Origin of the sequence: Streptomyces canus (assembly GCF_030815415.1) — a bacterium.
Taxonomy (GTDB): domain Bacteria; phylum Actinomycetota; class Actinomycetes; order Streptomycetales; family Streptomycetaceae; genus Streptomyces; species Streptomyces canus_F.
Window position 1 is genome coordinate 6,541,144 of record NZ_JAUSWW010000001.1, and the last position, 115,343, is coordinate 6,656,486.

General features: G+C 69.9%; 93 protein-coding genes, 4 tRNA genes and 5 pseudogenes (2 of these 102 only partly in view). 70 read left to right on the forward strand and 32 right to left on the reverse strand.

Translation table 11 applies throughout. The annotated features are described in order from the left end of the window. Window positions 1-385, forward strand: partial view of a hypothetical protein gene (locus QF037_RS30275; protein WP_307030583.1) — the 3' portion only. Its footprint begins 356 nt before the window's first position; only the last 385 of its 741 coding nucleotides appear in the window; the start codon falls outside the window, past its left edge; it ends in the stop codon at window positions 383-385. Between the two features lie 67 nt (window positions 386-452). Here the strand turns inward: QF037_RS30275 and QF037_RS30280 are convergent, their stop codons facing one another. After that, a complete protein-coding gene (locus QF037_RS30280; RefSeq protein WP_307030585.1) occupies window positions 453-3,767 on the reverse strand; it encodes a S8 family serine peptidase in 3,315 nt (1,104 codons plus the stop codon). Between the two features lie 310 nt (window positions 3,768-4,077). On the opposite strand from QF037_RS30280, the gene QF037_RS30285 reads away from it, so the two are divergent. Genes QF037_RS30285 through QF037_RS30295 form a run of 3 tightly spaced genes read left to right on the forward strand, consistent with a single transcriptional unit; the run spans window position 4,078 to window position 5,799 of the window. Further along, window positions 4,078-4,878, forward strand: a complete 801-nt coding sequence (locus tag QF037_RS30285) for a hypothetical protein (RefSeq protein WP_307030587.1) — start codon at window positions 4,078-4,080, stop codon at window positions 4,876-4,878. A gap of 13 nt (window positions 4,879-4,891) precedes the next feature. Continuing rightward, on the forward strand, window positions 4,892-5,416 hold the full coding sequence (locus tag QF037_RS30290; RefSeq protein ID WP_307030589.1) for a hypothetical protein: 525 nt from the start codon (window positions 4,892-4,894) through the stop codon (window positions 5,414-5,416). Beyond that, window positions 5,413-5,799, forward strand: a complete 387-nt coding sequence (locus QF037_RS30295; RefSeq protein WP_307030591.1) for a hypothetical protein — start codon at window positions 5,413-5,415, stop codon at window positions 5,797-5,799. Before QF037_RS30290 ends, QF037_RS30295 begins: the two co-directional genes overlap by 4 nt. Before the next feature lie 56 nt (window positions 5,800-5,855). Here the strand turns inward: QF037_RS30295 and QF037_RS30300 are convergent, their stop codons facing one another. Next, window positions 5,856-6,383 (reverse strand): CGNR zinc finger domain-containing protein, encoded by a 528-nt coding sequence (locus QF037_RS30300; RefSeq protein WP_307030592.1) that lies wholly within the window; start codon window positions 6,381-6,383, stop codon window positions 5,856-5,858. A gap of 110 nt (window positions 6,384-6,493) precedes the next feature. Here QF037_RS30300 and QF037_RS30305 point away from each other — a divergent pair, with 110 nt between their 5' ends. The 6 genes from QF037_RS30305 (at window position 6,494) to QF037_RS30330 (ending at window position 12,107) form a co-directional block, all read left to right on the forward strand. Next, window positions 6,494-6,937, forward strand: coding sequence for a VOC family protein (locus tag QF037_RS30305; RefSeq protein ID WP_307030594.1), 444 nt, complete (start codon window positions 6,494-6,496; stop codon window positions 6,935-6,937). Between the two features lie 2 nt (window positions 6,938-6,939). Continuing rightward, complete coding sequence (locus QF037_RS30310; RefSeq protein WP_307030596.1) at window positions 6,940-7,824, forward strand: pyridoxamine 5'-phosphate oxidase family protein; 885 nt, start codon at window positions 6,940-6,942, stop codon at window positions 7,822-7,824. Between the two features lie 9 nt (window positions 7,825-7,833). Beyond that, on the forward strand, window positions 7,834-8,280 hold the full coding sequence (locus QF037_RS30315; RefSeq protein WP_307030598.1) for an NUDIX hydrolase: 447 nt from the start codon (window positions 7,834-7,836) through the stop codon (window positions 8,278-8,280). Window positions 8,281-8,512: 232 nt separating this feature from the next. Then, the gene (locus QF037_RS30320) at window positions 8,513-10,276 is read left to right on the forward strand and encodes a TIGR03767 family metallophosphoesterase (protein ID WP_307030600.1); all 1,764 of its coding nucleotides are present in this window, start codon (window positions 8,513-8,515) and stop codon (window positions 10,274-10,276) included. Between the two features lie 95 nt (window positions 10,277-10,371). Continuing rightward, window positions 10,372-11,517, forward strand: a complete 1,146-nt coding sequence (locus QF037_RS30325) for a serine hydrolase domain-containing protein (RefSeq protein WP_307030602.1) — start codon at window positions 10,372-10,374, stop codon at window positions 11,515-11,517. Between the two features lie 188 nt (window positions 11,518-11,705). Further along, window positions 11,706-12,107 (forward strand): hypothetical protein, encoded by a 402-nt coding sequence (locus QF037_RS30330; protein ID WP_307030604.1) that lies wholly within the window; start codon window positions 11,706-11,708, stop codon window positions 12,105-12,107. Window positions 12,108-12,192: 85 nt separating this feature from the next. Here QF037_RS30330 and QF037_RS30335 read toward each other — a convergent pair whose 3' ends face one another. Together QF037_RS30335 and pepN are read right to left on the reverse strand one after the other, a co-directional pair. Beyond that, entirely contained in the window at window positions 12,193-13,239 is a 1,047-nt protein-coding gene (locus QF037_RS30335; RefSeq protein WP_307030606.1) for a hypothetical protein, read from the reverse strand. 234 nt (window positions 13,240-13,473) lie between these two features. After that, window positions 13,474-16,047 (reverse strand): aminopeptidase N, encoded by a 2,574-nt coding sequence (pepN, locus tag QF037_RS30340; protein WP_307030608.1) that lies wholly within the window; start codon window positions 16,045-16,047, stop codon window positions 13,474-13,476. A 158-nt stretch (window positions 16,048-16,205) separates the two neighbouring features. Here pepN and QF037_RS30345 point away from each other — a divergent pair, with 158 nt between their 5' ends. Then, window positions 16,206-16,862, forward strand: coding sequence for a mycothiol-dependent nitroreductase Rv2466c family protein (locus QF037_RS30345; RefSeq protein ID WP_307030610.1), 657 nt, complete (start codon window positions 16,206-16,208; stop codon window positions 16,860-16,862). 3 nt (window positions 16,863-16,865) lie between these two features. Here QF037_RS30345 and QF037_RS30350 read toward each other — a convergent pair whose 3' ends face one another. Genes QF037_RS30350 through QF037_RS30395 form a run of 10 tightly spaced genes read right to left on the reverse strand, consistent with a single transcriptional unit; the run spans window position 16,866 to window position 26,725 of the window. Beyond that, window positions 16,866-17,093: a hypothetical protein gene (locus QF037_RS30350; protein WP_307030612.1), complete on the reverse strand. Its 228-nt coding sequence runs from the start codon at window positions 17,091-17,093 to the stop codon at window positions 16,866-16,868. Then, window positions 17,093-18,139: a glycerophosphodiester phosphodiesterase family protein gene (locus QF037_RS30355; RefSeq protein ID WP_307030614.1), complete on the reverse strand. Its 1,047-nt coding sequence runs from the start codon at window positions 18,137-18,139 to the stop codon at window positions 17,093-17,095. The genes QF037_RS30350 and QF037_RS30355 overlap by 1 nt, the downstream gene beginning before the upstream one ends. 26 nt (window positions 18,140-18,165) lie before the next feature. Then, complete coding sequence (locus QF037_RS30360) at window positions 18,166-19,593, reverse strand: FGGY-family carbohydrate kinase (RefSeq protein ID WP_307030616.1); 1,428 nt, start codon at window positions 19,591-19,593, stop codon at window positions 18,166-18,168. Window positions 19,594-19,610: 17 nt separating this feature from the next. Beyond that, entirely contained in the window at window positions 19,611-20,642 is a 1,032-nt protein-coding gene (locus tag QF037_RS30365) for a 2-hydroxyacid dehydrogenase (RefSeq protein WP_307030618.1), read from the reverse strand. Beyond that, window positions 20,639-21,712, reverse strand: a complete 1,074-nt coding sequence (locus tag QF037_RS30370; RefSeq protein ID WP_307030620.1) for an ABC transporter ATP-binding protein — start codon at window positions 21,710-21,712, stop codon at window positions 20,639-20,641. The genes QF037_RS30365 and QF037_RS30370 overlap by 4 nt, the downstream gene beginning before the upstream one ends. Beyond that, complete coding sequence (locus QF037_RS30375) at window positions 21,690-22,517, reverse strand: DeoR/GlpR family DNA-binding transcription regulator (protein ID WP_307030622.1); 828 nt, start codon at window positions 22,515-22,517, stop codon at window positions 21,690-21,692. The genes QF037_RS30370 and QF037_RS30375 overlap by 23 nt, the downstream gene beginning before the upstream one ends. Further along, the gene (locus tag QF037_RS30380) at window positions 22,514-23,599 is read right to left on the reverse strand and encodes an ABC transporter ATP-binding protein (RefSeq protein WP_307030624.1); all 1,086 of its coding nucleotides are present in this window, start codon (window positions 23,597-23,599) and stop codon (window positions 22,514-22,516) included. The genes QF037_RS30375 and QF037_RS30380 overlap by 4 nt, the downstream gene beginning before the upstream one ends. Further along, on the reverse strand, window positions 23,596-24,426 hold the full coding sequence (locus QF037_RS30385; protein WP_307030625.1) for a carbohydrate ABC transporter permease: 831 nt from the start codon (window positions 24,424-24,426) through the stop codon (window positions 23,596-23,598). The genes QF037_RS30380 and QF037_RS30385 overlap by 4 nt, the downstream gene beginning before the upstream one ends. Next, window positions 24,423-25,304 carry a carbohydrate ABC transporter permease gene (locus QF037_RS30390; RefSeq protein ID WP_307030627.1) on the reverse strand — a complete coding sequence of 294 codons (882 nt, stop codon included), beginning with the start codon at window positions 25,302-25,304 and terminating at the stop codon, window positions 24,423-24,425. The genes QF037_RS30385 and QF037_RS30390 overlap by 4 nt, the downstream gene beginning before the upstream one ends. Before the next feature lie 2 nt (window positions 25,305-25,306). Beyond that, window positions 25,307-26,725 carry an ABC transporter substrate-binding protein gene (locus QF037_RS30395; RefSeq protein WP_307030629.1) on the reverse strand — a complete coding sequence of 473 codons (1,419 nt, stop codon included), beginning with the start codon at window positions 26,723-26,725 and terminating at the stop codon, window positions 25,307-25,309. Window positions 26,726-26,982: 257 nt separating this feature from the next. Here QF037_RS30395 and QF037_RS30400 point away from each other — a divergent pair, with 257 nt between their 5' ends. Genes QF037_RS30400 through QF037_RS30410 form a run of 3 tightly spaced genes read left to right on the forward strand, consistent with a single transcriptional unit; the run spans window position 26,983 to window position 29,825 of the window. After that, entirely contained in the window at window positions 26,983-28,416 is a 1,434-nt protein-coding gene (locus QF037_RS30400; RefSeq protein ID WP_307030631.1) for an FGGY-family carbohydrate kinase, read from the forward strand. Then, window positions 28,413-29,036 carry a histidine phosphatase family protein gene (locus tag QF037_RS30405; RefSeq protein WP_307030633.1) on the forward strand — a complete coding sequence of 208 codons (624 nt, stop codon included), beginning with the start codon at window positions 28,413-28,415 and terminating at the stop codon, window positions 29,034-29,036. The genes QF037_RS30400 and QF037_RS30405 overlap by 4 nt, the downstream gene beginning before the upstream one ends. Window positions 29,037-29,048: 12 nt before the next feature. Beyond that, the gene (locus tag QF037_RS30410; protein WP_307030635.1) at window positions 29,049-29,825 is read left to right on the forward strand and encodes an SAM-dependent methyltransferase; all 777 of its coding nucleotides are present in this window, start codon (window positions 29,049-29,051) and stop codon (window positions 29,823-29,825) included. 115 nt (window positions 29,826-29,940) lie between these two features. Here the strand turns inward: QF037_RS30410 and QF037_RS30415 are convergent. From QF037_RS30415 to QF037_RS30425, 3 genes and pseudogenes are all read right to left on the reverse strand, one after another. Continuing rightward, window positions 29,941-30,483: pseudogene (locus QF037_RS30415) on the reverse strand (superoxide dismutase); the annotation flags it as partial. 3 nt (window positions 30,484-30,486) lie between these two features. After that, complete coding sequence (locus tag QF037_RS30420; RefSeq protein WP_307030637.1) at window positions 30,487-31,869, reverse strand: amino acid permease; 1,383 nt, start codon at window positions 31,867-31,869, stop codon at window positions 30,487-30,489. Between the two features lie 113 nt (window positions 31,870-31,982). Beyond that, window positions 31,983-32,312 (reverse strand): annotated as a pseudogene (locus QF037_RS30425) (TauD/TfdA dioxygenase family protein); the annotation flags it as partial. 146 nt (window positions 32,313-32,458) lie between these two features. Here QF037_RS30425 and QF037_RS30430 point away from each other — a divergent pair. Further along, window positions 32,459-34,189, forward strand: a complete 1,731-nt coding sequence (locus QF037_RS30430) for a hypothetical protein (RefSeq protein ID WP_307030639.1) — start codon at window positions 32,459-32,461, stop codon at window positions 34,187-34,189. Window positions 34,190-34,364: 175 nt separating this feature from the next. On the opposite strand, the gene QF037_RS51065 is transcribed toward QF037_RS30430, so the two are convergent. Next, window positions 34,365-34,451: a putative leader peptide gene (locus tag QF037_RS51065; RefSeq protein ID WP_353694792.1), complete on the reverse strand. Its 87-nt coding sequence runs from the start codon at window positions 34,449-34,451 to the stop codon at window positions 34,365-34,367. Between the two features lie 272 nt (window positions 34,452-34,723). Between QF037_RS51065 and QF037_RS30440 the strand changes: the two are divergent. Next, window positions 34,724-35,303 (forward strand): annotated as a pseudogene (locus QF037_RS30440) (biotin transporter BioY). On the opposite strand, the gene QF037_RS30445 reads toward QF037_RS30440, so the two are convergent. After that, window positions 35,293-36,612, reverse strand: coding sequence for an FAD-binding oxidoreductase (locus QF037_RS30445; protein ID WP_307030641.1), 1,320 nt, complete (start codon window positions 36,610-36,612; stop codon window positions 35,293-35,295). The pseudogene QF037_RS30440 and the gene QF037_RS30445 overlap by 11 nt on opposite strands. A 59-nt stretch (window positions 36,613-36,671) precedes the next feature. Continuing rightward, window positions 36,672-37,385: an LPXTG cell wall anchor domain-containing protein gene (locus QF037_RS30450; RefSeq protein WP_307037453.1), complete on the reverse strand. Its 714-nt coding sequence runs from the start codon at window positions 37,383-37,385 to the stop codon at window positions 36,672-36,674. A gap of 241 nt (window positions 37,386-37,626) precedes the next feature. On the opposite strand from QF037_RS30450, the gene QF037_RS30455 reads away from it, so the two are divergent. After that, window positions 37,627-40,308: a serine/threonine-protein kinase gene (locus QF037_RS30455; protein ID WP_373463977.1), complete on the forward strand. Its 2,682-nt coding sequence runs from the start codon at window positions 37,627-37,629 to the stop codon at window positions 40,306-40,308. A gap of 76 nt (window positions 40,309-40,384) precedes the next feature. On the opposite strand, the pseudogene QF037_RS30460 reads toward QF037_RS30455, so the two are convergent. Continuing rightward, window positions 40,385-41,850 (reverse strand): annotated as a pseudogene (locus QF037_RS30460) (amino acid permease). Window positions 41,851-42,055: 205 nt separating this feature from the next. Here QF037_RS30460 and QF037_RS30465 point away from each other — a divergent pair. Together QF037_RS30465 and QF037_RS30470 are read left to right on the forward strand one after the other, a co-directional pair. Then, complete coding sequence (locus QF037_RS30465; RefSeq protein WP_307030645.1) at window positions 42,056-42,541, forward strand: ribose-5-phosphate isomerase; 486 nt, start codon at window positions 42,056-42,058, stop codon at window positions 42,539-42,541. A 342-nt stretch (window positions 42,542-42,883) separates the two neighbouring features. After that, window positions 42,884-43,693 carry an Fpg/Nei family DNA glycosylase gene (locus tag QF037_RS30470; RefSeq protein WP_307030647.1) on the forward strand — a complete coding sequence of 270 codons (810 nt, stop codon included), beginning with the start codon at window positions 42,884-42,886 and terminating at the stop codon, window positions 43,691-43,693. Between the two features lie 7 nt (window positions 43,694-43,700). On the opposite strand, the gene QF037_RS30475 is transcribed toward QF037_RS30470, so the two are convergent. Beyond that, window positions 43,701-44,942, reverse strand: a complete 1,242-nt coding sequence (locus QF037_RS30475; protein WP_307030650.1) for a GNAT family N-acetyltransferase — start codon at window positions 44,940-44,942, stop codon at window positions 43,701-43,703. Between the two features lie 162 nt (window positions 44,943-45,104). Between QF037_RS30475 and QF037_RS30480 the strand changes: the two genes are divergently transcribed. From QF037_RS30480 to QF037_RS30490, 3 genes are all read left to right on the forward strand, one after another. Beyond that, on the forward strand, window positions 45,105-46,286 hold the full coding sequence (locus QF037_RS30480) for a PP2C family protein-serine/threonine phosphatase (protein WP_307030652.1): 1,182 nt from the start codon (window positions 45,105-45,107) through the stop codon (window positions 46,284-46,286). A gap of 31 nt (window positions 46,287-46,317) precedes the next feature. Then, complete coding sequence (locus QF037_RS30485; protein ID WP_373463836.1) at window positions 46,318-47,853, forward strand: IS200/IS605 family accessory protein TnpB-related protein; 1,536 nt, start codon at window positions 46,318-46,320, stop codon at window positions 47,851-47,853. Window positions 47,854-48,000: 147 nt separating this feature from the next. After that, a complete protein-coding gene (locus QF037_RS30490) occupies window positions 48,001-48,456 on the forward strand; it encodes an HD domain-containing protein (protein WP_307030653.1) in 456 nt (151 codons plus the stop codon). 17 nt (window positions 48,457-48,473) lie between these two features. Here the strand turns inward: QF037_RS30490 and QF037_RS30495 are convergent, their stop codons facing one another. Continuing rightward, window positions 48,474-49,586 carry an acyltransferase family protein gene (locus QF037_RS30495; protein WP_307030655.1) on the reverse strand — a complete coding sequence of 371 codons (1,113 nt, stop codon included), beginning with the start codon at window positions 49,584-49,586 and terminating at the stop codon, window positions 48,474-48,476. Between the two features lie 583 nt (window positions 49,587-50,169). Between QF037_RS30495 and QF037_RS30500 the strand changes: the two genes are divergently transcribed. From QF037_RS30500 to QF037_RS30510, 3 genes are all read left to right on the forward strand, one after another. Continuing rightward, window positions 50,170-50,364: a hypothetical protein gene (locus QF037_RS30500; RefSeq protein ID WP_030044846.1), complete on the forward strand. Its 195-nt coding sequence runs from the start codon at window positions 50,170-50,172 to the stop codon at window positions 50,362-50,364. A gap of 75 nt (window positions 50,365-50,439) precedes the next feature. Continuing rightward, complete coding sequence (locus QF037_RS30505) at window positions 50,440-52,572, forward strand: protein kinase domain-containing protein (protein ID WP_307030658.1); 2,133 nt, start codon at window positions 50,440-50,442, stop codon at window positions 52,570-52,572. A gap of 169 nt (window positions 52,573-52,741) precedes the next feature. Continuing rightward, window positions 52,742-52,930: a hypothetical protein gene (locus QF037_RS30510; RefSeq protein ID WP_307030660.1), complete on the forward strand. Its 189-nt coding sequence runs from the start codon at window positions 52,742-52,744 to the stop codon at window positions 52,928-52,930. Between the two features lie 55 nt (window positions 52,931-52,985). On the opposite strand, the gene QF037_RS30515 is transcribed toward QF037_RS30510, so the two are convergent. Next, window positions 52,986-53,056: transfer RNA gene (locus tag QF037_RS30515), tRNA-Gly, on the reverse strand. 130 nt (window positions 53,057-53,186) lie between these two features. On the opposite strand from QF037_RS30515, the gene QF037_RS30520 reads away from it, so the two are divergent. The 5 genes from QF037_RS30520 to clpX all read left to right on the forward strand — a co-directional run bounded on the left by QF037_RS30520 (window position 53,187) and on the right by clpX (window position 58,019). Further along, window positions 53,187-53,263, forward strand: a tRNA-Pro gene (locus QF037_RS30520). A gap of 192 nt (window positions 53,264-53,455) precedes the next feature. After that, entirely contained in the window at window positions 53,456-54,856 is a 1,401-nt protein-coding gene (gene tig / locus QF037_RS30525; RefSeq protein WP_307030662.1) for a trigger factor, read from the forward strand. A gap of 357 nt (window positions 54,857-55,213) precedes the next feature. After that, window positions 55,214-55,819 carry an ATP-dependent Clp protease proteolytic subunit gene (locus QF037_RS30530; protein WP_307037456.1) on the forward strand — a complete coding sequence of 202 codons (606 nt, stop codon included), beginning with the start codon at window positions 55,214-55,216 and terminating at the stop codon, window positions 55,817-55,819. Between the two features lie 51 nt (window positions 55,820-55,870). Then, window positions 55,871-56,551 (forward strand): ATP-dependent Clp protease proteolytic subunit, encoded by a 681-nt coding sequence (locus tag QF037_RS30535; RefSeq protein WP_307030664.1) that lies wholly within the window; start codon window positions 55,871-55,873, stop codon window positions 56,549-56,551. Window positions 56,552-56,729: 178 nt separating this feature from the next. After that, window positions 56,730-58,019: an ATP-dependent Clp protease ATP-binding subunit ClpX gene (gene clpX, locus QF037_RS30540; RefSeq protein WP_307030666.1), complete on the forward strand. Its 1,290-nt coding sequence runs from the start codon at window positions 56,730-56,732 to the stop codon at window positions 58,017-58,019. Between the two features lie 72 nt (window positions 58,020-58,091). Here the strand turns inward: clpX and QF037_RS30545 are convergent, their stop codons facing one another. After that, window positions 58,092-59,033, reverse strand: coding sequence for a hypothetical protein (locus QF037_RS30545; RefSeq protein WP_307030668.1), 942 nt, complete (start codon window positions 59,031-59,033; stop codon window positions 58,092-58,094). Between the two features lie 136 nt (window positions 59,034-59,169). Here QF037_RS30545 and QF037_RS30550 point away from each other — a divergent pair, with 136 nt between their 5' ends. The 12 genes from QF037_RS30550 to QF037_RS30605 all read left to right on the forward strand — a co-directional run bounded on the left by QF037_RS30550 (window position 59,170) and on the right by QF037_RS30605 (window position 75,252). Then, window positions 59,170-61,794, forward strand: a complete 2,625-nt coding sequence (locus QF037_RS30550; protein WP_307030670.1) for a valine--tRNA ligase — start codon at window positions 59,170-59,172, stop codon at window positions 61,792-61,794. Between the two features lie 196 nt (window positions 61,795-61,990). Then, window positions 61,991-63,475, forward strand: a complete 1,485-nt coding sequence (gene folC / locus QF037_RS30555; RefSeq protein WP_307030672.1) for a bifunctional tetrahydrofolate synthase/dihydrofolate synthase — start codon at window positions 61,991-61,993, stop codon at window positions 63,473-63,475. A gap of 9 nt (window positions 63,476-63,484) precedes the next feature. Then, window positions 63,485-63,841, forward strand: coding sequence for a DUF4233 domain-containing protein (locus QF037_RS30560; RefSeq protein WP_307030673.1), 357 nt, complete (start codon window positions 63,485-63,487; stop codon window positions 63,839-63,841). Window positions 63,842-63,905: 64 nt separating this feature from the next. Next, window positions 63,906-64,322, forward strand: coding sequence for a nucleoside-diphosphate kinase (gene ndk, locus QF037_RS30565; protein ID WP_307030675.1), 417 nt, complete (start codon window positions 63,906-63,908; stop codon window positions 64,320-64,322). Window positions 64,323-64,660: 338 nt separating this feature from the next. Next, window positions 64,661-65,680, forward strand: coding sequence for a rod shape-determining protein (locus QF037_RS30570; protein WP_307030677.1), 1,020 nt, complete (start codon window positions 64,661-64,663; stop codon window positions 65,678-65,680). A 156-nt stretch (window positions 65,681-65,836) separates the two neighbouring features. Then, complete coding sequence (mreC, locus tag QF037_RS30575) at window positions 65,837-66,784, forward strand: rod shape-determining protein MreC (protein ID WP_307030679.1); 948 nt, start codon at window positions 65,837-65,839, stop codon at window positions 66,782-66,784. A 13-nt stretch (window positions 66,785-66,797) separates the two neighbouring features. Further along, window positions 66,798-67,478 (forward strand): rod shape-determining protein MreD, encoded by a 681-nt coding sequence (mreD, locus tag QF037_RS30580; protein ID WP_307030681.1) that lies wholly within the window; start codon window positions 66,798-66,800, stop codon window positions 67,476-67,478. 80 nt (window positions 67,479-67,558) lie between these two features. Next, window positions 67,559-69,811 carry a penicillin-binding protein 2 gene (gene mrdA / locus QF037_RS30585; protein ID WP_307030683.1) on the forward strand — a complete coding sequence of 751 codons (2,253 nt, stop codon included), beginning with the start codon at window positions 67,559-67,561 and terminating at the stop codon, window positions 69,809-69,811. Further along, entirely contained in the window at window positions 69,808-71,004 is a 1,197-nt protein-coding gene (rodA, locus tag QF037_RS30590) for a rod shape-determining protein RodA (protein WP_307030685.1), read from the forward strand. The genes mrdA and rodA overlap by 4 nt, the downstream gene beginning before the upstream one ends. 21 nt (window positions 71,005-71,025) lie before the next feature. Further along, window positions 71,026-71,634, forward strand: coding sequence for a hypothetical protein (locus QF037_RS30595; RefSeq protein WP_307030687.1), 609 nt, complete (start codon window positions 71,026-71,028; stop codon window positions 71,632-71,634). A 74-nt stretch (window positions 71,635-71,708) separates the two neighbouring features. Continuing rightward, window positions 71,709-73,208, forward strand: a complete 1,500-nt coding sequence (locus tag QF037_RS30600) for a CYTH and CHAD domain-containing protein (RefSeq protein WP_307030689.1) — start codon at window positions 71,709-71,711, stop codon at window positions 73,206-73,208. A gap of 82 nt (window positions 73,209-73,290) precedes the next feature. Further along, window positions 73,291-75,252: a TIGR03960 family B12-binding radical SAM protein gene (locus tag QF037_RS30605; RefSeq protein ID WP_307030691.1), complete on the forward strand. Its 1,962-nt coding sequence runs from the start codon at window positions 73,291-73,293 to the stop codon at window positions 75,250-75,252. Window positions 75,253-75,298: 46 nt separating this feature from the next. Here the strand turns inward: QF037_RS30605 and QF037_RS30610 are convergent, their stop codons facing one another. Further along, window positions 75,299-76,783, reverse strand: a complete 1,485-nt coding sequence (locus QF037_RS30610) for a recombinase family protein (protein WP_307030693.1) — start codon at window positions 76,781-76,783, stop codon at window positions 75,299-75,301. 124 nt (window positions 76,784-76,907) lie between these two features. Between QF037_RS30610 and QF037_RS30615 the strand changes: the two genes are divergently transcribed. The 12 genes and pseudogenes from QF037_RS30615 (at window position 76,908) to QF037_RS30670 (ending at window position 95,445) form a co-directional block, all read left to right on the forward strand. Beyond that, on the forward strand, window positions 76,908-77,987 hold the full coding sequence (locus tag QF037_RS30615; RefSeq protein ID WP_307030695.1) for a hypothetical protein: 1,080 nt from the start codon (window positions 76,908-76,910) through the stop codon (window positions 77,985-77,987). 48 nt (window positions 77,988-78,035) lie between these two features. Further along, window positions 78,036-78,794 (forward strand): TIGR03936 family radical SAM-associated protein, encoded by a 759-nt coding sequence (locus QF037_RS30620; protein WP_307030697.1) that lies wholly within the window; start codon window positions 78,036-78,038, stop codon window positions 78,792-78,794. A 259-nt stretch (window positions 78,795-79,053) separates the two neighbouring features. Next, window positions 79,054-82,986: an Rne/Rng family ribonuclease gene (locus tag QF037_RS30625; protein ID WP_307030699.1), complete on the forward strand. Its 3,933-nt coding sequence runs from the start codon at window positions 79,054-79,056 to the stop codon at window positions 82,984-82,986. A 240-nt stretch (window positions 82,987-83,226) separates the two neighbouring features. After that, entirely contained in the window at window positions 83,227-83,547 is a 321-nt protein-coding gene (rplU, locus tag QF037_RS30630; RefSeq protein ID WP_030601628.1) for a 50S ribosomal protein L21, read from the forward strand. A 14-nt stretch (window positions 83,548-83,561) separates the two neighbouring features. Then, window positions 83,562-83,816: a 50S ribosomal protein L27 gene (rpmA, locus tag QF037_RS30635; RefSeq protein WP_042172004.1), complete on the forward strand. Its 255-nt coding sequence runs from the start codon at window positions 83,562-83,564 to the stop codon at window positions 83,814-83,816. A 134-nt stretch (window positions 83,817-83,950) separates the two neighbouring features. Further along, the gene (gene obgE, locus QF037_RS30640) at window positions 83,951-85,396 is read left to right on the forward strand and encodes a GTPase ObgE (protein WP_307030704.1); all 1,446 of its coding nucleotides are present in this window, start codon (window positions 83,951-83,953) and stop codon (window positions 85,394-85,396) included. Between the two features lie 165 nt (window positions 85,397-85,561). Next, window positions 85,562-87,040, forward strand: coding sequence for an FG-GAP and VCBS repeat-containing protein (locus tag QF037_RS30645; protein ID WP_307030706.1), 1,479 nt, complete (start codon window positions 85,562-85,564; stop codon window positions 87,038-87,040). A 174-nt stretch (window positions 87,041-87,214) separates the two neighbouring features. Further along, window positions 87,215-88,765 (forward strand): alkaline phosphatase D family protein, encoded by a 1,551-nt coding sequence (locus tag QF037_RS30650; protein ID WP_307030708.1) that lies wholly within the window; start codon window positions 87,215-87,217, stop codon window positions 88,763-88,765. 101 nt (window positions 88,766-88,866) lie between these two features. After that, window positions 88,867-90,060 carry a hypothetical protein gene (locus QF037_RS30655; protein ID WP_307030711.1) on the forward strand — a complete coding sequence of 398 codons (1,194 nt, stop codon included), beginning with the start codon at window positions 88,867-88,869 and terminating at the stop codon, window positions 90,058-90,060. Between the two features lie 214 nt (window positions 90,061-90,274). Further along, window positions 90,275-91,774, forward strand: a complete 1,500-nt coding sequence (locus QF037_RS30660) for a bifunctional cytidylyltransferase/SDR family oxidoreductase (RefSeq protein ID WP_307030713.1) — start codon at window positions 90,275-90,277, stop codon at window positions 91,772-91,774. A 185-nt stretch (window positions 91,775-91,959) separates the two neighbouring features. Continuing rightward, window positions 91,960-94,005: a hypothetical protein gene (locus QF037_RS30665; RefSeq protein ID WP_307030715.1), complete on the forward strand. Its 2,046-nt coding sequence runs from the start codon at window positions 91,960-91,962 to the stop codon at window positions 94,003-94,005. A 224-nt stretch (window positions 94,006-94,229) separates the two neighbouring features. Next, window positions 94,230-95,445, forward strand: a pseudogene (locus QF037_RS30670) (glycosyltransferase family 2 protein). Between the two features lie 4 nt (window positions 95,446-95,449). Here QF037_RS30670 and QF037_RS30675 read toward each other — a convergent pair. Together QF037_RS30675 and QF037_RS30680 are read right to left on the reverse strand one after the other, a co-directional pair. Next, window positions 95,450-97,495, reverse strand: coding sequence for a hypothetical protein (locus QF037_RS30675; RefSeq protein WP_307037457.1), 2,046 nt, complete (start codon window positions 97,493-97,495; stop codon window positions 95,450-95,452). A 250-nt stretch (window positions 97,496-97,745) separates the two neighbouring features. Beyond that, window positions 97,746-99,146: a polysaccharide pyruvyl transferase family protein gene (locus QF037_RS30680; RefSeq protein WP_307030717.1), complete on the reverse strand. Its 1,401-nt coding sequence runs from the start codon at window positions 99,144-99,146 to the stop codon at window positions 97,746-97,748. 224 nt (window positions 99,147-99,370) lie between these two features. Here QF037_RS30680 and proB point away from each other — a divergent pair, with 224 nt between their 5' ends. The 5 genes from proB to QF037_RS30705 all read left to right on the forward strand — a co-directional run bounded on the left by proB (window position 99,371) and on the right by QF037_RS30705 (window position 104,457). Next, a complete protein-coding gene (proB, locus tag QF037_RS30685; RefSeq protein WP_307037459.1) occupies window positions 99,371-100,477 on the forward strand; it encodes a glutamate 5-kinase in 1,107 nt (368 codons plus the stop codon). 183 nt (window positions 100,478-100,660) lie between these two features. Beyond that, entirely contained in the window at window positions 100,661-101,128 is a 468-nt protein-coding gene (locus QF037_RS30690) for a hypothetical protein (protein WP_307030719.1), read from the forward strand. 150 nt (window positions 101,129-101,278) lie between these two features. Beyond that, complete coding sequence (locus QF037_RS30695) at window positions 101,279-102,565, forward strand: glutamate-5-semialdehyde dehydrogenase (protein WP_307030721.1); 1,287 nt, start codon at window positions 101,279-101,281, stop codon at window positions 102,563-102,565. A 132-nt stretch (window positions 102,566-102,697) separates the two neighbouring features. Further along, the gene (locus QF037_RS30700; protein ID WP_443061907.1) at window positions 102,698-103,276 is read left to right on the forward strand and encodes an SCO2584 family spore wall biosynthesis protein; all 579 of its coding nucleotides are present in this window, start codon (window positions 102,698-102,700) and stop codon (window positions 103,274-103,276) included. A 101-nt stretch (window positions 103,277-103,377) separates the two neighbouring features. Beyond that, window positions 103,378-104,457 (forward strand): SCO2583 family membrane protein, encoded by a 1,080-nt coding sequence (locus QF037_RS30705; protein ID WP_307030725.1) that lies wholly within the window; start codon window positions 103,378-103,380, stop codon window positions 104,455-104,457. A gap of 152 nt (window positions 104,458-104,609) precedes the next feature. On the opposite strand, the gene QF037_RS30710 is transcribed toward QF037_RS30705, so the two are convergent. Then, a complete protein-coding gene (locus QF037_RS30710; RefSeq protein ID WP_307030727.1) occupies window positions 104,610-105,728 on the reverse strand; it encodes a M48 family metallopeptidase in 1,119 nt (372 codons plus the stop codon). A gap of 124 nt (window positions 105,729-105,852) precedes the next feature. On the opposite strand from QF037_RS30710, the gene QF037_RS30715 reads away from it, so the two are divergent. The 7 genes from QF037_RS30715 (at window position 105,853) to QF037_RS30745 (ending at window position 110,176) form a co-directional block, all read left to right on the forward strand. Further along, complete coding sequence (locus tag QF037_RS30715) at window positions 105,853-106,014, forward strand: hypothetical protein (RefSeq protein ID WP_307030729.1); 162 nt, start codon at window positions 105,853-105,855, stop codon at window positions 106,012-106,014. Window positions 106,015-106,122: 108 nt separating this feature from the next. Continuing rightward, a complete protein-coding gene (locus tag QF037_RS30720; RefSeq protein WP_307030731.1) occupies window positions 106,123-106,287 on the forward strand; it encodes a hypothetical protein in 165 nt (54 codons plus the stop codon). A 79-nt stretch (window positions 106,288-106,366) separates the two neighbouring features. Next, window positions 106,367-107,005 carry a nicotinate-nucleotide adenylyltransferase gene (gene nadD / locus QF037_RS30725; RefSeq protein WP_046259936.1) on the forward strand — a complete coding sequence of 213 codons (639 nt, stop codon included), beginning with the start codon at window positions 106,367-106,369 and terminating at the stop codon, window positions 107,003-107,005. Window positions 107,006-107,021: 16 nt separating this feature from the next. Beyond that, window positions 107,022-108,764: an LCP family protein gene (locus tag QF037_RS30730; RefSeq protein ID WP_307030733.1), complete on the forward strand. Its 1,743-nt coding sequence runs from the start codon at window positions 107,022-107,024 to the stop codon at window positions 108,762-108,764. Window positions 108,765-108,914: 150 nt separating this feature from the next. Further along, window positions 108,915-109,361, forward strand: a complete 447-nt coding sequence (gene rsfS, locus QF037_RS30735) for a ribosome silencing factor (RefSeq protein ID WP_046259938.1) — start codon at window positions 108,915-108,917, stop codon at window positions 109,359-109,361. Further along, complete coding sequence (locus QF037_RS30740; RefSeq protein ID WP_373463837.1) at window positions 109,358-110,029, forward strand: histidine phosphatase family protein; 672 nt, start codon at window positions 109,358-109,360, stop codon at window positions 110,027-110,029. Before rsfS ends, QF037_RS30740 begins: the two co-directional genes overlap by 4 nt. A 74-nt stretch (window positions 110,030-110,103) precedes the next feature. Continuing rightward, window positions 110,104-110,176 (forward strand) — tRNA-Ala (locus QF037_RS30745). Between the two features lie 18 nt (window positions 110,177-110,194). Here QF037_RS30745 and QF037_RS30750 read toward each other — a convergent pair. After that, the gene (locus QF037_RS30750; protein WP_307030735.1) at window positions 110,195-111,043 is read right to left on the reverse strand and encodes a helix-turn-helix transcriptional regulator; all 849 of its coding nucleotides are present in this window, start codon (window positions 111,041-111,043) and stop codon (window positions 110,195-110,197) included. A 214-nt stretch (window positions 111,044-111,257) separates the two neighbouring features. Between QF037_RS30750 and QF037_RS30755 the strand changes: the two genes are divergently transcribed. The 4 genes from QF037_RS30755 (at window position 111,258) to QF037_RS30770 (ending at window position 113,271) form a co-directional block, all read left to right on the forward strand. Further along, window positions 111,258-112,616, forward strand: coding sequence for an MFS transporter (locus QF037_RS30755; RefSeq protein WP_307030737.1), 1,359 nt, complete (start codon window positions 111,258-111,260; stop codon window positions 112,614-112,616). Window positions 112,617-112,685: 69 nt separating this feature from the next. Further along, a complete protein-coding gene (locus tag QF037_RS30760) occupies window positions 112,686-112,859 on the forward strand; it encodes a hypothetical protein (RefSeq protein ID WP_107080567.1) in 174 nt (57 codons plus the stop codon). 3 nt (window positions 112,860-112,862) lie between these two features. Further along, complete coding sequence (locus QF037_RS30765) at window positions 112,863-113,096, forward strand: hypothetical protein (RefSeq protein ID WP_003976229.1); 234 nt, start codon at window positions 112,863-112,865, stop codon at window positions 113,094-113,096. A gap of 102 nt (window positions 113,097-113,198) precedes the next feature. Continuing rightward, window positions 113,199-113,271: transfer RNA gene (locus tag QF037_RS30770), tRNA-Ala, on the forward strand. A gap of 125 nt (window positions 113,272-113,396) precedes the next feature. Here the strand turns inward: QF037_RS30770 and QF037_RS30775 are convergent. Beyond that, complete coding sequence (locus QF037_RS30775; RefSeq protein WP_307030741.1) at window positions 113,397-115,010, reverse strand: NADH-quinone oxidoreductase subunit NuoF family protein; 1,614 nt, start codon at window positions 115,008-115,010, stop codon at window positions 113,397-113,399. Next, window positions 115,007-115,343, reverse strand: the 3' end of a protein-coding gene (locus QF037_RS30780; RefSeq protein WP_307030743.1) for a cytochrome b/b6 domain-containing protein. Its footprint extends 950 nt past the window's final position; the window shows 337 of its 1,287 coding nt (coding positions 951-1,287); its start codon lies beyond the right edge, outside the window — the gene reads right to left on this strand; its stop codon occupies window positions 115,007-115,009. The genes QF037_RS30775 and QF037_RS30780 overlap by 4 nt, the downstream gene beginning before the upstream one ends.

Sequence of the window (115,343 nt, forward strand, 5' to 3'; positions counted from 1 at the left end):
GGCCGTGCTCACCGACGAGGGGCTCATCGCGTGCTCCAGCGCTGTCGTCGAGGGCACGGTGGAGCGGGTCGAGCCGGCGGACGGGAAAGACCGCTACCGGATCGTGCTGGACGTGGATCGCCACTACAAGCCGACGAGCGGGCAGCGGCGGCTCACCTTCACCGACGAAGGGGCGAACGTACCGGCGTACTACCGGACCGGGGTGCGCCTGCTCGTCCTGGTCTCCAGTCTCCCCGGCGAGGGCCCGGACACCTACCGCGCGGGTGACCCGCCCTATCCCGAGGGCCGGACCGGACCCGCCCGCGACGCCCTGGAAGCGGGGCGCCTGCGGGTCGAGAGGGCGCTGCCCGCCGCGCAGGACATCACCTGCGAGGGCGGGGACTGAACCGGCCCCGCACATGGCGAGGGGCGGGCCCCCGAGTGGAAGCCCGCCCCCGACTGCCGTACTGGTGCTACGGCGTGACCTTCTCGATCTTCACGCTGCCGATGCCCGCGACCGTGCCGCGGGCGTTCACCAGCTGGGCCTGGCCGAAGAACTCACGGCCCTCCGGAGCGGCCGCCAGGGCGGTGACGCTCGCGGTGGCGTTCACCGAGGCGCCCGTGCCCAGCTTCACCGCGGATCCGTCGACGGTGACGGTGCCCAGGGCGGCGGAGAAGAACACGTCCTGGTAGTCGTACGCCGTCGAACCGGCCGGGATCGCGTAGCCGATGACCTGGATGGTGTAGGTACCGGCGGCGGGGTTCGCCACCGAGACGGACTCCTCGGAGTCGCCGTCGGCGGAGGTGCCGGCCTCCTCGCCGTTGCCGTCCAGGACGACCAGGTCGAGGTCGGCGGCCGCGTCGGAGACGTTGCCGATGGCGACGTCCAGCGACTTGGCGCCCTCGGGGACCTCGACCGTGGTGACCTGGGTCTCGCCGTTGGCGATGGTCGGGCGGGCCGACTTGGCCGAGCCGAGCGGGCCGCCGACGAGCTTGCCGTCGAGTGCGGCGAAGTTGTTCGTCACCTTCCAGGAGGCGGTGGTCGGGGTGCCGACCTTGGCCTCGGGCACGGTCACGACCTCCGGGTCGAAGGTGGCGCCGAGGACGGCGACGTCCAGCTTGTACGGGTTGTCGAGCAGCGGCGACGTACGGCGCGACTCGACCTCGATCTCCCACACGCCCGGCAGCGGGTTCGCGTACGACCGCACGTCGGGGCGGCAGCCGTTGCCGTCGAGGTAGTTGTTGTAGCAGAACGGCGTACCGGCGAACGCGGAGTCCTCCGCGGACACGCCGTACGGGTGGATCGACATGAACCGGGTCTGGCTCTTGTCCTTCAGCCCGCCGATGGCGACCTCGAGGGACTTGGCGCCCTCGGGGACGGTCACGAAGTAGTGCTGCGAGCTGTTGCGCTGGACCGTGTTGGACGCCGAGTAGGTGTACTTCAGCGGCGTCGAGACCACGACCGTGTTCAGGATCTGCTTGTCGATGCCCTCGGTCCTCGGGTCGTCGACCTCGAGGATCGCGCTCTTGAGACCGGCGGTCGGCGCCCTCGCGGCGATCTTGACGGTGACCGGCTTGTTGAGCTCCAGCTTGACCTCGTCCGAGCCGACGATCGAGAAGGTGCCGGCGGCGTTGTTCTCGAGGTGCAGCTCGTGACGGATCGCCTTGTCGGCGCCGGACGTGCGGGTGATGGTGACCTCGTACGACTTCTTGACGCCGACCTTCAGGCCGCCCTCACGGTCGTAGATGCCGGTGCCGAAGCCCGGCGTCTTCAGGAACTGGTCGATCGCGGTGTCGACCGGCGCCTTGACGGTGTAGTCGTTGGCGGTCGCGCCGTCCTTGATGGAGTCCCACGCGTCCTCGATGTTGATGAGGCCCGCACCCTCCTCGTACGCCTGCACACCCTTGATGTGGTCGGCGGTCGAGGTCAGCGCCGTGCGCAGGTTCTTCGGGGTGAGCGTGATGCCCTTGGCCTTGGCGGCCGACAGCAGCAGCGCCGAGGCGCCCGCGGCCTGCGGGGACGCCATCGAGGTGCCCTGGAGCATGCCGTAGCCGGCCGGCAGCGAGTAGCCCGACTCGGCGACCGGGGCGCCCGGCAGCCAGGTCTGGATCGTGTTGATCGCGGCACCCGGGGCGACCAGGGTCGGCGTGAAGCCCCCGTCCTCACGCGGGCCGCGCGAGGAGAACGGCATCATCGCGTACGACTTCGTCACGGCCGAGCCGTAGTTGGAGTACCACGTCGCCTTGGAGATCGAGGCGCCGACGGAGATCACCTTGTCGGCCAGACCGGGGTCGCCGATGGTGTTGGCACCCGGGCCGGAGTTGCCCGCGGAGATCACGAGCTGGACGCCGTAGGTGTCGATGAGGCGCGTGTAGAGCTCGGCGCGCGCGTTGTTGCCGTCGTTGAGCGCGGGCAGACCGCCGATGGACATGTTGACGATGTCGACACCACGGTTGGCGACGAGGTCGATCATGCCCTCGGTGAGCGCGATGTTGGTGCAGCTCGGGCCGAACACACAGGCGCGGGACGACACGAGCTTCGCGCCCGGGGCGGCACCGTTCATCTTGCCGCCGAACAGGCTGTTCGCGGCGGTGATGCCGGCGACGTGCGTGCCGTGCTCGCTGGAGATCATGCCGATGTTGACGTAGTCGGCCTTGGCGCCGGAGGCGTTGTAGACGACGTCCTTGCGGATCTCGGCGACGAAGGGGATGCGCTCGGAGACCTCGGTCGCCGGGTTGTCCGTGCCGAAGTAGGCGATCTGGTGGCCGTCCTTGTACGGCTTCAGAGCCTCTTCGTCGGTGAAGTCCTGGTCGTCGTCGAGGTCGACGCGCATCGTGCCGGCCGCGGCGTCGTAGAGCACGCCCCAGGCGTCGGTGGTGTCGCCGTCACGGTTGACGTCACCCAGCTGGTCGCCGCCGGAGGTCACGGACTCGTAGAAGTAGTTGAACTTGTACGAGCCTGCGGGCGCCTTGAAGTTCTCGGCGGTGCCGCCCACGGGGGTCGCCGAGAAGGTCGGGCCCGCCACGGAGGTGAGCATCCGCCGCCAGGAGAGGTCGCCGTCGGAGACCGGGTCGGTGGAGGTGACCCAGTCGACGACCTTGCGCTCACCGGTGGTGGTCTTCTGCAGCGACGGGTGGGCGAGGTCGATGCCCGAGTCGAGGATGCCGATGGTGATGCCGCGGCCGTCCGCCTTCGGGTGGTCCTCCACGAAGTCGACGGCGCCCGTCTCGAAGGACGGGTTGTACGGGTTCTCGGCAGGGGTCTTCTTGCCGGGCGCCCTGGGCGTGGCCGCCTTGCTCACGGCTGCGCCCTTGGAGGTGTCCGCGCTCGGCGTCGGGTCGTCCAGCGGGATCTCCTGGCGCAGGTCGATGCCGTGCACGGAGGAGAGCTTGACGGCGGCGGCGATGGCCGAGTCCGCCTTCGCGGTGGGGATGGTGGCGCGGACGTAGCCGACCTTGTCGAAGGTGCGGCCCACGAGGCCGCCGGCCACGGCGTCCAGCTGCTTGGCGACCTGCTCGGTCTGCCCCGGAGCGGTCGCGATCATCATCGAGATGTTCTTGTCGCCGTCGGCCTTGGCCTCGGCGAGCAGGTCCGCGTCGTCCGAACCGAGCTTGTCGTGGGCGGACTTGACGCCCGGGTCGGCCGCGGCGGGCGCGTCGGCAGCGGCGACGGCCAGGGGAATCGGCCCGGCCGCGGAGAGTGCGGCCACGAGACCGGCGGCCACGGCAATACGCACCACGCGTCTCGCGCCGCCCGATATCGGTTCGCGCTGGGGGGTGAGGGTCATCGGCATCCCTTGTAGGTAAAGGAACGTGCGGTGGCGGTCGGGACCGATCGGTCCTGACCGCAGACGTCCGGAAATGCGACCCCGGACGATCGCACAGCTTTACGCATGGGAAGGATGTTTAGGGAGAGTTGACTGAATCGATATGGACGCATGGGGGAAACCCCCTATGGCATCAGGTGAGTTAACCGGCATACCGGACGAACCGATGTACTGATCCGGCTCCTTTGTGCTCTCCTTGCCATGGTCTGGTCAAACCTTTACGATCTCCCCCACTCAAGATCACGAAGTTTTTGCAGGGGCGGAGCGTGCAGTGGGAATGCCGGAAATCCACTTCCCGAAATGGGGGGTCTGGGCAGCGGCGGTCGTCGCCGCGGCGGCCGTGACCGGGGGAGTGCTCGTGCTGCCGAGCGCCGGGTCCGACGCCAGGACCCTGGACTCGGAGCCCGAGGTGGTGGCTCACGCCCTGGAGAGCGTGGAGTTCGAGAGCGTCGGGCAGATGGCCGTGACCTCGCCCGCCGTGGTCCGCGCGACCGTGACCGCGGTGAACCCGGGACGCATCGTCGGCGCCGGCGAGACCGCCGAGCCTGGCGAGGAGAGCGCGGCCACCCAGGCCCGAGAGGTGACGCTCCAGGTCACCCAGGCGTTCTCGCCGAACGGCCGCACCACCTTCCCGGCCCCGATCAAGGTCGAGGAATGGGGCTGGGACGCCAGCGGCGACGGCTACCAGGTCAACAACTACAAGTGGAGCGAGGTCGGCAAGGAGTACGTGTTCTTCCTGCGCGGCACCGCGGCCACCGGCTGGAACGTCATCAGCACCGAGGGCCGGGCGGAGATCGGCGCCGACGGGTTCCTCTCCTCGTCGGCCGAGGAGGGCTCGGAGCTGAAGCAGAGCATCGAGAGCTACGACTTCATCGACCTGTCGATCTACCTCAAGCGGATCTACGACACCAAGAACCCGCCGCCGGATCTGCCGACCGCCGCCGAGATGCCGGTCGCCGGGCCCTCCGGGTACGAGAACTCGCCGCTTCCGACGGCCGGCGCCACCGCGGAGCCCACCGACCTGGGCACCAACGACGGCTCGGAACCCACCCCGTACCCCTCCTCCACCTGAAATGAGAGAGCAAATGTCACGTACGACGCGTCGTCCGCTGTGGGTCGCGCTGGCGGCGGTGCTCCTGGCCTCCCTCTCCTCGCCGGCGCACGCGAGTCACGATGACTCCGGCATGGACCCGGACAACAGGCAGCAGGCCGTCAAGGGATTCGACCTGACGGTCAAGGGCAAGGGGGCCATGGAGTGGGGCAAGGAGCAGCTCGAACGCAGCGTCATCACCACCTCGTGGGGTGGCGGGGACATCCAGGTCCACGACTACAAGACGGACAACGTGACGTGGGCGGGTCAGACCAGGTGCAAGGACTGGAACGCGCTCTTCACGTCGTGTGACGTCATCACCATCCAGTTCAACACCGCCATGTATCACGACGACTTCGAGTGGCTCACCATGGGCTGCCACGAGTTCGGGCACACCGGCGACCTCGGGCACCGCAAGGCGTCGAACGACACCGACAACAACTCGTGCATGCGCTCCACGACGGCGGCCTACTACAGGTTCGACCAGCACGACCTCAACGCCATCAAGGCGGGGACGTGATATCCAGGCGTACCCGCCTCGGCGTGGGCGCGGCGGTGCTCGCCGTCGGCCTCGGCGCCGCACTGCTGGGTTACCGGTGGTCCACGGCGGACGACTTCGCCGACGCCAAGGCGCAGGCGGCCTTCTGTCGTACGGCGTCGCCGCTGGACCTCCAGACCGTGAACGACCTGGGCCTGCACGACAAGCACCACATCCTCGAGGATCTGAGCGAGCAGGCGCCCGACGGCGTCCACGACGACTTCGGCGCGCTCCTGGACTGGTACGACCACTTCGATCCGGAGGACGAGAAGGACGCGCGTACGGCGAGTTTCGCCGTGGGTGAGTTCATCGAGCGCAGCTGCGACGAGATCAACATCGGCGGGGTGCGCGTCGCGGACGACTGAGCGGCGTCCGGTCGCCATGAGGGCGGGTTCCCCGATGGGGGCCCGCCCTCGGTGCGTCAGGACTCCCGTGCGCGCGCGTAGTGCCGCGACGCCTTCGCCCGGTTTCCGCAGGCCGCCATCGAGCACCAGCGCCGGGTGCCGTTCCGCGAGGTGTCGAAGAAGTGCAGGATGCACGCCTCGTGGGCGCAGCCGCGGATCCGGTCGGGCGCGGTGCTGAGGAGCTCCAGGTAGTCGCGCGCGGCGAGCCAGGCGGGCCCCCAGGCGGGGTCGCGGAACTCCGGAACCTCGCCGGGCCCTGACGCGGTGAGGGTGGCCCGGATCCGGCCGTGCTCGAGGACGGCGTCCAGGGGTGCCGCGGCGGCTTCATGGACGGCCTTGTGCAGCGCGTCCCGCGCCTGGAGCACATGCCGCAGGGTGGGCGCGTCCGCCTCGAACCGCCCGTCGAGCGCGTTGGCGCCGAGCCACACCGCCAGCCCGTCGATGTCGGTCAGCAGGTCCTGCACGGCTCCCTCCCGCATCCACCGCGTGTTGAGCAGGTCGAGCGCGAGGGGCTCGCCGGTGAGGGGACGGGGGTCGGCGGACATGTGGGGGCTCCCTTCCGTGCTAACCGCTCAAGGGTACGTGACTGGTTGCGCCGACTGTCTATAACCCTTAATGTTGCTTTGACAGGTTAGACCAGCTGAAGGGGACAGCCATGACCTTGCGCACCGGCCACATCGGTCTGAACGTCACCGAGCTCGACCGCTCCCTCGCCTTCTACCGCGACGTCCTGGGCTTCGCCCTGATCGGCGAGGGCAAGGAGGAGGACCGGCGGTACGCCTTCCTGGGCGACGGCGACAGCCTCGTCCTCACGCTCTGGCAGCAGGCCGGGACGGGCTTCGAGGGCGACCGCGCCGGACTGCACCACCTCGCCTTCGAGGCGGACTCCATCGAACGGGTCAGGGAGTACGAGCAGGCGCTGCGGGCGTACGGAGTGGACTTCGCCTACGAAGGGGTCGTCGCCCATCGCGAGGGCGCGGCCTCGGGCGGCATCTTCTTCCATGACCCGGACGGCACCCGTCTGGAGATCTCCGTGCCGAGCGGCGCACAGGGCGCGCCGGCACCGGTCGAGTCAGCTCCCACCTGCGGCTTCTTCTAGACATGGGCGTCTATCACGCGGGCTCGCGGACCGTGCAGGAGCGGCTCGGGGTGCGGGAGCAGGCGGACCACGTGGGGCGGGCGATCGGCGAGGGCATCAAGCCGGTCGCGGCGGCCTTCCTCGAACTCCAGCCGCTCCTGGTGCTGGGCGCCGCCGACCCGTCGACGGGCCAGGTCTGGGCATCGCCGCTCTCCGGAACGCCGGGGTTCGTCCGGGCCACCGGCCCGCACCGGATGTCGGTGGCCGGCGGGGTCCCGGAGACCGACCCGCTCGCCACCGCCCTCGCCACCCCCGGCACACCCGTCGGCACGATCGCCCTCGACCCGCGCACCCGTCGCCGTATGCGCCTGAACGGCCGACTCCGGCCGACGGCACGGGGATTCGCGGTGGAGGCGGAGAAGGTGTTCGCCAACTGCCCGAAATACCTGCAGAGGAGAGAGTCGTACGAGGTGGTGGGCGACCGGAGACGGGGAGTTGTGGTACGGGGCGGTGAACTTGGTCCGGGGCAGGCGGAGTTCATCTCCGCGGCCGACACGTTCTTCATGGCGACCGTGCACTCCGGCACCGCTGCCGAGACCAGCCATCGGGGCGGCAACCCCGGCTTCGTGCACATCGATTCACCCCGTGAGCTGAGCTGGCGGGACTACCCGGGCAACTCCATGTTCCTCACCCTGGGGAACCTCGCGGCGGACCCGAGGGCCGGACTGCTGTTCCTGGACTGGACGAGCGGGACGACACTGCAACTGGCGGGCGAGGCGCACACGGAGTTCGGGACGGAACGCCGGGTGCGGTTCACGGTGACCGAGGTGGTGGAGACGCCCTCGGCGGTGCCGCTGCGCTGGTCGGCGCCCGAATACTCGCCCGCGAATCCGGAGCCGGCGGGCTAACTTCCGTACATGCGGAAGAAGCTGAGGGTGGCGGCCTACGCCATATGTGTCCGTGACGGCAAACTCCTGCTCGCCCGCTGGATCGACGACTCCGGCAGGCCGGAGTGGATCCTGCCGGGCGGCGGGATGGAACACGGGGAGGACCCGTACGACACCGTCCTGCGGGAGGTGGACGAGGAGACGGGCTACGCCATCGAGATCACCGGACTGCTGGGCGTGGACACCCGCCGCCACACCTACACCCGCCGCTTCGGCCGGGTCGTCGACCACCACGCGCTCCGGCTCGTCTACGAGGGCCGGATCACCGGCGGTGAGCTCCGCCACGAGATCGGCGGCTCCACCGACATGGCCGCCTGGCACGACCTGGACGCGGTGGCCGGACTGAACCGGGTGCCACTGGTCGACATCGGGCTGCGGCTGTGGCGCGAGCGGCCGGCGGCGGGGCGGGCGGTATAGCGGTCGTACCCCTGAAAATGAACACGGAGTGACCGCCTCCCGGCCGTTCGAGGTGCGGTCGTGGACGCGGAGGGTGGCCCAAGATCCACGTACGGTGATCGGCGTTGCGCGTTGCGGTCTCGTTCACGCACAGGTCATTCCCGGTGCCAACGATCCACAGTGAGCGGGTTGTTCGCGACAGCGAGTCCCCCGCGACCACTGCCGACGCGTTCGCACTCGGGGAGACCGCGCCATGTCGCGCACACGCTCTGCTCTCACCTCCGCCCTGGCGGTCAACCGCCGTACCGTCCTCGCAGCCACCGGCGCCGCAGCCGTCTCCGCGGGCGTCGGCTACGCCCTGCGGCCCACCGACAGCCAGGCCGCCACCACCACCGGCACCGCCGCACAGGGGGCGCCCGTCGCCCAGTCCCGGCAGGCCCCCGCCGTCCCGCTCGCCCCGTACACCCGGGGCACGACCGTCGCCACCGTCGCCGCCGCCCGTACCGCCTCCGGCTTCCGCCGCCTCGGTGACGGTCCCGGCTGGGAGCGGGTGGTGCGCAGTGAGCTCGCCGCACCGAAGGCGGGCCGCGCGGGCCGCCGTACCGCGCTCGCCGCGTTCGTCCAGCTCACCGATCTGCACCTGATCGACGCCCAGCACCCGCTGCGCCTGGAGTACCTCCGCTCGGCCGACGTGCACGCCTGGCGGCCCCAGGAGGCGCTGACGGTGCACGGGGCGATCGCGCTCGTGGAGCGGATCAACGCGCTGCGCGGCGCCCCCGTCACCGGCACGCCGCTGCACTTCGCCATGACCACCGGCGACAACACGGACAACAACGCCAAGTCCGAGCTGGAGTGGTTCCTGAAGGTCATGAGCGGTGGCCGCGTCATCGCCAACACGGGGGACCCGCGGCAGTACGAGGGCGTCCAGAACAGCGGGATCAAGCAGTACTGGCAGCCCGGCACCACCGCCCGCGACGCCGACAAGCAGCGCGGCTTCCCGCACCTCGACGGCTTCCTCGCCGCCGCGATCCGCGAGCTGAACAGCCCCGGCCTGAACCTCCCCTGGTACTCCACGGTCGGCAACCACGACTCCATGCCGCTGGGCTGCTACGCCTCCCACGGCGACTCCTGGCTCACCGAGTACGCCGTCGGCGGCAAGAAGCTGATGAGCCTGCCCGCCGCCGAGGCCAAGAAGCTCCAGGACGCCATCAAGAAGGCCAAGGACCCGAGGGGCGTCGGCTTCCGCGACCTCCTCAAGGCCCACGCCCGTGACATGCGCTCGGTGACCCCGGACGAGCGGCGGGCACCGTTCACCCCGCGCGAGTACGTGCGGGCCCACCTGGACCCGGCCTACCGCGGTCTCGGCCCGGTCGGACACGGCTACTCCACCGCCAACCTCGACGCGGGCACCCAGTACTACTCCTTCCGCATCGCCGAGGACGTCATCGGCATCAGCCTCGACACCACCGACGCGGGCGGCCACTACGAGGGGTCCGTCGGGACGGCCCAGATGAAGTGGCTGGACAAGACGCTGAAGGACAACAAGGACTCGTACGCCGTCGTCTTCAGCCACCACACCAGCAAGTCGATGGACAACACCCGCCCCGACCCGGCCCGCCCCGGTGAGCGCCGCCACACCGGCGCCGAGGTCGTCACCCTGCTCGGCCGTCACCGGGGCGTCCTCGCCTGGGTGAACGGCCACATCCACCGCAACGAGATCACCCCGCACGCCGTCGGCAACGGCCGTTCCTTCTGGGAGATCTCCACCGCCTCCCACGTCGACTACCCCCAACTCGCCCGCGTCGTCGAGCTGGTGGACAACAAGGACGGCACGATCTCCCTCTTCACCACCTGTGTCGAGTCCTCGGCCCCGCACCGCACGGACTTCGCCGACCTCTCCCAGACGGGCCTGTCGGCCCTGTACCGCGAGCTCTCCTACAACGCCCCCGGCGGCCGTACGGACCTGGCGGGCACGACGGGCGACCGCAACACCGAGCTGGTGCTGAAGAAGGGCTGAAACCCGCTCAACCGGCCAACCCGGCTCAACCTCGGCGATCTCGGCCGGGTCTCACCCCCCGACCACGCTCGACGAAGAGCACAAAGGGGAGAGACATGACCGTACGGACGACTCTCGTGGCGGCGACGGCCGTGGCGCTGTCACTGGCCCTGGCGGGCCCCGCGGTCGCGGCCGCGCCCGCCGGAGGTGACCACGAGACGACCCGCGAGGCGATCGAGGCCGCGGTGAAGGACGGCGTACCCGGGGTGACGGCGACGGCGAGGACCGGACACCGCGTCTGGGCCACGACCGCCGGTGTGGGCAACCTCAAAACGGACCAGCCACGTTCGGTCCACGACCGCTACCGCGTCGGCAGCATCACCAAGACCTTCGTCTCGACGGTCCTGCTGCAACTGGAGGCGGAGGGGCGGTTGTCGCTGGACGACAAGGTGGCGAAGTGGCTGCCGGGTACCGTCCGGGGCAACGGCCACGACGGCCGCCGCATCACCCTGCGCCGGCTCCTCAACCACACCAGCGGCATCTTCGACTACACCGCCGACGACGATTTCGTCAGGACGTACTTCCTCAAGGACGGCTTCCTCGAGCATCGTTACGACACGAAGGCGCCGGCGGACCTGGTGGCCATCGCGATGACCCACAAGCCGGACTTCGCGCCGGGCACCTCCTGGAACTACTCCAACACCAACTACGTCCTGGCGGGCATGGTGATCGAGAAGGTCACGGGCAGGCCGTACGGGGACGAGGTCCGCCGGCGGATCGTGGAACCCCTGTCCCTGAACGCCACCTCCGTCCCCGGCACCCGGGTCACCGTCCCGGGGCCCAGCAGCCGCGCCTACTCCAAGCTCGCCGAGACGACGACGGGACCGACGTACGACGTCACGAAGCTGAACCCCTCGCTCGCCTTCTCGGCGGGCGAGATGATCTCGGACTCCTCCGACCTGAACCGCTTCTACTCCGCGCTGCTGCGGGGCAAGCTGCTCCCGCCGAAGCAGCTGAAGGAGATGAAGACGACCGTGCCGGTCGAGGTCATCCCGAACGCCGGCTACGGCCTCGGCCTCATCGACCGCAAGCTGTCGTGCGGCGTCCACGTCTGGGGCCACGGCGGCGGCATCCACGGCTCGACCTCGGAGGCGGTGACCACGGCGGACGGCCGCCACTCGCTCGCCCTCAACTTCAACGGGGACTGGTCGGGGGACACCGATGCCGTGATCGAGGCGGAGTTCTGCGGCAAGGAGAGCTGAGGCAAGGAGAGCTGGGGCTCGGGCCCTGACTTTGCCGGGACTTTCATTGACAAGGGTTCAACGAAAAGTCGAAGATCCGCTCGACATTCATGGGATTTTCGAGGCGGCATATCGTGGCGTCGGGTCTGACCGGTCGGGTTGCCCGGCGGTCGCAGCGGTTCTTGGAGCCCGGTGAGCATGTCGGGCGCGTGGTGCTGGCACAGGGCGGGCTCAATCCCTGGGTGCAGAACGCCTTCTTCCTGAGTGGGCCCATCGGGGCGCGCTTCGCCGCCGCCTCGTGGGGCGGGCCGGGCGTTTTCGATCTGCTCTGGACCCTTCTGGGGGCACTTGCCGGAGTCGTTCTCGCCACCGCGTTCATCAGCCGCCGTGTGGTGCTGCTGACCGACCGGGGTGTCGTCGTGCTGGAGTACGGGCGGTTCGGGAGGGTGTGGCCGACGCGCGTGCTCGCGCGGTTGCCGGCGGGGACGGGACTGGGCCCGCTGTCCGGGCTGTGGGCGCGGACCGAGCTGGCCGGTGAGCGGCTGTGGATCCACCGGAGATGGCACCGGGACGCCGCTGTGCCGAAGGCGCCGCACGCCGGTGGGTGGTAGGCGGCCGCACGCGTAGGAGGGGCCGCCGATCCCCCTCCGATCGGCGGCCCCTCCTCTTCCCCCTTGGTGCTGCCCCGGTCCGTCACTACCGGGGCAGCACCACGACATACGCCGCCGGGTCGCGGTCGCCCGACGCCATGAGCGCCGTGCGGACCACCGTCGCCTGCTGTTCCGCCGCGTCGCGGAGCTTCTTCGGGGTGATGTGGACGACCGTGATGCCGAGGCGCTCCAGGTGTTCGCGCTTGCGGGCGTACTCGGACCACAGGGCGTCCTCGTCCTGGCGGGGGACCCGGGTGTCCAGCTCCACGGCCACCGCCTGTTCCGGCCAGTACGCGTCCAGGCCGCCCAGGTGGGGGCCGCCGGGGAGGCGGAGGTCGACGTTCCACACCGGGTCCGGCAGACCGTGCTCGCGGACCATGCGGTACAGGCGGTCCTCCGCGATCGACCGGCCTTCCGCGAGCAGGGAGTCCACCGCGTCCACCACGTGCGGCCGGCTCAGCAGCTTCGCGTTGCTCAACTCACGGACCACCGCCGCCGGTTCGCAGTGGCCGCCCCGGACCGCCTCGGTGAGCAGCCGGCTTACCACTCCCGCGTCCGACAGTTCCGCCACCGCGTCGGCCAGGGCGCGGGGCACCGGGGCCACCGGGAGACCCGTGACCTGTTGCGGGGCCGGCAGGGACGTCGTACGGACGATGCGGGCGCAGCCCGTCGAGCGCAGCCGGCGCAGGCGCGGGACCAGGACGTCCAGCTTGTCCTGCGCCATCAGCGGGGGCGCCGACGTGAAGCCGTGCAGCGTCAGGGCCGCCAGACCGGTGAGCATCGCCTCCGCGTACGTCGGGGCGTGCGGCTGCTCGGCTCCGGGCTGGGCCGGGACCCCCGCCGGGCGCTCCTTCGCCGTGTACATCAGGACCGCGTGCAGGCGCTCCTCGCCGGTCGGCGGGCCCGGGTGGAGCAGGATCACGCCCGGGAGGAGCTGCTGCCAGGGGCCGCCGGGGCGGCACTGCTCGTTCGTCTCCGAGGAGGAGACGCCGTGCGACCTCAACTGCGCGGCCGTCATCACCCGGCGGCGCACCTCCGAGAGGTGGCGGACCGGGCGGGGGGAGAGCGGGGGGACCGGGGTGTTGTGGTTCATGCAGCGGGGGTTCCCGCCGTTGACCTGATTCCTAACCCCTGTTACATGCCTGTCGACGAATGCGGACAAGGCGGTACTAAAGGACGGGTGTTCGGGTGCCGAGTAGGCGGCGAAAACCCCTGGTCCGAATGGGTTGGACCAGGGGTTACGGCCGCTAGTGACTGAATCTCGTAACGGCTACCAAGCGCCCAAGCTCAGGGCAGAGATCGGTGGAGATCGGCGGTGACCGGCGGTTCAGCCCGCCGTCGCGTCGCACTCCTGTCCGCGCAACGCCCGTGCCAGGTCGTCCCTCGCCTCCAGCACCAGACGGCGAAGGGCCGGTGCGGCCTCCTCGTGCGCCGCCAGCCACGCGTCCGTCGCCTCCACCGTCGCCCGCGACTGCTGGAGCGAGGGGAACATGCCGCCGACCACGTCCATGCCGATCTGGATCGAGCGGTCCGTCCACACCCGCTCGATCACCTCGAAGTACTTCGCCGCGTACGGCGCCAGCAACTCCCGCTGCGAGGACTGGTTCCAGCCCGAGATCGTCGCCCCGACCAGTGCGTTCGAGAGAGCGTCGGACTCCACCACCTGCGCCCACGCCTGCGCCTTCACCGCCGCCGACGGGCGGGCCGCCAGACAGCGGACCTGGTGGCGCTTGCCCGACGCCGTGTCGTCGCGAGCCAGTTCGGCCGCGAGCGCCGACTCGTCCGCCACCCCGTGCGCGGCCAGCGGCTCCAGGAACGCCCAGCGCAGCTCCTGGTCCACCTCCAGGCCCTCGATCTTCGCCGTTCCCTCCAGCAGGCCCTGGAGCAGCTGGAGATCCGCCGCACCCGACGCCACCGTCGCGAAGAACCGCGCCCACGCCAGCTGGTGCTCACTGCCCGGCTCCGCCAGCCGCAGCTCCCTCAGCGCGCCCTCGGCCAGCAGCCGCTCGCCCGTCGGAGCCCACTGCGGGGTCACGTAGTTGACCAGCGAGGAGTTCGCCCACGCGTGCAGCATCTGCAGCACACCGATGTCCGACTCCCGGCCCGCGAACCGCAGCACCAGGTCCACGAAGTCCCGGGCGGGCAGCAGCGCGTCCCTCGTCATGTTCCACAGCGCCGACCAGCACAGGGCGCGGGCCAGCGGGTCGGTGAGGTCCCCCAGATGCGCCTTGAGGGTCTCCAGGGAGCCCGTGTCGAACCGCGTCTTGCAGTACGTCAGGTCATCGTCGTTGACCAGGACGAGCTCCGGCGCCTGCGCGCCCGCCAGCTCCGGCACGACCGTCCTCGGCCCGTCGACGTCCACCTCCACGCGCGCGTACCGCTCGACCGCCCCGTCCGCGCCCTTGCGGTACAGGCCCACCGCCACCCGGTGCGGGCGCAGTTCGGGGTGGGACTCGGCGGCCTCCTGGACCACGGCGAGCTCGTCCACCAGGCCCTCGGGGTTCAACAGCACCTGCGGAGTCAGGGAGTTCACCCCGGCCGTCTGGAGCCACGACCGCGACCAGACCGCCATGTCCCGGCCGCTGGTCTCCTCCAGCACCGACAGCAGGTCACCGAGGCGGGTGTTGCCGTAGGCGTGCCGTTTGAAGTAGCGCCGCGCGCCCTCGAGGAACGCGTCCTGACCGACGTACGCCACGAGCTGCTTCAGCACGGAGGCGCCCTTGGCGTACGTGATGCCGTCGAAGTTGAGCTTGGCGTCCTGGAGGTCGCGGATGTCCGCCGTGATCGGATGCGTCGACGGCAGCTGGTCGGCGCGGTACGCCCAGGCCTTGCGGCGGTTGGCGAAGGTGATCCAGGCGTTCTCGAAGCGGGTCGCGCCGACGTTGGCGAACGTGCCCATGAAGTCCGCGAAGGACTCCTTCAGCCACAGGTCGTCCCACCACACCATGGTGACGAGGTCGCCGAACCACATGTGGGCCATCTCGTGCAGGATGACGTTGGCCCGCGCCTCGTAGGACGCCTGGGTCACCTTGCCGCGGAAGATGTACTCCTCGCGGAAGGTCACCAGGCCCGGGTTCTCCATCGCGCCCAGGTTGTACTCGGGCACGAACGCCTGGTCGTACTTCCCGAAGGGATACGGGTAGTCGAAGTGCTCGTGGAAGAAGTCCAGGCCCTGCTTGGTGATCAGGAAGACGTCGTCGGCGTCGAAGTGCTTCGCCAGGCCCTTGCGGCACAGGGCGCCGAGGGGGATCTCCAGCGTCGTACCGTCGCCCAGATCACGGGAGTAGGAGTCCGTCACGTAGTGGTACGGGCCCGCCACCACGCAGGTGATGTACGTCGAGATCGGCTTCGTCTCCGCGAAGCGCCACACGCCCTCGGACCGTTCCCCGGCCCCGTTGCTCCACACCGTCCAGGCCTCCGGTGCCCGCACCTCGAAGCGGAACGGGGCCTTGAGGTCCGGCTGCTCGAAGGTGGCGAAGACGCGGCGGGAGTCGGCCGGCTCGTACTGGGTGTAGAGGTAGACCTCGCCGTCCTCGGGGTCGACGAAGCGGTGCAGGCCCTCGCCGGTACGGGAGTAGGCGCACTGGGCGTCGACGACCAGCTCGTTGTCGGCGGCCAGGTCCTCCAGGGCGATCCGGGAGCCGTCGAAGACCTCGCTCGGGTCCAGATCCTTGCCGTTGAGGGAGACGGCCGTCACACTCGGCGCGATCAGATCCGCGAAGCTGGACGCGCCGGGCTCACTGCACCGGAAGCGGATCGTGGTCACGGACCGGAAGGTGCGCGGCGCCTCGTCCCCGCCGCCCACGGCGGAGCGGACGTCGAGGGACACGTCGTACCCGTCGACGGACAGCAGGGCGGCCCGCTCCCGGGCCTCGTCGCGGGACAGATTCTCACCGGGCACGGGCGGCACTCCCTCGGGGGGCGTTCGGTATGTGGACAGCACCGATCCTGCCATGTGCCCCTGACGCGCGGCAGCAGGTAATGAGGGGCGGCAACGGGAATGGGGCGGGACGCGGACGGCGTTCCCTCTTCGTTCGAACACTTTCCTTTAGGAGACGCATGTCCGAGACCAGCACCGCGAAGACGCCCGTCGACTTCTGGTTCGACCCCCTGTGCCCCTGGGCCTGGATGACCTCCCGCTGGGTTCTGGAAGTGGAGAAGGTCCGGGACATCGAGGTGCGCTGGCACATCATGAGCCTGGCCGTGCTGAACGAGGACAAGATCGACCAGCTGCCCGAGGAGTACCGGGACATGCTGGCGACCAAGGCGTGGAAGCCGGTACGGGTGGCGACGGCCGCCTGGCAGAAGCACGGCGCGGACGTCCTCGGCCCGCTCTACACCGCGCTCGGCACCCGCTTCCACAACAACGGCGAGGGCCCGACGCTCGAGGCCATAGCCGCCGCGCTGGCCGACGCCGGTCTCCCCGCCGACCTGATCGACTACGCCGACCAGGAGGACTTCGAGTTCGACGCCGAGCTGCGCGCCTCCCACAAGGAGGGCATCGAGAAGGTCGGCCAGGAGGTCGGCACCCCGGTCATCGCCGTCCCCGGCCCCGACGGCGAGCAGATCGCCTTCTTCGGCCCGGTCGTCACCCCGGCCCCCAAGGGCGACGACGCGGCAAGGCTCTGGGACGGCACACTCGCGGTCGCCTCGGTCCCGGGCTTCTACGAGATCAAGCGCACCCGCACCAAGGGCCCGGACTTCAGCAACCTGTAGGGATCACTCATTGGGGTCGGCGGCCGGGATCCGGAGTTCCTCCGGGAGCAGGTCGCCGTCTCCCTGGTTGTGCACGGGCTGGTACCACCGACAGCCTTCCGCGGTGCAACGCCACAGGTCGGTCCTGCCGCAGTGCTTCTCCTTGGCCTTCGCCCTCTCTCCGGCGTCGAGCATCCGGTACACCTGGTTGTACTTCTTGCAGCCGGGACAGTACTTGTTCTTGAAGAACATCAACCCCTCCTCGCGATCACCGCCAGATCAGGGAAGTCCGTCACCACCGCGTCGACTCCCAGCCTGTAGTACAGCGCGTATTCGGCGAACGCGTCCCCGAAATCGTTCGCTCCGCTTCCGCGCCGGAAGGCCGCGGGCAGGAACTGGTTCTCCGCGCGGAAGGTGTACGGCCCCACCCTCAGCCCCGCCGCGTGCGCGTCCGCGAGCAGGGTCGACGCGGCGACCGACGATTTGTCCGGCCCGATCCACGCCGCGTACCGCGCGATCCGCGCCAGCCCCGCCGGGGTCATCATGTCCGCGTACGTCGTCGGATCACCCGCCGAGACCAGGTCGTACGGTCCTCCCGTCGTCCCCAGCGCCTGCCACAGCGGCACGCCGAGTCCCGTCATCCGCCGCAGGCTCGTCGGCTCGAAGGACTGGACGACGCACTCGCGCGGCCCGAGACGGTTGCGGCGGATCAGGGCCGTCAACTGCGGCTCCAGCTCCAGGCCGATCGAGCGGAAGTACGTCGGGTGCTTGGTCTCGGGGAAGACGGCGATCGTGCGGCCGGACGACCGCGACAGCTTCCGCGCCAGATCCACCACCTCCTGGAAGGTGAGGATCCGCTCCCGGCCGTCGAAGACCGTGTTGCGGTTGCGGACCAGCGGCAGCCGTTCCACCGCCCACAGCGTCTTCAGCTCCGCCAGCGTGAAGTCCTCGGTGAACCAGCCGGTCACCGACCGCCCGTCCACCGTCTTCGTCGTACGGCGGTCCCCGAACTCCGGTTGCGCCGCCACGTCCGTCGTCTGCGAGATCTCGTTCTCGTGCCGGACCACCAGCACGTGGTCCTTCGTCGGCACCAGGTCCGGTTCGATCCAGTCGGCGCCCGCCTGGACGGCGTACGTGTAGGAGGCGGCGGTGTGTTCCGGGCGCCAGCCGGCGGCTCCCCGGTGTCCGATCACCAGAGGCCGCCCCCTTTCGGGAACCGCCGCGTGGGCGGGCACGGCCGCGGCCACCGGGGTGGCGGCGGCCGCGAGCAGGACGGAACGACGTCTTATCTCAGTCATGCGACTCCCCATTCCCGTACGGCGATTCAGTCGCGTGCCCGGTCGCGGGCCGCCGCCAGCCGCACCAGATGCTCCTCGTGCCCCTTCGCGTAGAACGCCACCCGCTCGGCGTCCGGCTCCACCACCGACGTCGGCCGCGTCCACGCCTCCGCGTCCAGCTCCACCCCGAACCGCTCGGCCGCCGCGAGCACCGCGCCCCGCGCCCCCACCTCGCCCTCGACGACCCGCAGCGGGCGCCCGAGCACGTCGGACAGCAGCCGCATCCAGGCGGGGCTGCGGGTGCCGCCGCCGCACACGGCGAGGGAACCGGTCAGGCCCGCCGCCTCCAGACAGTGCCGGGCCGCGTACCCGATGCCCTCACAGGTGGCCCGGACCAGGTCGGCTCGCGTCGACTCCAGGGAGACACCGCTGAGTTCGGCGCGCAGCCGGGGTTCGACGAAGGGCGCGCGCTCGCCCGAGGGAGCGAAGTACGGCAGGACACGGACCCCGTTGGCGCCCGGCGGGGTCTTCGCGAGCAGGCCGTCGACCTCCTCGTGCCGGACGCCTGTCGTCGACAGCACCCAGTCCAGGGCCGCCGTGCCGACCATCGCCGGCATGGCGCGCAGCCAGTGGCCCGGGCGGTCGGTGCAGATGTACAGACCGGCCGGCTCACCGGTCAGGTCCACGTCACCGGTGGCGACGAGGCTGGCCAGACAGGTGCCGACGATCAGCAGCCCGTCACCGGGCGCGGTCACGCCGGCGCCCAGTGCGCAGGCGGGCAGGTCGTAGGGGCCGTCGGCGACCCGGGTGCCGGCCGGCAGACCCTCGCCGCGCGCCTCGGCCGTGGCGAGAGGGTCGCTGACCGGGGCCAGCAGACCGCGCCGGTGGGTCAGGCCCAGCAGCTCGACGACCCGGTTGTCGTAGGTGCGCGAGCGCGGGTCCAGGAACGGCATCGACGCGTCCGACACGTCCGTCGTCGCCCGGGCCGCCCCCGTCAGCCGCTGGAACACCATGTCCTTGCAGTAGACGGCCGCCGACGCCGCGTCCAGCGACTTCGGGTCGTGGCTGTCCAGCCAGGCCAGCAGCGGGCCCGGACAGCCCGGGAACATGGCGCTGCCCGTCCGCCGGAACACCGTCTCGAACGTGCCGTCCGCCAGCCACCGGTCGACCAGCTCGTGCGCCCGGCCGTCCATCCAGGACGCCGCCGACCGCACCGGACGGCCCTGCGCGTCCACCAGCCACACCCCGTCGCCCTGCCCGGTGAGCCCGGCCAGCTCCACGGGCCCGGGCACGCGCGAGGTCACCTCCTCCAGGACGGCGACGACCGCCCCGTACACCTCGTCCATGTCCTGCTCGACGAAACCGCCGTGCAGGGCGAGGCCCACCGGGCGGGCGGCGACGGCCAGTTCACGTCCCGAGCCGTCGAAGGCGGCGGCCTTCACCATGGACGTGCCCACATCGATCCCCACGTACATGAGCGCCTCCTCGAGTCTCAGGTCAGACAGTGCGCCGGCGGTTCCCCGCGCAGCCAGCGGCCCACTTCCTCCGCCGCGATCCGTGCCGCCTTCTCCGCCACCGCGCGCGAGGCCCCGCCCAGATGCGGGGTCATCACCACCCGTTCCGCCAGCCCCAGCAGCCGTGAGTCCGCCGGCACCGGTTCCCTCGCGTACGTGTCGAGCGCCGCCGCCGACAACCGCCCGCTCTCCAGCGCGTCGCACAGCGCCTCCTCGTCCAGGAGGGGGCCGCGGGCCGCGTTGACCACGACCGCGCCCGGCGGGAGCAGGGCCAGTTCACGGGCGCCGATCAGGCCCCGGGTCTCCTCGGTCAGACGGGCGTGCAGGGTGATCACGCGGGACCTGCGCAGGAGGTCGTCGAGAAACGGCACCCGCAGACCGTGGATCTCGCCGCGAACGTACGGGTCGTGGACCATGACCTGCGCGCCGAAGGCGCAGAGCACCCGGGCGACCCGGCTGCCCACCGCGCCGTAGCCGACGAGCCCGACGGGGAGGTCCTCCAGTTCCAGTCCGCTGTTCTCGTAGGTGTAGTACGCCGCCCCCTCCCAGCTCCCCTGTCCGGCGAGGAGGTGGTGGGCCTGGGGGATACGGCGGAGAGCGGCCAGCAGCAGGCCCACGGTGAACTCCGCGGTGGCGGCGGCGTTGCGCCCGGGGGTGAAGCAGACGCGGACGTCGTGCGCCTTGGCCGCCTCCAGGTTGACGTTGACCGGACCGCCCCGGCAGACGACCACCAGGCGCAGCGAGGGCGAGGCGGCCAGGACCCGTTCGGTGACCGGGCCCATCTGTGTGACCAGCACCTCCGCACCGGACAGCGCTCCGATCAGCTCCTCCTCGGCGTCGCTCGCCTCCGTGACCTCCGCGACCGGCCCGAACGGCTCCAGGGGCCAGCCGAGCGTCAACTCACGTATCTCCACGGCCTGTTCGCCGACCTCGTCGGCGACCGCGCGGGCGATCAGGCCCGGCAGGACGAAGTGGTCGCCGGCTGCCGTGATCCGCAGGGGCTCGCTCATCGCAGGGAGTCTCCCGTCTCGGCGTCGAAGACATGGGTGAGGTCCGGGTCGGCGGTGACATGGACGTCGTCGCCGTGGGCGAGCCGAACTTCCGGGCCGGTGAGGACGACCAGTTCCACGCCCTCCAGGGCCAGCGTGGCGATGCCCGACTCCAGGAGGGGTTCGTGGGCCACGACCCGCGCGGACAGGCCCTCGCCCCCGGACAGCCGCAGATCCTCCGGGCGGATCCCGACCACCACCTCCCGGCCCGCCGCCACCGGCACCGGGAGCGCGATCCGTACCGACTCCGAGAGACGGGCCTGGCCGTCGTCGGTCACGATGCCGTTCAGCAGGTTGATCGCGGGTTCGCCGACGAAGTCGGCCACGAAGACATGGGCGGGGCTGTCGTAGATCTCGTACGGCGTGCCCAGCTGCTGGATCACCCCGTCCCTCATCACGGCGATCCGGTCGGCGAGGGAGAGCGCCTCCTCCTGGTCGTGGGTGACGAGGATGGTCGTATGGCCCAGGTCCCGCTGGATGCGCTTGAGTTCCCGGCGCGTGGTGTCGCGCTGGGCCGCGTCCAGATGGGAGAGCGGCTCGTCCAGGAGCAGGACGTCCGGTTCGCGGATCAGGGCGCGGGCGAGGGACACGCGCTGCTTCTGGCCGCTGGACAGGCCCGCCGGGCGGGCGTCGAGGAGGTCGGTCAGACCCACCCGTTCGGCGATGTCCGCCACCTTCCGGGTGACGTCCCCGCGGGCGGCGCGGCGCCGCGCCTTCAGCCCGAACGCCAGGTTCTCCGCCACCGTCAGCGGCGGATACAGCGCGTAGTTCTCGAAGGCGACGCCCATGTTGCGGGCCTGCGCGGGGCTCTGGATCACCGACCGCCCGTCCACCAGGATGTCCCCGCCGGTGACCGTCTCCAGACCGGCGATCATCCGCAGCGTGGTGGACTTGCCGCACCCGGACGGTCCCAGCAGCCCGAGCAACTCTCCGGACCGCAGGGCGAGATCGATGCCTCGTACGGCGTCCACGGCCGGGCGTCCCCGTGAACGGTAGGTCTTGCGCAGCTCACGTAACTCCAGCTGGGTCATCGCCGCCCCTCGTCGCGTTCTTCGCACAGACCTCGTACCGGACCTTGTGCTCGTCCAGGTCCCGCAGCGCGTCCGCCGGCGCCCCGTCGTCGACCAGCACCAGGTCGAAGCGGGAGAGGGGCGCGACGCGGTGCAGGGCGGTCCGGGCGAGCTTGGTGTGGTCGATCAGCAGGACGTTGCGGGCGGCGGACTCGAGCATCGCCCGCTTCACCGACACGATGTGCTGCTCCTGGTGGTAGGCGTATCCGCCGTGCACGGCCGACGTGGACGCGAAGCAGACGTCCACGCGCAGGGACTGGATGGCCTCGACGCAGGAGACGCCGAGGAAGGAGGAGTGCAGGGGGTCGTAGTCGCCGCCGAGGGCCATCAGATGGATGCCGCGCCGGTCGGACAGGAGGTTGAGTGCCTCCAGGAAGTTGGTGACGACCGTCAGCGGGGTGATGTCGCCCAGGCGGAGTCCGCGGGCTATCTCCAGGGTGGAGGTGGAGTCGTCCAGCATGATCGCCATGCCGGGCTCGATGAGCTTGAGCGCGTGTTCGGCGACGGCGGCCTTCTGGGCCCGCATGGTCTTCAGGCGGTACTGCACGTTGGACTCGAAGACCCCGGACGGCTGAGCGGTCACACCGCCCCTGAACTTCCTGACGATCCCCTGCCGTTCGAGCTCGTCGAGGTCCCGGTGGATCGTCATCAGGCTCACCCCGAACCGCTCGGCGAGCTCCGCCGCGGTCGCCGAGCCGTCGGCGAGGACCTGCTCCGCCATGGCGGACTGGCGGGCCGCGGGACCCTGTTGTGCGTTGCTGCTCATCGTTTCCCGATCCGTCGTCCTGGGCGCTCCGGCCGGTCGGCCTCGAACAGCAGCAGGTTCTCAGGCCGGACCGTCAGCCGTACCGGATCGTCGGGACGCAGACCGGTGGTGTCGGCCCGGGGCGCCACCAGAGAGACGTGCTGCTCGCCGAGGCGGACGGTGACCTCGACGGCCCGGCCGAGGACCTCGGTGACGTAGACGGTGCCGGCGAGTTCGAGGCCCTGGCCGTTCAGGGCGATGTCCCTGGGGCGGACCCCGACGAGGACGTCCGTCCCCGCCGGGGCCTTCGCCGACAGCGGCAGCTCGACCTTCCCGTCCGCCGACCGGAAACCCCCGTCCCCGGTCACGGTCCCCGGCAGCAGATTGATCCGGGGCCGCCCGAACGCACGCGCCACCTCGGTGTCGTGGGGCCGGTACCAGATCTCCTCCCGCGTCCCCGTCTGCACGATCCGCCCCTCCCGGATCACCCCGATCCGGTCGCCGAGCGCCAGTGCCTCGACGGAGTCGTGGGTGACGTACAAGGTGGTCGTGCGCTGTACCGCCCCGATCGCCTTCAGTTCGGCCCGCATCTGCTGGCGCAGTTTGGCGTCGAGGTGGCTGAGTGGCTCATCCAACAGGAAGGCGCGTGCGGGCCGGACCAGCACGCGGCCGAGGGCGACGCGCTGCCGCTGACCATTGGACAACTGGCCGACTGGCCGATCCAACAGGCCACTGATGCCGAGGAGTTCCGCGATCGCGCCGATCCGCTCGCGGGCCTCGGCGGCCGGAAGGCGGTGCCGGGGCGAGCGGAGCGGGGAGGCGAGGTTGTCGTACGCCGACTTGTGCGGATAGAGGGCGTAGCTCTCGAAGCACATCGCGACGCCACGGTCGTACGGCTCGACGTCCCGCATGTCCCTGCCGTCGATCTCGACCGTCCCGGCGTCGGGGAGCTCCAGCCCCGCCACCGTCTTCAACGTGGTCGTCTTACCGGCCCCCGAGGGACCGAGCAGACAGAAGAACTCGCCCTCCCTGACCTCAAGTTCGAGCCCGTCGAGGGCCGTGACCTTGCCGTACGTCTTTCTGACCCCCCGCAGCCCGATCACGACTTCACCGCCCCGAACGACAGCCCCCGCACCAGATACCGCTGGATGGTCAGGGCGAGCAGCAGCGGCGGTACGACGGAGACCAGGGCCGCCGCCGCCGTGAGGTTGTACTTGGGGCGGTCGCCGCCGAGGAAGGACAGCGCGCCGACGGTCACGGTCTGGGCCTCGTTGGAGGTGAGGATGAGGGGGAAGACGAAGTTGTTCCAGGCGAAGATGAAGGCGAGCAGCGACACGGCCGCCACCCCCGGCTTGACCAGGGGGAGGGCCACCTTGAAGAAGGCCTGTTTGCGGGTGTAGCCGTCCAGCAGGGCCGCCTGCTCCAGCTCCGGGGTCAGATCGGCGAAGTAGGACCGCATGATCCACACGATCAGCGGGAGGGTGACCAGTTGGAGCACCCAGATCATGCCGACGTACGTGTCGAAGAGGCCGAGCTTCTGGTACAGCACGAACAGCGGGATGATCACGGTCAGTTCGGGTGCGAACCGGAACGACAGCAGCGTGAACATCAGGTTCTCGGAGCCCTTGAACCGCCACCGGGCCGAGGCGTACGCCGCCGGCAGTCCGACCAGCAGCGACAGCAGCACCGCCCCCAGCGACACCACCAGGCTGTTGACGAAGAACCGCACGAAGGGGATGCCCTCGCTGTCGCCGAGGACCGTGCGGTAGCCGTCGAGGGTGGGGGAGAAGGAGAAGTAGGTGCTGAAGAGCTCGTTCGTGGGCTTGAGCGACAGGATCAGCATCCAGGCGATCGGGAAGAGCGCGAAGACGAAGTAGACGATGAGGGCGGCATCCGCCAGCCAGCCCGACAGGCGCTTGCGCAAGGTCATTTGGGGGCCACCTCCGCCGCCTTCCGCTGGATCTTCCCCAGATGGCGGACCAGCACCATCGCGGCCAGGTACACCACGGCCCACAGCACGATCGTGTAGCTGATCCCGAAGGAGTACCGCTGGAAGCGGATCGCCTCCAGATACGCCCGGATCTGGAGGACGACGGTCGAGTCGCCGGGCCCGCCCTCGGTGAGGGCGTAGATGATGTCGAACACCTTCAGCGAGTCCATGAACCGGAAGATCACCGCGACCAGGACGTACGGCCACAGCATCGGCAACGTCAGTCGCCGGAAGGTGTACCACCAGCTCGCCCCGTCGACCGCCGCCGCCTCGAAGGGCGATGCCGGCAATGACCGCAGCCCGGCGAGGGCGAGGATCGCCACGAACGGCGTGTAGACCCACACGTCCACGGCGATCGACGACAGCAGCGCCCCGGTCGGGGTGTCCGTCCACTGCACGCCGCCCAACCCCACCGGTTTCAGCAGGTAGTTGATCACCCCCACCGACGGTTGCAGCATCAGCTTCCAGATGATCGCCGCGATCACGGGGGCGATCATCAGCGGCAGGATCAGGATCTTCTCCAGCACCCGGCCGACGATCGACGAGCGGTGCAGCAGCAGGGCGACGGCGACTCCGAGGAACGTCTCGGCGGCGGCCGCGCCGACCGCGTACAGGACCGTCACCCAGGCCGAGTTCCAGAAGGCGTCCTGGGTGAAGACGGTCTGGTAGTTCTCGAACCGCACCATGTCGGGCTGGGGTTTGCTCGCCGAGAAGTCGAAGAGCGTGTAGTACAGCCCGAGTCCGAAGGGATAGAGGATCCCGCAGGTCAACAGCAGGGCGGGGACGATCAGAACGTACGGGCGCAGGGCGAGCCGCATGGCTAGTCCACCTTGTCGGCGAGGTCGCCCGCCAGACCGTTGAGCACCGACTCGGCGTTCTTGCCGCCGTAGATCTCCTGGAGGGCCGCGGCCCAGCTGGTGGTGGCGTCGAAGAACTGCGCCTGCGGAGTGAACTGGATCTTCGTCTGGTCGACCACCGTCTCGAAGGTCTCGATGAAGCCGGGCAGGCTCTTCATCTTGTCCTTGTACGCGGCGTCGTCGGCGACCGACTTCCGTACCGGGTCGATGTGGTTGTGCGTGATCGCGCTCCTGCGCAGATGTTCCTTGCCGGTGGCCCACTGGAGGAACAGCCAACTGGCGCTCTTCTTCTTGCTCCTGGCGTTCATGCCGAGCGACCAGATCCACATGTTGGTGGCGAGCGAGCCGTCGGGCCCCTTCGGCCCCGGATGGAAGGCGATCTTCCCGGAGGCCGGGCTGGCGCCCTTCACGGCCTGGAAGTACGCGGCCGTGTCCGCGTCGAAGAGCATCCCGGCCTTCTTCGCGCCGAGGTCGCTGGAGCACTGGTACCAGGTGTACGACGTCCAGGACGGCGGACCGCCCTGCTTGACCATGCCGGCCCAGTCCTCGGTGAACGCGATGGCTTCCGGGGTGTTCATGGCGGGCGTGAGCTTCTCACCGCTGACCGTGAAGTCGTGCAGGCCGTTGCGGGCGTACATGGTCATGAAGCCGGGGTGGATGGTGGCCCAGCTGCGGGAGCCGCGGACGGCGATCCCGTACATGCCGTCGAACCCGGCGCCGGGCGCCTTGTCCTTGATGACCCCGGCGATCTCGCGTAACTCGTCGAAGGTCTCGGCCGGTTGGATGCCGAGCTTCTTGAACACCTCGGTGTTGTAGGCGACGACGTTCGTCTCCCACCCCCACGGCAGCGCGTACTGCCCGCCCTGTCCGAGGGGGGCACCGGCCTTCAGCGACCACTGGTCGGCCTGGAGCAGGTTGGGGAAGAAGTCGGCCTGGTCCCATTCGGCGCCGGTGGCCGCGGAGTTGCGCATCCAGGGCCCGAGATCCTCCAGCCAGCCCGGTGGCCCGTACTGCCACACCATGTACGCGCCGAGCATGAAGACGTCGTAGGAGGCGCGTCCGCTCGACAGGTCCACGGTGAGCTTGTCGAAGTAGTTGTCCTCGGGGAAGACGTCGTACTCGACCTTGATGCCGGTCTGCTCGGTGAAGGCCTTGAGGTCGGCGATGAGCGCGTCCGTGTACGGGTGCTTGTTGAGCAGCGCCTTGACGGTCGTGCCCTGCTCGCGCTTCCAGTCGAAGGAGCCGGTGACGTCGTCCGCGGCCGAGCCGTCCCCCTTGTCGTCCCCGCCGAAACCGGCACCGCAGGCGGACAGGACGGGGGCGGCGGCCAGAGCGGCGCCGAGCGCGAGGAAACGTCGGCGGTCGTGCGCGTGCGTGTCCATCCGTGACCTCCAGGTGGGGCTGGGTCTCCGGTACTCGGGCGCTGCGTCTACCCGGGGGACAACCCCCGGACCCCCGGCACAAGGCCGGTCGGCCGGGAGAACCCGCGTGGGCAGCGTGCGGCAAGCCTTGGCTAACACGTCGAGTCGACTCGATAACAGAGGGTGTAACGGCGGAAGATGGCCGTCAATCCCTCGCGCACGGGTAAATCTCAGTGCAGAGTGAGAAGTTCACGGTGTGTGATGTGCGGGAGGCCGGGATGTCGCAGGAGACATGGCTCGGGATCGACCTCGGTACGCAGAGCGTGCGGGTCCTGGTCGTCGGCGCCGACGGTACGGTCCTGGGCAGTGGCACGGCCCCGCTGGACGGGCGGCGCGACGGGCCGCGGCACGAGCAGGACCCGGGGGAGTGGTGGGCGGCGGTGTGCACGGCGTCCGGGGCGGCACTCGGGAACGGCTCCCGGCGCATCGCGGGCCTCGCGGTGTGCGGCACCTCCGGGACCGTACTGCTGACGGACCCCGCCGGGCGGCCCGTGACCCCCGCGCTGATGTACGACGACGGCCGGGCCTGGGCCGAGGCGGAGCGGCTGCGGTCGGCGGGCCTCGCGGTGCAGCACACCTGGGGGCTGCCGAAGGCGCTGTGGCTGGCCCGCACCCATGGGCGGGGAACCGTCACCCACCAGCCCGACCTCATCACCGCCCGCCTGATCGGCCGGCCCGTCCCCACCGACTCCAGCCACGCCCTCAAGACGGCCTACGACGTGGCGGCCGACGCCTGGCCCGACGTCCCCGGCGCCCCCGGACTGCCGGACGTCGTGCGCCCCGGCACCCTGCTCGGCGAGGTCTGTCCGGCCGCAGCGGAGGCCACCGGCATCCCCGCCGGCACCCCCGTGATCGCCGGCATGACCGACGGCTGCGCGGCCCAGATCGCGTCCGGCGCCCTGCGCGAGGGCTCCTGGAACTCCGTGCTCGGCACCACCCTCGTCCTCAAGGGCGCCTCGCCCGTCCCCGTCCACGATCCCACCGGCGTCGTCTACAACCACCGTGCGCCGGACGGGAGTTGGCTGCCCGGGGGCGCCTCCAGCGTGGGTGCCGGGGTGCTCACGGCGGCGTTCGTGGGGGCGGATCCGGCGGTGATGGACGAGCGGGCCGCGGCGCACGAGCCGGCCGGCGCCATCGCCTACCCCCTGGTCTCCCCGGGCGAACGCTTCCCCTTCCTCGCCCCGCAGGCCACCGCCCTGGTCCTCGGCGAACCCGCGGGCGACGCCGACCTCTGGGCCGCCCTCCTCCAGGGCGTCGCCTTCGCGGAACGCCTCTGCCTGGACTACCTCCACCACCTCGGCGCCCCCCTCGACGGCCCCCTCGCCTTCACCGGAGGCGGCGCCCGGAGCCCGTACTGGAACCAGCTCCGCGCCGACATCCTGGGCCGCCCGGCCCGGATCCCGGAACAGACCGAACCGGCCCTGGGCATGGCGGTGCTGGCGGCCCACGGCGTCACCGGCGAGGCGCTGCCGGACATCGCCGAGAGCATGGTCCGCATCCGTACGGTCGTGGCACCGCGCCCCGGCCGCACGGCCCTGTTCGCGGAGCCGTACGCCCGGCTCGTGACCGAGCTGACCACCCGCGGCTGGCTGCCGGAACCCGTCGCGGCACACGCGTACAGCCGCCTCACCCTGGATACCGCGGACTCATGAGCACGACCCTGCTGCTGGCCCGCCACGGCCAGACCGTCTGGCACGCCGAGAACCGCTACGCGGGCGTGAGCGACGTGGCCCTCACCGACGAGGGCCGGGCGCAGGCCGCGGCACTGGGCCGGTGGGCCGCCGAGCACCCGGTCGACGCGATCTGGACGTCCCCGGTCTCCCGGGCCGTCATCACGGCACAGCCCGCCTGCGACGCCCTCGGCCTCACCCCGTACCGCGAACCCGACCTGCGCGAATGCGACTTCGGGGTGGTGGAGGGCCGTACCCTCGCCGAGTTCGCGGCCGAGGACCCCGAGGCGGCGGAGGCGTTCCGTGCCGATCCGGTGGCGCACCCGTTCCCCGGCGCCGAGAACCCTGTCGAGGCCGCCGCACGGGGAGCGGCCGCCCTGCGCCGGATCGCGGCCGCCCACCCGTCCGGGCGCGTCCTGGTGGTCGCCCACAACACCCTGTTCCGTCTGGTGCTGTGCGAACTGCTGCACATCCCCCTGCGCGACTACCGGCGGGTGTTCCCTCGACTACGTAACGCGGCGGTCACCGAACTGCGTGTGACCAGCGACGATCCCCCCGCACTTCTCTCCCTGAATGTGCCCTGTGAGCAGGGCGAGGCGTAGCACCATGGGCCCATGACGGAGATCGACACCTCGGTGCCTCACTCGGCCCGCATCTGGAACTACTGGCTGGGCGGCAAGGACAACTACCCCGTGGACGAGGCGGCCGGCGATGCCTACACCGCCGTCTTCCCCGGCATCGTCACCATCGCCCGCAGCAGCCGCGCCTTCCTCGGCCGCACCATCCGGTATCTGGTGGAGGAGGCGGGCGTACGCCAGTTCCTGGACGTCGGCACCGGGCTCCCCACCGTCGACAACACCCATGAGGTCGCCCAGCGCAGCGCCCCCGAATCGAAGATCGTCTACGTCGACAACGACCCGCTCGTCCTCGCCCACGCCCGCGCCCTGCTCACCTCGACACCGGAGGGCGTGACGGCGTACGAGGACCTGAGCCTGTACGACCCGGAGCGCATCCTTCAGGCGGCGGCCAAGACCCTCGACCTCACCCGGCCGACGGCCCTGATCATGAGTGGCATCCTCGGCCACGTCGCCGACTACGACCAGGCCCGCGAGCTCGTCAGCCGCCTCCTGGCCGGCCTCCCCTCGGGCAGTTACCTCTCGCTCAACGAGGGGTCCCGGGGCACCGACCCGGACTACGAACACGCCCAGGACTCCTACAACGAGACCGGTGCCGTCCCGTACTTCCTGCGCCCGATCGAGCAGATCACCGGGTACTTCGAGGGCCTGGAGCTGGTGGAACCGGGCATCGTGTCCGTCCCCCTGTGGCGCCCGGACACGGACGCGACCCCCACGCCGATCGGCCAGCACGGCGGCGTGGGCCGCAAGCCCTGATCCCGAGGCGCACCAGGAAGCCCCCGCGAGTCACGTCCTCGCGGGGGCTTCCGTCATTCCGCCTGCCGGTGAAGGTTGAGAAGACGATCACGAGGCAGGACGACTCGTACGCGCCTCACGGCGCCATCAGCAGCACATCCGCCCGGGACTTCGCGGCCCCGTAACGGCGGGCCACGTCCTGCCAGTTGACGACGGCCCACATCGCCTCGATGAAGTCGACCTTCTGGTTCTTGTACTGCAGGTAGAAGGCGTGCTCCCAGGCGTCGAAGACGAGGATCGGCACCGACCCCTGTCCGACGTTGCCCTGGTGGTCGTAGACCTGTTCGACGATCAGGAGGCCGCTGAGCGGCTCGTAGGCGAGGACGCCCCAGCCCGAACCCTGGGTCGTGGCCGACGCCTTGGTCAGCTGGGCCTTGAGGTTCGCGAACGACCCGAACGACTCGGTGATGGCGTCCGCGAGCTCGCCCACCCCGTCCACGGCCAGCGGCTCACCGCCGCCGTCGCCGGTCATGTTGTGCCAGCAGATCGAGTGCAGGATGTGCCCGGACAGATGGAAGGCCAGGTTCTTCTCCAGCCCGTTGATCGCCCCCCACGTCTCCTTGTCCCGCGCCTCCGCCAGCTGCTCCAGCGTGTCGTTCGCGCCCTTCACATATCGGGCCGATCAGGTCGCCTTGGCGCGCCTGCGCTGCCAGGTGTAGCCGACCGCCGCCAGCACCACCGTCATCCCGCCCGTGAAGTACAGCTGCATCCGCGTGTCCGCCTCCCGGGCCATCAACACGAAGATCACCGCCATCCCCGCCATGGCGACCCACGTCAGCACCGGGAACGCCCACATCCGCACGGTCAGCCGCTCCGGTGCCTCGCGCTCCAGCCGCCCCCGCAGCCGCAGCTGGGAGACCGCGATGAAACCCCAGACGACCAGGATCACCCCGCCGATCATGTTGAGGAGCCAGGAGAAGACGTCGTCCGGGCGCCAGTAGCTGAGCAGCACGCAGACGAAGCCGAAGACGCAGGAGACCAGGACCGCGACACGGGGGACCCCGGACGACACCCTGCCCAGCGCCTTCGGACCCTGGCCGCGCGCGACCAGGGAGTAGGCGATGCGCGAGGAGCCGTAGATGTTGGCGTTCATCGCGGAGAGCAGCGCCACGAGGATGACCACGTTCATCAGCTTGCCGGCACCGGGGATGCCGAGAGAGTCGAGGGCGGCGACGTACGGGCCCTTCTCGACGACCGCGGCCGAGTCCCAGGGGACCAGCGTGACGATGACCGCCATCGAGCCGATGTAGAAGAGCGCGATGCGCCACATCGCCGTACGGACCGCGCTCGCCACACCCTTGACCGGGTCCTCCGACTCCGCCGCCGCGATGGTGACCGTCTCCAGCCCCCCGTACGCGAAGACGGAAGCGAGGATGCCGATGACCAGCCCCTCGCTGCCGTTCGGCAGGAAGTCGGAGAGGTTCGACGCACCCGGCGAGTCCGTACCCGGAAGCACGCCCGCGATCGCCAGGACGCCCAGCACCAGGAACAGACCGATCGCGCCCACCTTCAGCGCCGCGAACCAGAACTCGAACTCACCGAAATTCTTCACCGCGGCGAGGTTGGCCGCGCAGAAGACCACCATGAAGAGGGCCACCCAGGCCCACTCCGGCGTCCCCGGCAGCCACCCCGTCACGATCTTCGCCGCACCGATGCCCTCCAGGCCCACGGCCGTGCAGAGCAGGATCCAGAAGGACCATCCGGCGGTGAAGCCGGCCCAGGGCCCGATCGCGCGCTCGGCGTGCGCGGAGAACGAGCCCGAGGAGGGGTACGCGGCCGACATCTCGCCGAGCATCCGCATCACCAGCATCACGAGGAGGCCGGAGAGGACATAGGCGACGACGATCGAGGGACCGGCGGCGGCGATACCCGCGCCGGAGCCCACGAACAGACCCGCGCCGATGACACCGCCGAGGGCGATCATCGACAGATGGCGCTGCTTGAGGCCGTGGGAGAGGGAGACGTCCGGCTCTTGTGAAGCCTCGACGGAGGTGGTGCTGGGCATGGGCGCGATTCGTCCAGTGCGTGAGACGGCAAAAAACGCCCACAGTCTGGGCAGCCTCCCCGGTCAGAGGGAGAGGCCGCCCAGTATCCGGACGCGTCCGGTACGGATCGTGACTACGCCGCCACGCTCGTGTAGTGCGAAGCGTCGCCCTCCACCGAGTAACTCTCCTTGCTCTCGACGCCCACGGGGATGTCACCGGCGACGGTCACCCGGTGCAGGCGGCGCGCCTGCCGGTCGTAGTTGTCGACGGCGTAGTGCTGGGTGATGCGGTTGTCGAACAGCACCAGCTGGTTCGGGGACCAGCGGTGGCGCAGGATGTGCTCCGGCCTGATCACGTACGACTGGAGCAGGTCGAGCAGCGTGCGGGACTCACCCACCGACAGGCCCACGATCCGCTGGGCGAACCCGCCGATGAACAGCCCGCGTTCACCGGTCAGCGGGTGATCAACTGCGACGCAGGTCGGCCATCGTTGGCCGACGTATCACCCGTTCGGGTGGATGGGGTCGATTTCCTCGATCAGGTGAGCCTTTGCAAGGCATGGTCGGTGGCGGTGATCGGGTTCGTTGTGATCAGAGGAGAGGCTGGCCAGTGGCACGCAAGCGCGGGAGGAAACGCGAACTGCGCGAGCTGGCGGCCCCGTTCACCGTAGCCGCGCCGTCGGGGGCCCGGATCCGGGACCGGTTACGTCTGGGTCCTGCCGGTGAGCAGGTCCTGCGCCTGGTGGGTGAGCACCTCGGGCGCCACCAGCGGGCCGACCTGGCTGAGCGCGTGCGGATCGGCAAGGTCACAGCGAAGGACGCCGCGCGGGCGAAGCGGAAGAAGAAGCTGAGTACGGTGGCTTCGTCCCGCTGGGCTGGAGCGATGACCCGTGTCTCGGAGAATCAGTATCAGCTGTCGATGCGCGCGCTCCGCGATGAGAGGGCCGGCCTGCGGCGGGTGATCTGCGTCATCAGCCGTCGCCTGGCTGCACCCTGTGGGAAGCGTTCCCAGAACGGCGTGCGCGGCTACGCCAATCAGGACGAGAGGTTTCAGAAGCAGCGGCGCCTTCAGGTGATCAAGGGCAGGCTCGCTGCCGTGGATGCGAGGCTCGCTGCCGGCCGTCCATCGATCGTTGCCGGAGGTCGCCGCTTGGCGAAGGTCCGGCACCATCTCGCCGACACTCAGCTCACCGAGAACCAGTGGCGTGAGCGCTGGGAGGCCGGGCGGATGTTCATCACCGCAGATGGTGAGTCCAGCGCGCCGTACGGCAACTACACCATCACCGTCGACCCGGCCGACGGCTCGGTGTCGATCGTGCTACCGGAGCCGCTGCGGCACCTGGCCAACGCGCCCAGGGGACGCTACAAGCCAGGCTGTACGGTCACGTTCCATCACCGGCGCGGTGAGTGGCTCGACCGCGTCACCGCGCACCGAGCGGTGCGTTACGACATTGCTTTTGATCCGGCTCGTGACCGCTGGTACCTGGATGCATCCTGGGCGGCCGAGAAGGCCGTGTCACCCACCTCGGGTGACATCGAGAAATTCGGTGAGAGGTTGCTCGGCGTCGATCTGAACGCCGATCATCTCGCCGCCTACGTGCTCGATGAGCATGGGAATCCGCTTGGCGAGCCCATCACTGTCGCGCTCGACCTGACTGGCCCCACAGCCACACGGGACGGCCGCCTGCGGGATGCGATCAGTCGACTCATCGGCGTTGCCCGGGAACACGGTTGCGCAGGTATCGCAATCGAGGACCTGGGCTTCAGCGACGCCCGTAGCGCTGGCCGGGAGACCATGGGGCATGGCGGGCGCGGCAAACGGTTCCGCCGGACAGTGGCAGGCATCCCGACCGCGCGGTTCCGGGAGCGGCTGCGCGGAATGGCCTATCGCGCGGGTCTGATCGTCATCGCGGTCGACCCGGCTTACACCAGCCGCTGGGGCGGGCAGCACTGGACCAAGCCTCTGCAAGGCCAGTCGAAGAATAAGGGCACCCGACATCACGGTGCCGCGGTGGCCATCGCACGACGCGCTCTCGGGTACGGGATCCGGCGTCGGCCAGGTGTGACCACCCACCACCGGAGGATGGTGGAGCGGAGAGCTACCGGCCAGGCTGTCTCCCTTCCGAGGGCGTGTGGGGCCGCGAGCCCACCCAGGACAGCGGGCATGCCCAACAGGGGCGGCAAGACCCGACTGCGCCAAGGTGATCAGCTAGCGCTGTTCCCCGACCTTGAAGACCGTTTGCGGGGTCACCGGACCGCAGGTCCGGATACGGCGAGTCGGCCGGACCGGCCAGCAAGCCAGGAACGGTTGAGGACGAAGGTGATGATGGACCGGGCGTAGCAGTCCGTCACCGGTGCCGACTCGGTCAGCCGGGCCATGGTGCTGCGGCCCACCGGACCGTGCTCCAGCACGGACCGCAGGACGATTCTCGCGCTCGTCCTGTGCCGGTCGGGATCGGCGGGCCGGGGGAAGTGAGCACTGCGCCGTCTCGGAGGGGAGGCGCGCCGGAGCCGCCTCACCCGGGGCGGCGACAGGCGGCCGCGCTCACTCGTCGCAGGTCGACGTGGCGACGCGACGTGAGGGTGAGGGCCTGGGCAACCATGGCTCGAAGGGTAGGGGTGCTCGGGCGGATCCGGCCAGAGTGCGATGCCCTGTTTGGTGGGACCCTACAGACGCCGTTCACACTCGACACGTGAGTGAAACGTCCCGGCCTCAGTGACCGGTGTCACGTCCTACCCGGTGTAACCAGCACCCTTTGTCTGGAGCCCACCAAGTCGTGGCTCCAGCCTTTGTCGAGCGCTGACGGTGATCGGCGCGAGGGTGCCGGGATAGCGTCGCGATGTCCCTCGCCGTTCATACCCTCGCGGAGTCCCCATGAGCACCGCCGTCGCCCCTTCCCGCCCCGGCCAGGTCCTCGCCGACCTGCTGCCGGCCTCCCGTGTCCGGGACGTCGCGCTCGTGCTCGGCGGCGCCGCGCTCACCGGCCTTGCCGCCCAGCTCTCGGTGCCCGTTGCCGGGCTCCCCGGTGCCGGTGACCGGCCAGACCTTCGCCGCGCTGCTCGTCGGCACGACGCTGGGCGCGGGCCGCGGCTTCCTCTCCCTCGCGCTGTACGCGCTCGCGGGCATCGCGGGCGTGCCGTGGTTCGCGGGCGCCACCTCCGGCGGTTCGGCCCCCTCCTTCGGCTACATCCTCGGCATGATCCTCGCCTCCACCGTCGTCGGCGCCCTGGCCCGCCGCGGCGCCGACCGCTCCGTGTGGCGCACGGCGGGCGCGATGCTCCTCGGCGAGGCGATCATCTACGCCGTCGGCGTCCCGTACCTGGCCCTCGCCACCGGTATGTCCGCCTCCGCCGCCATCGCGGCCGGCCTCACCCCGTTCCTGATCGGCGACGCCCTCAAGGCGGCCCTGGCGATGGGCCTGCTGCCCACGACCTGGAAGTTCGTCAACCGCTGAAACCGCTGACGTGGTCAGGGAAGAGGCTCGCCGGGTCGTACTGCGACTTCAGCCCGGCGAGCCTCTCGCGCGTCACGGCGTCGTAGAAGCCCTCGCTGCGGTCCCCGGCCCCGAACGCGAAGTTGACCGCCCGCCCGAGCGTCACCGGCGCGAGCAGCGCGAAGGCCGGATCGAGGATCCCGCGCGCCTTCTCCCGGTCCGCCATGGTCAACAGCCGTACCAGGAACCGCCCTTCGCGCCACGGCACGGAGTTCGGCGCGGGCCGGCCGAGCGCCCCGCCGAGATGATTGATCTGTACGACGACCATGGCGCCGGCGCCCGGCCCGGTACGCCGGAGCACCTCACCGGCCGTCGCGAGATCGAACTCACCGAGCACCGCGCTGTCCCCGTAGTACGCGTGCGGGAAGTCCGGGTCGCTGTGGATGGTGTGGCTCTCGGTGTACGGCATCTCCCGCAGCGAGTCGGCGAGCACCGGCCCGATCTCCCGCAGCGGGGCGACGAGCCGCTCCCCGTCGCCGCCCGTGTACGCGACCCGCACCGAGAGGACGTACCGCCCGCGCAGATGCGGCGGCAGCGCCGGCAGGTCCGGATACGGTACGGCCGCGAAGGACGAGGTCAGCCCGTCCGATGGGGCTCCCCCCGCTCGAGCGGAGCCGAGAGTGGGGGAGGTCCGCGTCCACGCCTCGTACGCCCGCAGCGCGGCCGCCGGATCGACCTGACGCCCGTCGAAGGCGAGCGAGCCGCCGTACAGCGTCCGCACGGGGACCAGACCGATCTCCAGCTCGGTGACGACACCGAAGCCGTGCCCGGCGCCGAGCAGCGCCCAGTACAGGTCGGGCGCCGACTCCCGGGTCACCTGCCGCAGCCGGCCGTCCGCGGTGACGACGTCGAGAGAGCGGACGTGGTCGGCCGCGTACCCGAACTCCCGTGCCAGGATGCCGAGTCCGCCGCCCAGCGTGTACGACACGGCACCGACGCCCGGCGCCGAGCCGTTGAGCGGGGCGAGCCCGTGAGGTGCGGCGGCTTCGACGACCTGGCTCCAGCGGGCCCCGGCCTGGACGCGGGCGGTGCGTTCGACCGGGTCGACGCTCACCCGGTCCATGGCCCGCGTCGAGACGAGTACGCCGCCCTCCACCGGGCCCCGCAGTCCGTGCCCCGTGGCCTGGACGGTCACCGGAAGCCGCTCGGCGGCGGCGTGGCGCACCGCGGCGACGACGTCGTCGGCCGAGGCGGCGGCGATGACATGTGCGGGACGCACGGTGAACCCGGTCTGGAATCCGCTGAGTTCCTCTGCTGTGTGGCTGTTCATGCACCGCATGCTGGAGGCATAACCTGACAGTTTCCGTCAGGTTATGCCTCCGTCGTCGGTCAGGCCTCCCGGCGCCGCGTCGACCACCACATCCCGGCCGCACCGGCCGTCAGCAGCGCCGCGCCCCCCGCCCCCAGCGGGAGCAGGTCACGGGCGGGACCGGTCTGGGGCAGCTCCTTGTCGCCGCCCGGCCCCACGGGCTGGTTGTCGGTGCCGAGCAGCAGCGGGGTGGCCGGGGCGTTCGGCGACGGGTTCGTCGTACCGAACGGAACCGGGCCCTGCTGCCAGAACGTCTTCTTCCCGTCGCCGGTCTGCACCGGCAGACAGATCTTGCCGGTCTTTCCGAGATCGAAAGTCGCGTCCACGGCGTACGACTTCGACTTACCGGCCGCGAGATTGTCGATCGGGCAGGCGAAACCGCTGTTCGAGCCCTCCGGCAGATCGCTTTCGGCAATGGAGGAGCACCCTTGAACGCTATTGACCGTCAGGCCGTCGAAGCCGACGACCAAAAGCCGGATCTTTCCGCTGTCCTTGGTCCCTTCGTTCTTCACCGTGGCGGTGAGGTCGGTCTTTTCGGAACTGTTGTCGACCGAGATCTGTTCGGGCAGCAGCGTGGTCAGCTTCACGCCCGCCGGCGCCTCGTCGACGGCCTTTCCCCCCTTGCTGCTTCCCGGTCCCTCGTCCGCGCCGGCGGCGGTGGAAAAGATCAGCACGGCCGAAAAAGATGCCGTGACCAGCGATCCCGCGATGGTCGTCATTCGACGAGAACTCATGTTCGTCCCCCTTGGCTGCGCCTGAATTCGCAGTACTTGAAGAGCTACCACAAGATTTCTCCGCACTATGCTGGTACGGCGCGAAGTGTGACCATTGTGTTGAAGTAGGCGTTGGTCGGTGCGTGGTTGAGGGGGGTGTGACGGATTGCCGGGGAATACGGGAAACACGAGGAGCGGTGGGGCTCCCGGGATATTGGTGACGGGACGTTATCGCCTGGTCGAGAGCATCGGACAGGGGGGAATGGGGCGGGTGTGGCGAGCCGCCGACGAGATGCTCGACCGGGAAGTCGCGGTCAAGGAGATGCGCATAGACGGCCTCGACGCGGAGGACGCGCGCACCCGCCGGGAACGCACGCTGCGCGAGGCCCGGGCCACGGCGCGGATCGACCACCCCAATGTCGTACGGATCTATGACGTCGTCGACGAGGGCGAACGGCTGTGGATCGTCATGGAGTTGGTCGCAGGCCGCTCCCTGGAACGCCTGCTGGCGGAGGACGGCCCGCTCGGCCCCCTGGCGGCGGCCCGTATCGGCGTCGGCTTGGTGACGGCACTGCGTCAGGTGCACGCCCGTGGCGTCCTGCACCGGGACATCAAGCCGGGCAACGTCCTGGTGGAGCGGAACGGACACCGCGTGGTCCTCACGGACTTCGGCATCGCGGCGATCCAGGACGCGAAGGCGCTCACGATGGTCGGCATGCTGGTCGGCTCACCCGACTACATGGCCCCCGAGCGCATCTCCGGCCGCCCCCAGGGCCCGCCGTCCGACATCTGGTCCCTCGGTGCGACACTCTGTGCGGCCATGGGCGGCCACTCCCCGTTCTCCCGCGACACCACACTCGCCACGCTCCACGCGGTCCTCTACGAGGAGCCCGAACTCCCCACCGCGGCAGGCCCGTTGCGCGACATCCTGGCTGCCCTCCTGGAAAAGGACCCCGATGTCCGCCCCGGCCTGGAGGACCTGGAAACCGCCCTCCGACCGGTCGCCTTCCCCCCGCCCACCCCGACAGTGGCGGTTACGAGAGCACCACAACCCCAAGAGACGGCCCACCCCCGACCGCCCGACACACCCCCGCCACCGGCTCCAACCCAGCCCCGAACAACGAATCCCACCCCCCAACCGCACCCCGACGCCCCAGAACATCTGGCGACGACCAGGCCCGGGGACCCGCCGGAACCCGACCGGCACCACCTGGGCGCGGTCGGCCCCGAAGCGACGGCCGACCACGCGCCGAAACCGGCGGGTCGGCCCGCTGGGCCGGAGCGGGCGGCGGGACCGGGGCGCTCGGCCGAGCCTGGGCGGGACCGCCTGGGCGGGGTCGGGCCGGGAGCGACGGGTGGTTCTCTCGCGCCGGAGCTGGCGGATTGGCCCGCTGGGCCGGGGCGCTCGGCCGAGCCTGGGCGGGATGGTCTGGGTGAGGTCGGGCCGGAAGTGACGGGTGGTGCTCTCGCGCCGGAGTCGGCGGATTGGCCCGGTGGGCCGGAATACGCGCCCGGTCCGGGGGACTCGGCCGGGTCCGGGCGAGGGCGCCTGGGTGGGGTCAGGTCGGAATCGGTGGGTTGGCCCGCTGGGCCGGAGTGGGCGGCTGGGCCGGAGCGGGCGGCTGGGCCGGGGGACTTGCCCGAGTCTGGGCGGGATGGTCTGGGTGAGGTCGGGCCGGAAGTGACGGGTGGTTCTCTCGCGCCGGAGTCGGCGGGTTGGCCCGCGTCCGAGCCGGGGGACCCGTCCGAGCCTGGCCGGGACCGCCTGGGCGGGGGCGGCTCCGAAGTGACGGGCGGTCCTCTTGCGCCGGAAGCGGTGCGTTGGCCCGCTGGGCCGGAGTCCGAATCGGCGCGTGAGTCCGGCTTCGGGGATGAACCGGCCGGTGGGGCCGGGGCCGAGTCGTCGTTGCCCTCCGCGGGCACCCCGCGGACGCCGGCTCCTGACCGTGTGACCCCCCGACTCCCGTGGGCCCCCCACGAATCACCCACGCCCGCCTACCTGGACGCCTCTCGCGTCCCCATGGCTCCCGACCCCCGGCGCTCCGAGCCGGAACCCGATTCCGTGCACGACGCGATCCCGCAGCGGCGCACCGCACCCGCGCGGACCCAGCGCCCCGCCACTGAGGAGCCCACGCCCGCCCTCAACGCCGGCAACGCCTCCACGGAAGCGGCCGCGTCCACGAGTTCCGAGGTCCGTTCCGAAACCCCCGTATCGCGCAACCGGTCCGAGGCGGTCACCGAGAGGCGGCCGGTGCACGAGCCGCCGCTCGGGATGGAGCCCGGCGAGCTGCCGGGACCCGCCCGCCCGACCGGCCAGCGGCGCCCGCACCCGCACCCGCACCGCCGTACCGGACTCCTCGCCGCCGCGGCCGTGGTCACCGCCGGCGCGGTCGTCGCCGTCGTGCTCCTGATGAACTCCGGCTCACCCGGCGGGAATCAGGCGGGCAGCTCACGGACCCCCTCCTCGATCGTGTCCGGGACACCGTCGCCCACCGTCGAGGGCACGTCCCGGCCGCAGAGCCTGCCGCCGGGCGCGCACCGGGAGGCGGGCGGGTTCGCCTGGGCGACCCCGGAGGGCTGGCGCAGGGACGTGAAGACGGGTGCGGAGGTCCACTACACGTCGCCGGACGGCAGACAGGAACTCGTCGCCAAGTCCTCGCTGGCCCGCGGCGATCTGATGGAGACCTGGCAGACCTCGGAGGAGAACGCCCATCAGGGCGAGGACTACCAGAAGATCCGGCTGGAGGAGACGAAGTTCCGCGACCACCCGGCGGTCGTCTGGGAGTACACCTTCACGCTCAAGGGCACCAAGTGGCACGCCCGGCTGCTCGGCTTCAACGCGGACGGCAAGTCGTACCAGATCAACACCTGGTACCAGCCCGACATCGAGAACCAGGCGGTGAAGACGTACGACAAGGTCACGGACAGCTTCACGATCCTCTGACGGCATCAGAAGGCCTGAGCAGAAAAGGGGCCCCTTGAGAGGGGCCCCTTTTCTCATGATCCGCAAGCCTGCCGCGTCAGCCGACCTTGACCTCGTCGACCTCGTCGTGCACCTCGGGGGAGACGGCGGCGGCCCGTCCGGCCCCGACCTTCTCCTTCAGGAAGGCGATGCCGAGCACGAACGCCGCGACGAGCAGCGAGAGCAGCACGGTCGTACGACCGCTGCTCGCACCCTCGGTGTCGGTCAGCATGTAACCGAGCACGAACACGATCAGCCCGGCCGTCGCCCAGGTGAGATACGGGTACAGCCACATCTTCACGACCAGCTTCTCCGGCGCCTCGGCCTGGATGATCTTCCGCATCCGCAGCTGCGAGAAGCAGATCACCAGCCAGACGAACAGGGCGACCGCGCCGGAGGAGTTGACGAGGAAGAGGAAGACCGTCTTCGGGGACAGGTAGTTGAAGAAGACGGCGACGAAGCCGAACACGACCGACGCGAGGATCGCCGTCATCGGCACGCCCCGGCTGTTGGTCCGCGCGAACCCCTTCGGCGCGTCGCCCCGCTGACCGAGCGAGAACGCCATGCGGGAGGCCGTGTAGAGGCCGGAGTTGAGACAGGACAGCACCGAGGTCAGCACGATGAAGTTCATGATCTGACCGGCGTGCGCGATGCCCAGGGAGTCCAGGGCGGCGACGTAGGAACCGTCCTTCTTGATGGACGGGTCGTTCCAGGGCAGGAGCGAGACCACGACGAAGATCGAGCCGAGATAGAAGACGCCGACCCGCCAGATGATGCTGTTGGTCGCCTTGGTGACGGCCTGCTGGGGGTCCTCGGACTCACCGGCGGCCAGGGTGGCGATCTCGCTGCCCATGAAGGAGAAGACGACGAGCAGCACACCGGTGAGGATCGCGCCGGCTCCATGGGGGAGGAAGCCGCCGTGGTCGGTGAGGTTGCCGAGACCGGCCTTGTCGCTGTCGACGCCGGGCAGCACCCCGAAGACGGCGAGCCCGCCGATGACGATGAACGCGGCGATCGCGACGACCTTGATACCGGCGAACCAGAACTCGAACTCGCCGTAGGACCCGACGGAGACCAGGTTGGTCGCGGTCAGCACGATCATCACGATGAGGGCCCAGGCCCACTGGGCACGGCCGGTATCCAGCCCTCCAGGATCACGGCACCGGCGGTGGCCTCGACGGCCAGCACCACGACCCAGAAGAACCAGTACAGCCAGCCGATGGAGAACCCGGCCCAGCGCCCGAGCGCGCGGTCGGCGTGCGCCGAGAACGACCCGGAGGTCGGGTTGGCGGCGGACATCTCACCGAGCATCCGCATCACCAGCACCACGAGCGTGCCGACGAGTGCGTACGACAGGAGGATGCCGGGTCCTGCGGTGGCGATACCGGAGCTGGATCCGACGAAGAGGCCGGCACCGATCACACCCCCGATGGCGATCATCGACAGGTGACGGTTCTTGAGCCCGGCCTGAAGACCGTTACCGGGGTCTCCGGTGGCCTTGGCCTGGGTCGGCTGCGAAGTCATGCGGGGAATTCCTTTGCGCCGGGCGAGCAGTGTCCCGTACGAGCGGCGTACGGATCGGTCCAGTGAATCGGAGGCAAAGGAATTCGTGAACCTTTGATTCCGGATCGTTACTTGAGGTTTTCTTGAGCTTCAATGGTCAGAGCGATAATTTTCCTGGACGACACCCAGGGCTGCTGCCCCGAAACAGTCGTGTCACACTCATCCCATGCGCGTGTATCTCGGCTCCGACCATGCGGGCTTCGAACTCAAGAACCACCTCGTCGACTGGCTCAAGGCGGCCGGTCACGACCCGGTGGACTGCGGCCCCCACATCTACGACGCCCAGGACGACTACCCCCCGTTCTGCCTCCGCGCCGCGGAGCGCACGGCGGCGGACCCGGACTCCCTCGGCATCGTGATCGGCGGCTCCGGCAACGGCGAGCAGATCGCCGCGAACAAGGTCAAGGGCGTCCGCGCGGCGCTGGCCTGGAGCGAGGAGACCGCGTCGCTGGGCCGCCAGCACAACAACGCCAACGTCGTGGCCGTGGGCGCACGCATGCACACCCAGGACGAGGCCACGAAGTTCGTCGAGACCTTCCTCGCCACCCCGTTCTCCGAGGACGCCCGCCACATCCGCCGCATCGACATGCTGGCGACCTACGAGACCACAGGCGACCTCCCCCCGATCCCACCCCACCACCCCCAGCAGTAACCGACGACGCACCTCCTGCGGGTGCCTTTCAGCCCGTCCGGCACCCGAGGACGAGGGCTCTCGCCGTCCCGATCCCCCACCCACCCGCAGGTGGCTGCGCCTTTCGATGGCGGTCCGTGTCTTTCGGCCCGTCCGGCGTCCACCCGCAGGTGGCTCCGCCTCTCGACGCCGGTCCCCTGTTTCAGCCCGTCCGGCGTTTGAGGACGAGGCCCCTTAAGGGCCGACGGGGGTCTGGGGGCGGAGCCCCCAGGGGCCGGGGTCGAAGGGGCGGCGCCCCTGGAGGATGGGACGGGTAGGGGCGGCGGGGGCGAGAAACGCCTCCCCGGACGAAGAGGAGCCACCGTGCCGGAGGGGCACACGATCCACGGCCTGGCCAAGGACTACGCCGCTGCATTCCGCGGCAGAAAAACCCAGGTCACCAGCCCCCAGGGCAAGTTCACCGACGCCGCAGACCTCCTCGACGGCGCGGAACTCACCCACACCGAGGCCCACGGCAAACACCTCTTCCTAGGCTTCCGGGAAACCGACTGGATCCACATCCACCTCGGCCTCTTCGGCAAGGTCACCTTCGGCCCGACCCCCGCACCTCCACCCACCGACACGGTCCGCCTCCGCCTCGCGAACCCCACGTCGTACGTGGACCTCCGCGGCCCCACGACCTGCGCCCTGATCACCCCCACCGAGAAGCAGTCGATACACGACCGCCTCGGCCCCGACCCGCTCCGCGCCGACGCCACCCCCGAGACCGCGTACCGGCGGATCTCCCGCAGCCGTACGACGATCGCAGCCCTGCTGATGGACCAGAAGGTCATCGCCGGCGTAGGCAACGTCTACCGCGCCGAGGTCCTCTTCCGGCACCGGATCGACCCGTACCGCACCGGAAACACCCTCACCCCACGGGAGTGGGACGCGATCTGGCACGACCTCGTGGACCTCATGCACGAGGGCGTGAAGCACAACCGCATCGACACCGTCCGCCCCGAACACACCCCCGAGGCGATGGGCCGCCCGCCCCGCGTCGACGACCACGGCGGCGAGGTGTACGTCTACCGCAGGGCCAACCTGCCCTGCCACATCTGTGACGGCGAGATCCGCACCGCCGATCTCGCCGCCCGCAACCTCTTCTGGTGCCCGACCTGCCAGAACCCCTGAACCCGGCCTAGAACCCGTGCGGCAGCCACGGCGCCACGGCGGAGCCGAACCCCACCGCGGCCTCCCCCAGGGCCCCGCGCCGAAGCTCCCGCACCCGCCCGGCGGCCCCCAGCGAGGCCAGGCTCACCCCACCGAGATAGGCCGCCCCCAACTCCCGTACGGACAGAGCCAGATCCGCCGGGTCGGTGGTCCGCTCGCAGGTCGCCCCCTTCGCGTCCCCGCTCAGCCGCCAACGCCCCGCGTTCCACGGACAGAAGTCGTCCGCGACCTCGAACACCACGTCCACCGGCGCCTGATAGGTCCGCGCCTCCAGCGCGGCCCCCACCTCCACCAGCCGCACATGCAGCGAGTCCCGTACCCGCAGCGAACACCGCCGGATGTCGGACACGAGGTACTGCCACGCGTCGTCCACCGGCCGCCCCCGGGTCAACAGCTTCGAGGTCAGGTCGATGTCGAACAGGAACCGCCACAGCGCCGCGTACACCGCAGGGTCGGGCGCCTCGACATCACGGAGCAGCACCTTGCCCTGCGGCCCGGTCGGCTCCCAGTCCGGCTTGACCTGGAAGCGCGCGTACCCCACGACCTCCCCGTCGCGCTCCGCGACCACGCACTGCAGCGGCGACGCCCCCTCCCGCCCGCTCTCCGGGTCCAGCAGCATCAGCCGCTCCCAGCCGGGAGTACGCGCCACCATCCCCGGCCGCGACGGCGCCACGCGCGCGTACACCGCCTCGCACGCGCCCAGCGAGTCGGCGGGCTCGGCGTACCGCAGGCGTACGTCGTCCGTCCCCGGCGGGACGGACAGCCGCACCTGCTTGGTGTCGATCTCGCCGGTCACGGCATACGTACCGACGCCGTACCCGAACCGCCCGTAGATGGCGGGCTCGGAGGCGGTCAGCACGGCCAGCGGCCACCCCCACTCCCGTACGTCGTCCAGCTGTCGCCGCATCATCGCCGTGAGGACACCACGGCGGCGATGGGTCGCGGCCACACTGACCATGGTGACGCCGGCGGCCCGTACCGAGGCGCCGCCGGGTACGGTCAGCCGGAAGCTGAACGCACCCGCCGTACCGACGCACGCGTCACCGTCCCACACGCCGAAGGAACGGTCGGTCTCGGTGAGGGTCTCCCACAGCTCGCGCTCCTGGGCCGACTCCGGGACCCCGCCGAAGGCGCGGATCAGGGTGTCGTACCACTCGTCCCAGTCCTGCCGCCGCAGGACCCGCAGTTCGGTCGCTAAGTCAGAAGCCATGGACCATGCCTACCAGGGCATTGCGGGACGAGCCAGGGAATTTCTCCTTGGCGGCGGCACGACGGCTTCCTGTGAAGTTCACTGTGAAGTTGAACCTCGGACGGGGGACAAGTGGGACCTCCCGTGCCAAGCAGCTGGTCCGATGGATAGGGTCCCGAACTAATGGCAGCAGGACGAGAGCGGCGCGCGGAAGCCGAGACGTTCACGGCCCGGTGGAAGATGCAGTGGCACCGGGCCCGCGTCGGCCTGCGCAGAAGCGCTGTGGACTACTTCCGCGGGGACGGTTCGGACTGGGTCGCCCTGGCCGGTCTGCTCATCACGATCCCGCTGATCGCGGCCACGACACTCGCCAACTCGGTCTGGGTCTCCCCGGCCGCGCTGGTCCTCCCGATCGTCGCGGGCGGCCTGCTGCTGCGCCCGGCGAGCCTGCTCGGCCTGTACGCGGCGGCGGCGACGGCACTGATCGTGGAGTCCGTGCAGCTGGGCCCGTACACGGAGGGCCCGTCCCGGGTGACCCCGGGCATCGTGCTCGTGGTGGCCGCGTGCGGTTTCTTCGGTCTGCTGATCGCCCAGTTCCGCAGCCGCGTCGGGGTGCCCTGGCGACGCGGCGGCACCATGCTCTTCGACCTCCGCGAACGCATCCGGGTGCAGAGCAAGCTCCCGACGCTGCCGCAGGGCTGGCACCGCGAGATGGCCCTGCGCCCGGCGGGCGGCCAGTCCTTCTCGGGCGACTTCGTGGTCGCGGCCCGCACCAACGGCGGCCGCACGATGGAGGTCGTCCTGACGGACGTGTCGGGCAAGGGCATGGACGCGGGCAGCCGTGCCCTGCTCCTCTCCGGCGCCTTCGGCGGCCTCCTGGGCAGTCTGCCGCCGCACGCGTTCCTCCCCGCGGCGAACGGCTACCTTCTGCGCCAGGACTGGGACGAGGGCTTCGCGACCTCGATCCACCTGGTCCTGGACCTGGACTCCGGTGACTACGAGCTCTACTCCGCCGGCCATCCCCCGGGCCTCCAACTGAGCGCGGGCAGCGGCCGCTGGGAGGAGAAGGCGGCCGAAGGCCCCCTCCTCGGTGTCTACGACGGCGCCCAGTTCGATCCGGTCAAGGGCTCGCTCCGTCCCGGCGACGTCCTGATGCTCTTCACCGACGGCCTCGTCGAAACCTCCGAACGCGACATCGTCGAGGGCATCGACCGCCTCACCGGTGAGGCCGACCGCTATGTGGCCGGCGGGTTCCACGGCGCGGCCTGGCATCTGATCGAAGCGGTGGCGAAGGACGTCAACGACGACAGGGCGCTCCTGTTGATCTGCCGAGAGGGCCCGACGGCCCAGGCGGCGAACCTCTGAGGGCGTCCCCCTCCCGCGGTGGGGTTGGGAATTGGCGTCGTTCGTCGCGCCCGGCCCTTCGGGGGTGGCGGTCCGTACGAGGCTCAAGCAGCTCACGCCCGCCGACGAGAAGGTGCTCGCGCTGGTCGGTGCGCACCTCGGCTCTCTCGCCTCCCGGGATGTGAAGGTGCGGTGTGGGCAGGGCCTGGAGCATTCCGCGGAGACGTGGGCGGCGCGTAAGCGGGGTCCGACGGCTGTGTCGTCGTCGCGGTGGGCCGGTTCGCTCACCAAGGCCACGCATGATCAGTGGGCGCTCGCCAGCCGTGGCCAGCTCGCCCGCATCCACTCCCTTGAGGCGGGGATCCGTACCATCGCGCACCGGCTGTCGCTGCCGATCGGCGCGAAGGGCTCGAAGCAGGCGCCGGGCGGCTACCGCAGCAAACACGGGCCGGTTCCGTGCAGGTGGTGCGGGGCGGGAAACGGCTGGCCCGCACCCGCCACCAGCTGCCCGCCGCGCAGCTCACCGAGGACCAGTGGCGCCGACGCTGGGAGGCGTCGCGCTGGTTTGTGCAGGGCGGACGGCGAGTCCGGCAAGCGCTACGGCAACGAGACGATCCGTATCAGCCCGGACGGCGAGGTCAGCATCAAACTCCCTGCTCCGCTGCGGGAGTTGGCCAACGCCCCGCACGGCCGGTACATCCTCACGGCGAACGTGCGGTTTCCGCACCGCGGGCAGGAGTGGGCGGACCGGGTGGCGGCGAACCGGGCCGTCGCCTACCGCATCCACTACAACGTGGGCCGGGGCCGCTGGTATCTGCCCGCGTCCTGGCAGATCCCGGTCTCCCGGACCGTCCCGATGGCCGCAGCCCTCGCACACGGGGTGATCGGCGTCGACATGAACGCTGACCACCTCGCCGCCTGGCGCCTCGATGCCCACGGCAACCCGACCGGCAGCCCCCACCGGTTCTTCTACGCCCTCACGGGCAACGCCGATCACGGTGACGCCCAGGTCCGCCACGCCCTCACCCGGCTGCTCCACTGGGCCCGCACCTGCGGCGTGCAGGCCATCGCGGTCGAAGACCTGGACTTCACGGCAGAGAAGACCCGCGAGAAACACGGCAGGCGCAAACGGTTCAGGCAGCTCATCTCCGGCATGCCTACCGGCAAGCTGCGCGCCCGGCTGGCCTCGATGGCGGACCAGACCGGCATCGCGATCATCGCCGTGGACCCGGCCTACACCAGCCGCTGGGGCGCCCAGCACTGGCAGAAGCCCCTCACGAGCAACAGACGCAAGACCACTCGCCACGACGCTGCCGCCGTGGCGATCGGAAGGCGCGCCCAGGGACACCCGATCCGGCGACGGACGGCACCGCCCCGTGCACACCAGAGCGATGTGCACGGGCATCGGGCCGTCCAGGCCGACCGGCGTGCCCCCGGGCGTGAGGGACCCCGCCCTCCCGTCCCCGGACCACGGACACGATCCGTGCCGCCGGACCGCGGAGCGAACGCGGGCAACCAGAACGCCCAACACCGTTCGGGGCGTTCGGATGAATCCTGGCAACAGGACTCACTCCCGCTCAGTCTTTAGGAACGGTTCACCCCCGCCTCGATCCGCCAGCCGCCCGCATGGTTCCCGTACCTCCCGAATCCGTTACGTCGCGGCGATCGTCGCCCTGGGTCTGACCGCGGCCGGCCTTCCGGCCCGCGCGGCGCTGCGCGGGGAGACACTGGAGCCGTGACCGACGCACCGCGCACCCTGACCCTGACCGAGGTCGAAGCCCTCGCCCGCACCGCCCACGAGGGCCAGACCGACAAGGCGGGCCGGCCCTACGCCGAACATCTCCGGGCGGTGGCCGAGGGGGTGCGTGCGCGGGGCGGCGACGCCGAGCAGATCGCGGCCGCCTGGCTGCACGACGCCGTCGAGGACGACGTGCTCTCCGCGCACTGGCTGGAGGAGGCCGCGCTGAGCCGTCGTACGAAGGACATCGTGCTCGCGGTCACCAAGCGGGCGGGGGAGCCGCCCGAGGCGTACGCGGGGCGCATCCTCGCCACGCCGGGCGCGCTGCTGGTGAAGGAGTCGGACCTGGCGCACAACGCCGACCCGGTGCGCCTCGCGGTCCTCGACGAGGAGACCCGTAAACGACTGACCGAGAAGTACGCGCGGATGCGCGCACTTCTCGGTCTGGGGTGAGGCAGGGGTCGGAGCGGCTAGACGAGAACCTTCTCGCGGCGCTCCTGCTTCTGGCGTTCCCGGGCCAGTTCGGCGGGGTCCTGCTTGAAGGCCCACGCCATCTTCGGCTCCATCGCGAACCGGAAGACCCGCTGCACGGGCTTCGTGCACAGCACGGTGACGACGGCGGCCGCGAGGACGCTCACGGCGATCTCGCCGAGCGGGCGGTGCAGCCAGGGGTGGTCGAACCAGCCCTGGTAGTCGCCGGCCTTCACCAGGAAGCCGTGCAGGAGGTAGCCGTACAGCGTGCCCGCGCCGAGCGCCGTGAACCACATGTTCCGGCGCGGCACCCAGGCGAAGAAGCAGGCGGTCAGCAGCAGCGAGCAGCCGAACATCGCGAGCACCATGACCGGTCCGGCCCACCACGGGGCGCCCAACTCCTGCGCGGAGTCCCGGTGGTAGAACCATGCGGTGTTCATGCGCGGCACCGCCCACCAGCCGACGGCGAGCGCGGCCGCGAACACGGGCACCGCCACGATCCGCACCGTGCGGGTGCGTACCCGGTGGAAGTGCTCGGGCTTCATGCACAGGCCCAGCACGAAGTAGGGCAGGAACTGCAGGATCCGCTGCAGGTCCAGGTCGTCACCGATCGACGGCGCGACGGAGGCCAGCATCGCGAGGCCGAGCGCGAAGGGGAGCGGCCAGCGGACCGCCTTCAGGAGGGGGGTGATCATCCGCCAGACGAACAGCGCGCACAGGAACCAGGTCAGATACCAGGGGTCGAGCAGGCTGATGTCCTTGCCGGGGTCGTCGCCCGCCACGCGCTCGAACAGGACGTAGGCGGTCTCGAAGACGATGTAGGGCACCGCGACACCGGTGATCAGCCGCCGCAGCCGGTCGGGGCGCATGTCGAAGCTGCGCGAGAAGAAGCCGGAGATGATGATGAACGCCGGCATGTGGAACGAGTACACGACGGTGTACGCGGCTTCCAGGATGCGGCTGTCGCCCTTGAGCGGTTCCCAGGCGTGACCGACGGCCACCAGCACGATCGCCAGGTACTTGGCGTTGTCGAAGAACGCGTCGCGCTGCTTGCCGGCGGGCTTGGCCGGCTGTTCGTTCTGCTGTTTGAGGGGCGAGCGCGGACTCGGCACTCCTGATGCCGACGGCTGGGCAGGGGGGAGCGGCGCTCTGCCGCGTGCGGGGGACGAGGCAGCGTGGAACATCTGAGGCACCCTAGCGTTGTCTGTGGGATTTCGTAAAACCCGCCAGGTCATTCCTGGTTATTCGCTTCGGGTGCCCAGAAAATCGAGCCGTTGACGTTCGGTGAACGTGACGGCCAACACACTTGGTGGGGAGGGATTATGGTCACAGCAAGCGCCAACTTGGTGTGATTCATCCCGACTAAATAGGGCATAAGACCAGCAGGCGACTCCGGCGGAATGTCCGCTTCCTGGGGGCGCGGTGATTATTCGAATTGCCTGCGAACAGGATGTGTGGAGAACGAAACGATCGAGTCGAATTCCCTGTGCGGATGCACTCTCGAATTGATGTGCGGGGTACGGGAGATCGGTCGCGCGGCCGGACGGCGTCCCACAGTTCAGGCACAGGTGTGGTCAACGATGCATCACCTGCCGCATACAGCGGCTTGGTTGGTGGCACGATGGTTCTGGCGGGGGTGCGCGGGGCTGGCATCCCCGGGCCGGGAGTGCGGACCGACCGAGGGTGTGATCAGTTGTGGCCATTTCGCTGTCAGTGGTACTGCTGTTGGCGATCATCTTGGTGGTGTTGATCCGTGGCGGATCCCTCAAGGCCGGACCTGCCGTCGTGGCCGTGCTGTTCGGCTTCTTCCTCGCCTCGACGGGCATGGCCGACGACATCCAGCGTTTCCTCAACTCGATAGCGGAGACCATCAACTCGATCCAGTTCTGACCCCGTTGACCCGTGAAGCTAGGCTGATCCGTCCGGTCACGGGGGCCGGAGAGGGCTACAGGGGGACGTACCGGGATGGTGCTGCGCGACTCGGATCCGGCGGAGGCGGGCGGTTACCGCATCGAGGACCGTCTGGGCAGCGGCGGAATGGGCGTGGTCTACCTCGCCCGCTCCGCCTCCGGCCGCCGTCTCGCGGTCAAGGTGGTGCACGGTCAGTACGCGGACGACGACGAGTTCCGCGCCCGGTTCCGCCGTGAGGTGGCCGCCGCCCGTCAGGTCAGCGGCGCCTTCACGGCCCCTGTCGTGGACGCGGACGCCGACGCGCCGCGCCCCTGGATGGCCACGCTCTACATACCGGGTGCGGACCTCGGCCGGCACATACGCGACCACGGCCCGCTGCCGCTTCCCCGGCTCCGTGAACTCGCCGCGGGCCTTGCGGAGGCCATCCGCGACATCCACCGCGCGGGCGTGGTCCACCGCGACCTGAAACCGGCCAATGTGATGCTCGCCGACGACGGCCCCCGCGTCATCGACTTCGGTATCTCCCGTGCCACCGAGTTCGCCGCCTCCGACGTCCTCACCCAGACCGGCCGCGTGATGGGCACCCCGCCCTTCATGTCCCCGGAACAGTTCTCCGCTCCCCAGGACGTGGGCCCGGCGGCCGACATCTTCTCGCTGGGCGCGGTGGTCGCGTTCGCCGCGTCGGGCCGGGGCCCCTTCGACAGCCCGAGTCCCTACGAGACAGCGATCCGCGTGGTCGAGGGCGACCCCGAACTCGACGACGTCCCGGCCGAGTTGCTCCCCTTCATCCGCCTCTGCCTGGAGAAGGAGCCCAAGTCCCGCCCTACGGCGGACGAGTTGCTGCGGCTGCTGAGGAACGGCGACTGGCGGACGACGGACGATGCCCCGACGCCGGTCGACACCGGCAGGCCCCGCCGCCGCACACGCCGGTGGCTGGCCGTCGTGGCCGGCACCCTCGCCCTCGCGGCGGCTACGACGACGGTCGCCCTGACCGGCGACGACTCCGCCCCGGGGAACCTGCCCGCCGGCTGGAGGGCTTGGCACAAGCAGGCGAAGGACCCGAGCCTGGACAAGGATCCGATGGGCCCCACCGCCCTCTTCAATCGCTGCGTCGCCTCTGGTACGTCTCTGGTGTGCGCGGGCGACGAGATCATGGCGACCCGCTTCGCCCTGGCCGACGGCAGGAACACCTGGGCCCGCCCCATCGACCAGACCGCGGACGGCGAGGACTTCGGCAGCAGCAGCTCCGGAGGGGGCACGATCATCGGCGCCCGCGACGGCCGTGTGTACGTCTACGGCGCCGACGACCGGCCCGACGACGAGGCGTCGTATCCGACCCGCTACACGATCCAGGCCCTGAACGCCGGGACCGGCAGGACGATCTGGAGTACGGTCACCGCCGACGGCTCGGACGGTACGGAGCCGAGCAGCGACCAGGGCGCCTCCGTCGCCGTACCTGCGGGCATCATGACTGTCTACGGCAAGACGGGGAGGCAGTTCGCCCTGCTCGACGCCGACGACGGCAAGGTCCGCTGGAAGCGCCCCCTGCCGAACCCTGACCAGTACATGACTCTGCTGCGCAGTTCCGCCGGACAGGCGTACCTGCTCACCGGGAAGTACACGACCGACAACATCGAGAGCACGAGCATCGCCCAGCTCGACCCGGCCACCGGCAAGCCTCGCTGGACCGTCAAGGTCAAGGGCGACATGGACATCGTCGGCAGGCACGACGGCCGTCTGGTGCTGGTGAACGTGACCGGCGCCCGCCGCACACTGACCCTGGTCAACACCACGTCACACGTCATGACGACGGTGAAGCTCGCCAAGGTCCAGCCCGAGGGTGCGGCCCCCACCTTGGTGAACGGCACCCTCTACTTCACCCTCTCCAACGGCAGCATCCGCGCGTTCGACCCGGCCACCGGCCGCCAGGCCTGGGCGAGCAACTCCGGAGTGGAGCAGTCGGGCCCCCCGACCGCCTCCGGGACCCACCTGTACGTGGCCTCCCCCAGCGGTCGCCTCGCCGCCCTGAACCGGAGCACCGGCGAGGTCGAGGGCACCCTCCCCGGCCGCGACGACGGCGCCGTCGACGGCTCGCCGGCCGGCGCCCCCCTCACTCTCGTCGGCGACGCCCTCTACGTCCCGTACGGCCTCCGCTCCGTCTACACCGTGGACGTACGTGACCTCTGAGAGCTGCCCATGCGACCTTGGCCGGCCTGAGACGCCTGCCGGGGACCTGCCTGTCCCGTGCCCCTGACCCGCCCGGAAGGAACCGAATGAAGATCTGGACACACTGAGGCCGCTCGATCTCTGGGTGCGCGACACCGAGGCCGACGGTCGTCATGTGGCAGTTCGTCTGATGAGTCAGGAGAGTGACGGCGACATCGTGATGTGGCGGTGGCACCACTACTACGGCGGTAGCGGTGACGGGAATGAATGGCGTACCTACGCGTCCTCCTCGGAGGGCATCCGCCGTGTGAAGGTCCAGGCGGCTGTCTTCGAGGGCGATACCCAGATACGTCAGTGCCAGAGCGGCTGGGACGCGTAAGAAATCAGGGCCAGCTCAGAGGATCAAACCTCTGAGCTGGCCCTGAGCACTACAGAGCGGGCGACGGGAATCGAACCCGCGTAGCTAGTTTGGAAGACTAGGGCTCTACCATTGAGCTACGCCCGCACAGGACGCGCCGCAGGTCAGATGACCGCGGCACAGAAGGCATCGTAGCGGGTCGGGACCCCTCGCCGCACACCCCGTAAATGCGGCGGCCCCGCTGCCTGCGGGCATGTACCCTACGTGTCGCACCAGACGGGGTGTGGCGCAGCTTGGTAGCGCGTCCGCTTTGGGAGCGGAAGGCCGTGGGTTCAAATCCCGCCACCCCGACCATGTGACCGGCCATTGGCGGCCACCTTCGCGATCACCTGGCTTGATCGCCTTTTGGGGCGTGTAGCCGCTGCGGTTACTATGCAAGCTGCGCGCCCGTGTGTCTCTCGTCTGATGGTCCTCTGGGCGGCTAATCCGCCGGAGCCGTTCTGGCCCCGGCAGAATCCAAGAAGTCAGCCACAAGGAGACCGAACCGTGAAGAGCGCCGTGGAGACCCTGAACCCGACTCGGGTTCGGCTCACTGTCGAGGTGCCCTTCGAGGAGCTCAAGGACAGCCTCGACGCGGCGTACAAGAAGATCAACCAGCAGGTCACGGTGAAGGGCTTCCGTAAGGGCAAGATCCCGGCCCGTGTCATCGACCAGCGGTTCGGTCGTGGTGCAGTGCTGGAGGAGGCCGTCAACGACGCGCTTCCGAAGTTCTACACCGAAGCGGTCAACGAGGCCGAGCTGGACGTCCTGGGCCAGCCCGAGGTCGACATCACCGAGCTGAAGGACGGCGACACGCTGAACTTCACCGCCGAGGTCGACATCCGCCCGTCCCTGGAGCTTCCCGAGGACTTCTCCTCCATCGAGGTCGAGGTCGACGCCGTCGAGGTGAGCGAAGAGGACATCGAGAAGTCGGTGGAGCAGCTCCGTGAGCGCTTCGCCTCCACCTCCCCGGTCGAGCGCGCCGCCGAGGACGGCGACGTCGTCACGATCGACCTGGAGGCCAAGGTCGACGGAGAGGTGCTCGAGGACGGCATCGCCAGCGGTGTCTCGTACACCATCGGCTCCGGCGAGCTCCTCGAGGGCATCGACGACGCCGTGAAGGGCCTGGAGGCCGGTGGCGAGGCCACCTTCACCTCCGAGCTCAAGGGCGGCTCCGCGGCCGGCAAGGAGTCCGAGGTCACCGTCAAGGTCACCCAGGTCGCCGCCCGCGAACTGCCCGAGCTGGACGACGAGTTCGCGCAGCTCGCCTCCGAGTTCGACACCCTCGAGGAGCTCAGGGCCGACAGCCGCAAGCGCCTCGAGAACATGAAGCAGTACGACCAGGCGACGCAGGCCCAGGAGCGCGTCCTGGAGAAGCTGCTCGAGCTGGTCGAGGTCCCGGTCCCCGAGAAGCTGCTCGAGGACGAGGTCAACACCCGTAAGCACAACCTCGAGCACCACCAGCTCGGCCAGATGGGCCTCGACCTCGAGAAGTACCTCGAGATCCAGGGCAAGACGGTCGAGGAGTTCGAGGCCGAGACCAAGGACGCCGCGGTCAAGGGCATCAAGACCCAGTTCGTCCTCGACGAGCTGGTCAAGCGCGAGAAGCTGAACGTCAACCAGGAGGAGCTCACCGAGCACCTCATGCGGCGCGCCGCTTCCTCGGGCATGTCCCCCGACCAGTTCGCCCAGGCGGTCGTCGAGGGCGGCCAGGTTCCGCTCCTGGTCGGCGAGGTCGCCCGCGGCAAGGCCCTGGCCGTCGTGGTCGAGGCCGCCACGGTGAAGGACACCAACGGCGAGGTCATCGACCTGGACGACGAGGACGAGGTCGAGCCGGCCGCCGACGTCGCCGCCGAGGCCACGGAGGCGGACGCCACGGACGCCGACGCCGACAAGACCGAGGGCTGATCCCACGGCGCCGAGCAGGCTGCAGGGCGGGCTCCGGGTCACTCATGACCCGGGGCCCGTTTTCCTACCCAGGGGCGCGGGGAACTGCGCGACAAGCCCCGTACGACCCTCAGTCGGCCACGCGCAGCACAGCCACGGCGAGTAGCCAATGGCCCACCCGCCGGAGGCATCCCGCGCTACGCCCCCGGCGAACAGCCCCCTTTGCGGGATTCCCCGAAGGGACCAGCGCGTTAGGGTCCATGAATACGAGGGGAGTGGAGTCCCGAGCGGCTCCAGCCCCGCAGGGAACACGCAGGGAACACGTGAAGACGGCCCGGCGCCGTCGTAAGACGAGCAGGTGGATACGTGACGAATCTGATGCCCTCCGCCGCCGGCGAGCCTTCCATCGGTGGTGGCCTCGGCGACCAGGTCTACAACCGGCTGCTCAACGAGCGGATCATCTTCCTCGGCCAGCCGGTCGACGACGACATCGCGAACAAGATCACCGCACAGCTGCTGCTCCTTGCCGCGGACCCGGACAAGGACATCTACCTCTACATCAACAGCCCGGGCGGTTCGATCACGGCCGGCATGGCGATCTACGACACCATGCAGTACATCAAGAACGACGTGGTGACGATCGCCATGGGCCTCGCCGCCTCCATGGGCCAGTTCCTGCTCAGCGCCGGCACCCCCGGCAAGCGCTTCGCGCTGCCGAACGCCGAGATCCTGATCCACCAGCCGTCCGCCGGCCTCGCCGGCTCGGCCTCGGACATCAAAATCCACGCCGAGCGGCTGCTGCACACCAAGAAGCGCATGGCGGAACTGACCTCCCGGCACACCGGTCAGTCGTTCGAGGAGATCACCCGCGCCTCCGACCGCGACCGCTGGTTCGACGCCGATGAGGCCAAGGAGTACGGCCTCATCGACGAGGTCATCACCACGGCCGCCAACATGCCGGGCGGCGGCGGCACCGGGGCCTGAGACCCCCCTGCAAGCCCCCAGCCGACCGCCTCAGCCTCTAGGAGACAGAAAGTGAACGACCACCCCGGCAGCGGCCTGTACGACCGCACGCGCGCCGAGTACACGGGCCCCTCCGCGGAGTCCCGCTACGTCATCCCGCGCTTCGTCGAGCGCACCTCGCAGGGCGTCCGTGAGTACGACCCGTACGCGAAGCTGTTCGAAGAGCGCGTGATCTTCCTCGGCGTCCAGATCGACGACGCCTCCGCCAACGACGTCATGGCGCAGCTGCTGTGCCTGGAGTCGATGGACCCGGACCGTGACATCTCGGTCTACATCAACAGCCCCGGCGGCTCCTTCACCGCGCTGACGGCGATCTACGACACGATGCAGTTCGTGAAGCCGGACGTCCAGACGGTCTGCATGGGCCAGGCGGCCTCCGCCGCGGCCATCCTGCTGGCCGCCGGTACGCCGGGCAAGCGCATGGCGCTGCCGAACGCCCGTGTGCTGATCCACCAGCCCTACAGCGAGACCGGTCGCGGTCAGGTCTCCGACCTGGAGATCGCCGCCAACGAAATCCTCCGGATGCGCGCGCAGCTGGAGGAGATGCTGGCCAAGCACTCGACCACGCCGATCGAGAAGATCCGCGAGGACATCGAGCGCGACAAGATCCTCACGGCCGAGGAGGCGCTCTCCTACGGTCTGATCGACCAGATCATCTCCACTCGGAAGATGAACAACGCATCCGTCCGCTAGTCGGAGGCTGTATTGTCTGCCGCCCCTTGGTCCGGTTCGTGTGCTTTGACACGCTGCACGTCAAAGTGAACCGCGCCAAGGGGGGCCCGAACGGGGGGCCCGGCAAGGTACCGTCGGAATAAGGCAGCACCAGGAGCCGCTGGACCTAGGCGTCTCCCAGGCGAAGGGGAAGCACACCGTGGCACGCATCGGTGACGGCGGCGATCTGCTCAAGTGCTCGTTCTGCGGCAAGAGCCAGAAGCAGGTCAAGAAGCTCATCGCAGGGCCTGGTGTGTACATCTGCGACGAGTGCATCGATCTCTGCAACGAGATCATCGAGGAAGAGCTCGCGGAGACGAGCGAGGTGCGCTGGGAGGAACTCCCCAAGCCTCGTGAGATCTACGAGTTCCTCGAGGGCTATGTGGTGGGCCAGGAGCAGGCCAAGAAGGCGCTCTCCGTGGCGGTCTACAACCACTACAAGCGCGTCCAGGCCGGCGAGAACGGCGGCGGAAGCGGCCGTGACGACGCGATCGAGTTGGCGAAGTCCAACATCCTCCTGCTGGGCCCGACGGGCTCCGGCAAGACGCTGCTGGCCCAGACTCTCGCCCGCATGCTGAACGTCCCGTTCGCGATCGCCGACGCAACGGCGCTCACGGAGGCGGGGTACGTCGGCGAGGACGTCGAGAACATCCTCCTGAAGCTCATTCAGGCGGCGGACTACGACGTCAAGAAGGCCGAGACCGGGATCATCTACATCGATGAGATCGACAAGGTCGCGAGGAAGAGTGAAAACCCCTCGATCACCCGGGATGTGAGCGGCGAGGGCGTCCAGCAGGCGCTGCTCAAGATCCTCGAGGGCACGACGGCCTCGGTCCCGCCCCAGGGCGGCCGCAAGCACCCGCACCAGGAGTTCATCCAGATCGACACGACGAACGTCCTGTTCATCGTGGGCGGTGCCTTCGCGGGCCTGGAGAAGCTCATCGAGTCCCGCGCCGGCGCCAAGGGCATCGGCTTCGGCGCGACGATCCGTTCGAAGCGCGAGCTGGAGGCCAAGGACCAGTTCGAGGACGTCATGCCCGAGGACCTGGTCAAGTTCGGCATGATCCCCGAGTTCATCGGCCGCCTCCCGGTGATCACCTCGGTCCACAACCTGGACCGCGAGGCCCTCCTCCAGATCCTGGTCGAGCCTCGCAACGCGCTGGTCAAGCAGTACCAGCGCCTCTTCGAACTCGACGGCGTGGAGCTGGACTTCGAGCGCGAGGCGCTGGAAGCCATCGCCGACCAGGCCATCCTCCGCCAGACCGGCGCGCGAGGCCTGCGCGCCATCATGGAGGAAGTCCTCCAGGGCGTCATGTACGAGATCCCGTCCCGCAAGGACGTGGCCCGCGTCGTCATCACGGCAGACGTCGTCCACTCCAACGTCAACCCGACCCTCATCCCGCGCGACGCCCGCAACGGACGGGGCCCGGGAGAGGCGAAGACGGCGTAACCGCCGCCGCGCACAAGGACGAACGAAGGGGCCCCGGTCAACCGACCGGGGCCCCTTCGCAGTTCAGCGACGTCAGGCCTTGACGCGGACTTCCTTGCGGAGCTTCGCCGTCATCTCGGCCGCCTCCGCGGGGGCCGTGGCCTTGCCGGCGGCGATGTCCGAGTACTCCATGGGCATCACGAAGCCGAGCGTGCTGTGGTCACCCCAGACGCAGTACGTGACCTTCATTTCCTTGGCCATGCCGGCCGTCGTCTCGTCGGAGTTGTCGATCTTGGCGCCCTGGCACTTCAGGATCGCGCCCTCCAGCGAACTGGGCTTGTACTCCTTCGCGCTGCCCTCGAAGGTGACGTTCTCCTCGCCGGCGTCCTTCTTCATGAAGGCGAAGAAGCCGTCGACGGCCTTCTCGGGGTCGTCGATCGTGCCGTAGACGCCGCCGAACGTCAGCATCTTGCCGCCCAACGGGTTGCTCTCGTCGGCGACCTCGTAGTTGGCGCTGACATCCTTGGCGCCCTTGACACCCCACGACTCGGCGTCCTTGAGGTCTTCCTTGGTCATGCTGTCGCTGTCGCCGTCGGACTTCTTGTACTCGGTGAGTACGGTGCCCGGAGTCGTCAGCTTGTGCGCCCCGTCGTCCGCGATGTCCGACCCGCCTCCGCCGCCACCCCCGCCGCCGAGGGCGAAGGCCGCGCCCACGGCGATCGCGGCGACGACCGCCACCGAGCCGAGGATGATGGCCAGCTTCTTCTTGCCGCCACCGCCCGGAACCGGCGGCATCGGGGCCGTGTAGGGCTGCTGACCGTACGGCTGCTGCCCGTACGGCGGGGTCTGCGGCGGGACGCCGCCCTGCTGCTGCGGGTAGCCGTACCCCGGCTGCTGGGGCTGAGCGGGCTGTTGGGGGTAGCCGTAGCCGGGCTGGGGGGCCTGCGGCGGCTGCTGGCCGTACGGGCCCGGCTGACCGTACGGACCGGGCTGCTGGGGCTGCCCGCCGTACGGGCCCGGCTGGTTGTGACTCATTACTGGGTTCCCCTCCAGATGCTTATGCGTTCCGAACATCCTGGCGCAGGCACCGGCGATGCATTGCATCGGGGGCCTCACCGTTACAGAACAAAGCCGTTTCGGGACACGCCCGCGACACCCCTAAACTGACCCCGTGACCGAGAACGCTCAGCAGCAGCCATCAGCGCCCGACACCGAACTGCCGACCCAGTACGCGCCGGCCGACGTAGAGGGCCCGCTGTACGAGCGCTGGGTGGAGCGGGGTTACTTCGAGGCGGACGAGAAGAGCGACAAGCCGCCGTACACCATCGTCATCCCGCCGCCGAACGTCACCGGCAGCCTGCACCTCGGGCACGCCTTCGAGCACACGCTCATCGACGCCCTCACGCGTCGCAAGCGCATGCAGGGCTTCGAGACGCTGTGGCAGCCCGGCATGGACCACGCCGGCATCGCCACCCAGAACGTCGTCGAGCGCGAGCTGGGGAAGGAAGGCAAGTCCCGGCACGACCTCGGCCGTGAGGCCTTCGTCGAGCGGGTCTGGCAGTGGAAGGGCGAGTCCGGCGGACAGATCTCCGGGCAGATGCGTCGCCTCGGCGACGCCGTCGCCTGGTCGCGTGAGCGCTTCACGATGGACGAGGGGCTGTCGCAGGCCGTCCAGACCATCTTCAAGCGGCTCTACGACGACGAGCTGATCTACCGCGCCGAGCGCATCATCAACTGGTGCCCCCGCTGTCTGACCGCGATCTCCGACATCGAGGTCGAGTACCAGGACGACGACGGCGAGCTCGTCTCCATCAAGTACGGCGAGGGCGACGAGACGCTCGTCGTCGCCACCACCCGCGCCGAGACCATGCTCGGTGACACGGCCGTCGCCGTTCACCCGGACGACGAGCGGTACAAGCACCTCGTCGGCAAGCTCATCAAGCTGCCGCTCACCGAGCGCTCCATCCCCGTCGTCGCCGACACCCACGTCGACCCCGAGTTCGGCACCGGCGCGGTCAAGGTCACCCCGGCCCACGACCCGAACGACTTCGAGATCGGCCAGCGCCACGACCTGCCGGCCATCACGATCATGGACGAGCACGCCGTGATCACGGCCCACGGCCCCTTCCAGGGCCAGGACCGCCTCGAGGCCCGTTCCGCCATCGTCGCCGCCCTGCGCGCCGAGGGCCGGATCGTCGCCGAGAAGCGGCCCTACGTCCACTCCGTCGGCCACTGCTCGCGCTGCAAGACCACCATTGAGCCGCGGCTGTCCATGCAGTGGTGGGTCAAGGTCGGCCCGCTCGCGAAGGCCGCCGGTGACGCGGTCCGCGACGGCCGCGTCAAGATCCATCCGCAGGAGATGGAGAAGCGGTACTTCGACTGGGTCGACAACCTCCACGACTGGTGCATCTCACGGCAGTTGTGGTGGGGCCACCGCATCCCCGTCTGGTACGGCCCGGACGGCGAGGTCGCCTGCGTCGGACCCGACGAGGAGCCGCCCACCGGTGAGGGCTGGCGTCAGGACACCGACGTCCTCGACACCTGGTTCTCCTCCGGCCTGTGGCCCTTCTCGACCCTCGGCTGGCCCGAACAGACCCAGTCGCTCGCGAAGTTCTACCCGAACTCCGTCCTGGTCACCGGCTACGACATCCTCTTCTTCTGGGTCGCCCGGATGATGATGTTCGGCCTGTACGCGATGGACGGCACCCCGCCGTTCCACACCATCGCCCTGCACGGCATGGTCCGCGACCAGTTCGGCAAGAAGATGTCGAAGTCCTTCGGCAACGCGGTCAACCCGCTGGACTGGATGGACAAGTACGGCAGCGACGCCCTGCGCTTCACCCTCGCCCGTGGCGCCAACCCCGGCGTCGACGTCCCGATCGGCGAGGACTGGGTCCAGGGCTCCCGCAACTTCGCCAACAAGATCTGGAACGCCACGCGCTTCGCGCTGATGAACGGCGCGACGGTGGACGGGCCCCTGCCGGACGAGTCGGCGATGTCGGCGACGGACCGCTGGATCCTCTCCCGGCTCAACTCCGTCGTCGCCGAAGTCGACGCGCTCTACGAGGACTACCAGTTCGCGAAGCTCTCCGACGCCCTCTTCCACTTCGCGTGGGACGAGGTCTTCGACTGGTACGTCGAGCTCTCCAAGACGACGTTCCAGGCGGGCGGCGAGCCGGCCGAGGTCAGCAAGCGCGTCCTGGGCGAGGTCCTCGACGTCACTCTCAGGCTGCTGCACCCGGTGGTCCCGTTCGTCACGGAGACCCTCTGGACCACCCTCACGGGCGGCGAGTCGGTCGTCATCGCGGACTGGCCCAAGGACAGCGGCTTCCGTGACACGGCCGCCGAGAAGGAGATCGAGACCCTCCAGTCCGTCATCACCGAGGTCCGCCGCTTCCGCGCCGACCAGGGTCTCCAGCCCGGCCAGCGCGTCCCGGCCCGCCTGACCCTCGACGGCACGGCCCTGGCGCCCCACGAGGCCGCCATCCGCCAGCTCCTCCGGCTCCAGCCGGAGGGCGACGCCTTCACGGCCACGGCGACCCTCCCGGTCTCCGGCGCCGAGGTCGCCCTCGACCTCTCCGGCACCATCGACGTCGCGGCGGAGCGCAAGCGCCTCGCCAAGGACCTCGCGGCCGCCGAGAAGGAAAAGGCCCAGGCCACCGCCAAGCTCGGCAACGAGGCGTTCCTGGCCAAGGCCCCGGACAACGTGGTGGACAAGATCCGCGGCCGCCTGGCAAAGGCGGGCGAGGACATCGCCCGCATCCAGTCCCAGCTGGACCGCCTGCCGCAGGCGTAGGCAGTTTGTACGGCGCGAGGGGCCCCGGAGTCTTCAAGACTCCGGGGCCCCTCGCGCCGTCAGGGGCGCGGGGCTGTATCGATGTGCGGCTCCGCCGCGTGGGCGCGACCAGCCACCTGCGGCCCGCAGACGCCGTAAACGACCAGCCACCCCACTCCATAGGCACTCTCTAGGTCCCCCTCCGTAGACTGACCCCGTGAGTGACAGCGACCCCTTCGACGAGATCATCGACGCCGAGACAGACCGCGACCCCGACCTCGCGGTCATCGAGGCCGGCAGCCGCACCCTGCGCACCCAGGGAGGCCCGCCGGAGGCCGACGTGCCGACGCGCCCCCAGGACCCCGAGGTCGACAAGGCGCTGCGCGAGGTCGAGGCGGAACTCGCCACGCGCTGGGGCGAGACCAAGCTCGAGCCCTCCGTCAGCCGTATCGCCGCGCTCATGGACGTCCTGGGCGAGCCGCAGCGGTCGTACCCCTCGATCCACATCACCGGGACGAACGGCAAGACCTCCACCGCCCGCATGATCGAGGCCCTCCTCGGCGCCTTCGAACTGCGCACCGGCAGGTACACCAGCCCCCATGTGCAGTCGGTCACCGAGCGCATCAGCCTCGACGGGGCGCCGATCTCCGCCGAGCGCTTCATCGAGACGTACGAGGACATCAAGCCGTACATCGAGATGGTGGACGCGCAGCAGGAGTACCGGCTGTCGTTCTTCGAGGTGCTGACCGGCATGGCGTACGCCGCCTTCGCCGACGCGCCCGTGGACGTGGCCGTCGTCGAGGTCGGGATGGGCGGCACCTGGGACGCGACCAACGTCATCGACGGTGACGTCGCCGTCGTGACCCCCATCGACCTGGACCACACCGACCGGCTCGGCGAGACTCCCGGCGAGATCGCCAAGGAGAAGGCCGGCGTCGTCAAGCAGGACGCGACCGTCATCCTGGCGCAGCAGCCGGTCGACGCCGCGCAGGTGCTGCTGAAGAAGGCCGTCGAGGTCGACGCCACCGTGGCCCGTGAGGGGCTGGAGTTCGGGGTCGTGGCACGGCAGGTGGCCGTCGGCGGACAGCTGATCACCCTGCGCGGGCTCGGCGGGGAGTACGAGGAGGTCTACCTCCCGCTGCACGGCGCCTACCAGGCGCACAACGCCGCTGTGGCGCTCGCCGCCGTCGAGGGCTTCTTCGGTGTCGGCTCGCAGCGGCCCGAGCCGCTCGACATCGACACCGTCCGCAAGGCGTTCGCGGCCGTGACCTCGCCGGGGCGGCTGGAGATCGTACGGCGCTCTCCCACCGTCGTGCTGGACGCCGCGCACAACCCGGCGGGCGCCCGGGCCACCGCCGAGGCGATCGGTGAGGCCTTCGACTTCAGCCGGCTGATCGGTGTGGTCGGGGCCAGTGGCGACAAGAACGTACGAGGTCTCCTGGAGGCCTTCGAGCCGGTCTTCGCGGAGATCGTGATCACCCAGAACTCCAGTCACCGCGCCATGGACGCCGACGAGTTGGCCGCCATCGCCGTCGAGGTGTTCGGCGAGGAGCGCGTACAGGTCGAGCCGCGGCTGCCGGACGCGCTGGAGGCCGCGATCACCCTGTCCGAGGAGGAGGGCGAGTTCGCGGGCGCCGGCGTGCTCGTGACCGGTTCCGTCATCACCGTCGGCGAGGCCCGGCTGTTGCTGGGGAAGGGCTGAATCCCAAGAATGCGTACTCTCTGTTCCTCGACCCTGATCGGCGAGTTCTTCATCATCGGCTTCGCCGGTCTGGTCGCGATGAAGGACGACGACCTGTCCACGGCCACGGTGTGGACGGTCAGCGGTATCGCCATGTTCCTGTGTCTGGCGCTGTGCGGTGTGATCACCCGGCCCGGCGGCGTCGCGCTCGGCTGGGTCCTGCAGATCGCCCTCATCGCCTCCGGGTTCGTGGTGCCGACGATGTTCTTCCTGGGCGTGGTCTTCGCGGCGCTCTGGTGGGCCTCGGTGCACTACGGGCGGAAGGTCGACGAGGCAAAGGCGAGGTTCGCCGCGCAGGCCGACTCCACTACACCTGACGCTGCGTGACCGACGGGCGGACACGCCGGGTAACCTCATCACTCCGCACACTGTTGATCGCAAGGAGTCCCACGTGAGCCAGCGCACCCTCGTCCTCCTCAAGCCCGACGCGGTCCGTCGTGGCCTGACCGGCGAGATCATCAGCCGTATCGAGCGCAAGGCCGGCTGGCAGATCACCGCGCTGGAGCTGCGCACCCTGGACCAGGACACGCTGGAGCAGCACTACGGCGAGCACAAGGGCAAGCCCTTCTACGAGCCGCTGGTGGAGTTCATGGCCTCCGGCCCGGTCGTGGCGCTGATCGTCGAGGGCGAGCGGGTCATCGAGGGCGTGCGCGCGCTGGCCGGCCCCACCGACCCGATCGCCGCGGCCCCCGGCTCCATCCGCGGGGACTTCGGTGTGATCGTCCGGGAGAACCTGATCCACGCGAGCGACTCCGTCGAGTCGGCTGAGCGTGAAGTGAAGATCTTCTTCCCGGACCGTGTGGGCTGACCGGGGTTGAAGGGGGGCGGGCGCCCCGCGCCCCTTAGGGAGTTTTCGTGGACGTTTCTGACGTGGCGTCAGCCTGATCTCCCATCTGACCTGGGGCGGCCGTGACTTTTCGGCCGTCCTTTGGCATATGCGCGCCGATCGGGGGAACGGGTGCCCCCGATGGGCCGTCTCCACAAGCGCGGTGGGGTTCCATCTGCTGACAATGGCGAAGACCCTCGCGCGGTGTTCGCGTAGGCGCCACTACGATGGAAGTCTTCACGTCACCGCACCCACTTCGCCAACCTGAAAAAGCCCTCAAAGCTCCCGGGAAGGCCAGACGAATCCTGATGGGGAACTCAATGTCGTTCATCGGCCGTGACATGGCTGTCGACCTCGGGACCGCCAACACGCTGGTGTACGTCAGGGGTCGCGGGATCGTACTCAACGAGCCGTCCGTCGTCGCGATCAACACCAACACCGGTGGCATCCTGGCGGTCGGATCCGAAGCGAAGAAGATGATCGGGCGCACGCCCGGCAACATCGTTGCCGTACGTCCGCTGAAGGACGGCGTCATCGCCGACTTCGAGATCACCGAGCGAATGCTCCGCTACTTCATTCTGAAGATCCACAAGCGGCGGTATCTCGCGAGGCCGCGCGTCGTCGTGTGTGTGCCCTCCGGCATCACCGGCGTCGAGCGCCGTGCCGTCATCGAGGCGTCGTCCCAGGCCGGGGCCCGCCAGGTGCACATCATCGAGGAGCCCATGGCGGCCGCCATCGGTTCCGGCCTGCCGGTCCACGAGGCCACGGGCAACATGGTGGTGGACATCGGCGGCGGCACGACGGAGGTCGCGGTCATCTCGCTCGGCGGGATCGTCACCGCTCAGTCGATCCGCGTCGCGGGCGACGAACTGGACAACGCGATCATCCAGCACATCAAGAAGGAGTACTCGCTCCTCCTGGGTGAGCGGACGGCCGAGCAGATCAAGATCACGATCGGTTCGGCGTACGACCTCGACGCTGACGAGCACACCGAAATCCGCGGCCGGGACCTCGTCTCCGGGCTGCCCAAGACCGTCGTCATCTCGGCCGGCGAAGTCCGCAAGGCGATCGAGGAACCCGTCAACGCGATCGTGGACGCGGTCAAGACGACCCTCGACAAGTGCCCGCCCGAGCTGTCCGGCGACATCATGGACCGCGGAATCGTTCTGACCGGCGGCGGCGCCCTGCTGCGCGGCCTCGACGAGCGGCTGCGGCGCGAGACCGGCATGCCGATCCACATCGCCGAGGACCCGCTGGACAGCGTGGCGCTCGGCTCCGGCAAGTGCGTGGAGGAGTTCGAGGCGCTCCAGCAGGTGCTGGACGCCCAGCCGCGCAGATGACGTAACTCTTCGATTCCGCCGTACGAGATGATCTCCTCTCGTACGGCGGATCGTTGATATAGAGGCATAAGCTCGCCCATGGGCATCCGCGAGCCCCTGTACACCCGCATACCTGAACACCTGCACATTCCTATGAGGAAGGCACGGCCGCCGCACGTGAGGGACACACGAGAGAGCCGGCTGCTCCTGGTGCTGCTGATCGCCATCGCGTTCGCACTGATCACGGTGGACATCCGTGGCGGGGAGGATTCGCCGGTCGACGGTGCCCGCCAGGCCGCGGCCACGGTTTTCGGCCCCATCGAGGACGGTGTGTCGTCCGCCGTGAACCCGGTCGGCAACGCGGTCTCCGCGATCCGCGACTCCGGCGAGCGGCACGACCGGCTCGCCGCGCTGGAGAAGGAGAACGCGGCCCTCAAGGCGAAGCTCGGCAGCGACGACCGCAACACCAGCCGCCTCAAGCAGCTGAACTCGATGCTGAAGGTCGCGGGCGAGGGCCAGTACGGCATCAAGGGCGCCGAGGTCATCGCCATAGGAGCGGCCCAGGGCTTCTCCTGGACCATCACCATCGACGTCGGTTCCCACGACGGCATCAGACGCGACATGACCGTCCTCAACGGCGACGGACTGGTGGGGCGCGTGACGACCGTGGGCCCGAACACCGCCACCGTGCTCCTCGCCAGCGACCCCGACTTCACCGTCGGCACCCGCATGGAGGCCAGCGACGAGCTCGGCTTCGCCTCCGGACAGGGCGACCGCCCGCTGCGCGTCGAACTCCTCAACGGCAAGGCCGAGATCAAGAAGGGCGACCGCCTCGTCACCTTCGGCTCGCAGGCCGACAAGCCCTTCGTGCCCGGTGTCCCCGTCGGCATCGTCTCCCGCGTCGACCCCTCCGGCGGCGACCTCACCCGCACCCTCTACGTCACGCCGTACGTCAGCTTCACCAAGCTCGACATCGTCGGCGTCGTCGTCGAGGCCCCGAAGAAGGACCCGCGCGACACGGTGCTCCCCGACAAGCCGAAACCGACCCCCACGCCGACGGTCACCGTCACGGTCACCCCGTCCGCGAACGCCCCTGTCGACGGCCAGCTCGAGCAAGAGCAGTAGGAGCTGATTCCCCTTGCGTGTCAACCGGATCCTGCTCTCCACCTCCCTCGTCGTCGTAGCCCTCGTCCTCCAGGTCAGCGTCCTGTCCCGGCTCCACCTCCCGGGCGCTGTCCCGGACGTGCTGCTGCTGACCGTCCTCGGTCTCGCGATGGTCTACGGCCATGTCGGCGGCGCCCTCGTCGGCTTCGGCGCGGGACTGCTCGCCGACCTCGTGCCGCCCGCCGACCACGCCGCCGGGCGCTACGCGCTGGTGCTGTGCGTCATCGGCTATCTGGCCGGGCTCGCCAAACCGGAGAACGGCAGACTCAAGTCGGCCACCGGCCCGATGCTCGTCGTGGTCGCCGCCGCCGTCGGCACGACCCTGCTCTACGCCGGTGTCGGCGCTCTCGTCGGCGACACCGCCGCCCGCCATGTCGGCCTCGGCAGCCTGCTGTTCACGGCCGCGCTGTACGACCTGCTGCTCGCCCCCTTCGTCGTCCCCGGCATCATGGCGCTCGCCCGCCGCGCCGAGAACGACCCCCTCGCGGAGACCAACACCTCCGCCAAGAAGGCCACCGACATCTCCTCCGGGTGGCTCTCCTCCGGAACGGGCCTGAAGATCGGCGGTCAGCGCGGCGGACTCGGCGCGCTGCGGACCAGGGCCCGGACCCGGACCGCGCGCGTCGGTCGCATCAAGGGGGTCAAGCGGCTGTGAGTGCGCGCGAGTCGGCGGGCCGTGTTCACAGGTTCGCCGTATATGACACGTACACACACTGAGAGGGGGCGGCAGCCGCAGTGACCAACATCCCCGAGACCGGTCGGACTCCACGGGTCCAGATCAGGCTCATCGTGATCCAGATCCTCGTCCTGTCCCTCCTCGGCACCCTCGGCGGGCGCCTGTGGTACCTCCAGATCCGCGAGGGCGACGAGTACGCGAAGGAGGCGTCCGGCAACCACGTCCAGCAGGTCGTGGAGCCCGCCGTCCGCGGCTCGATCCTCGACGCGCGCGGAGTGCCGATCGCCGACAACGAGACACGGCTGGTGGTCTCCGCCTCCCGCACCGACCTGCTGAAGATGAAGGACGACGGCAAGGCCGTCCTCACCAAGCTCGCCGGTGTCCTCGGTATGAAGCCCGGGGAGGTCATGCAAAAGGTCCGGCTGTGCGACGCCAAGACCCCCCAGCCCTGCTGGAACGGCTCGCCGTACCAGCCGATCCCCGTCACCGACGAGGCCACCGCCAAGCAGGCCCTGCAGATCCGCGAGCGCGCCGAGGACTTCCCCGGCATCACCGCCGAGCCCGAGGCCGTGCGCCGCTACGCGAGCCCCGGCAAGGCCAACACCGCCCAGGTCCTCGGCTACCTCTCCCCGGTCACCGACGAGGAGATCACCAAGGCCCAGGACACCGACTCGCCCTATCTGCGCTCCGACCAGGTCGGCCGCAGCGGCCTGGAGCGCGAGTACGACAAGGAGCTGCGCGGCAAGGCCGGCGTCACCCGCTACGAGGTCGACAACCTCGGCCGCGTCATCGGCCAGGCCGCCAGTGACGAGGCGCAGCCCGGCTCGAACCTCGTCACCAGCATCGACGCCCGCGTCCAGCGGGTCGCCGAGTACGAACTGAACGACGCGATGAAGAAGGCCCGCGAGGCCTTCGACGACAACACCGGCGAGAACTACAAGGCCGACTCCGGTGCCGTCGTCGTCATGGAGGCCAAGACCGGCCGCGTCGTCGCCATGGCGTCCAACCCGTCGTACGACCCGAACGCCTGGGTCGGTGGCATCTCCGCCAAGGACTACACCAAGCTGACGGGCAAGGACTCCAACTACCCGCTGCTCAACCGGGCCATCCAGGGCCAGTCGGCGCCCGGCTCCATCTTCAAGGTGGTCCCGACCGCCGCCGCGATAAACGCCGGGTACTCCTTCGACGGCCCCTACAACTGCTCGAGTTCGTACTCGATCGGCGGCCAGGTCTTCAAGAACTTCGAGACCAAGGGATACGGCCCGATCAGCCTCGGCCGCGCCCTGGAGGTCTCCTGCGACACCGTCTTCTACCGGCTCTCCCACGAGGAGTGGAAGAAGGACGGCGGCACCAAGCCGAAGAAGGACGCCAAGAACTGGTTCTACAAGACGGCCCACCAGTTCGGTCTCGGCGCCGAGACCGGCATCGACCTGCCCAACGAGGTCACCGGCCGTATCCCGGACCGCCAGTGGAAGCTCGACTACTGGAAGGCCAACAAGGACGTCTGGTGCAAGACCGGCAAGAAGGGCGGGACGTACGCCGAGCAGATCGCGTACGAGAACTGCCTCGAAGGCAACCTGATGCGCGCCGGTGACTCCGTCAACTACTCCATCGGCCAGGGCGACACCCTCGTCACCCCCATCCAGATGGCCACCATCTACGCGGCGATCTCCAACGGCGGCACCCTCTACACGCCCTCCGTCGGCAAGGCCATCGTCAGCGCGGACGGCCAGACCGTCGACGAGATCAAGCCCAAGGCGCACGGCAAGCTGCCCATAAGCCGCAAGACGCTGGCCGAGATGGACGAGGCCCTCGCGGGCGTCGCCACCCGCGGTACCGCCGCCTGGCGGTTCGCCGACGTCGGCTGGCCGCAGGACAAGATCCCGATGCACGCCAAGACCGGTACCGCCGAGGTCTACGGCAAGCAGACGACGTCCTGGTTCGCCACGTACACCAAGGACTACACGGTCGTCATGACGATCTCCCAGGGCGGTACGGGCTCCGGCGCCTCGGGCCCCGCGGTCCGCAACATCTACGACGCGCTCTACGGCGTCTCCGACGACGGCACGATCAACAAGAAGAACGCCCTGCTGCCCACCCCGCAGAAGAGCCTCCCGAAGGTCCAGACGGACGGCACCATCAAGTCGCCGAAGGTCTCCAAGGACCCGGGCAAGGAGCAGCGGGTGACCCAGGAGGGCGCCCCCGAGCCCGACGAGACGCAGCTGGCGGCAACCGTCGAGAAGCCGGCGACAGGCAACCGCAACACCCGCAGGCGGCGCCACAAGCGAGGTGGCCGGAGGATGTGCACATGACCGGCAACAGCTTCTCCGTCTCCGGCTACGGGCCCGAACGGGCGGGCTGGACGCGGCTGTTCGCCCGCGACTCGCTCGCCCGCCGGCTGGACTGGCCGATACTGTTCGCGGCCCTCGCCCTGTCGATGATCGGCTCGCTGCTGGTCTTCTCGGCCACCCGCAACCGCACCGAGATCAACCAGGGCGACCAGTACTACTTCCTGTTGCGCCACCTCATGAACACCGGCATCGGGTTCGCCCTGATGATCGGCACCGTCTGGCTCGGCCACCGCGGCCTGCGGACAGCGGTACCGATCCTCTACGGCGCCTCGGTGTTCCTGATCCTGATGGTGCTCACCCCGCTGGGCTCCACGGTCAACGGCGCCCACTCGTGGATCGTCGTCGGCGGCGGCTTCTCGCTCCAGCCCTCGGAGTTCGTGAAGATCACGATCATCCTCGGCATGGCGATGCTGCTGGCGGCCCGGGTCGACGCGGGTGACAAGCAGTACCCCGACCACCGCACGGTCCTCCAGGCGCTGGGCCTGGCCGCCGTACCGATGCTCATCGTCATGCTGATGCCCGACCTTGGGTCGGTCATGGTCATGGTCATCATCGTGCTGGGTGTGCTGCTGGCCTCGGGCGCCTCCAACCGCTGGGTCTTCGGCCTGCTCGGCGCGGGCACCATGGGCGCGCTCGCGGTCTGGCAGCTCGGCGTCCTGGACGACTACCAGATCGCCCGCTTCGCCGCCTTCGCCAACCCCAGCCTCGACCCGGCCGGCGTCGGCTACAACACCAACCAGGCGCGTATCGCGATCGGTTCGGGCGGACTCACGGGCTCGGGGCTGTTCCACGGCTCGCAGACCACGGGCCAGTTCGTGCCGGAGCAGCAGACCGACTTCGTGTTCACCGTGGCGGGCGAGGAGCTGGGCTTCGTCGGCGCGGGCCTGATCATCGTGCTGCTCGGTGTCGTCCTGTGGCGGGCCTGCCGTATCGCCCGGGAGACGACCGAGCTGTACGGCACGATCGTCGCCGCCGGGATCGTGGCCTGGTTCGCCTTCCAGTCCTTCGAGAACATCGGGATGACCCTGGGGATCATGCCGGTCACCGGTCTGCCGCTGCCGTTCGTGTCGTACGGTGGCACGTCCATGTTCGCGGTGTGGGTGGCGGTCGGGTTGTTGCAGTCGATCAGGGTGCAGCGGCCGATGTCGGCGTAGCGCTGCCGTAGGGGGAGTGGAATGGCGGACGAGTACGTGGCCGTGTGCCCGGTCGGCGAGGAGCTGGTGAGCCGGCTTCTGGGGCTGGCGGAGCTGGATCTGGCCGACACAGAGGCCGTGGAGGCACGGATACGCGAGGCCGGCTGGCCCGACTGGTCACAGGCGGTACAGGGACCGGCGTACGAGGACACACCCGACGTCCCCGACGCCACCCATGTCACACCGGAGGGCCACTTCGTCACGGCCGACGGCGACGGCACGCTCCATCTGCCCTTCGCCTACCTCTACTCGGTCGACGGCGGCATCCTCGACGAGGACTGCTGGGGTCCCGTACCCGGCTGGACCAGCCAGGAGGGCGCCTGGCGGCCGGAGTTCGACGCGCACTACGACACCGTCCTCCAGCGCTTCACCGACCGGCTCGGCCTGCCGGACCACGACATCCGCCAGCCCAAGTACCACAGCCGGTACGTCAGCTGGCGTCTGGAACACAGCGTGGTGATCGTCGGGCAGGGCCCCGAACCGATGTCGTACCACCAGTTCGAGGACGCCCACATCCTCCTTGTCTCCCGGACGGCGAAGGACGCGCCGTTCCCGGAGGGCGAGGCGATGCGAGCGCTGGTCACCTCCTGACGCCCGGCGGCTCCCCCGGGAATCACGGTCGGCGCCCTCTGCCGTCGCGCCCCGACTCCGTCTAAGTTCGGTTCATGGCGGACACGAAGCGCGAGATCGAGCGGAAGTACGAGTCCGACGACAGCGGGCTGCCGGACCTCACCGGCGTCGCCGGGGTCGCAGCCGTCCTCGACAAGGGTGTCGCACAGCTGGACGCCACCTACTACGACACCCAGGGCGAACACCTCGCCGCGGCCTCGATCACCCTGCGTCGCCGCACCGGCGGCTCCGACGCCGGCTGGCACCTGAAGTTCCCCGTCTCGCCCGGTGTACGGGACGAGATCCGGGCGGCCCTCTCCGACTCCGTCCCGCGCGTCCTCACGGGCCTGGTCCGCTCACGCGTCCGCGATCTCGAGCTGCTGCCCGTGGTCCGGCTGGTCTCCGACCGGGACGTCCGCCATCTCGTCGACGCCGACGGCGGGCTGCTCGCCGAGGTCAGCGTGGACGCCGTCCGCGCCGAGCGGCTCACCGGGGGCGACGGTGTCGCCCAGTGGACCGAGATCGAGGTCGAGCTCGCCGACGGCGGCGACCCGGCCTTCCTCGACAAGGTCGAGAAACGGCTGAAGAAGACGGGCGTACGGCCGTCCGCGTCGGCCTCGAAGCTGGCCCGGGCGCTGACGGAGACCGGCGGGGCGAAGCGGCTGAAGCCGGCCAGGAAGGCACCGGAGACCGCCGGGGACCATGTGATGGCCTACATCCGGGCCCAGCGGGACGCGATCGTCGAGCTCGACCCCGCCGTCCGGCGGGACGTGGACGACTCCGTGCACCGCATGCGCGTCGCCACCCGGCGGATGCGCAGCGCCTTCAAGTCGTACGAGAAAGTCCTCGACCGCGCCGTCACCGACCCGATCGGCGCGGAGCTGAAGTGGCTCGCGGGCGAGCTGGGCGTGAACCGGGACCATGAGGTGCTGACGGAGCGTCTGACGGCCGCCCTCGACGGACTGCCGCGGGTGCTGCTGCCCGACCAGGTGCGCACCCGGCTGCGCACCTGGTCGCACGCGCGGCCCGGCGGCTCGCGCAGCCGTCTGATCGCCGTACTCGACGGAAAGCGGTACCTGGACCTGCTGGCCGCGCTGGACGCCGTGGTGGACGGGCCGCCGCTGCTGAAGGCGGCCGGCGGGCAGCCGCCGAAGGTGATCTCCACGGCCGTACGGAAGGACTTCGGGAAGCTGACGGAGCTGGTCGAGCGGGCGGTGGTGCTGTCGCCGGGCGCCGACCGGGACCTCGCGATCCACGAGGCGCGCAAGAAGTGCAAGCGGACGAGGTATTCGGCGGAGGCGGCGTCCGCGGCCCTCGGCGAGCCCGCCGTCGACCTGGTCCGCTCGATGAAGTCCCTCCAGGGCCTGCTCGGTGATCACCAGGACAGCGTGATGACCCGCGAGGCCCTGCGTGATCTCGCAGGTCAGGCCCATGTGGCGAGGGAGAGCGGGTTCACGTACGGGGTGCTGTACGGGCGCGAGGAGCGGCGGGCCGAGCTGGTCGAGCTGGACCTTCCCGTGACGTGGCCGTCGATCAAGGGCGCGATGGAGGTCTGAGCGGAAGGACAGGGGCGGTCCACGATCGCGTTACGCTAGATGGTCACCCCTGTCAGTCCAGCCCACCACGAAGGTTCGCGAGATGCCTGCCGAAGACGCTGCGGCCGCCGAGTCTGTGTTCCCGCAGCTCGAAGCTCTGCTCCCGCATGTGCAGAAGCCGATCCAGTACGTCGGCGGAGAACTCAACTCCACGGTCAAGCCGTGGGAGTCCACCGATGTCCGCTGGGCGCTCATGTACCCGGACGCCTACGAGGTGGGCCTGCCCAACCAGGGCGTCATGATCCTCTACGAGGTCCTCAACGAGCAGGAGGGCGTCCTCGCCGAGCGCACGTACAGCGTGTGGCCGGACCTGGAGGCGCTGATGCGGGAGCACGCCGTCCCGCAGTTCACGGTGGACAGCCACCGGCCGGTGAAGGCCTTCGATGTCTTCGGTCTGTCCTTCTCCACGGAGCTGGGCTACACCAACATGCTGACGGCGCTGGACCTGGCGGGCATCCCGCTGGAGTCGAAGGACCGCGGTCTCGACGACCCGATCGTGCTGGCCGGCGGCCACGCCGCCTTCAACCCCGAGCCGATCGCGGACTTCATCGACGCGGCGATCATCGGCGACGGCGAGCAGGCCGTGCTCGACATGACGCGGATCATCCGCGAGTGGAAGGCGGAGGGCCGGCCGGGCGGCCGCGAGGAGGTCCTCTTCCGCCTCGCGAAGACGGGCTCGGTGTACATCCCGGCGTTCTACGACGTGGAGTACCTCCCCGACGGCCGCATCGGCCGAGTCGTACCGAACAAGTCCGGTGTCCCGTGGCGGGTGTCCAAGCACACGGTCATGGACCTGGACGAGTGGCCCTACCCCAAGCAGCCGCTGGTCCCGCTCGCCGAGACGGTCCATGAGCGCATGTCCGTCGAGATCTTCCGCGGCTGCACCCGCGGCTGCCGCTTCTGCCAGGCGGGCATGATCACCCGCCCGGTACGCGAGCGCTCGATCACGGGCATCGGCGAGATGGTCGAGAAGGGCCTCAAGGCGACGGGCTTCGAGGAGGTCGGCCTGCTGTCCCTGTCGTCGGCGGACCACTCGGAGATCGGCGACATCGCCAAGGGCCTGGCGGACCGGTACGAGGAGGACAAGGTCGGTCTGTCCCTCCCCTCCACCCGCGTCGACGCGTTCAACGTGGACCTGGCCAACGAGCTGACGCGCAACGGCCGCCGCTCGGGCCTGACCTTCGCTCCCGAAGGCGGCTCGGAGCGGATGCGCAAGGTCATCAACAAGATGGTGTCCGAGGAGGACCTCATCCGGACGGTGGCGACGGCGTACGGCAACGGCTGGCGCCAGGTGAAGCTGTACTTCATGTGCGGTCTGCCGACGGAGACCGACGAGGACGTCATGCAGATCGCCGACATGGCGATGAACGTCATCCAGAAGGGCCGCGAGGTCTCCGGCGCCAACGACATCCGCTGCACGGTCTCCATCGGCGGCTTCGTCCCCAAGCCCCACACACCGTTCCAGTGGGCGCCCCAGCTCTCCGCCGAGGACACCGACGCCCGCCTGGAGAAGCTCCGCGACAAGATCCGCGGCGACAAGAAGTACGGCCGCTCCATCGGCTTCCGCTACCACGACGGCAAGCCCGGCATCGTGGAGGGCCTGCTCTCCCGCGGCGACCGCCGTATCGGCGCCGTCATCCGCGCGGTCTACGAGGACGGCGGCCGCTTCGACGGCTGGCGCGAGCACTTCTCGTACGACCGGTGGATGCGGTGCGCCGACAAGGCGCTGGCCGGCTTCGGCGTCGACGTCGACTGGTACACGACGCGCGAGCGCTCGTACGAGGAGGTCCTGCCCTGGGACCACCTGGACTCCGGCCTCGACAAGGACTGGCTCTGGGAGGACTGGCAGGACGCGCTCGACGAGACGGAGGTCGAGGACTGCCGGTGGACGCCGTGCTTCGACTGCGGGGTGTGTCCGGCCATGCAGACCGAGATCCAGGTCGGGCCCACCGGTAAGAAGCTGTTGCCTCTTACGGTCAAGAGTGCTGCGCCCAGCCAGAGCTAAGAGTTGAGCCCCCTTTCTGCGGAGAGGGGGCTCAGTGGCCGTTGGGTCACCTCCGGGCGTCGAGCCGATCGGAGGCTTCCGTGAAGGCATTCACTTTCAGGACCAGTCGCTGCTGTACATCCTTCGGGATCATCAACCTCATGGAGATGTGTGGGGTACGTACGCCCTTCACTTTGATCCGCTCGACCTCGCACTGCACTCCGGCCCGGAGCAGGTCCGCTGACATGACCTCCATGCCGCCTTCCTGCCAACGTTCTCTGAACGTCCCGCCGTTGTGCACGGCCACCCACCGGTCCTCGCCGGCTCCGGTGCCCTGACGGTACTCGCGCGTCAATACGGGCTCGTCTCCGAGGACTTTCAAGATGTCTTCGACGAGCTTGCTGTAGACATCGTCGGGGTTGGGCGCGCCGCGCCCGCCGGCCTTGCAGCCGTTACATCGGAGGTACGCGTACGTCCTGCCGTTGGTGATCGTCTTCTGCACGGTCAGGTTGGTGCCGCAGCCCTGGCAGACGAGAATGCCCAGGAAGTGTGTCGCGCCGCCGGGACCGCGCACGGGTTGCTTCTTTCCGCGTCTGTCGAGCGCTTCCTGAAGACTCTCGAACTCGCCTTCTGCGAAGATCGGTTCCGCCACCCGAACAGGCCTGCCACCCTTGCCCAGAACTATCTTCGAGCGACGTACTCCGCCGTTCTTGTCCTCTTCTACGCGATAGCCCATGAGTGCCGGATTACGGAGCCGGCGGAGCAGCGTCGCGGCCGTAAGCCCTGGCCCGCACAGGCCGGAACGCACGAGGACCTTGACCATACGTCTGGCGGAAGCGGGTCGCTGTCTCAGAGCAGCGGTGCGGCACCAGTGCAGCACCCTGTAGGCCGTCGGATTGATGGCGAGAACAACTTTGCCGCCGTCGTCCTCTGACGTCTCGTAGCCATACGAGGGCTTGCCCACCAGCCAGTTGCTCTGGGACTTGGTGTAGTTCCAAAGGTTCGTGACGCGGTTGCTCGTGTTGGTCGCTTCGATCTCGGCGATGCCGCCGATGACCGTGACCATGATCTTCCCCACTGTCGTGGTCAGATCGATCGTGTCGTTTTTGGACACGAGATTCTTCTTATGCTCGAGGCACCAATCAATCATGGTGCTGAGATCCGCGAGCCGACGTACGAAGCGGTCCAGTTTCCAGAAGAAGAGTTCGTCGAACTCCGGCACTCGGTTGTTCAGCCAGTCGCCCAGTTCCTTCCGCTTCCACGGCGGAACCTTCGTCGCGGACACATTCAGGTCGCTGGCGACACCGACCACGCGACAGCCGCGCTCCCTGGCAAGTTCCCGTAGATCAAGCTCCTGTCGCACCGGCGACGTCGTATCGGCTGTGAGGACTGACAGCCGTACGGACAGTAGCGCCCGTGGAGCGTCATCAGGCAGGAGCGCTTCCGCTCTTTGCAGCTCTTCCAAGAGAGCCAAGTCCGCTTTCGTCCACTCGGCTGTGACTGCGTATCGGCGACGGTCAGCTGCCGCACGCGTCCTCGTTCGTTTCCCCACGCCGTCGACGATAGCTGGGTTTTTGGCTGTTGGTGTGTGTTTTAAATGGACACACATATAGCCCTGAGGCGGGTCGGTGAGCAGTGGCTGCATCCGGACGGGGCGCTGAGGCGTCTACGCGGGTATGGACCTGGAGAAACCCGTGCCACAGCAGCAAGCGCAGCGGCCGCAGCAGCAGAACCCCGAGGGCTGCCTCACCGCCGCCATCCGCATCCCGGTACGGATCGTCGTGCTCGTGCTGGTCGTTCCGGTACGGATGGTGTGGGACGCGCTCGTGGTGGCGGGGCGGTTCCTGAATGACACCGTGCTGCGGCCGTTCGGGAGGGCGTTGCTGTGGGTCGGGCGGGCTGTCTTCGTGTGGCCGCTCGTGGGGCTGTGGCGGTATGTGGTCGTGCCGCTCGGCAAGGGGCTGGGGTGGCTGGGGAAGTACCTCGTGGTCGTGCCCCTGGTGTGGCTGTACCGGTATGTGCTCACTCCCGTCGGGCACGGCTTCGGGTGGGTCGCGCGGGGGATCGGGGCCGGTCTCGCGTGGGTGTACGCGCGCGTGCTCACGCCGATCGGGCACGGCGTCATGTGGGTGACGCGGGGGATCGGGCTCGGGGTGTACACCGCCGTGGCCTGGCTGGCGCGGTACCTCGTCGTCGTCCCCGCCCTGTGGGTGTACGGGTGGATCCTCACGCCCATCGGGCACGGCATGCTCTGGATCCTGCGGGGCATCGGTATCTGCCTGTACTGGATCGCGCGCGTGCTCCTCGTGCTGCCGGCGCTCGCGCTGTGGCGGTGGGTGCTCACTCCCGTCGGCCTGTTCCTGGCCGTCGTGGGGCGGGAGGTGGGGGACGCGCTCGGGCACGCCTGGCGGATCGCCGGGCACATCTCGCTCGCCGTCGGGCGGTTCCTCGGGACCCTCTTCCGGTGGATCTTCGTGGAGCCGGTGCGATGGGTGTACCGGACGCTGCTCACACCGGTCGGGCATGTGGTGCGCGACCTCGTGCTGCGGCCCGTCGCCGAGGCCGCGCGCAGTGTGGGGCGGGCCACGCGACAGGCGCTCACCGCAGCCCGGGAGACCGTGCGGCAGACGCGGGCCGACTTCCGCCGGATGCTCCTCGGGGAGCCCCGGGAGACGATCGGGGCGGCCCTACGGGAACCGTCGGGCGGCGAAACACGTACTCTTGGTAGCAGTACGACCGCACTCACGAAGGACTGAACGACACTGGGCAAGCGACAGCCCGAAGGCCCGCCGCCCGCACCCGCGGTGCAGCGCATCCGACTGCGCTACACCAAGCGCGGCCGCCTCCGGTTCACCAGCCACCGTGACTTCCAGCGCGCCTTCGAGCGTGCGTTGCGCCGTGCCGAGGTGCCGATGGCGTACTCGGCGGGGTTCACGCCGCATCCGAAGGTGTCGTACGCCAATGCCGCACCCACCGGCACGGGCAGTGAGGCGGAGTATCTGGAGATCGCCCTCACCCAGGCGCGGGACCCCGAGAAGCTCAGGATCCTGCTCGACGAGTCGATGCCCACCGGCCTCGACATCATCGACGCGGTCGAGGCCCGCACCTCCGGGCTCGCCGACCGGCTCACGGCCTCGGTGTGGGAGCTGCGGCTCGACGGAGTGGACCCGGCCGACGCCGACCGCGCGGTCGCGGCCTTCACCGCCGCCGAGTCCGTCGAGGTCCAGCGCAAGACCAAGAACGGCATCCGTACCTTCGACGCCCGTTCCGCAGTCGTACAGCTTGAGACGCACGGTCCACAGGCTGATAGGCCGACCGACCAGCCTTGTGCGATACTGCGGCTGGTTGTTCGGCACGTGACGCCTGCCGTTCGACCCGACGACGTCCTGTCCGGTCTCCGCGCCGTGGCCGACCTGGCGCCGCCGGTCCCCGCTGCGGTGACCAGGCTGGCGCAGGGGCTGTTCGATGAAGAGACCGGCACGGTGACCGACCCGCTCGCGCCCGACCGCGAGGCAGCTGAGGCCCCCACAACGGCCGCTGCCGCCGCGAAGGCGCCGGCGTAGGGAAGGTCCCGCGAAGGACGGACGTCGTAGCGCCGCCCTCGTACTCGGGAGCCACCTGGGTCGGGCAGCACACCGACCAGAAGACTTTCGCCAGGCCGTACCCAACAGGGTGTACGGAACCGGCGAGACAGGACACAGAGAGCTCCCGTGCGGCGCCCGCGCCCCGGACGGCGGCACCGCGCATCGCGCGAGCCGCGGACGTCACCGGCATCGCCGGACCAGGTGCGGCGCCCGGGAGCCTGACGGGAGAAACGCCCGCATGCTCGAGCCGACCGAACCCACTGAGGGTTCCGAACTCAATACCCCCAGCGACACCCTGCCGCCGCGTCGTCGGCGCAGGGCCGCATCCCGACCGGCGGGCCCGCCGGTCGGCGCCGCAGCGGAGACGCCGGACGAGGTGACGCCGGCCATACCGGCCGCCGAGGACACGCCCGCCGAGGAGACCGAAGAGCCGGCGGTGGCCGAAGAGGCCGCTGCGGAGACCGAGGCACCTGCCGAGGAGGCCGCACCCGCCGCTCGTACACGTCGTCGTGCCACCCGCCGGGCGTCCGCGCCCGCCGGTGCTCCGGCCGCGGCCGAGGCTGCCGAGACCGTCGTACCCGCTGCGGCCGAGGTGAAGGCCGAGGAGCCCGCTGCGGAGACCGTGGTGGCCGAGGCGCCCGCCGAGGAGGCCGCGCCTGCCGGGCGTACGCGTCGTCGTGCCACCCGTCGGGCGTCCGCGCCCGCCGGTGCTCCGGCCGCCGATGAGGCCGCCGCACCCGCCGAAGAGGTCGTAGCGGCTGAAGCGCCCGCCGAGGAGGCCGCGCCCGCCGCACGCACCCGCCGCCGTGCCACCCGCCGGACGGCCGCGCCCGTCGAGGCGCCGCAGGCCGCCGAGCCCGCCGCCCAGGACGCCGAGGCTCCGGCGAAGGCCGAGCCGGAGCCGATCGTCACCGAAGAGGCTGCCGCCGAGGAAGAGGCCCCGCGCCGGGGCCGCCGTCGTGCCACGCGTCGCGTGACCGCGCCCACCGCGGCGCCCGAGAGCGTGGAGGCGCCCGTGAGCGCTGTCGAGGAGAACGAGCCGGTCGAGGCCGTCGTGGAGCCGCAGGCCGCCGAAGAGGCGCCGGCGAGCGAGGCCCCCGCCGCCGAAGCCCCCGCCGATGAGGCCGGCCCGCGCCGAGCGCGCCGCCGTTCCGTGCGTCGTGCCGCCACCGGGTTCTCCGAGCCCGCCGCGCGGTCCGGCGCCGACGAGACCGCCGAGGACGAGGGTGCGCGTCGGCCGGCGCGGCCCGCCGTGGCCGTGTTCCAGGCGCCGGTCTTCGCCGAGCCGCAGTTCCAGACGCCCCAGCGGGCCGCCGCCGAGGCAGCCGCCGCCGATGTGGAGGTCGACGAGGAGCCCGAGGCGGAGGTCCAGGAGGAGCAGACGCCGCGTCGCCGTCGCCGTCGCCGCGGTGAGCCCGCCGAGGCCGAGGCCGCCCCGGTCGTCGAGGCCGTCGCCGAGGAGGAGACGGACGAGGCCGAGGAGATCGCCGACGCCGAGGACGGTGCCGAGGCGGAGGACGCCGAGGAGAGCAGTTCGCGCCGCCGTCGTCGTCGTGGTGGCCGTCGCCGTCGTCGCGGTGAGTCCGCCGAGGCGGACGGCGAGGAGGGCGACGAGCTTGCCGCCGAGGCGGACCAGGACGCCGAGGACACCGCCGAGCAGGCCGAGGACGACGCGGAGGAGGACTCCGACGAGGGCGGTTCCTCGTCCTCCAACAGCCGTCGCCGCCGTCGTCGGCGCCGCCGTACCGGTGACAGCTCCGCCGACATCGAGCCCGGTGACGACCCCGAGCGCACGGTCGTCAAGGTCCGCGAGCCCCGCCCGAAGGCCGAGCCGTCCGACGAGGTGCAGTCCATCAAGGGCTCGACCCGTCTGGAGGCCAAGAAGCAGCGCCGCCGTGAGGGCCGTGAGCAGGGCCGCCGCCGGGTCCCGATCATCACCGAGGCCGAGTTCCTGGCCCGCCGCGAGGCCGTCGAGCGGGTGATGGTCGTCCGCCAGAGCGGCGAGCGCACGCAGATCGGCGTGCTCGAGGACGGTGTGCTCGTCGAGCACTACGTCAACAAGGAGCAGGCCACCTCGTACGTCGGCAACGTCTACCTGGGCAAGGTCCAGAACGTGCTGCCGTCGATGGAAGCCGCCTTCATCGACATCGGCAAGGGCCGCAACGCGGTGCTCTACGCCGGTGAGGTCAACTTCGAGGCGCTCGGCATGGCCAACGGGCCGCGGCGCATCGAGAGCGCGCTGAAGTCCGGTCAGCCGGTGCTCGTCCAGGTGACGAAGGACCCGATCGGACACAAGGGCGCGCGGCTCACCAGCCAGGTCTCCCTGCCCGGGCGCTACCTCGTGTACGTGCCCGAGGGCTCGATGACCGGCATCAGCCGCAAGCTGCCCGACACCGAGCGCGCGCGGCTGAAGACCATCCTCAAGAAGATCGTCCCCGAGGACGCGGGCGTCATCGTGCGCACCGCCGCCGAGGGCGCGAGCGAGGACGAGCTGCGCCGCGATGTCGAGCGACTGCAGGCGCAGTGGGAGGACATCCAGAAGAAGGCCAAGAACGGCAACGCGCCGACGCTGCTGTACGGCGAGCCGGACATGACCGTCCGGGTCGTCCGCGACATCTTCAACGAGGACTTCACCAAGGTCGTCGTCAGCGGTGACGAGGCGTGGGAGACCATCCACGGATACGTCTCGCACGTCGCGCCCGACCTGGCCGAGCGGCTGTCGAAGTGGACCTCCGAGGTCGACGTCTTCGCCACCTACCGGATCGACGAGCAGCTCGCCAAGGCGCTGGACCGCAAGGTCTGGCTGCCCAGCGGCGGTTCGCTGGTGATCGACCGGACCGAGGCGATGGTCGTCGTCGACGTCAACACCGGCAAGTTCACCGGCCAGGGCGGCAACCTCGAGGAGACGGTCACCAGGAACAACCTGGAGGCGGCCGAGGAGATCGTGCGTCAGCTGCGGCTGCGCGACCTCGGCGGCATCATCGTCATCGACTTCATCGACATGGTCCTGGAGCAGAACCGGGACCTGGTGCTGCGGCGCCTGCTGGAGTGCCTGGGCCGGGACCGGACCAAGCACCAGGTGGCCGAGGTCACCTCGCTGGGCCTGGTCCAGATGACCCGTAAGCGGGTCGGCCAGGGCCTGCTGGAGTCGTTCTCGGAGACCTGCGTCCACTGCAACGGCCGCGGTGTCATCGTCCACATGGAGCAGCCGACCTCCGTCGGAGGCGGCGGCAAGCGCAAGAAGCGCGGGCGTGGCGGCATCGAGCACGTGCACGAGGCCGCGGTGGCGGCGGAGTCCGTCGAGAGCGTCGAGGCCGACGAGCTGGACGTGGAGACCGAGGCGGAGGTGGCCGCCGAGGTCGCCGAGCCGGTCGCGCTGGCCGAGCCCGTCTTCGAGCCCGACGAGGAGCTGTACAGCAGCGTCGCCGAGGCGGAGGCCGCGGTGGGCCGGGGCCGTTCGCGGCGTCGGGCGAGCCGGCGGTCGTCGGCTCCGGCCGGTGCGCCGAAGCGGGAGCGGGCCGAGCGGGTCGAGGTTCCGACGGCTCAGGACGTGACGGCCGAGGAAGAGGTCGAGCGTCCGGTGCAGGTCGAGTCGGCTGTGCAGGCGCAGGCCGAGCCGGCCGCCGTCGAGGACCCGGTCGTCGAGGACGCCGCGCCCAGGGGGCGTACGCGTCGTCGTGCGACCCGCAAGGTGTCCGCGCCGGCCGGATCGCCCGCGGGTGCCGAGGCGGCCGTCGTGACGGTCACCGAGGCCCCGGCGGCGCCCGCGCCGGTCGCCGAGGAGGCTCCGGCCAAGGCCGAGCCGTCCGAGGCGCCCGCCGAGAGCGCCGCCCCGGCCCGTCCGCGGCGCCGTGCCGTGCGCAAGGCCACCGCGCCGACCGCGTCCGAGGAGACGGCCGTCGTGGTCGTCCCGGCGGCGGAGACCGCCACGGAGGCCCCGGCCGTCGAGGAGTCCGCCGAGGAGACGGCTCCGGCCAAGAAGACGGCCGCCCGCAAGACGGCCAAGAAGGCGACGGCGAAGAAGGCCGCCACCAAGAAGACCGCGGCCAAGAAGACGGCCGCCAAGAAGGCGACGACCAAGAAGGCCGCCGCCAAGAAGACGACGGCGAAGAAGACCGCGGCGGCCGAGCAGACGGTGTCCTCGGTCTCGGCTTCCGCCGACGAGAGCTGAGTTCCGGCTCACCGCGGGTGTGCGGCTGGTCCCGAGTGATCAGCCGCACACCCGGGAGCCCCGGCCCGGTTTGACCCGTTCGGCCGTGGCCCCGTAACCTTCACTGTCGGCGTGTCGACTGACACGTCACATCCCCGTAAACCCTTTCCTCCGGAACACCTGGGTGTTGTGGAGAGGCCGTCCGCGTGCCGGGTGGCTGGACTGCGGGGGTGCCGTCCCGAGCGAGAGAGTGAGATCCGCGTGTACGCCATCGTGCGCAGCGGTGGTCGCCAGCACAAGGTTGCTGTCGGCGACATCGTTGAGGTTGACAAGATTTCCACTGCCAAGGTTGGCGACACGGTCGAGCTCTCGACCCTGCTCGTTGTCGACGGCGAGGCCGTGACCAGCGACCCGTGGGTGCTGGCCGGTATCAAGGTCCAGGCCGAGGTCGTGGACCACCACAAGGGCGTCAAGATCGACATCCTTCGCTACAAGAACAAGACCGGCTACCGCCGTCGTCAGGGCCACCGCCAGCAGTACACGGCGATCAAGGTCACTGAGATCCCCGCGGCTGCGAAGTAAGGGACTGAGGAGAGATGGCACACAAGAAGGGCGCATCGTCCACCCGTAACGGTCGTGACTCCAACGCTCAGCGCCTCGGCGTGAAGCGTTTCGGCGGTCAGGTCGTCAACGCGGGTGAGATCCTGGTCCGCCAGCGCGGCACCCACTTCCACCCCGGCGCGGGCGTCGGCCGTGGCGGCGACGACACGCTGTTCGCCCTCGCGGCCGGTTCGGTGCAGTTCGGCACCCACCGTGGCCGCAAGGTCGTGAACATCGTCCCGGTCGCCTGAGCTCAGGCTTAGGGCTTCAGACCGAACGTTTCGCGAGGCGGACCTCACTTCCCCTGTGGGAAGGCGGGTCCGCCTTTCGCGTGTTACAGCAGTAGAGAACCGTACGAATATTTCAAGTGCTGGAGGCACCTCACATGACCACCTTCGTGGACCGCGTCGAACTGCATGTCGCCGCGGGTAACGGAGGTCACGGCTGTGCCTCCGTCCACCGGGAGAAGTTCAAGCCGCTCGGCGGCCCCGACGGCGGTAACGGCGGACGGGGCGGCGACGTCATCCTGACCGTCGACCAGTCGGTGACCACACTCCTGGACTACCACCACTCCCCGCACCGCAAGGCCACCAACGGCAAGCCCGGTGAGGGCGGCAACCGCTCCGGCAAGGACGGCCAGGACCTGGTCCTGCTCGTGCCGGACGGCACCGTCGTACAGGACAAGGCGGGCAACGTCCTCGCCGACCTGGTCGGCCACGGCACCTCCTACGTCGCCGCCCAGGGCGGTCGCGGCGGCCTCGGCAACGCGGCGCTGGCGTCCGCGCGGCGCAAGGCGCCCGGCTTCGCGCTGCTCGGTGTGCCCGGTGACCTCCAGGACATCGTCCTGGAGCTGAAGACCGTCGCCGACGTCGCGCTGGTCGGCTACCCGAGCGCGGGCAAGTCCTCGCTGATCTCGGTGCTCAGCGCGGCCAAGCCGAAGATCGCCGACTACCCCTTCACGACCCTGGTCCCGAACCTCGGTGTGGTGACCGCCGGCTCGACCGTCTACACCATCGCCGACGTTCCGGGTCTGATCCCGGGCGCCAGCCAGGGCAAGGGCCTGGGCCTGGAGTTCCTGCGGCACGTGGAGCGGTGCAGCGTGCTGGTGCATGTGCTGGACACGGCGACCCTGGAGTCCGACCGTGACCCCGTCTCCGACCTCGACATCATCGAGGAGGAGCTGCGGCAGTACGGCGCCGGGCTCGACAAGCGGCCCCGCATGGTCGTGCTGAACAAGATCGACGTCCCGGACGGCAAGGACCTCGCCGAGATGGTGCGCCCGGAGCTGGAGGCGCGTGGCTACGGCGTCTTCGAGGTGTCCGCGGTGGCGCACATGGGGCTGAAGGAACTGTCGTTCGCGCTGGCCGACGTGGTCGCCAAGGCACGCGCCGCGAAGCCGAAGGAGGAGGCGACGCGGATCGTCATCCGGCCCAAGGCCGTGGACGACGCGGGCTTCACCGTGGTGCGCGAGGAGGACGGGCTGTTCCGGGTGCGCGGCGAGAAGCCGGAGCGCTGGGTGCGGCAGACCGACTTCAGCAACGACGAGGCCGTCGGCTATCTCGCCGACCGGCTCAACCGCCTCGGTGTCGAGGAGAAGCTGATGAAGGCGGGCGCCCGCTCGGGCGACGGTGTCGCGATCGGTCCCGAGGACAACGCCGTGGTCTTCGACTGGGAGCCGACCGTGATGGCCGGTGCCGAGATGCTCGGCCGCCGTGGTGAGGACCACCGCTTCGAGGCTCCGCGCCCCGCGGCTCAGCGGCGCCGCGACAAGGAGGCCGAGCGGGACGAGGCGTCGCGGGAGTTCGACGACTTCGAGCCGTTCGAGCAGTGAGGCGGCCGGTGGCCCCGGTCGTCGGCTGAGGTTGTGGACGCCGGGAGAACCTCCGGCGTACGGCAGGGCAACCAAGCGTCGTTCCGGTGAGTCGTACGGGGCAGCGTGGACGAGGATCTTGCATCCTCTCCGCGGTCAACTGCCCTTACGACAGCCGGAGTCCACGTGTCCCTGCCTGCTTCGTCCGCCTCGCACAGAACCCGGCGCGCCGTCGTCGCGGCGATCGCCCTGATCGCCGCTACGTGCGGCGCGCTTCCCGTCGCACAGGCACAGCCGAAGGCCGAGACGCTGCAGGACTTCAACGGGGACGGGTACGAGGACCTCGCCGTCGGGGTGCCGTACGCCACGGTCGGCGGGAAGAAGGCGGCCGGTTACTTCGCCGTCGTCCTGGGATCGGCGAAGGGCCTGGACCTCGCGACCAGGAAGGTCTACTCGCAGGCCTCGCCCGGTATCCCCGGCTCGCCCGAGGCGGACGACCGCTTCGGTGACCACGTCAGCCCCGTCGACCTGGACGGCGACGGCTACACCGACCTGGTGGTGCCCGCGACCGGGGAGCACTGGACGGCGGGCGGCGAGGCGCAGGTCCACAGCCAGACCGTGTTGTGGGGTTCCGCCACGGGTCTGTCCGGGGGGACGCTCCTGCAGCCGGGGCGGCTCCTCGACGCCTACTCCAGCCTTCCCGGCGACTTCGACGGCGACGGCCACACCGACCTGGCCATGTCCGGCGGTGTGCGCTTCGGCCCCTTCACCCGGGACGGCGTGCCCGCCCGCACCCAGGAGATCCCCGCCTACGACGCCGACGACTCGGTGCTCGACATGGCCGCCGGGGACGTCGACGGCGACGGCATCACCGACCTCGTCTCGCTGACCATGCCCGCCGACTGGGAGCCCGGCGACCAGGGCTCCAGCCACCACCTCAACTACCTGCACGGCACCGAGCAGGGCCTCGCCCCGCTCACCGCATTGCGGAACGCGCGGGGCGCGAAGATCGAGGGCGGCAGCGACATCGAGCTCGGTGACGTGAACGGCGACGGCCGTGACGACATCGTCTTCGGCAGGCCCTCCCCGGCCAACGGCAACGAGGAGCCGAACGACCCCAGCCAGTACGGCGACCGGGTCGGCGTCGTCCTCGGCACCGCGCAGGGCCCGAAGACCGGGGACCCGCGCATGCTGCACCAGGACACCCCCGGGGTGCCGGGGGCCGGCGAGTCGGGCGACTTCTTCGGCGCGTCCGTCGCGGTCGGGGACGTCGACGGTGACGGCTGTGCCGACATCGTGGCCGGCGTCCCGCTCGAGGACTTCGCCGGTGTGCAGGACGCGGGCACGGTCGCCGTGATCCCGGGCGGGGCGTCCGGCCCCACCGGTGCCGGTTCGAAGGTGTTCAGCCAGAACACGGCCGGTGTCCCCGGCACCGCCGAGCGCCGGGACCGCTTCGGCGAGGCCGTCACCCTGCTCGACACCGATGGCGACGGCCGCGCGGACCTGATCGTCGGCGCACCCGGGGAGAACGCCGACGCCGGCTCGGTGTGGGCGTTCCGCTCCACCGCCGCCGGGGTCACCACCAAGGGGTCCCTCGCCTTCGGCGCCAAGGCCTTCGGTACGAACCCGGACTCGGCCCGGCTGGGCGCGGACTTCCCGCACTGAGCCGCTGACCACCAGTCAGGCCTGTTGCGGCAACGAGGTGTTCGTGTGCCGCGGCGGGTCTTCTGTTGTCTGCCTAGTTGTCATGCACCCGAAGCTCACGGTTCAGCAGGCGGACCGTCCATGGGCGTGAGCTTCCCAGTGTCCAAGAGGCCAGTGAGGCAGGGGAGTTCACTGATGACCGGAGCAACATCGCCCGACCGACGCCGCTTTCTGACCGCCGGGGCCGCCGTGATCGGCGCTGCCGCCTCCGCCCAGCTGTGGCTGCCGACGACCGCCCGAGCGGCCGGCACGACGTTGCCCGACGGCGTGTTCAGCCTCGGTGTCACCTCCGGCGACCCGCTGCCCGACGGCATCGTGCTGTGGACCCGGCTCGCCCCCGACCCGCTGAACGGCGGCGGCATGCCAGACGAGGTCGTGCCGGTGGAGTGGGAGATCGCGGAGGACGAACGGTTCAGAAAGCCCGTACGCCGGGGCGTGACCCAGGCGCGGCCCGAGTACGGGCACAGCGTTCACGTGGATGTACGGCGGCTGCGCCCGGGCCGTACCTACTGGTACCGCTTCCGCACGAGCGGACAGATCTCGCCCACCGGCCGCACCCGCACCGCCCCCCACCCGCACAGCAAGGGCGGCAGTCTGCGCTTCGCGCTCGCGTCCTGCCAGAACTACCAGCACGGCTACTTCACGCCGTACGCCGACATGCTCGCCCAGGACCCCGACTTCGTGCTCTTCGTCGGCGACTACATCTACGAGTCGTCGCCCGCGTCGACGGGGGTACGCCGGCACGAGGGCACGGGGGAGCCGTACACCCTGGTCCAGTACCGCAACCGGTACGCCCAGTACCGCAGCGACCCGGACCTCGCCGCGATGCACGCCGGTGCCCCCTGGATCGTGACCTTCGACGACCACGAGGTCGACAACGACTTCGCCGGCGAGATCCCGCAGGACCCCGCCAAGCAGCCGCACGAGGCGTTCGTGGCCCGGCTCACCGCGGCCTACCAGGCGTACTACGAGCACATGCCGGTCCGCGCGAGCTCGGTCCCGAACGGACCGCACATCCAGATGTACCGCCGCCTGGAGTTCGGCCGCCTCGCCCGGCTCAACGTGCTCGACACCCGGCAGTTCCGCAGCGACCAGGCGACCAGCCAGGAGGGCGCCCAGGACCCCTCGCTCACCATGCTCGGCGCCGGGCAGAAGGAGTGGCTCCTGGACGGGCTGCACGACTCACCGGCCCGCTGGAACCTCATCGCCTCGCAGATCATGATGGCCGAGACCGATCTGAAGGTCGGCGAGGGCAAGCTCTGGTACTACGACGCCTGGGACGGCTACCAGGCCGAACGCAACCAGCTCATGCGGGAGTTCGAGGACGTCCGCAACCCCGTCGTGTTCACCGGCGACCGCCATCTGACGATGATCAGCGACCTCAAGAAGGACTTCGCCGACCCGGACTCCGACGTCGTCGGCGCCGAGTTCGTGGGGACGTCCATCTCCAGCAACGGCGACCAGGACCAGGACGCCTTCCACCAGCAGTGGGACCCGCTGATGGCGGACAACCCGCACTGGAAGCTGCTCGACGCCCACCGCGGCTACCACCTCTTCGACGTCGACCGCCACGGCATCGACGCCCGGGTCAGGACCGTCGACACGGTCCGGCAGCCGACGGCCACGGCGAGCACGCTGGCCACGCTGCGGGTCGAGGCGGACCGCCCCGGCGTCGAGCTCGCGTGACCGGTCGACGATGAATCGCGTGTGACGGGAGCCTGGGACTCAGCTGTGTCCCAGGTCTCTCTCAGCACCGTCTCAGGAACCCCTCTTACCGTCCCTTGACCATGGAGACGGACTGTACGAGACATGACCCCGTGGCGAACGGCGGCGTGATCACTCCGCTGCCCGCCGGCACCCGGCTGCTGCACATCGGCCCCCACAAGACCGGGACGACCTCGATCCAGGGCGCGCTGTTCGCCGTCAAGGACCGGCTCGGCGGGTACGGGGTCGACTGGCCGGCCGCCACCCGGCACCCCATGGAGGCCGTGCTGGCGGCCTGCGCCCGTCCGGGGATGATGGGCGACGCCGGGCCCAGCGAGAAACAGTGGCTGCGACTCGTGGACAAGGCGCGGGGCGCGGGCCGCCGCACCTCGGTCATCAGCAGCGAGTTCTTCGCCGACGCCCCCGACGACGCGACCGTCGCACGGATCGTCGAGCAGCTCGGGCGTGAGTCCGTGCACATCCTCGTCACCCTGCGCCCGCTCGCGAAGATCATGCCCTCGCAGTGGCAGCAGTACGTCCAGAACGGTCTGCGCATGGGCTACGAGGACTGGCTCGAGCACATGCTCAAGAAGGCCCCCTACGACAAGCCCAACCCCAGCTTCTGGCACCGCCACCGGCACGACCGGCTCGTCGCGCGCTGGGCTCGGGCGGCCGGCCCGGAGCGGGTCACCGTCGTCGTCGTGGACGACCGCGACCGGGGCGGGCTGATGCGCACCTTCGAGTCGCTGCTCGGGCTGCCGGCGGAGCTGCTCCAGGAGGTCCCGGACGCCGCGAACCGTTCCTTGACACTCGCCGAGACCGAAATGCTGCGGAATCTTAATAAGGAATTCCGCGGCAATGACCTTCCGGAGGAGCTGTATTCCAAGCTCGTACGGCACGGCGCGGTGATGCATATGAAGAACGCGTGCAGTCCGACCGCGCGGGACGTGAAGATCAGCACCCCGCAGTGGGCCGTCGAGGCCGCGGCGGAGATCGGCGCCGGGATGGCGCGGCGCATCGGCACCATGGGCGTGCGCGTCCTCGGCGACCCGGCCCTGCTGTCCGCCGTACCGAAGCCCGCCACCCAGGCCCCGGCGGAGCTGCGGATAGCCCCCGAGGTGGCCGCGCAGGCACTGTACGGAGCGCTCGCCGCGGCCGCCGCCGCGCCGATCCGGAACACGGCGCCGGTCACGTCGCGCACCGTGCACCAGACCTCGTCGAAAGAACTCGTGAAGGTGCTGGGGCACCGCTGCCTGAAGCGGCTGCGGCGGCGCTGAGGGGTACGGTCGTCACGCACAGCAATACAGAACTCGCTGTGGAGTTACTCACAGCAATTCCAGGCACTCGCCACAACGGTCTCCTCAATCACCAGGAGTACAAGGTGAATGACAGATGGCGCGCACATATGCGACGGACGGCGCTCACCTTGCACTGCGGTAACCCCAAGTGGGACCATTTCCGAGTTCCCTGTCGCCCCGAGGTAGGTCATCTGTGTCCCAGCACATCGCCAAGCCCCGTACCACCGCAGTGATCCTGGCCGGCGGTACCGGTCAGCGAGTGGGTCTTTCGATCCCCAAGCAGCTGCTGAAGATCGCCGGCAAGGCAGTCATCGAGCACACCCTGACCACCTTCGAGAACGCCGACTCGATCGACGACATCATCGTCCTGATGGCGCCGGGCTACGTGCCGGACATAGAGAAGATCGTGGCCAAGGCCGGGTTCACGAAGGTCAAGAAGGTCATCGAGGGCGGTTCGACCCGGAACGAGACCACCGAGCGCGCCATCGCGGCGCTCGGCGAGGGCCTGGCCGAGGGCGAGGACCTCAACGTCCTGTTCCACGACGCCGTTCGCCCGCTGCTGGCGCAGCGCGTCATCGACGACTGCGTGGTCGCGCTGGAGCGCTACCAGGCCGTCGACGTCGCCATCCCGTCCGCGGACACCATCATCGTGACCCGCACCCACGGCGAGGACGGCGAGTTCATCACCGAGATCCCGGACCGCTCCCGGCTGCGCCGCGGCCAGACCCCGCAGGCCTTCAAGCTGTCCACGATCAAGCGGGCCTACGAGGTCGCCGCCGGTGACCCCAACTTCCAGGCCACGGACGACTGCTCGGTCGTGCTCAAGTACCTGCCGGACGTGCCGATCCACGTCGTCGCGGGCGACGAGTACAACATGAAGGTCACCCAGCCCGTCGACGTCTTCATCGCCGACAAGCTCTTCCAGCTGGCCTCCACGGCCGCGCCCGAGCAGGTCTCCGAGGAGGCCTACCGCGAGCTGCTGACCGGCAAGACCGTCGTCGTCTTCGGCGGCTCCTACGGCATCGGCAAGGACATCGCCGAACTCGCCGAGGCCTACGGCTCGAAGGTGTACGCGCTGGGCCGCTCCACCACCGGCACGCACGTCGAGAACCCCGAGGAGGTCGACGACGCGCTGTCCAAGGCGTACGCCGAGACCGGGCGCATCGACTACGTCGTCAACACCGCCGGAGTGCTGCGCATCGGCAAGCTGGCCGAGACCGACAACGCGACCATCGAGGAAGCGCTGAAGGTCAACTACCTCGCCCCGGTGCAGATCGCACGTTCCAGCTACAAGTACCTGGCGGAGACCAAGGGCCAGCTGCTGCTCTACACCTCCAGCAGCTACACCCGCGGCCGCGCCGAGTACAGCCTCTACTCCTCGACCAAGGCCGCGATGGTGAACCTCACCCAGGCCCTGTCCGACGAGTGGGCCGGCGACGGTGTCCGCGTCAACTGCATCAACCCGGAGCGCACCGCGACCCCGATGCGCACCAAGGCGTTCGGTCAGGAGCCCTCGGGCACCCTGCTCTCCTCCGAGGCCGTCGCCCGTACCTCGCTCGACGTGCTGCTGTCCGAGCTCACCGGCCATGTGATCGATGTGCGCCAGCAGGACCCGACGGCCGCCGCGGGCAGGGCCTCCGGGTTCGAGCAGGCACTTGCCAGTGTCCTGGACCGTCAGGACGGCGTGGCATAATCAACGGCAATTAGACATCTGCTATTCAGGCCTCTGTGGCTGCCCGTTATCGGAGCATTCGCAGGGGCCTGAATCAGTACCTCTCGCGAATTTCTCACATTTTCGCTGCATATCAGAACCACACCGGCACTCCCCCTCCAAGAGCAGGTTCCTCTGTGATAACCAGAGCCATTCGCGTCGCCCGGGTGGGCAGTGCGGCCGAGCTGGCCGCAGCGGCCCTCATGATCCTGGGCTTCCCGGCGCTCATGCTGGCCGCGCTCGTCCCGAGCGTTCCCGCCTTCACGGCCGCCGCCGCGGTGACGTACCTGGCGGACCACTATCTGCACCGCAAGGGCAGCTATCTGATCAACCGCCTGAGCAAGGTGCGCGCGGGTCTGTCGATCCGCTTCCTGATCCGGCAGCTGCTCCTGGTCCTGCTGCTGGCCCGGCTCGACCTCGCGGACGGTCTGGTCTTCTACGGCGCCGTCGCGTGCTTCATCGCCTTCTACGGTCTGCAGGCCCCGCACGGCGCGCTGGTCACCCTGATCCGCAACCGCCGCCGGATGCCGGTCGCCACCCGCAACGTCGACCTGAAGTCCCGCATCCGCATCCCCGACGCCCCGCCGCGCCGGCTGCTCAACCGCTCCGCCGAGAAGATGCTCCACCTGGACCTCGCCGCCGTCGTCGGTGTGCTGGTCTCCGCGGCCACGCAGGACACCCTCGCGGCGTTCGTCGGCATCGGCGCGACGACAGTGCTGAGCACCCTGTACGTCGTCGCCCTCATGCCGTACGTCCGCGGCAGCAAGACCCCGCCGAACGCGGAGACCGTGCTGGCCGCCGTCGACGACTGGCTGGCGGGCTACCGGCCGGAGACGGTGCTGTACTTCTCCGGCTCCAAGGACTCGGCGTACCAGGTCAACATGTGGCTGGAGACCATGGAGCAGCTGGACTCCAAGCCGCTGATCATCCTGCGCGAGCGGGCCATCCTGAACAACCTGGCCCCCACCACGGTCCCCGTCGTCTGCGTGCCCGGAGGGGTGCACCTGATGAACATGGACCTGTCCAGCGTGCGCGTCGCGTTGTACGCGGCCAACGTCGGCAAGAACATCCACCTGCTGCGCGTCCCGACCATGAAGCACGTCTTCATCGGTCACGGCGACAGCGACAAGCTCGCCAGCGTCAACCCCTTCAGCAAGGTGTACGACGAGGTGTGGACGGCCGGCCGTGCGGGCCGCGACCGCTACGCCATCGCGGACGTCGGCGTCCGTGACGACGACATCGCCGAGGTCGGCCGCCCGCAGCTGGCGCCGATCCGGACCTGGCAGGGCGTGCCGGACGGTCCCCGCGGCGGAGCCGCTGACGGATACGGCCCGACCGTGCTGTACGCGCCCACCTGGGAGGGCTGGGACGGCGACCCGGGCAACACCTCGATCGTGCTGGCCGGCGAGAACATCGTGAAGAGGCTGGTGACGGCCGACCCGCCGGTCCGGGTCCTGTACAAGCCGCACCCCTTCACCGGCACCGTCAGCAAGGAGGCGGGCGCCGCGCACGCGCGGATCACCGCCCTGGTGGAGAAGGCCGCCGCCGAGCGGGCCGCCGACGCCCGCTTCACGGCCGACGCGACCGCCCAGACGCAGGCCAAGGCCGACCTGGTCCGGATCGAGGCCCGGATCGCCGAGTTGTCCGGCCGCGGCGGCGACAAGGGCGACGAGGCCGAGGCCACGCGTGACGGTGTGATCGATCCGGCGAAGCACGCGGAGATCGCCCGGTTGCGCAACGAGTGGAATGACGCGTACTGGCGCTCGTTCCCCGCTTGGGAGCACCGGGTCATCACCGGCGCCGAGCCGCGGCTGTACGACTGCTTCAACGTCTCCGACGCGATGGTCTCCGACATCTCCAGCGTGGTCTCCGACTTCATCGCGAGCGGCAAGCCGTACGCGGTGACGGACTCCGCCGAGCTGGGTGTGGAGGAGTTCAAGCGGCAGAACACCGCGGTGCGCGCCGCCACCATCCTGTCCAACAGCGCGGCCGAGCTGGGCGGCCTGCTGGACGCGGCCCGCGACCCCGCGGGCGACCCGCTGGCGGAGGACCGCAAGGAGCTCAAGCAGTATCTGCTGGGCCCGGACGAGCCGACGTCCATCGAGCAGTTCAACACCGCCGTCGCGAACCTCGCCCTCAAGGCCGAGGCGCGCAACGTCGGGCAGGAGTCACGGGCGGCGGCCGGAGCCGCGGAGGCCACGACCAAGGCCTGACCAACTCGCCGTCAAAAAGGGCCCTGTTTTCGAGGAATGATCCTCGAAAACAGGGCCCTTTTACGTACGTCATGAGGGACGCGTTCTCACTGGTCGTGACCTGCGCCACAAAAGAGCTATGAGCAGGCAACCGCTTCCCGTCCTCGTCCGTCTACTAAGTTGCGAATAAACCAATACAGGGGGAATGCCCTATGACCAAGGGTTCCTCATGATCTGGGGGAAGTGTGACCGTGACGCAGCCTGATGTGACCGTGATCATCGGGGCGTACGACGCGATGCCGTACCTGGTCGAGTGCCTCGCGTCCGTCGAGGCCCAGACCATCGACCACACGCGCATCGAGGTCATCGCGGTCGACGACGGCTCCACGGACGGCACCGGCGCCTGTCTGGAGGAGTTCGCCGGCCGCGCCGACATGCCGGTCACGGTGATCCGCCAGGACAACTCCGGCGGCCCCAGCGCCCCGCGCAACGTAGGCCTGGGCAAGGCCGCCGGACGGTACGTGTTCTTCCTCGACGCCGACGACCGGCTCGGCCCCGAGGCCCTCGAGCGGATGGTCGCGATGGCCGACCGCAACGGCACCGACGTGGTCCTCGGCCGCGTCGAGGGCATCAACCGCAAGCCGCCGCAGTCGATGTGGGGGCAGACGCTGGAGCGCACCGACGTCTGGTCGTCCAACATCAAGTTCACGCTGAGCGCGCAGAAGCTGTTCCGCCGCGACCTGCTGGACCGTCACGGCATGCGGTTCGACGAGTCGTTGTGGACCGGCGAGGACGCGCTGTTCACCATGGAGGCCTATCTGCGGTCCGACGGCGTCTCCCTGATCGACGACTACACCTGCTACTACCTGGTGGGCGCGCGAGGACGGCAAGCACGTGACGAAGAGCGGGAGCTACACCCTGCGCTTCGACTCCGCGCGCGCCCTGATGAACCTGGTCGCGGAGATGGTCCCGGCGGGCCCGCGGCGCGACATGCTCATGGTCCGGCCCTTCCTCGTCACGCTGCTCCCGCAGTTCGGCCCGAGATACCTGCGGGACAGCGAGGAGGTCCGACGGCACAAGCTCGAGCTGGCCAAGCCCCTGATGGACGCCTACTGGACCGACGAGGTCGCCCGCCGACTCCGGGTCGACGAGCGCCTGCGCCTCCATCTGGTGGCCGAGGAGCGGCCCGAACTCCTCGCGGACGTCCTGGACTTCCTGCGGGCCAAGAAGCAGGCCGCCGCGCTGCTGGAGAAGCGTGGCCGCCGGGTGTACCTCGCCTACCCCCACTTCCGCGACGCCGCCGCCGGCATCCCCGACTCCGTCTACCTCGCCGAACCGCGCGAGGCCCGGGCGTTCCCGGGGTACCGGGAGGGCGGGCTCGACTCCTTCGTCCGACGGGCGCTGCGCAAGGCCCGCAGGATGCTGCCCGCCCGGGACGTCCGGCCGACGGTGGTGGCGTGAGGGCCTAGGGAGCGGCGGTCCGCTGCTCCTCGGACTCGGACTCGGGCTCGGGCTCGGTCTGCCTCTGCCCGGGGATCTCCGCGGCCAGCCGCTCCCGCATCCGTGCGCGGTGCTCCCGGGCCTCCGTGCACAGCGCCTGTACGGCGGCGTTGAAGCGCACCTGTGAGGCCGGTTCCGCGGGACCCAGCAGATGGCGCTTCAACTCGGCCCGCGCCTCGACCAGTCCGTCCTTCTCGGGCCGGCGTACGGTCTCCAGCAGCTCCGCCACCCCGCTCGCGTCCGGCGTCAGCACGGTGGCGGCCCGGACCGTGGGGAAGCTCTCGCGGAACACGTCCTCGGACAGCCCGCTGGTGTTGGCCACCGCGTAGGGCTTGCCGCTCGCCAGGAAGTCGCTGACCACGCTCGACACATCGCTGATGAGCAGGTCGGCCCGGTTGAAGCAGGCGTACAGCGTGGGCCGGGCGTCCGTGACGACCTGGTGCTCCCACTGCGGCAGCGAGGCCCAGTACGCCTCCTCCCAGGCGGCCGTGGCCCGCTCCACCGCCTTCGCACGCCCCTTCTGCGGCGCCGACTGGAGCAGCATCCGCTCGACCTGGTCGGCGCTGGTCCGGAAGTCGGCCGTGGTGAGCCGGTCCAACTCCGCCGTACACCGGGCGAGTTCGCCATCGGCGGTGGGCCGCGGCCCCGTCCGCCGCCGGTTGGCGCTCCGGATCAGTTCCCGGATCCGCTGATCGGCCGCCCCCGCCCGCGGATCGACCGAACCGGTCAGCGGATGCGGCTTGTAGAGCAGCCGTACGCCGTCGTCCGCGAGCAGCGCCCGTACGAGGTTCTCGCCCGCCTCGACCACCGAGGTGTTGCCCGGGTTGCCGTCCCAGCCCTCCCAGGTCGGCGCGTACAGGACGGTCATGTACGGACCGGAGGGCGGCCCCGCGTACGGCCGTACGGCGTCCAGCTGGGGCCGCCCGGTCTCCACCACGTCGCGGTCGTCCACGCCGACCTCGGCCAGCGCGTACCGTTCGCGCGCCGCGGGACCGGCCACCCACACCTCGTCGTACGCCTTCGCGTACGGGTTGCACGAGGACAGCTTGTCGCTCTCGCCGTGGTTGACGAACGTGTGCCTGAGCGTGGGGATGCGCAGGACCTGGGAGGTCTTGCCGGAGTTGGAGGGGTGGATCAGGACCTGGAGCGTGGACTGCTCCAGCCGCATCAGGGTGGTGACCTTGGGCAGACAGACGACGGGGATGTCGGTCGCCGCGATCTTCTGCACCATGAAGCGCTCGCGCAGCACGACCACCGGCCGGGCGTCGAGCTTGGCGAGCGACTCCAGCCACATGTTCGCCTGGTACGCCGAGGACGCGCCCCCGGAGAAGTACAGGCCCACCGTCGGCCGGTAGTCGGCCAGCCACGCGTCGAACCAGTCGAGCACCTCCTGCTCGCCCGCGGGACGGCGGCTCGGCAGCAGCCGCAGCAGCAGCTCGCCCAGGCCCAGCAGGGCGAGCAGGAGCGACAGCGCGACCCCGGCCGCCGCGGCCGCCGGGAGGTCCGTCAACGCCGTGGCCGCGAGACCGGCGGTGGCCGGCAGCCCGAACAGCAGCAGACGGTGCCCGGGGCGGCGCAGCAGCAGGGCGGGCGGCGCGGTCGACAGGCGCAGCGCGGAGGCGTCGATGTTCCGGGTCACCACCGGCAGGGTGCGGGTGCGGCGGACCAGGACGGAGACCGCCTGGATCGCGAAGTGCAGGCCGTAGAAGACCAGCAGACCGGCGATGAGCGGGGCGTACACCGACTCCCGCTCCTGCTCGCCCACCCGCAGCAGCCCCGCCACCAGCAGCAGGTCCCGCAGCACGTGCCGCACGGTGATGTCCGCGTGCGACTTGGCGAACACCGACATCATGGGGCGCTGCCACCGGTACAGCACGCCCTCCCCGGCCACCGAGGCGGCCGTCGCGGCGAGCAGCAGCGGGATGTCGGGGAGGAGGGCCGCGACGGCCTGTGCCGCGAAGGCGGCGGCGAGAAGGGCCGTGACGAGGACCTGGGCCGCCCTGCGACGCAGGGGGAGGGGTTTGCGGGGGCGCCTGAAGAGACGCTTCAGGGCGCGTCCGAGGCGGAGTCTCTTCTGCCTTTTCGGTCTCTTCGGCCTCTTGGGGGAGCGCCGGCGGGGGAGGGAAGGGGGCACTGCGTCACTCCAAGGTCGTCGCAGGACATGCGCCCGGGTTAACGCCCGCCGACCTCTGGACGACACGCGCGTGTCCGGGCGCCTTGCGACGACCGTGGAGTGGTACTGCCCGATCCTGCCCGCTGCCCTACTGGCGGCCCGACTGCAGGGCCCGGCGGATGGGTGCGCCCACCACCCGGCGCGCCCGGCGGTAGACCGACGGCGCCGGAATGCCCGCGACCGTCCTCGTGCCCCGGGAACCGGCCTTGGCGCGGGCCAGGTCCCGCTTCAGCCGCTCGTTGTCCAGCGTCAGATCGGTGATGTGGCGCTGCATGAACGCCATCCGCGTGGCCAGCGAGGCGAGGTCGGCCTCGAGCCAGGGACGGACCCCCGCCGGGAACGGCAGCTTGCTCATGCGCTTCTCGAAGGCCGCTCCGCCGTCGCCGTGCGTGAAGGTGTTCCGCAGTCCGTTGCGGTCGAGGAACCCCGCGAACCGTTCGAAGCGCTCGTGGTGACCGCTGACCAGCCCGCCGAAGTCCGCCTCCTCGTACAGCCGCGCCGGGTCCACGTCCGCGGGCAGCTGGTCGATCCTGACGTGCGGGATCTCGAAGTAGCGGCACAGCTCCAGGGTCCGGGAGTCACCGACGAGCACGGTGGCGGGCGTGCCGGCGAGCAGCGCCGCGATGTTGCCGTGGATGCGGGAACCGAAGGAGAAGTCGAAGTCGCGCAGGTCGTCGATCCAGGTGATCGGGTCGACGTAGACGCGGACCTTGTCCTCTTGGTACATCGGGTGGTCGGGGTGCGTCGGTATCGCCGTCACCCTGGAGTTCGGGTCCGACAGGTCCCGCCAGTGCAACTGCCGTGCGTCGGAGAGGTTCTGGCCGATGAAGCGCAGATGCGGATAGCGGGCGTGGGCCTGCTCGATGATCTTGCCCAGACCCTGCTTCTGGACCGCGTTGTGCGACCCGTTGACCGCGATCCGGGACTCGGCGGTCAGCTCCGCAGACCGCTTCTGTACGTCGAGTTCCTTGCCGTACATGAACAGCGAGGGGCAGCCGATGGTCTCGACGTCCCGGAACCCCATGTCTCTGAGGTACTGCTCGGTGAACTCGCCGCGCACCCCGATCGAGGCGCTGCGCTCGAGCACCGCCGAGACGAACTCGCGCACGGACGGCTCGATGGGCTTCAGCCGCGCCGGGTCGTAGTTCAGCCCGGTCTGCGCACCGACGCCGACCACCACGACCGGGATCTTCAGCCGGGTGATCAGCCGCGTCAGCCGCTTGAGCTGTTGCTCGAAGGACGGGCGGAAGGCGTTCGCCAGCGGTACGACGAAGGCGTCGTACTCCTGGTTGATCCGGTCGGCCTCGGACACCAGCGACTTGATGCCGTTCGAGACGACCTCGGTGTCCGGGGCTTCGAGCAGCTTGTGGGTGGCATCGCTGAAGATCAAGTTGCCCGAGTTGGTGGCGATGATGTCCCGCTGGAGGGACTCTTCCACGGGGACCACGTCGAACGGGCTCTTGCCGGACCGGATCAGGATGCGCTTCACGCTGTGAACTTTAGGTGACACAAACTTCAGAATAAATTTGGATCGTCTTTGATTTCTATGAGCAACCTCTACAACCTTTTTGCCGTATGCGAAGGGTGAGCAAACAGTTACCTCCTGATGTGTCCGGGGGCTGGACCGATACGTCTCGCACCGGCCCCTTCGCGTAGATTGCTGCCACGCGCAAGGAAGTGGGGACATTGCAGGTGGCAAGCGTGAGGCAGGCCGTGAGCGAGGCCCGCAGGATCGTCGTCAAGGTGGGTTCCTCGTCGCTGACCACCGCGTCGGGCGGCCTGGACGCCGACCGGGTCGACGCGCTCGTCGATGTTCTCGCCAAGAGCCGCAGCGGCGGGGAGAAGGAGGTCGTCCTCGTCTCCTCCGGCGCCATCGCGGCCGGACTCGCCCCGCTGGGACTGCGCCGCCGCCCCAAGGACCTCGCCCGCCAGCAGGCGGCCGCCAGCGTCGGCCAGGGCCTGCTCGTGGCCCGCTACACCGCCTCCTTCGCCCGCTACGGCGTCCGCGTCGGCCAAGTCCTGCTCACCAGCGACGACATGAGCCGCCGCTCCCACCACCGCAACGCCTCCACCACCCTCGACAAGCTCCTGGCGATGGGCGCGTTCCCGGTCGTCAACGAGAACGACACCGTCGCCACCGACGAGATCCGCTTCGGCGACAACGACCGTCTCGCCGCGCTGGTGGCCCATCTGGTGCGGGCCGACCTCCTGGTGCTCCTGTCCGACGTCGACGGGGTCTACGACGGTGACCCCAGCAAGCCGGGCACCTCGCGGATAGCGGAGGTGCGCGGGCCCGCGGACCTGGCCGGCGTCGACATCGGCAGCACCGGCAAGGCCGGCGTCGGCACCGGCGGCATGGTCACCAAGGTCGAGGCCGCCCGGATCGCCGCCGCGGCCGGCATCCCCGTGGTGCTGACCAGCGCGGTCCATGCGGCCGAAGCGCTCTTCGGCGGCGACACCGGCACCTACTTCCACCCCACCGGCAAGCGCTCCGCCGACCGGCTGCTGTGGCTGCAGCACGCCTCCACCCCGCAGGGCTCCCTGACCCTGGACGACGGTGCGGTCCGGGCGGTCGTCCAGCGCCGCAAGTCGCTGCTGCCGGCCGGGATCGCCGCCGTCGAGGGCGAGTTCAACGCCGGCGACCCCGTCGAACTGCGGGACGGCGAGGGGCGCGCGGTGGCCCGGGGGCTCGTCAGCTTCGACGCCAAGGAGATCCCTCAGCTGATCGGACGTTCGACGCGGGAGCTGGCGCGCGAGCTGGGTCCCGCGTACGAGCGCGAGGTCGTGCACCGGGACGACCTGGTGATCCTGCACCCCTGAGCGCGGCAGGAGGCCGTGGAAGGCCCTTCGTAGCCGAAAACGGGGTGAACGCCCTGCCAAGACCGTCGCCCTCAGGTGGACGTTCCGCAAAAGCGCCACGCGAACTCTTGCGGCCTGCTCAACTTTGTCTCAGGGACACATCCGCACGACCACCGGGTCGGTCACTGCGTAAAGGAGGCCGTCGTGAGACGAGTGCGCCCTGGGGACCGGTCCCGCAGCGGTGCCGCCGAGGCCTCGTCGCGCGGGGCCGGTGAGGAGCGCGTCCTGACGAGCGTCGCGGCCGGTGATCGGTACGAGGAGCCGCGGGACCTGCCCCGACTGTGGCACGTGACCCTCAGCGTCTCCGGGAAGGAGGCCCCGCTGAAGGAAGTGCGGCGCGGCCTCGAACAGCTCGCCCACGACCATCCCTTTCTGCTGACCAGCCGCTACGCCAACGACCACGCGGAGATCCGCTACTGGGAGGAGGCCCGCGATCTGCACGACGCGGCCGCCGTCGCGCTGCGGCTGTGGGGCGAGCACCGCCTGACCGCGGGGCTGCCGCCCTGGGAGATCGTCGGCCTGGAGGTCATCGACCGCGAGACCTACCACCAGCGCATCTCCGAGGGGTACGGCCCGCTGCCGGCGATACCGGTAGGCGTACACCCGTTCTGATCCGACCACGGACCGCAACCATCAATTGAGCAACCTCCACGGCGAGCAACCACGTCCGCGAGAGCGGCGCCGGTTTAGGCGCAAAGGGGAGGTGTCTCGCGGTGTGGGATGAGCGGTGGCCGCCCCCGTACGGCGCACTACCCTTCCCTCATGACCACGCTCTCGCCGTACGACTCCATGTCCCCGGTCACGCAGGCCGCCTACCGCGCCAAGGCCGCCGCCGCCGACCTCGCCCCGCTCCCGCGGGCCGAGAAGGACGACGCGCTGCTCGCCATCGCGGACGCGCTGGAGGTCCGTACGAGCGAGATCGTCGAGGCCAACGCCAAGGACATCGCCAAGGCCCGCGAGGCCGGCACCAGCGAGACCGTCATCGACCGGCTGACGCTGACCCCGGAGCGGATCCGCGCCATCGCCTCCGACGTGCGGGACGTCGTCGCCCTGCCCGACCCCGTCGGCGAGGTCGTCCGCGGCTCCACCCTCCCCAACGGCATCGACCTGCGCCAGGTCCGTGTCCCGCTCGGCGTCGTCGGCATCATCTACGAGGCCCGGCCGAACGTGACGGTGGACGCGGCGGCGCTGTGCCTCAAGTCCGGCAACGCGGTCCTGCTGCGAGGCTCGGCCTCGGCGTACGAGTCCAACACCGCTCTCGTGCGGGTGCTGCGCGACGCCGTGGGCGGGGCCGGGCTGCCCGCCGACGCCGTCCAGCTGGTGCCCGGCGAGAGCCGGGAGAGCGTGCGCGAGCTGATGCGGGCCCGCGGCCTCGTCGACGTCCTGATCCCGCGCGGCGGCGCCTCCCTGATCCGGACGGTCGTCACCGAGTCCGTCGTCCCGGTCATCGAGACCGGCACCGGCAACTGCCACGTCTACGTCGACGCCCAGGCGGACCTCGACATGGCGATCGCCATCCTGATCAACTCCAAGGCCCAGCGCCCCAGCGTCTGCAACGCCGCCGAGACCCTCCTGGTCCACCAGGACATCGCCCCCGAGTTCCTGCCGCGCGCCCTGGACGCCCTCGCGGAGGCCGGGGTGACCGTCCACGCCGACCAGCGGGTGCTGGCGTACGCGAAGGACAGCAAGGCGACCGTCGTCGAGGCCACGCTCGAGGACTGGGACACCGAGTACCTCTCCTACGACATCGCCGCCGCGGTCGTCGACTCGCTCGACAAGGCCGTCGAGCACATCCGGCTGTGGACCTCCGGTCACACCGAGGCCATCGTGACGACCTCCCAGCAGGCCGCCCGCCGCTTCACCCAGCTGGTCGACTCCACGACCGTCGCCGTGAACGCCTCCACCCGCTTCACCGACGGCGGCCAGTTCGGCTTCGGCGCCGAGATCGGCATCTCCACGCAGAAGCTGCACGCGCGCGGCCCGATGGGGCTGCCGGAGCTGACGAGCACGAAGTACATCGTCACGGGCGACGGGCACGTACGGCGCTGAGACGCACGGCCGCGCATATGCGTGCGGCACGCGCTCCCGGTGCGCGCCCGTGCCGCACGAGAGGTGTCTCACAAGGCGGATGAATTTCCATACCGTCTGCCCAAATTGACCCCCCAGGTCTACTCTGGATCCGTGCCGGAGGACGTGGGGGGCACGCCGTTCCCTGACGGCTGGGAGCCCGACGACGACCACGACCGCGGGGTGTCGGACGAAGAGTTCGCCTCCGTGGTCTTCGACGAGGCCTTCGTACGAGCGGCCGTGGTGCACGAGCCGACCGCCGTCGAACGCCTCCTGGCCGCCGCGCAGGCGAGAGCGGAGGCCTCCGAGGCCGAGGCCCGCCGGACCCACGGCAGAGGCGAGCGCTACGAGGACGGGTACGGCCCCGACGGGCACGACCGTTTCGGCCATGATCCCGAGCTCGACGAGCTGGACGACACCGATGTCCTGGAGGGCCGTTACGGCGCTCCTGGGACGTACGGCAAACAGGTCCGCTGGCACCGTCCCGTCGCCTGGATGCTGGCCCTCGTGATGGGCATCGGCATGGTCGCGCTGGCCTTCACCGCGGTCTACCGGGGCGCGTCCTCCAACAGCCGGGACCAAGGTCCCTCGGCCCCCGCCTCGACCGGACTGGAGCAGGGCACCGGGTCGGCACCCTCGGCCTCCGCCGACCACTCCCAGCCGGCCATCTCGGCGACCCCGCGGATGCCTTGAGCCTTTACCGGCCCACTGGCTGACGATCCTGGTGAGAACCTGTCAGAAGTTGTCGCGCAGCGGGGCGTTTACCTGAGCTCCCGGAGACCTACTCTGAAGATATGGGAGGGCCTGGAGAACCACCCGAGGGGGCACCCGAGGGCGGCCCCGCTGGTGGAGAGGACGAGTACCGATCCGTCGTCTTCGACGAATCGTTCGTCCGTGCTGCCCGGCTCCAGGAATTCTCCGCGCAGGAGCGCATCGCCGACCACGCGCCCGCCGTCCGCCGCCGTCCACCGGTCCGCCGCGGCGGACTGTCCCGGCAGGCGCTCGTCCTGGTCCTGCTGATCGCCCTGGCCTTCGGCACGGCGATCTACATGGGCGTACGGCACCCCTACGAGAGCCCCGCCGCGATGAGGGATGTCGAAGCGAGCCTCTTCCGGGCGACCGTCGTCCCGCTCGCCCCCGAGGGCAAGGTGCCCGGCGCGACCGACCCCGAGCAGCTGTACGCGCACAGCCCCGCCGCCCGGTTCCGCATCGGTGCCGCGGGGATCACGATGCCCGCCGCCCGTGACACCTCGCACTTCTCCCAGACCCAGGTGTCGAGCGCGCTGGACACCGTCAAGGAGTACCTCGTCCGCTCCGCGCTCTACCCGGAGGTGCTCACCGGCGGGCAGACCCGTCCCGTGCGGGTGCTGCTGCCGGCGGACCAGCACCTCCAGTTCGACGAGAGCCTGAGCCATCCGGCCGCCGACGGGCGCCACACGGTCACCGGATGGCTGGTGCGCTTCGACGCCAAGAGCGTGGAGCTGGCCGACCCGAGGATCCGGGTGCAGGGGACCCTGCGGGCCACCGAGACGGACTCGACGTTCCTCGAGGTCACCGCGGACCACACCTTCGTGTACGCGCTGCGGCCCGTCGGGGCGGGCGCCGGGGCCGAGGCGTCGCTGTTCACCGTGCGGCGCGAGATGCGGTTCCGCTTCGACCACAACGACGTGCGCCTGCACCAGGCCCAGCTCACCGTGTCGTACGTCCAGGCCGGGCCGCTGTCCTGCGGGGGCAACGTGGCGGAGGCGCTGAGTCCGCTGCTGGCCGGCCAGACCGCGAAGACGGGCGGGCCGGCCGGGACGGATCCGTTCGCTACGGATCGGGCGACGGCGGTGTGCGGGACGCTGGCGGCGGGGGCGTTGCCGAAGGTATGAGGTGCGGTGCGCCCCATCGCCGTGGGGGTTCGGCTGTACGGCGGGTGCGGGTTGTGCGTGGCTGGTCGCGCCCGCGCGGCGGTAGCCGCACATTGATACAGCCCCGCGCCCCTGGGTCTCTCCCGTCGCCGCCAGTCGTGAAGGCCCCCGCGTCAGTCCTCGTCTCGCGGGCGCGAGTCCGTGTCCGTCGGGGGCTCGTCGTCCCTCGTGGTCGTGGTCGTGAAGCCGCCGAAGCCTCGGCGGACGCGGCCGCCCAGGTCGCCCGCGCCGCCGGCGATGTCGCTGACCAGCTTCATCAGGGGGTCCTTGGAGCTCTTCACATTGCTCGCGTAGCTGGCCGCCGACTCACGGAAGGAGTCCGTGACCGAGGTGTCCTTGTCCTCGGTGCGCCGCGGGTAGTGGCCGTCCATGATCCGCTGGTAGTCGCGGGACTCGGCCCACTTCTTCAGCTCGGCCGCCCGCACGGTGGTGAAGGGGTGGGAACGCGGCAGCACATTGAGGATCTTCAGCACGGAGTCGCGCAGATCGCCCCCGGCCTCGTACTCCTCGGCCTGCTTCAGGAACGCGTCCACGTTCATCTCGTGCAGATGGTGGCCGCCCGCCAGCTTCATCAGACCCCGCATCGAGGCCCGCAGGTCCTGCCCCACCAGCAGCCCCGCCCGGTCCGCCGACAGCTCCGACTTGCGGAACCACTCGCGCAGCGCGGTCACGATCGCCATGATCGCGAGGTTGCCCAGCGGGATCCACGCCACCCGGATGGCGAGGCTGGTCAGGAACAGCAGGATGGTCCGGTAGACCGCGTGGCCGGACAGGGCGTGCCCCACCTCGTGCCCGACGACCGCCCGCATCTCCTCCTCGTCCAGCAGATCGACGAGGCCCGTGGTGACGACGATGATCGGCTCGTCCAGGCCGATGCACATCGCGTTCGGCTTCGGGTCCTGGCTCACGTACATCGGCGGGACCTTCTCCAGGTCCAGGATGTAACAGGCGTCCCGCAGCATGTCGTTGAGGTACGCGAACTGCTGGTCCGACACCCGTACGGAGTCGGACAGGAACATCAGCCTCAGGCTCCGCTCGGGCAGCAGCCCGCTGAGCGCCTTGAAGACCGTGTCGAACCCGCTCAGCTTCCGCAGCGCCACCAGGGCGGAGCGGTCGGCAGGGTGCTCGTACGCACGCGAGGAGATTCCGGGGAAGCGCCTGCGCTGCCTGCTCGGCACGTTCTCGTGCCCGTTCTGCTCGTGCCCGTTCTGCTCGTGTCCGTCGTCGGACATGTCTTCCCCCATGTGCGTGAGAGTGACCCTTTGCGGACCCTTGTGCGGTCCTTTGCGCCCCCGAAGCAGAGCCCAGCCTAGGCGGAGATACGGTGGACGGGCAGTACAGCGAAGGAGTCCCGTCATGGAGCACAACCCCGCGTCCGCCTGGCTCGCCGGAACCGCGGGCGCAGCCGAGCAGCAAGGGGCCGGAAACCTGCTCCGGGTCGTACTGGTCGTGATGCTGGTGGGCTGTGCCCTGACCGCGTGGTTCCTGCTGCGTGGCTACAGGCAGAAGGACGACTGAAACGGCGCGGAAGTTCCCTCGCGGCGGAGTCGGCGTGATCGGCGCGGAGCCGCCCGCTTACGATGGGCCGACATCTTTATCCCGCCCACCGGATAGGTCCTGCCGAAGATGAGCTTCCACAGCGCCGCAGCCCAGTTGGTCACCGTTGCCGCCGAGGGCGAGGAGCACGGCGGCAACCACGAGAGCCTCAACCCCCTTCTCACCGGTGGCGGCGCGTTCGTCGTCCTGATGCTCCTGCTGTGGATCACCACCCGCTTCAACCGCGACCGCTGAGGCACCCGGTGCCCATAACGGGGCACTCCGGGCCTCCTCCGACCGGCGTCCTCAGGACGGGCCGGTAGGGTCTGCACGCATGGGAGAGCAGGACATGCCTACCGGCCCGGGCAACGCCCCGTCGAACCCCGGCAAGCGCCGCCTCGGCGTCATGGGCGGAACGTTCGACCCGATCCACCACGGGCACCTCGTGGCGGCCAGTGAGGTCGCCGCGCAGTTCCACCTGGACGAGGTGGTGTTCGTGCCGACCGGGCAGCCGTGGCAGAAGAGCCACCGCAGCGTCTCGCCGGCCGAGGACCGCTACCTGATGACGGTCATCGCGACCGCCGAGAACCCGCAGTTCTCGGTGAGCCGGATCGACCTCGACCGCGGCGGTCCCACCTACACCGTGGACACCTTGCGCGACCTGCGCGCGCTCAACCCCGACACGGACCTCTTCTTCATCACCGGCGCCGACGCCCTCGCCCAGCTGCTGACCTGGCGCGACACCGAGGAGCTGTTCTCCCTGGCGCACTTCATCGGGGTCACCCGCCCCGGCCACCACCTCACGGACGCGGGTCTCCCGGAGGGCGGTGTCTCCCTCGTGGAGGTGCCCGCGCTCGCCATCTCCTCGACGGACTGCCGTGCGAGAGTCGCCAAGGGGGACCCCATCTGGTACATGGTGCCGGACGGAGTCGTGCGCTACATCGACAAGCGCGAGCTGTACCGCGGCGAGTGAGCCGAGAGGGGCACCGGTGAACGACCGATACGACGCGGGATACGGCGGCGACCACGACGACCGGTACGAGCTCGTCGGCTACGACGAGTACGGCCGGCCCATCTACCAGCCGGCCGCCCAGCAGCAGCCGCAACAGCAGCCGTACGACCCGTACGCACAACAACAGGGCTACGGCTACGACCCGTACGCGGCGGGCGGACAGCAGACAGGGCAGTACCCCGGGCAGTCGTACGACACCGGAAGCCGGCACCCCGCGCCCTCGTACGACCCGTACGACACCGGTCAGCAGGCTCCCGTGCCGCCCTACGACCCGTACGGGCACGGAGCGACACAAGGAGCGCCGGGGACGTCGTACGACCCTTACGGCCACACCGCCGCGAGCGGCCGGCAGCCCCGGGTCGCCGAGCAGACCGCCTACATCCCGCAGCAGGCCGGCCCGCCCGAGGAGACCGACGCCCCCTCCGGCGACGGCCGGACCGAACGCGACTACGCGACCGGGCAGTTCGCCTTCGTCGAGGAGCCGGACACCGACTCCGAGGACGTCATCGACTGGCTGAACTTCACCGAGAACCGCACCGAGCGGCGCGAGGAGGCCAAGCGCCGCGCCCGCAGCCGCCTCGTCGCCCTCGTCGTCGTCCTGGCGCTGACCGCGGTCGGCGGCGTCGGCTACCTCTGGTACGCCGGGAAGCTGCCCGGCCTGTCCTCCTCCGACTCCAAGACAGGCACGGCCACCTCCGCGACCGCCCAGAACCGCGACGTGATCGTCGTCCACCTGCACAACACCAAGAAGGGCGGCACCTCCACGGCGCTGCTCGTCGACAACACCACCACCCGGCAGGGCACCACGGTCCTGCTCCCCAACTCCCTCGCCGTGGCCGACGACGACGGCTCCACGACCACCCTCGCCAAGTCGGTCGAGGACGACGGCTCCTCCGGCACCCGCGAGGCCATCGACACGGTCCTCGGCACCGAGATCCAGGGCACCTGGCGTCTGGACACCCCCTACCTGCAGAACCTCGTCGACATCATCGGCAACATCGAGATCGACGCCGATGCCGACGTGCCCGACCCGGACGGAAAGAAGGGCACCGCGCCCCTGGTGAGCAAGGGCAAGGACCGGACCCTCGGCGGCAAGGCGGCCGTCGCCTACGCCACCTACCGCGCCTCCGGCGAGGCCCAGAACGCCCAGCTGGAGCGGTTCGGGCAGGTCATGCAGGGCGTGCTGCGCAAGGTGTCCTCCGACGCGCAGGGCGCCACGGTCACCGTCCAGACGCTGGCGCAGATCCTCGACCCGTCGCTCACCGACAAGGACCTCGGCACCTTCCTCGCCAAGCTCGCCGACCTCGCCAAGGGCGGCGACTACAAGACCGCCCTGCTGCCCGTCCGGACCGACGGCACGCTGAGCGCCCAGGCCAGCGACAGCGTGGTCAAGGACGTCCTCGGCGGCACGGCGAAGAGCCCCGACAAGGATGCCGCCGTCCGCGTGTCCGTCCAGAACGCCAGCGGTGTCAAGGGCAACTCCGAGAAGGCCCGCATCGTGCTCCTCAACGGCGGCTTCACCTTCCTGGAGGGCGGCACCGCGTCCGCCGCCCAGAGCGCCTCCAAGGTCGTCTACACCGACGCCGCCGACAAGGAGAACGCCACCGAGGTCGCCAAGACCCTGGGTCTGCCCACCAGCGCCGTCGCCAAGGGCAAGACCTCCTCGAACGCGAACGTCTCCGTGGTCCTCGGCCAGGACTACGAGCCCTCGGCGTCGTAACCGGCCGGGAGACCGGCGGGAACCGGGTCACGGGGCCGGGTCGCGGACGTCCGCGACCCGGCCCCACGGCGTGATCGGCAAAGGAATGGGGTGCCGTCGGCGGTCCGTGAGACCCTTGATGTCAAGTGACCGCCGACCGAAAGCCGTGTAGTGACCGCCACTGACCGCTCCATCGAGCTCATCCACACCGCCGCACAGGCGGCCGCCGACAAGCTCGCGCACGACATCATCGCCTACGACGTCAGCGACGTACTGTCGATCACGGACGCCTTCCTGCTGGCCTCCGCGCCCAACGACCGCCAGGTCAAGTCGATCGTCGACGAGATCGAGGAGCGGCTCCAGAAGGAGCTCGGCGTCAAGCCGGTGCGCCGCGAGGGCGACCGCGAGGCCCGCTGGGTCCTGCTCGACTACGTCGACATCGTCGTCCACGTCCAGCACAGCGAGGAGCGCGTCTTCTACGCCCTGGAGCGGCTGTGGAAGGACTGCCCCGAGCTCGACCTGCCCGAGGACGCCAAGGCCACCCGCGGCAAGGCCGAGGAGCACGCCAAGCTGAAGGCCGCCGAGGACGCCGAGGACCTCGGTGGTGACTGGCGGTGAGCGCCACCGGTGAAGTGACGGCAGGGCGGCCCGGCCGGGGCCGCCGCGTCATCCTGTGGCGGCACGGCCAGACCGCCTGGAACGTGGAGCGCCGCTTCCAGGGCACCACGGACGTGGAGCTCACCGAGACCGGCGTGGCCCAGGCCCGCCGGGCCGCCCGGTTGCTCGCCTCCCTGGAGCCCGACGCGATCGTCGCCTCGGACCTCAAGCGGGCCGCGAACACGGCCGGCGAGCTCGCCGCGCTCACCGGCCTCGACGTCAGCCACGACGAGGGCCTGCGCGAGACCTACGCGGGCGTCTGGCAGGGGCTGACGCATGACGAGATCATCGCCGCGCACGGTGAGGAGTACGCCGCGTGGAAGCGCGGTGAGCCGGTCCGCCGCGGTGGCGGCGAACTGGAGAGCGAGGTGGCCGACCGCGCCGCCCCCGTGGTGACCCGGCACGCCGACAAGCTCCCCGACAACGGCACGCTCGTCGTGGTCAGCCACGGCGGCACGATCCGCACCACCATCGGCCGGCTCCTCGGGCTGGAGACCCGGCACTGGGAGAGCCTCGGCGGCCTCTCCAACTGCTGCTGGTCCGTCCTCGGCGAAGGTGCCCGCGGCTGGCGTCTCCTCGAGCACAACGCCGGCACGCTGCCGGAACCGGTGCTCGGCGACGACGACTGAGCGGATTTCACTTTCTGGCAGGTCGCAGGCTAAAGTTCTTCTTGTTCGCCCCGCCGAGCGGGAAGAACCAGCAAGGGGCTATAGCTCAGTTGGTAGAGCGCCTGCATGGCATGCAGGAGGTCAGGAGTTCAATTCTCCTTAGCTCCACAGACGAAGATCCCGTCCTCACAGGGCGGGATTTTTCATTCCCGTCAACTGGGCCGTGCGCTGTGCCGTCTGCTCGTCGTCCGGCGTGTAGACGACGATCCGGCACTCCGGCATCCCATGGATCGACAGCGACAACGAGGTCATCCGCAGTTCGCCCACCGCCGGATGTCTGAAACCCTTCACCCGCCGTCCCGGCTCCGCCACGTCGCCGCTCTCCCACAGTCGGGCGAACAGCGGGCTCGCTGCGGACAGCTTGCGTATGAAGTCCTCCCAGACCGGCTCGCCGGCATGCAGCCCGTAGGCGGCGCGCAGGGTCGCGACCATCACCGGCAGCTCCGTCTCCCGGAACATCAGCGGGCAGTCCTCGTCCGGCGCGGTGAACAAGGCCCACAGGGCGTTCGGCAGGCGGCCGCTGGGCTGTCTCAGCGGTACGCCGAACAGGATCCGGTAGACCTCGTTGGCGGCCACGATGTCGAACCGGGAGTTGTAGACCACCGCCGGGCGCGGCTCCAGGGCGTCGATGATGCCCTGGACCTCCGGACCCACGGTCTGCGCGACGGCCTCCGGCGCGGAGGAGTACGGCACTTCGGCCAGGTGGTACAGATGCTCACGCTCGGGCGGATCGAGGCGCAGGGTGCGCGCCACGGCGTCCAGGACCTGCGCGGAGGCGTTGATCGGGCGGCCCTGCTCCAGCCAGGTGTACCAGGTGATCCCGACCCCCGAGAGCTGGGCGACCTCCTCGCGGCGCAGTCCCGGCGTACGGCGCCGTAAGCCCGGCGCCATCCCCACGTCCGCCGGCGTCACCCGGGCGCGCCTGGTGCGCAGAAACGCGGCCAGCTCGGGTCGGCGGCGCTGCGTCGTCCCCATCGTCACATCCCCCATCCTCGCCGCCCGGCCCGTGCCCTGCCAGGTGCTGTCAGTACCAGCATCGGTGGGCTCTCGGCACCCGTACCGCGGTGGCGTCACGCTCGACGGCATGACGACAACGCCCCGTTCCGGAGCGGGTATCGCACCCGTTCCTAGTCCTGCGATCAGTGAAACACCCGGCACTGACAACGGGTCCCGGCCGCTGCTCGCGGTCGTGCTCGCCGCCACGTTCATGGCCCTGCTCGACGTCTTCATCGTGAACGTCGCGGCTCCCACCATCGGCTCCGAACTCCACGCCTCGGGCGCCGAGTTGCAGCTGGTGGTCGCCGGATACACCATCACCTACTCCGTGTTGCTGATCACCGGTGCCCGCCTCGGCGACCGGTACGGCCACGGCCGGGTCCACCTCGTCGGGATGGGCCTGTTCACCGCCGCCTCGCTCGCCTGCGGCCTGGCGCAGGGCGCCCCGGAACTGATCGCCTTCCGGCTGGTCCAGGGCATCGGCTCGGCGGTGATGATCCCGCAGGTGCTCAGCCTCATCCAGCGGAACTTCGTCGGCGAGGCCCGGGTGAAGGCGCTGGGCGCGTACTCGGCGGTCCTCGCCGTCGGTGCCGTCGCCGGACAGATACTCGGCGGAGTCCTGGTCAGCGCCGACCTGTTCGGCACCGGCTGGCGGCCGGTGTTCCTGGTGAACGTGCCCGTGGGCGTCGTCCTCCTGATCGTCGGGCGCCGTGTGCTGCCGCGCGACCACGGCGGCGAGCGCCGGCGCGGCCTGGACCTGCCGGGCCTTGTCCTGCTCGGTGCGGCCGTGTCGCTGTTCACCGTCCCGCTGGTGCTGGGGCAGGAGGAGGACTGGCCGCTGTGGTCCTGGCCGTCGCTGGCCGCCGCCGCTGTGCTGTTCACGGTGTTCTGCGCGTACGAGGCCCGGCTCGCCCGCCGCGGCGGCGATCCGCTGATCGCGCCGAGGGTGCTGCGGCACCCGGGCATGGGCCTGGCCGTCCTGCGCATCATGGCCGTCATGGCGGTCAACGGCGGCTTCCTGTTCGTGCTCACGCTGCACGTCCAGGGCGGTCTCGGCTACAGCGCGCTGCGCGCCGGCCTGACCTTCGCGCCGACCGCGGTCGTCTTCGGCCTGGTCGGCCTGACCTGGCGGAGGTGGCCCGCGGCCTGGCAGCGCGCGCTGACGCCGGCCGGGTTCCTGATCACCGCGCTGTCCGTGGCCGGGGTCGGTCTCGCGCTCGAGGGCGGCGGTGACGGCGGGGTGTGGGCGCATGTCGCGTACGCGTGCGTGGGTGTCGGGCTCGCGCTGGCCTTCAGCCCCACGCTGACCAGGGCGCTGGCCACGGTGCGGCCCGAGGACGCGGCGGACGCCAGCGGGCTGCTCGCCACGGTCACCCAGCTCGGTCAGCTGACCGGAGTCGCCGCGTTCGGCACACTGTTCTTGAACCGGCTTGAGTCACTCGGGGCTTTCGAGGCGTATACCTCTGCGGAGGCGCTCTCGGCGTGCATGTTCGCGCTGGCCGGGACGGCGGCGGTGGGTGCCGTGTCCGGACTGGTACTGAGGCGTCGCTGACCGTATTGGTCCGGCCGTGGCAGAATCAAACGGCCGGAAGGGGGCGCGGCCCGACGGGAGGGAGCAGTGATGCCTGCGAGCATCCTCAAGGAGGTGGGCCACCTCCTTGAAGCAGCGTCGACACGGGATACGGTCACCCGGCTCACCTGCCCTTCCTGCGGTTCCCTCCATGTCGCCCAAGTCCTCGGTGACAACGGCGGGATTTCCTACGTGTGCACGGCCTGCGGCCACAGCTGGAGCTGATCGATGGGTGCACACAGGCGAAAGTGCGACTGGTGCGGCAGCGGGACGCCGATCGTGCGGGACATGGAGCCGGTCAATCCCGACTACCAGTACTGGTGCGAGGAGTGCGCGCGGGCGCTGATCATAAAAGGCGACCCGATCGAGACGTACCGTGAACTCGAGGGCGAGCCGATCTACGGCCGGCTCCTTGAGGAACACTGCACGCTCAAACGGTTCTACTCGTTCGTCACTGCGTGAGGCCCGTCGGTGGCGGGCCTCACGGAAACGATTTGGTGTTCCACCCGGGGGAGCGTGTAATGTTGGCGTCGCCGCCGGGGGAAACCCACGAGGCCAGCGCAAGGGGCTATAGCTCAGTTGGTAGAGCGCCTGCATGGCATGCAGGAGGTCAGGAGTTCAATTCTCCTTAGCTCCACAGAAAGATCCCGCCCGATCATCTGATCCGGCGGGATTCTTGCGTTTCCAGGGGCAGTTGTCCCGCGTCCCCGCTGACGACGAAGGGGGCCGCCCGATCCGGGCGGCCCCCTTCGTGATGCCGGCTCAGCGCCCCAGTGCGCGGCGGCCGCGGCCCTGGGAGAGGACGGGGAGGTTGCGGGACGCGCTGTTGTCGCGCGGGGCCGCCTCCTCGAGGCGCAGGGCGAGGGCGGGGCAGCGGCGGACCGCGCGGAGCGCCTTCGCCTCGGCGTAACGCGGCACCTGGGCCTGGGCGACGGTGGGGAAGCCGTCGGCGCCGAGTTCGAAGACCTCCGGGAGGATGTCGGCGCACAGGCCGTGGCCGCGGCACAGCGTCCAGTCGACGTAGATCTTCTGGCGGCTGGGGCCGTTCTCCTCGGCGGCGGCGCCACCCGGGAGGCCCGCGGGCGTCACGCCGCCCTCGAAGAGCGGCAGAACGCCCTCCACGGGCCGTCCGCAGCCATTGCCGAGGACATGCGCGGCGAGGTCGTCGGTGAACGCCTTGATGGTCGACTCCAGGAACATCGCGGAGCCGTCCGGGTGCGAGCACGCGCCGCGCCGCTTCACGTTCTTGGCGACCTGCTTGAGGGCCTCCAGGGCGGCCGGGCCGCCGCCGTTGAGGATGTCCTCCAGGCCGCGCGCGGCGGCCGGCAGACCGAGGTAGCAGGGACCGCACTGCCCCGCGCTCTCCTCGGCCAGCCACTTCGCCACCATCAGCGACTCGCCCAGCGGGCAGGTCTCCTGACTGATCGGCAGGATCGCGCCCGCGCCGAGCGCACCGCCCACCGCGTCCAGCGAGTTGCGCGAGACGACCGCCTCGTTGACCGTCGCGGCGTCGATCCACTTGCCGTGGTAGCCGCCGGTCAGCACGCCCTGCGGGACCGGCGGGGCGCCGGCGAGCTGCAGGATGTAGCGCAGCGGCACGCCGGTGGGGGCCTCGATCACCATGGGGCGGGCGACCGCGCCGGAGACCGTGAGCATGACGGTGCCCGGCTCGTCGTACAGGCCGGTGTTGCCGTAGCGCTCCGGGCCGATGCGGGCGGCGATCGCCAGCTGCGCGAACGTCTCCGCGTTCGACAGCAGGGTGGGCGCGCCGCCGACGCCGTTCTGCGAGGCGCTGACCTTGCGGCCGGGCGGGATCGCCGGACCGCCGTCGATGGAGCGGATCAGCGAGGCCGCCGCTCCGGTGACCATACGGACGGGATTGCGCTGCACGCGCGCGCGGAGCGCCGACCGGCGGCCGTTGCTGAGGCCGCGTTCGGCGAGCGCGGCCTCCATGGACCGCTGGGTGGACTCCCGGGTGACCCCCACCACGAGCGTGCGCGCACCCAGGGCCTCGGCGACCAGCAGGGCGCCGTCCAGGATGAGGTGCGGGGCACGGTTGATGAGCACCGTGTCCTTGCGGCAGGCCGGTTCGTCCTCGCTGCCGTTGACGACGACGACCGGGCGCACACCGCGCTTGATGGCCGCCTCGGCGACCGAGCGCAGTTTCTTGTGGAAGGGGAAGCCCGCGCCGCCGCGGCCCTTCAGGTTGATGTTCTCGGCCAGCTTCGCGAGTTGTTCGCCGCCCAGGGGTTCGAGCGGCCCGTGCACCTTCAGGTGCATGGGCAGGTCAAGTCTTTCGACAAGGTCGAAGCCCGACGTGAGCTGAGGAAGACCGACCACGCGGACTTCTGGGACGTCGGGCAGGGCCTCGTTCACCTATAGCCTCCGGAAGGCATGTTCCAAGGTTCGCCCGAGCCCGGTGTGTCGAAGTCATACGAATCACCGGGCGATGGATCAGTGGCGGGACCGCTGTTGTACGTGTCGTTCGGGTAGTACGCGCCGGACAAGTTGTTCGACTCACCGGTGTCGTACACATCACTCGTGCCGTATCCGGATGTGTCCGTATTGCGGTAGGTCGGGATGTTGTATCCGGTGTCCTGGAGTGGGTCGTAGGCCGACGGAGGTGCCTCGCCGACCGGCGGGGGCGACGGGATCGGCCAGCTGCCCGAGGTGCTGCCGCCGGTGTCGTAGCGCGGGATCGCCTCCGTG

Excerpts from the sequence above, each read along its gene's own strand:
- QF037_RS30280 (WP_307030585.1), bottom strand. The coding sequence starts at position 3,767 with ATGACCCTCACCCCCCAGCGCGAACCGATATCGGGCGGCGCGAGACGC.
- QF037_RS30290 (WP_307030589.1), top strand. The coding sequence starts at position 4,892 with ATGTCACGTACGACGCGTCGTCCGCTGTGGGTCGCGCTGGCGGCGGTG.
- QF037_RS30300 (WP_307030592.1), bottom strand. The coding sequence starts at position 6,383 with ATGTCCGCCGACCCCCGTCCCCTCACCGGCGAGCCCCTCGCGCTCGAC.
- QF037_RS30305 (WP_307030594.1), top strand. The coding sequence starts at position 6,494 with ATGACCTTGCGCACCGGCCACATCGGTCTGAACGTCACCGAGCTCGAC.
- QF037_RS30310 (WP_307030596.1), top strand. The coding sequence starts at position 6,940 with ATGGGCGTCTATCACGCGGGCTCGCGGACCGTGCAGGAGCGGCTCGGG.
- QF037_RS30315 (WP_307030598.1), top strand. The coding sequence starts at position 7,834 with ATGCGGAAGAAGCTGAGGGTGGCGGCCTACGCCATATGTGTCCGTGAC.
- QF037_RS30320 (WP_307030600.1), top strand. The coding sequence starts at position 8,513 with ATGTCGCGCACACGCTCTGCTCTCACCTCCGCCCTGGCGGTCAACCGC.
- QF037_RS30325 (WP_307030602.1), top strand. The coding sequence starts at position 10,372 with ATGACCGTACGGACGACTCTCGTGGCGGCGACGGCCGTGGCGCTGTCA.
- QF037_RS30335 (WP_307030606.1), bottom strand. The coding sequence starts at position 13,239 with ATGAACCACAACACCCCGGTCCCCCCGCTCTCCCCCCGCCCGGTCCGC.
- QF037_RS30345 (WP_307030610.1), top strand. The coding sequence starts at position 16,206 with ATGTCCGAGACCAGCACCGCGAAGACGCCCGTCGACTTCTGGTTCGAC.
- QF037_RS30350 (WP_307030612.1), bottom strand. The coding sequence starts at position 17,093 with ATGTTCTTCAAGAACAAGTACTGTCCCGGCTGCAAGAAGTACAACCAG.
- QF037_RS30355 (WP_307030614.1), bottom strand. The coding sequence starts at position 18,139 with ATGACTGAGATAAGACGTCGTTCCGTCCTGCTCGCGGCCGCCGCCACC.
- QF037_RS30360 (WP_307030616.1), bottom strand. The coding sequence starts at position 19,593 with ATGTACGTGGGGATCGATGTGGGCACGTCCATGGTGAAGGCCGCCGCC.
- QF037_RS30365 (WP_307030618.1), bottom strand. The coding sequence starts at position 20,642 with ATGAGCGAGCCCCTGCGGATCACGGCAGCCGGCGACCACTTCGTCCTG.
- QF037_RS30370 (WP_307030620.1), bottom strand. The coding sequence starts at position 21,712 with ATGACCCAGCTGGAGTTACGTGAGCTGCGCAAGACCTACCGTTCACGG.
- QF037_RS30375 (WP_307030622.1), bottom strand. The coding sequence starts at position 22,517 with ATGAGCAGCAACGCACAACAGGGTCCCGCGGCCCGCCAGTCCGCCATG.
- QF037_RS30385 (WP_307030625.1), bottom strand. The coding sequence starts at position 24,426 with ATGACCTTGCGCAAGCGCCTGTCGGGCTGGCTGGCGGATGCCGCCCTC.
- QF037_RS30390 (WP_307030627.1), bottom strand. The coding sequence starts at position 25,304 with ATGCGGCTCGCCCTGCGCCCGTACGTTCTGATCGTCCCCGCCCTGCTG.
- QF037_RS30395 (WP_307030629.1), bottom strand. The coding sequence starts at position 26,725 with ATGGACACGCACGCGCACGACCGCCGACGTTTCCTCGCGCTCGGCGCC.
- QF037_RS30400 (WP_307030631.1), top strand. The coding sequence starts at position 26,983 with ATGTCGCAGGAGACATGGCTCGGGATCGACCTCGGTACGCAGAGCGTG.
- QF037_RS30405 (WP_307030633.1), top strand. The coding sequence starts at position 28,413 with ATGAGCACGACCCTGCTGCTGGCCCGCCACGGCCAGACCGTCTGGCAC.
- QF037_RS30410 (WP_307030635.1), top strand. The coding sequence starts at position 29,049 with ATGACGGAGATCGACACCTCGGTGCCTCACTCGGCCCGCATCTGGAAC.
- QF037_RS30420 (WP_307030637.1), bottom strand. The coding sequence starts at position 31,869 with ATGCCCAGCACCACCTCCGTCGAGGCTTCACAAGAGCCGGACGTCTCC.
- QF037_RS51065 (WP_353694792.1), bottom strand. The coding sequence starts at position 34,451 with ATGGTTGCCCAGGCCCTCACCCTCACGTCGCGTCGCCACGTCGACCTG.
- QF037_RS30445 (WP_307030641.1), bottom strand. The coding sequence starts at position 36,612 with ATGAACAGCCACACAGCAGAGGAACTCAGCGGATTCCAGACCGGGTTC.
- QF037_RS30450 (WP_307037453.1), bottom strand. The coding sequence starts at position 37,385 with ATGAGTTCTCGTCGAATGACGACCATCGCGGGATCGCTGGTCACGGCA.
- QF037_RS30455 (WP_373463977.1), top strand. The coding sequence starts at position 37,627 with ATGGGGCGGGTGTGGCGAGCCGCCGACGAGATGCTCGACCGGGAAGTC.
- QF037_RS30465 (WP_307030645.1), top strand. The coding sequence starts at position 42,056 with ATGCGCGTGTATCTCGGCTCCGACCATGCGGGCTTCGAACTCAAGAAC.
- QF037_RS30475 (WP_307030650.1), bottom strand. The coding sequence starts at position 44,942 with ATGGCTTCTGACTTAGCGACCGAACTGCGGGTCCTGCGGCGGCAGGAC.
- QF037_RS30480 (WP_307030652.1), top strand. The coding sequence starts at position 45,105 with ATGGCAGCAGGACGAGAGCGGCGCGCGGAAGCCGAGACGTTCACGGCC.
- QF037_RS30505 (WP_307030658.1), top strand. The coding sequence starts at position 50,440 with ATGGTGCTGCGCGACTCGGATCCGGCGGAGGCGGGCGGTTACCGCATC.
- QF037_RS30510 (WP_307030660.1), top strand. The coding sequence starts at position 52,742 with ATGAGTCAGGAGAGTGACGGCGACATCGTGATGTGGCGGTGGCACCAC.
- QF037_RS30530 (WP_307037456.1), top strand. The coding sequence starts at position 55,214 with ATGCCCTCCGCCGCCGGCGAGCCTTCCATCGGTGGTGGCCTCGGCGAC.
- QF037_RS30545 (WP_307030668.1), bottom strand. The coding sequence starts at position 59,033 with ATGAGTCACAACCAGCCGGGCCCGTACGGCGGGCAGCCCCAGCAGCCC.
- QF037_RS30560 (WP_307030673.1), top strand. The coding sequence starts at position 63,485 with ATGCGTACTCTCTGTTCCTCGACCCTGATCGGCGAGTTCTTCATCATC.
- QF037_RS30570 (WP_307030677.1), top strand. The coding sequence starts at position 64,661 with ATGTCGTTCATCGGCCGTGACATGGCTGTCGACCTCGGGACCGCCAAC.
- rodA (WP_307030685.1), top strand. The coding sequence starts at position 69,808 with ATGACCGGCAACAGCTTCTCCGTCTCCGGCTACGGGCCCGAACGGGCG.
- QF037_RS30595 (WP_307030687.1), top strand. The coding sequence starts at position 71,026 with ATGGCGGACGAGTACGTGGCCGTGTGCCCGGTCGGCGAGGAGCTGGTG.
- QF037_RS30600 (WP_307030689.1), top strand. The coding sequence starts at position 71,709 with ATGGCGGACACGAAGCGCGAGATCGAGCGGAAGTACGAGTCCGACGAC.
- QF037_RS30605 (WP_307030691.1), top strand. The coding sequence starts at position 73,291 with ATGCCTGCCGAAGACGCTGCGGCCGCCGAGTCTGTGTTCCCGCAGCTC.
- QF037_RS30615 (WP_307030695.1), top strand. The coding sequence starts at position 76,908 with ATGGACCTGGAGAAACCCGTGCCACAGCAGCAAGCGCAGCGGCCGCAG.
- QF037_RS30625 (WP_307030699.1), top strand. The coding sequence starts at position 79,054 with ATGCTCGAGCCGACCGAACCCACTGAGGGTTCCGAACTCAATACCCCC.
- rpmA (WP_042172004.1), top strand. The coding sequence starts at position 83,562 with ATGGCACACAAGAAGGGCGCATCGTCCACCCGTAACGGTCGTGACTCC.
- obgE (WP_307030704.1), top strand. The coding sequence starts at position 83,951 with ATGACCACCTTCGTGGACCGCGTCGAACTGCATGTCGCCGCGGGTAAC.
- QF037_RS30650 (WP_307030708.1), top strand. The coding sequence starts at position 87,215 with ATGACCGGAGCAACATCGCCCGACCGACGCCGCTTTCTGACCGCCGGG.
- QF037_RS30655 (WP_307030711.1), top strand. The coding sequence starts at position 88,867 with ATGGAGACGGACTGTACGAGACATGACCCCGTGGCGAACGGCGGCGTG.
- QF037_RS30695 (WP_307030721.1), top strand. The coding sequence starts at position 101,279 with ATGACCACGCTCTCGCCGTACGACTCCATGTCCCCGGTCACGCAGGCC.
- QF037_RS30705 (WP_307030725.1), top strand. The coding sequence starts at position 103,378 with ATGGGAGGGCCTGGAGAACCACCCGAGGGGGCACCCGAGGGCGGCCCC.
- QF037_RS30710 (WP_307030727.1), bottom strand. The coding sequence starts at position 105,728 with ATGTCCGACGACGGACACGAGCAGAACGGGCACGAGCAGAACGGGCAC.
- QF037_RS30715 (WP_307030729.1), top strand. The coding sequence starts at position 105,853 with ATGGAGCACAACCCCGCGTCCGCCTGGCTCGCCGGAACCGCGGGCGCA.
- QF037_RS30720 (WP_307030731.1), top strand. The coding sequence starts at position 106,123 with ATGAGCTTCCACAGCGCCGCAGCCCAGTTGGTCACCGTTGCCGCCGAG.
- nadD (WP_046259936.1), top strand. The coding sequence starts at position 106,367 with ATGGGAGAGCAGGACATGCCTACCGGCCCGGGCAACGCCCCGTCGAAC.
- QF037_RS30750 (WP_307030735.1), bottom strand. The coding sequence starts at position 111,043 with ATGGGGACGACGCAGCGCCGCCGACCCGAGCTGGCCGCGTTTCTGCGC.
- QF037_RS30760 (WP_107080567.1), top strand. The coding sequence starts at position 112,686 with ATGCCTGCGAGCATCCTCAAGGAGGTGGGCCACCTCCTTGAAGCAGCG.
- QF037_RS30765 (WP_003976229.1), top strand. The coding sequence starts at position 112,863 with ATGGGTGCACACAGGCGAAAGTGCGACTGGTGCGGCAGCGGGACGCCG.